Annotated in this window: 99 protein-coding genes and 1 pseudogene; 53 read left to right on the top strand and 47 right to left on the bottom strand. The window is 73.9% G+C overall.

Features of this window, described 5'->3' with window-relative positions; translation table 11 throughout:
• Positions 1-291: 291 nt before the first annotated feature.
• Positions 292-882, bottom strand: a complete 591-nt coding sequence (locus AC2A1K_RS21315; protein ID WP_483898326.1) for a dihydrofolate reductase family protein — start codon at positions 880-882, stop codon at positions 292-294.
• 648 nt (positions 883-1,530) lie between these two features.
• Between AC2A1K_RS21315 and AC2A1K_RS21310 the strand changes: the two genes are divergently transcribed.
• The gene (locus AC2A1K_RS21310; RefSeq protein WP_483898325.1) at positions 1,531-2,037 is read left to right on the top strand and encodes a GNAT family N-acetyltransferase; all 507 of its coding nucleotides are present in this window, start codon (positions 1,531-1,533) and stop codon (positions 2,035-2,037) included.
• On the opposite strand, the gene AC2A1K_RS21305 is transcribed toward AC2A1K_RS21310, so the two are convergent.
• From AC2A1K_RS21305 to AC2A1K_RS21285, 5 genes and pseudogenes are all read right to left on the bottom strand, one after another.
• The gene (locus AC2A1K_RS21305) at positions 2,038-2,430 is read right to left on the bottom strand and encodes a DUF6841 family protein (RefSeq protein WP_483898324.1); all 393 of its coding nucleotides are present in this window, start codon (positions 2,428-2,430) and stop codon (positions 2,038-2,040) included.
• Positions 2,431-2,477: 47 nt separating this feature from the next.
• On the bottom strand, positions 2,478-2,957 hold the full coding sequence (locus tag AC2A1K_RS21300) for an SRPBCC family protein (protein ID WP_483898323.1): 480 nt from the start codon (positions 2,955-2,957) through the stop codon (positions 2,478-2,480).
• Positions 2,957-3,316, bottom strand: a complete 360-nt coding sequence (locus AC2A1K_RS21295) for an ArsR/SmtB family transcription factor (RefSeq protein ID WP_483898330.1) — start codon at positions 3,314-3,316, stop codon at positions 2,957-2,959. Before AC2A1K_RS21295 ends, AC2A1K_RS21300 begins: the two co-directional genes overlap by 1 nt.
• 81 nt (positions 3,317-3,397) lie before the next feature.
• Entirely contained in the window at positions 3,398-4,276 is an 879-nt protein-coding gene (locus AC2A1K_RS21290) for an aminoglycoside phosphotransferase family protein (RefSeq protein ID WP_483898322.1), read from the bottom strand.
• 14 nt (positions 4,277-4,290) lie between these two features.
• Positions 4,291-5,365 (bottom strand): annotated as a pseudogene (locus AC2A1K_RS21285) (IS110 family RNA-guided transposase).
• 280 nt (positions 5,366-5,645) lie between these two features.
• Here AC2A1K_RS21285 and AC2A1K_RS21280 point away from each other — a divergent pair.
• Entirely contained in the window at positions 5,646-6,581 is a 936-nt protein-coding gene (locus AC2A1K_RS21280) for an alpha/beta hydrolase (RefSeq protein ID WP_483898321.1), read from the top strand.
• Positions 6,582-7,069: 488 nt separating this feature from the next.
• The gene (locus AC2A1K_RS21275; protein ID WP_483898320.1) at positions 7,070-7,816 is read left to right on the top strand and encodes a transglycosylase SLT domain-containing protein; all 747 of its coding nucleotides are present in this window, start codon (positions 7,070-7,072) and stop codon (positions 7,814-7,816) included.
• Positions 7,817-7,855: 39 nt separating this feature from the next.
• On the opposite strand, the gene AC2A1K_RS21270 is transcribed toward AC2A1K_RS21275, so the two are convergent.
• Positions 7,856-8,008, bottom strand: a complete 153-nt coding sequence (locus AC2A1K_RS21270; RefSeq protein ID WP_483898319.1) for a hypothetical protein — start codon at positions 8,006-8,008, stop codon at positions 7,856-7,858.
• 130 nt (positions 8,009-8,138) lie between these two features.
• Positions 8,139-10,043 carry a propionyl-CoA synthetase gene (locus tag AC2A1K_RS21265; protein WP_483898318.1) on the bottom strand — a complete coding sequence of 635 codons (1,905 nt, stop codon included), beginning with the start codon at positions 10,041-10,043 and terminating at the stop codon, positions 8,139-8,141.
• Between the two features lie 92 nt (positions 10,044-10,135).
• Here AC2A1K_RS21265 and AC2A1K_RS21260 point away from each other — a divergent pair, with 92 nt between their 5' ends.
• Both AC2A1K_RS21260 and AC2A1K_RS21255 read left to right on the top strand, forming a co-directional pair.
• Positions 10,136-10,600 (top strand): MarR family winged helix-turn-helix transcriptional regulator, encoded by a 465-nt coding sequence (locus AC2A1K_RS21260; RefSeq protein WP_483898317.1) that lies wholly within the window; start codon positions 10,136-10,138, stop codon positions 10,598-10,600.
• A gap of 47 nt (positions 10,601-10,647) precedes the next feature.
• Positions 10,648-12,009 carry an MFS transporter gene (locus tag AC2A1K_RS21255; RefSeq protein WP_483898316.1) on the top strand — a complete coding sequence of 454 codons (1,362 nt, stop codon included), beginning with the start codon at positions 10,648-10,650 and terminating at the stop codon, positions 12,007-12,009.
• A 5-nt stretch (positions 12,010-12,014) separates the two neighbouring features.
• Here the strand turns inward: AC2A1K_RS21255 and AC2A1K_RS21250 are convergent, their stop codons facing one another.
• The 5 genes from AC2A1K_RS21250 to AC2A1K_RS21230 form a co-directional block, all read right to left on the bottom strand.
• Positions 12,015-13,280 carry an amidohydrolase family protein gene (locus AC2A1K_RS21250; RefSeq protein ID WP_483898329.1) on the bottom strand — a complete coding sequence of 422 codons (1,266 nt, stop codon included), beginning with the start codon at positions 13,278-13,280 and terminating at the stop codon, positions 12,015-12,017.
• 123 nt (positions 13,281-13,403) lie between these two features.
• Entirely contained in the window at positions 13,404-14,111 is a 708-nt protein-coding gene (locus AC2A1K_RS21245) for an NYN domain-containing protein (protein WP_483898315.1), read from the bottom strand.
• Between the two features lie 41 nt (positions 14,112-14,152).
• On the bottom strand, positions 14,153-14,839 hold the full coding sequence (gene trmB, locus AC2A1K_RS21240; protein ID WP_483898328.1) for a tRNA (guanosine(46)-N7)-methyltransferase TrmB: 687 nt from the start codon (positions 14,837-14,839) through the stop codon (positions 14,153-14,155).
• Between the two features lie 174 nt (positions 14,840-15,013).
• Positions 15,014-15,289: a hypothetical protein gene (locus AC2A1K_RS21235; RefSeq protein ID WP_483898314.1), complete on the bottom strand. Its 276-nt coding sequence runs from the start codon at positions 15,287-15,289 to the stop codon at positions 15,014-15,016.
• Between the two features lie 116 nt (positions 15,290-15,405).
• Positions 15,406-15,852 carry a hypothetical protein gene (locus AC2A1K_RS21230; RefSeq protein ID WP_483898313.1) on the bottom strand — a complete coding sequence of 149 codons (447 nt, stop codon included), beginning with the start codon at positions 15,850-15,852 and terminating at the stop codon, positions 15,406-15,408.
• A gap of 123 nt (positions 15,853-15,975) precedes the next feature.
• On the opposite strand from AC2A1K_RS21230, the gene AC2A1K_RS21225 reads away from it, so the two are divergent.
• The 7 genes from AC2A1K_RS21225 (at position 15,976) to AC2A1K_RS21195 (ending at position 25,486) form a co-directional block, all read left to right on the top strand.
• Positions 15,976-17,403: a dynamin family protein gene (locus AC2A1K_RS21225; RefSeq protein WP_483898312.1), complete on the top strand. Its 1,428-nt coding sequence runs from the start codon at positions 15,976-15,978 to the stop codon at positions 17,401-17,403.
• Entirely contained in the window at positions 17,400-19,073 is a 1,674-nt protein-coding gene (locus AC2A1K_RS21220) for a hypothetical protein (RefSeq protein WP_483898311.1), read from the top strand. The genes AC2A1K_RS21225 and AC2A1K_RS21220 overlap by 4 nt, the downstream gene beginning before the upstream one ends.
• A 10-nt stretch (positions 19,074-19,083) precedes the next feature.
• Positions 19,084-19,452: a DUF6802 family protein gene (locus AC2A1K_RS21215; protein ID WP_483898310.1), complete on the top strand. Its 369-nt coding sequence runs from the start codon at positions 19,084-19,086 to the stop codon at positions 19,450-19,452.
• A gap of 41 nt (positions 19,453-19,493) precedes the next feature.
• Positions 19,494-21,011, top strand: a complete 1,518-nt coding sequence (locus tag AC2A1K_RS21210; RefSeq protein WP_483898309.1) for a TldD/PmbA family protein — start codon at positions 19,494-19,496, stop codon at positions 21,009-21,011.
• Positions 21,008-22,426 carry a metallopeptidase TldD-related protein gene (locus AC2A1K_RS21205; protein WP_483898308.1) on the top strand — a complete coding sequence of 473 codons (1,419 nt, stop codon included), beginning with the start codon at positions 21,008-21,010 and terminating at the stop codon, positions 22,424-22,426. The genes AC2A1K_RS21210 and AC2A1K_RS21205 overlap by 4 nt, the downstream gene beginning before the upstream one ends.
• Before the next feature lie 140 nt (positions 22,427-22,566).
• Entirely contained in the window at positions 22,567-23,448 is an 882-nt protein-coding gene (locus tag AC2A1K_RS21200; RefSeq protein WP_483898307.1) for an NAD-dependent protein deacetylase, read from the top strand.
• A 202-nt stretch (positions 23,449-23,650) separates the two neighbouring features.
• Positions 23,651-25,486 (top strand): phosphoenolpyruvate carboxykinase (GTP), encoded by a 1,836-nt coding sequence (locus AC2A1K_RS21195; RefSeq protein WP_483898306.1) that lies wholly within the window; start codon positions 23,651-23,653, stop codon positions 25,484-25,486.
• 19 nt (positions 25,487-25,505) lie between these two features.
• Here AC2A1K_RS21195 and AC2A1K_RS21190 read toward each other — a convergent pair whose 3' ends face one another.
• Both AC2A1K_RS21190 and AC2A1K_RS21185 read right to left on the bottom strand, forming a co-directional pair.
• Entirely contained in the window at positions 25,506-25,700 is a 195-nt protein-coding gene (locus AC2A1K_RS21190) for a YbdD/YjiX family protein (protein ID WP_483898305.1), read from the bottom strand.
• Positions 25,700-27,964, bottom strand: coding sequence for a carbon starvation CstA family protein (locus AC2A1K_RS21185; protein ID WP_483898304.1), 2,265 nt, complete (start codon positions 27,962-27,964; stop codon positions 25,700-25,702). The genes AC2A1K_RS21190 and AC2A1K_RS21185 overlap by 1 nt, the downstream gene beginning before the upstream one ends.
• Before the next feature lie 128 nt (positions 27,965-28,092).
• Here AC2A1K_RS21185 and AC2A1K_RS21180 point away from each other — a divergent pair, with 128 nt between their 5' ends.
• Both AC2A1K_RS21180 and AC2A1K_RS21175 read left to right on the top strand, forming a co-directional pair.
• The gene (locus AC2A1K_RS21180) at positions 28,093-29,286 is read left to right on the top strand and encodes an alkaline phosphatase family protein (protein ID WP_483898303.1); all 1,194 of its coding nucleotides are present in this window, start codon (positions 28,093-28,095) and stop codon (positions 29,284-29,286) included.
• An 81-nt stretch (positions 29,287-29,367) separates the two neighbouring features.
• Complete coding sequence (locus tag AC2A1K_RS21175) at positions 29,368-29,760, top strand: ankyrin repeat domain-containing protein (protein ID WP_483898302.1); 393 nt, start codon at positions 29,368-29,370, stop codon at positions 29,758-29,760.
• Here the strand turns inward: AC2A1K_RS21175 and pntB are convergent.
• Entirely contained in the window at positions 29,747-31,153 is a 1,407-nt protein-coding gene (gene pntB, locus AC2A1K_RS21170) for a Re/Si-specific NAD(P)(+) transhydrogenase subunit beta (protein ID WP_483898301.1), read from the bottom strand. The genes AC2A1K_RS21175 and pntB overlap by 14 nt on opposite strands.
• Positions 31,150-32,718: a Re/Si-specific NAD(P)(+) transhydrogenase subunit alpha gene (locus AC2A1K_RS21165; RefSeq protein WP_483898300.1), complete on the bottom strand. Its 1,569-nt coding sequence runs from the start codon at positions 32,716-32,718 to the stop codon at positions 31,150-31,152. Before AC2A1K_RS21165 ends, pntB begins: the two co-directional genes overlap by 4 nt.
• Positions 32,719-33,017: 299 nt before the next feature.
• Between AC2A1K_RS21165 and AC2A1K_RS21160 the strand changes: the two genes are divergently transcribed.
• From AC2A1K_RS21160 to AC2A1K_RS21135, 6 genes are read left to right on the top strand one after another with little or no spacing between them, the layout of a single operon-like run.
• A complete protein-coding gene (locus AC2A1K_RS21160) occupies positions 33,018-34,106 on the top strand; it encodes an LLM class flavin-dependent oxidoreductase (RefSeq protein WP_483898299.1) in 1,089 nt (362 codons plus the stop codon).
• A gap of 34 nt (positions 34,107-34,140) precedes the next feature.
• Positions 34,141-36,288 carry a molybdopterin oxidoreductase family protein gene (locus AC2A1K_RS21155; protein ID WP_483898298.1) on the top strand — a complete coding sequence of 716 codons (2,148 nt, stop codon included), beginning with the start codon at positions 34,141-34,143 and terminating at the stop codon, positions 36,286-36,288.
• The gene (locus tag AC2A1K_RS21150; RefSeq protein ID WP_483898297.1) at positions 36,285-36,632 is read left to right on the top strand and encodes a molybdopterin oxidoreductase; all 348 of its coding nucleotides are present in this window, start codon (positions 36,285-36,287) and stop codon (positions 36,630-36,632) included. The genes AC2A1K_RS21155 and AC2A1K_RS21150 overlap by 4 nt, the downstream gene beginning before the upstream one ends.
• Positions 36,633-36,635: 3 nt before the next feature.
• Positions 36,636-39,212 carry a nitrite reductase large subunit NirB gene (nirB, locus tag AC2A1K_RS21145; RefSeq protein WP_483898296.1) on the top strand — a complete coding sequence of 859 codons (2,577 nt, stop codon included), beginning with the start codon at positions 36,636-36,638 and terminating at the stop codon, positions 39,210-39,212.
• Complete coding sequence (locus tag AC2A1K_RS21140; protein ID WP_483898295.1) at positions 39,209-39,550, top strand: Rieske (2Fe-2S) protein; 342 nt, start codon at positions 39,209-39,211, stop codon at positions 39,548-39,550. The genes nirB and AC2A1K_RS21140 overlap by 4 nt, the downstream gene beginning before the upstream one ends.
• A 17-nt stretch (positions 39,551-39,567) precedes the next feature.
• Positions 39,568-40,332, top strand: a complete 765-nt coding sequence (locus tag AC2A1K_RS21135) for a maleylpyruvate isomerase N-terminal domain-containing protein (protein ID WP_483898294.1) — start codon at positions 39,568-39,570, stop codon at positions 40,330-40,332.
• Between the two features lie 97 nt (positions 40,333-40,429).
• Here AC2A1K_RS21135 and AC2A1K_RS21130 read toward each other — a convergent pair whose 3' ends face one another.
• Positions 40,430-41,401 (bottom strand): NADP-dependent oxidoreductase, encoded by a 972-nt coding sequence (locus AC2A1K_RS21130; protein WP_483898293.1) that lies wholly within the window; start codon positions 41,399-41,401, stop codon positions 40,430-40,432.
• 59 nt (positions 41,402-41,460) lie between these two features.
• On the opposite strand from AC2A1K_RS21130, the gene valS reads away from it, so the two are divergent.
• Both valS and AC2A1K_RS21120 read left to right on the top strand, forming a co-directional pair.
• Complete coding sequence (gene valS / locus AC2A1K_RS21125) at positions 41,461-44,028, top strand: valine--tRNA ligase (RefSeq protein ID WP_483898292.1); 2,568 nt, start codon at positions 41,461-41,463, stop codon at positions 44,026-44,028.
• Between the two features lies 1 nt (position 44,029).
• Positions 44,030-45,013, top strand: a complete 984-nt coding sequence (locus tag AC2A1K_RS21120; protein WP_483898291.1) for a DUF6925 family protein — start codon at positions 44,030-44,032, stop codon at positions 45,011-45,013.
• Positions 45,014-45,038: 25 nt separating this feature from the next.
• On the opposite strand, the gene AC2A1K_RS21115 is transcribed toward AC2A1K_RS21120, so the two are convergent.
• Positions 45,039-45,356, bottom strand: coding sequence for an adhesin (locus AC2A1K_RS21115; protein WP_337704122.1), 318 nt, complete (start codon positions 45,354-45,356; stop codon positions 45,039-45,041).
• 171 nt (positions 45,357-45,527) lie between these two features.
• Here AC2A1K_RS21115 and AC2A1K_RS21110 point away from each other — a divergent pair, with 171 nt between their 5' ends.
• Positions 45,528-46,724, top strand: coding sequence for a hypothetical protein (locus AC2A1K_RS21110; protein ID WP_483898290.1), 1,197 nt, complete (start codon positions 45,528-45,530; stop codon positions 46,722-46,724).
• 72 nt (positions 46,725-46,796) lie between these two features.
• Positions 46,797-47,306 carry a hemerythrin domain-containing protein gene (locus tag AC2A1K_RS21105; RefSeq protein WP_483898289.1) on the top strand — a complete coding sequence of 170 codons (510 nt, stop codon included), beginning with the start codon at positions 46,797-46,799 and terminating at the stop codon, positions 47,304-47,306.
• 8 nt (positions 47,307-47,314) lie between these two features.
• On the opposite strand, the gene AC2A1K_RS21100 is transcribed toward AC2A1K_RS21105, so the two are convergent.
• Positions 47,315-48,457, bottom strand: a complete 1,143-nt coding sequence (locus tag AC2A1K_RS21100; RefSeq protein WP_483898288.1) for a hypothetical protein — start codon at positions 48,455-48,457, stop codon at positions 47,315-47,317.
• A 703-nt stretch (positions 48,458-49,160) separates the two neighbouring features.
• On the opposite strand from AC2A1K_RS21100, the gene macS reads away from it, so the two are divergent.
• The 3 genes from macS to AC2A1K_RS21085 are packed head-to-tail and all read left to right on the top strand — an operon-like array spanning position 49,161 to position 51,785.
• Positions 49,161-50,369: a MacS family sensor histidine kinase gene (gene macS, locus AC2A1K_RS21095; protein WP_483898287.1), complete on the top strand. Its 1,209-nt coding sequence runs from the start codon at positions 49,161-49,163 to the stop codon at positions 50,367-50,369.
• Positions 50,321-50,995, top strand: a complete 675-nt coding sequence (locus AC2A1K_RS21090; RefSeq protein ID WP_483898286.1) for a response regulator — start codon at positions 50,321-50,323, stop codon at positions 50,993-50,995. Before macS ends, AC2A1K_RS21090 begins: the two co-directional genes overlap by 49 nt.
• A gap of 46 nt (positions 50,996-51,041) precedes the next feature.
• The gene (locus AC2A1K_RS21085; RefSeq protein WP_483898285.1) at positions 51,042-51,785 is read left to right on the top strand and encodes a VC0807 family protein; all 744 of its coding nucleotides are present in this window, start codon (positions 51,042-51,044) and stop codon (positions 51,783-51,785) included.
• A 65-nt stretch (positions 51,786-51,850) separates the two neighbouring features.
• On the opposite strand, the gene AC2A1K_RS21080 is transcribed toward AC2A1K_RS21085, so the two are convergent.
• Complete coding sequence (locus AC2A1K_RS21080; RefSeq protein ID WP_483898284.1) at positions 51,851-52,393, bottom strand: PadR family transcriptional regulator; 543 nt, start codon at positions 52,391-52,393, stop codon at positions 51,851-51,853.
• A gap of 72 nt (positions 52,394-52,465) precedes the next feature.
• Between AC2A1K_RS21080 and AC2A1K_RS21075 the strand changes: the two genes are divergently transcribed.
• Complete coding sequence (locus AC2A1K_RS21075; RefSeq protein ID WP_483898283.1) at positions 52,466-53,842, top strand: carotenoid oxygenase family protein; 1,377 nt, start codon at positions 52,466-52,468, stop codon at positions 53,840-53,842.
• A 9-nt stretch (positions 53,843-53,851) separates the two neighbouring features.
• Here the strand turns inward: AC2A1K_RS21075 and AC2A1K_RS21070 are convergent, their stop codons facing one another.
• Positions 53,852-54,655 (bottom strand): SirB1 family protein, encoded by an 804-nt coding sequence (locus AC2A1K_RS21070; RefSeq protein ID WP_483898282.1) that lies wholly within the window; start codon positions 54,653-54,655, stop codon positions 53,852-53,854.
• 52 nt (positions 54,656-54,707) lie between these two features.
• Positions 54,708-56,291 carry an N-acetylmuramoyl-L-alanine amidase gene (locus AC2A1K_RS21065; protein WP_483898281.1) on the bottom strand — a complete coding sequence of 528 codons (1,584 nt, stop codon included), beginning with the start codon at positions 56,289-56,291 and terminating at the stop codon, positions 54,708-54,710.
• 425 nt (positions 56,292-56,716) lie between these two features.
• Between AC2A1K_RS21065 and AC2A1K_RS21060 the strand changes: the two genes are divergently transcribed.
• Positions 56,717-58,108, top strand: a complete 1,392-nt coding sequence (locus AC2A1K_RS21060; RefSeq protein ID WP_483898280.1) for a CitMHS family transporter — start codon at positions 56,717-56,719, stop codon at positions 58,106-58,108.
• On the opposite strand, the gene AC2A1K_RS21055 is transcribed toward AC2A1K_RS21060, so the two are convergent.
• On the bottom strand, positions 58,109-58,777 hold the full coding sequence (locus AC2A1K_RS21055; RefSeq protein ID WP_483898327.1) for a response regulator: 669 nt from the start codon (positions 58,775-58,777) through the stop codon (positions 58,109-58,111).
• Positions 58,778-58,782: 5 nt separating this feature from the next.
• Positions 58,783-60,405, bottom strand: a complete 1,623-nt coding sequence (locus AC2A1K_RS21050) for a sensor histidine kinase (RefSeq protein ID WP_483898279.1) — start codon at positions 60,403-60,405, stop codon at positions 58,783-58,785.
• Between the two features lie 29 nt (positions 60,406-60,434).
• Between AC2A1K_RS21050 and AC2A1K_RS21045 the strand changes: the two genes are divergently transcribed.
• Complete coding sequence (locus tag AC2A1K_RS21045; protein ID WP_483898278.1) at positions 60,435-61,358, top strand: Bug family tripartite tricarboxylate transporter substrate binding protein; 924 nt, start codon at positions 60,435-60,437, stop codon at positions 61,356-61,358.
• Between the two features lie 8 nt (positions 61,359-61,366).
• On the opposite strand, the gene AC2A1K_RS21040 is transcribed toward AC2A1K_RS21045, so the two are convergent.
• On the bottom strand, positions 61,367-61,969 hold the full coding sequence (locus tag AC2A1K_RS21040) for a hypothetical protein (protein WP_483898277.1): 603 nt from the start codon (positions 61,967-61,969) through the stop codon (positions 61,367-61,369).
• 25 nt (positions 61,970-61,994) lie between these two features.
• Entirely contained in the window at positions 61,995-62,642 is a 648-nt protein-coding gene (locus tag AC2A1K_RS21035) for a hypothetical protein (protein ID WP_483898276.1), read from the bottom strand.
• Positions 62,643-62,871: 229 nt separating this feature from the next.
• Between AC2A1K_RS21035 and AC2A1K_RS21030 the strand changes: the two genes are divergently transcribed.
• From AC2A1K_RS21030 to AC2A1K_RS21020, 3 genes are read left to right on the top strand one after another with little or no spacing between them, the layout of a single operon-like run.
• Positions 62,872-64,419 (top strand): carboxylesterase/lipase family protein, encoded by a 1,548-nt coding sequence (locus AC2A1K_RS21030; protein ID WP_483898275.1) that lies wholly within the window; start codon positions 62,872-62,874, stop codon positions 64,417-64,419.
• A 40-nt stretch (positions 64,420-64,459) separates the two neighbouring features.
• Positions 64,460-66,085 (top strand): WXG100 family type VII secretion target, encoded by a 1,626-nt coding sequence (locus AC2A1K_RS21025; protein WP_483898274.1) that lies wholly within the window; start codon positions 64,460-64,462, stop codon positions 66,083-66,085.
• On the top strand, positions 66,082-66,741 hold the full coding sequence (locus AC2A1K_RS21020) for a hypothetical protein (protein ID WP_483898273.1): 660 nt from the start codon (positions 66,082-66,084) through the stop codon (positions 66,739-66,741). The genes AC2A1K_RS21025 and AC2A1K_RS21020 overlap by 4 nt, the downstream gene beginning before the upstream one ends.
• A gap of 84 nt (positions 66,742-66,825) precedes the next feature.
• Here the strand turns inward: AC2A1K_RS21020 and AC2A1K_RS21015 are convergent, their stop codons facing one another.
• From AC2A1K_RS21015 to recC, 5 genes are all read right to left on the bottom strand, one after another.
• Positions 66,826-67,089, bottom strand: coding sequence for a hypothetical protein (locus AC2A1K_RS21015; protein WP_483898272.1), 264 nt, complete (start codon positions 67,087-67,089; stop codon positions 66,826-66,828).
• Between the two features lie 38 nt (positions 67,090-67,127).
• Positions 67,128-68,432 (bottom strand): SLC13 family permease, encoded by a 1,305-nt coding sequence (locus AC2A1K_RS21010; protein ID WP_483898271.1) that lies wholly within the window; start codon positions 68,430-68,432, stop codon positions 67,128-67,130.
• An 88-nt stretch (positions 68,433-68,520) separates the two neighbouring features.
• Positions 68,521-70,377, bottom strand: a complete 1,857-nt coding sequence (gene recD / locus AC2A1K_RS21005) for an exodeoxyribonuclease V subunit alpha (RefSeq protein WP_483898270.1) — start codon at positions 70,375-70,377, stop codon at positions 68,521-68,523.
• On the bottom strand, positions 70,374-73,775 hold the full coding sequence (locus tag AC2A1K_RS21000) for a UvrD-helicase domain-containing protein (protein ID WP_483898269.1): 3,402 nt from the start codon (positions 73,773-73,775) through the stop codon (positions 70,374-70,376). Before AC2A1K_RS21000 ends, recD begins: the two co-directional genes overlap by 4 nt.
• On the bottom strand, positions 73,772-76,990 hold the full coding sequence (gene recC / locus AC2A1K_RS20995; protein WP_483898268.1) for an exodeoxyribonuclease V subunit gamma: 3,219 nt from the start codon (positions 76,988-76,990) through the stop codon (positions 73,772-73,774). Before recC ends, AC2A1K_RS21000 begins: the two co-directional genes overlap by 4 nt.
• A 122-nt stretch (positions 76,991-77,112) precedes the next feature.
• Between recC and AC2A1K_RS20990 the strand changes: the two genes are divergently transcribed.
• Complete coding sequence (locus AC2A1K_RS20990; protein WP_483898267.1) at positions 77,113-78,051, top strand: zinc-binding dehydrogenase; 939 nt, start codon at positions 77,113-77,115, stop codon at positions 78,049-78,051.
• A 43-nt stretch (positions 78,052-78,094) separates the two neighbouring features.
• On the opposite strand, the gene AC2A1K_RS20985 is transcribed toward AC2A1K_RS20990, so the two are convergent.
• From AC2A1K_RS20985 to AC2A1K_RS20960, 6 genes are all read right to left on the bottom strand, one after another.
• Positions 78,095-78,661 (bottom strand): DUF3558 family protein, encoded by a 567-nt coding sequence (locus tag AC2A1K_RS20985; RefSeq protein ID WP_483898266.1) that lies wholly within the window; start codon positions 78,659-78,661, stop codon positions 78,095-78,097.
• Positions 78,658-78,999, bottom strand: a complete 342-nt coding sequence (locus tag AC2A1K_RS20980) for a hypothetical protein (RefSeq protein ID WP_483898265.1) — start codon at positions 78,997-78,999, stop codon at positions 78,658-78,660. Before AC2A1K_RS20980 ends, AC2A1K_RS20985 begins: the two co-directional genes overlap by 4 nt.
• Positions 79,000-79,115: 116 nt before the next feature.
• Positions 79,116-79,643, bottom strand: a complete 528-nt coding sequence (locus tag AC2A1K_RS20975; protein WP_483898264.1) for a DUF3558 domain-containing protein — start codon at positions 79,641-79,643, stop codon at positions 79,116-79,118.
• A 41-nt stretch (positions 79,644-79,684) separates the two neighbouring features.
• A complete protein-coding gene (locus AC2A1K_RS20970; protein WP_483898263.1) occupies positions 79,685-80,017 on the bottom strand; it encodes a hypothetical protein in 333 nt (110 codons plus the stop codon).
• A gap of 222 nt (positions 80,018-80,239) precedes the next feature.
• Positions 80,240-80,896 (bottom strand): response regulator, encoded by a 657-nt coding sequence (locus AC2A1K_RS20965; RefSeq protein ID WP_483898262.1) that lies wholly within the window; start codon positions 80,894-80,896, stop codon positions 80,240-80,242.
• Positions 80,884-82,026 (bottom strand): sensor histidine kinase, encoded by a 1,143-nt coding sequence (locus AC2A1K_RS20960; protein ID WP_483898261.1) that lies wholly within the window; start codon positions 82,024-82,026, stop codon positions 80,884-80,886. The genes AC2A1K_RS20965 and AC2A1K_RS20960 overlap by 13 nt, the downstream gene beginning before the upstream one ends.
• Before the next feature lie 132 nt (positions 82,027-82,158).
• Here AC2A1K_RS20960 and AC2A1K_RS20955 point away from each other — a divergent pair, with 132 nt between their 5' ends.
• Positions 82,159-82,806: a VC0807 family protein gene (locus tag AC2A1K_RS20955; RefSeq protein ID WP_483898260.1), complete on the top strand. Its 648-nt coding sequence runs from the start codon at positions 82,159-82,161 to the stop codon at positions 82,804-82,806.
• Here the strand turns inward: AC2A1K_RS20955 and AC2A1K_RS20950 are convergent.
• The 3 genes from AC2A1K_RS20950 to AC2A1K_RS20940 are packed head-to-tail and all read right to left on the bottom strand — an operon-like array spanning position 82,797 to position 85,382.
• The gene (locus AC2A1K_RS20950) at positions 82,797-83,579 is read right to left on the bottom strand and encodes a MerR family transcriptional regulator (protein ID WP_483898259.1); all 783 of its coding nucleotides are present in this window, start codon (positions 83,577-83,579) and stop codon (positions 82,797-82,799) included. The genes AC2A1K_RS20955 and AC2A1K_RS20950 overlap by 10 nt on opposite strands.
• A gap of 40 nt (positions 83,580-83,619) precedes the next feature.
• Positions 83,620-84,642, bottom strand: coding sequence for an S-adenosylmethionine:tRNA ribosyltransferase-isomerase (locus AC2A1K_RS20945; RefSeq protein ID WP_483898258.1), 1,023 nt, complete (start codon positions 84,640-84,642; stop codon positions 83,620-83,622).
• 41 nt (positions 84,643-84,683) lie between these two features.
• A complete protein-coding gene (locus tag AC2A1K_RS20940; protein WP_483898257.1) occupies positions 84,684-85,382 on the bottom strand; it encodes an SDR family NAD(P)-dependent oxidoreductase in 699 nt (232 codons plus the stop codon).
• A gap of 94 nt (positions 85,383-85,476) precedes the next feature.
• Here AC2A1K_RS20940 and AC2A1K_RS20935 point away from each other — a divergent pair, with 94 nt between their 5' ends.
• The 9 genes from AC2A1K_RS20935 to AC2A1K_RS20895 all read left to right on the top strand — a co-directional run bounded on the left by AC2A1K_RS20935 (position 85,477) and on the right by AC2A1K_RS20895 (position 94,026).
• Positions 85,477-85,794 (top strand): hypothetical protein, encoded by a 318-nt coding sequence (locus tag AC2A1K_RS20935; RefSeq protein ID WP_483898256.1) that lies wholly within the window; start codon positions 85,477-85,479, stop codon positions 85,792-85,794.
• Entirely contained in the window at positions 85,791-86,948 is a 1,158-nt protein-coding gene (locus AC2A1K_RS20930; protein ID WP_483898255.1) for a putative T7SS-secreted protein, read from the top strand. The genes AC2A1K_RS20935 and AC2A1K_RS20930 overlap by 4 nt, the downstream gene beginning before the upstream one ends.
• Positions 86,939-87,298, top strand: coding sequence for a hypothetical protein (locus tag AC2A1K_RS20925; protein ID WP_483898254.1), 360 nt, complete (start codon positions 86,939-86,941; stop codon positions 87,296-87,298). Before AC2A1K_RS20930 ends, AC2A1K_RS20925 begins: the two co-directional genes overlap by 10 nt.
• A gap of 63 nt (positions 87,299-87,361) precedes the next feature.
• Positions 87,362-88,228: a LysR family transcriptional regulator gene (locus AC2A1K_RS20920; protein WP_483898253.1), complete on the top strand. Its 867-nt coding sequence runs from the start codon at positions 87,362-87,364 to the stop codon at positions 88,226-88,228.
• A 113-nt stretch (positions 88,229-88,341) separates the two neighbouring features.
• Entirely contained in the window at positions 88,342-89,433 is a 1,092-nt protein-coding gene (locus AC2A1K_RS20915) for a hypothetical protein (protein ID WP_483898252.1), read from the top strand.
• A gap of 27 nt (positions 89,434-89,460) precedes the next feature.
• Positions 89,461-90,363, top strand: coding sequence for a fumarylacetoacetate hydrolase family protein (locus AC2A1K_RS20910; RefSeq protein ID WP_483898251.1), 903 nt, complete (start codon positions 89,461-89,463; stop codon positions 90,361-90,363).
• Complete coding sequence (locus AC2A1K_RS20905) at positions 90,363-91,304, top strand: MBL fold metallo-hydrolase (protein ID WP_483898250.1); 942 nt, start codon at positions 90,363-90,365, stop codon at positions 91,302-91,304. Before AC2A1K_RS20910 ends, AC2A1K_RS20905 begins: the two co-directional genes overlap by 1 nt.
• A 307-nt stretch (positions 91,305-91,611) precedes the next feature.
• On the top strand, positions 91,612-92,787 hold the full coding sequence (locus AC2A1K_RS20900) for an amidohydrolase family protein (RefSeq protein WP_483898249.1): 1,176 nt from the start codon (positions 91,612-91,614) through the stop codon (positions 92,785-92,787).
• A 249-nt stretch (positions 92,788-93,036) separates the two neighbouring features.
• A complete protein-coding gene (locus AC2A1K_RS20895) occupies positions 93,037-94,026 on the top strand; it encodes a sensor domain-containing diguanylate cyclase (protein WP_483898248.1) in 990 nt (329 codons plus the stop codon).
• Between the two features lie 4 nt (positions 94,027-94,030).
• Here AC2A1K_RS20895 and AC2A1K_RS20890 read toward each other — a convergent pair whose 3' ends face one another.
• Positions 94,031-94,927, bottom strand: a complete 897-nt coding sequence (locus AC2A1K_RS20890; RefSeq protein ID WP_483898247.1) for an SDR family oxidoreductase — start codon at positions 94,925-94,927, stop codon at positions 94,031-94,033.
• A 54-nt stretch (positions 94,928-94,981) separates the two neighbouring features.
• Here AC2A1K_RS20890 and AC2A1K_RS20885 point away from each other — a divergent pair, with 54 nt between their 5' ends.
• Both AC2A1K_RS20885 and AC2A1K_RS20880 read left to right on the top strand, forming a co-directional pair.
• Complete coding sequence (locus tag AC2A1K_RS20885; RefSeq protein WP_483898246.1) at positions 94,982-95,668, top strand: TetR family transcriptional regulator; 687 nt, start codon at positions 94,982-94,984, stop codon at positions 95,666-95,668.
• Between the two features lie 70 nt (positions 95,669-95,738).
• Positions 95,739-96,344 carry an EVE domain-containing protein gene (locus AC2A1K_RS20880; protein ID WP_483898245.1) on the top strand — a complete coding sequence of 202 codons (606 nt, stop codon included), beginning with the start codon at positions 95,739-95,741 and terminating at the stop codon, positions 96,342-96,344.
• Positions 96,345-96,347: 3 nt separating this feature from the next.
• Here AC2A1K_RS20880 and AC2A1K_RS20875 read toward each other — a convergent pair whose 3' ends face one another.
• The 3 genes from AC2A1K_RS20875 to AC2A1K_RS20865 are packed head-to-tail and all read right to left on the bottom strand — an operon-like array spanning position 96,348 to position 99,409.
• On the bottom strand, positions 96,348-97,337 hold the full coding sequence (locus tag AC2A1K_RS20875; RefSeq protein WP_483898244.1) for a DUF2332 domain-containing protein: 990 nt from the start codon (positions 97,335-97,337) through the stop codon (positions 96,348-96,350).
• A gap of 31 nt (positions 97,338-97,368) precedes the next feature.
• Positions 97,369-98,604, bottom strand: a complete 1,236-nt coding sequence (locus AC2A1K_RS20870) for a cytochrome P450 (protein ID WP_483898243.1) — start codon at positions 98,602-98,604, stop codon at positions 97,369-97,371.
• Positions 98,605-98,626: 22 nt separating this feature from the next.
• Positions 98,627-99,409, bottom strand: coding sequence for a TetR/AcrR family transcriptional regulator (locus AC2A1K_RS20865; RefSeq protein WP_483898242.1), 783 nt, complete (start codon positions 99,407-99,409; stop codon positions 98,627-98,629).
• 80 nt (positions 99,410-99,489) lie between these two features.
• Here AC2A1K_RS20865 and AC2A1K_RS20860 point away from each other — a divergent pair, with 80 nt between their 5' ends.
• Positions 99,490-100,428, top strand: coding sequence for an ABC transporter ATP-binding protein (locus AC2A1K_RS20860; RefSeq protein ID WP_483898241.1), 939 nt, complete (start codon positions 99,490-99,492; stop codon positions 100,426-100,428).
• A complete protein-coding gene (locus tag AC2A1K_RS20855) occupies positions 100,425-101,234 on the top strand; it encodes an ABC transporter permease (RefSeq protein ID WP_483898240.1) in 810 nt (269 codons plus the stop codon). Before AC2A1K_RS20860 ends, AC2A1K_RS20855 begins: the two co-directional genes overlap by 4 nt.
• Before the next feature lie 81 nt (positions 101,235-101,315).
• On the opposite strand, the gene ligD is transcribed toward AC2A1K_RS20855, so the two are convergent.
• Complete coding sequence (gene ligD, locus AC2A1K_RS20850; RefSeq protein WP_483898239.1) at positions 101,316-102,209, bottom strand: non-homologous end-joining DNA ligase; 894 nt, start codon at positions 102,207-102,209, stop codon at positions 101,316-101,318.
• Positions 102,206-102,571, bottom strand: a complete 366-nt coding sequence (locus AC2A1K_RS20845) for an NUDIX domain-containing protein (RefSeq protein ID WP_483898238.1) — start codon at positions 102,569-102,571, stop codon at positions 102,206-102,208. Before AC2A1K_RS20845 ends, ligD begins: the two co-directional genes overlap by 4 nt.
• 64 nt (positions 102,572-102,635) lie before the next feature.
• On the opposite strand from AC2A1K_RS20845, the gene AC2A1K_RS20840 reads away from it, so the two are divergent.
• From AC2A1K_RS20840 to AC2A1K_RS20820, 5 genes are all read left to right on the top strand, one after another.
• A complete protein-coding gene (locus AC2A1K_RS20840) occupies positions 102,636-103,895 on the top strand; it encodes a ferric reductase-like transmembrane domain-containing protein (RefSeq protein ID WP_483898237.1) in 1,260 nt (419 codons plus the stop codon).
• A gap of 22 nt (positions 103,896-103,917) precedes the next feature.
• Positions 103,918-104,733, top strand: a complete 816-nt coding sequence (locus AC2A1K_RS20835; RefSeq protein ID WP_483898236.1) for an endonuclease/exonuclease/phosphatase family protein — start codon at positions 103,918-103,920, stop codon at positions 104,731-104,733.
• 184 nt (positions 104,734-104,917) lie between these two features.
• Complete coding sequence (locus AC2A1K_RS20830) at positions 104,918-105,544, top strand: hypothetical protein (protein WP_483898235.1); 627 nt, start codon at positions 104,918-104,920, stop codon at positions 105,542-105,544.
• 499 nt (positions 105,545-106,043) lie between these two features.
• Positions 106,044-107,123: a glycoside hydrolase family 172 protein gene (locus AC2A1K_RS20825; protein WP_483898234.1), complete on the top strand. Its 1,080-nt coding sequence runs from the start codon at positions 106,044-106,046 to the stop codon at positions 107,121-107,123.
• Positions 107,124-107,239: 116 nt separating this feature from the next.
• Complete coding sequence (locus AC2A1K_RS20820; RefSeq protein ID WP_483898233.1) at positions 107,240-107,617, top strand: hypothetical protein; 378 nt, start codon at positions 107,240-107,242, stop codon at positions 107,615-107,617.
• The last annotated feature ends 130 nt before the right edge of the window (positions 107,618-107,747 follow it).

Genomic DNA, 107,747 nt, shown 5'->3' with positions numbered 1-107,747 from the left:
ACCGACATGTCCACCAGGGCCAATCCGGCCTCCCGCGCATCCCGCCAACGACGGGAGCACAACGAAGCCGATCACGGCCGGTGTCAAACATGTCCTGAGAACACGGCGTCAAGCATGTCCCGAGACAGGACAACTTTCACTGGCCCGCATTGCCGAATAGACCTCTCATCAGTCAAGGCGGCGCCTCCGGCGCCGCGCCGGCCACGGCCCTTCGGCCCTGGCCTCCCGCTCCGCTCCGGCGGGCCGGGGCCAGGCCGGCTGCGCCAAGAGACGAAACCGATGACGCGAGGTCTACCGGCACACGCGGTACTTCAGGTGCGTGACGGCTGTCGCTTCGACAACCCGGATGGGCTCCAGTCGCACCTGCGTGTCTCCGAGATTCTCAAGTAGGCGGCGACCCGCGCCGAGAGGCACGGGAACCATGTGAATCTGCAGCTCGTCGAGGACACCGGCCCGGATCGCTTGCTGAATCGGCGAGGCGCCATGCAGCGAGACGTTCTTCTCTCCAGCCGCTGCACAGGCACGGCCGAGCGCCGCATCGAACCCGGCAACGACGAAGTGGAACGTGGTACCCACCCGGACATCGTCCTGGCGCTCACGGTGAGTCAGCACGAAGACGGGGACGCCGAAGGGCGGTTCGCTGCCCCACGCTCCCTCGGCGTGCTCGTAGCCGTCACGACCGGTGATCATTGCGCCCATGGCATCGAACTGTTCGGCCAGGACCGCGTCCCTCGTGATCTCTGCGCGATCCGGAGCCGCGGCCTCGCTGAACCAGTGATGCAGGACGTCCCCGCCCACACCGAGCCCGCGCCCTGGGCCAGGGTCCGGTGCTGTGATGTAGCCATCCAGGGACATGCTGATGCTCGCTGTCACCTTCGTCATGAGGGCCTGCTTCCCGGCTGGAGTGATGAGTGAGACGCTAGTCCTATATCAGGACCAAGTAGGCGCGCAGCCATACTCTTTGTTCGCCTCCAGGCCGTCAGCAGGCCGTCAGAGGGCGGGGAAGGCCGAGCGCAGCTGAGAAGCGTCGGGCAGCTCCGGTCCTGGTTCGAGGGCTACGGGCGCGTGGAGTCGCAGGTCGCCCACGACGACCGCAAGATCTACGACCTCTTCGAGGTCGGCGCGGTGAGTGCTTCGCTCCCTCGGCCGGTCAGTGTTCACGCCGCGGCGTTGACGTCCAGGGCGCCTCCGGCGTCGCTGACGCGGTGGGCTGCGCCCACCCTGGACCCCGCCACCGCGACGAGATGGGCGGCCAGGACGAGGGAACGGGGGAGGTGTGAGGTCGGGCCACGGGCGGGCCATACGGACCGGTCCCTCACGGTCAACGACAGCACCAGCGGGCAGCCCACTCGCCCTGGTCCATCGGCACGGCAAGGGTGTTCCCAAGCTGAGAACGCGGGTTCGATTCCCGTCACTCGCTCCAACCTTGTTCTTGCAGGTCAGCGGCCCGCTCACCGGTCACTCGAGGCGGGCCGTCGTCGTTCCCGCAACCTCGTTGCGCGGTTCCCGTGCCGCCGCCACGCTGCTCGCGTGATCGTGCGACGCGAGCGGCCCGAGGATCTCCCGGCGGTGCGCTCGGTGGTGGCCGCCGCGTTCGACGCGGGCGACGGCATGGTCCCCGTCGAGGTCGGTCTGCTCGACCGCCTCCGGCAGGACGTGGGGTGGATTCCGCGCTTCTCGCTCGTGGCCGACGACGAGGGTGAGGTCGTCGGCCACGTCGTCGCCACCCGCGCGCAGGTCGGCGCGCTGCCGTCGCTGGGGATCGGTCCGGTCGCCGTCCGCCCCGACCGGCAGGGCCGCGGCGTCGGGACCGCGCTGATGCACACGCTGCTCGGGGCGGCGGAGGCCAGCGACGAGAACCTCGTCGTCCTGCTGGGCGAGCCCGCGTTCTACGGGCGCTTCGGGTTCGGCCCGGCCGCCGACCGCGGCGTGGCCGCTCCCGACCCGACGTGGGGTGCGTACTTCCAGGCCCGCGCGCTCACGCGGGACGCTCCGCGAGGGCCGTTCCGCTACGCGGCCCCGTTCGAGCAGCTCTGATCAGCCCACGATCAGCGCGGCGATCCGTGGCCCGGCGGGGCCGTCGGCGATCAGGTAGCTGCCGCGGAAGTCGGCGATCACGCTCGCGTCGGCGGTGAGGCGCAGGAAGCGTCCCTCGTGGCGGGCGCAGCTGTCGTTGAGCATCACCGTCTCGGCGTCTTCGACGACGGTGCTGTCGAACCCGGCGTGGCGCAGGCCCTCGATCTGGCCGCGGATGACGCCGACGACCTGGTCGGTCTCGTGCAGCCAGCCGGTCGCGCCCGGGGCGCTGAGCAGCATCGGCACGCCGTAGTAGTCGAGGATCGCCTCGACGTCGTCGCGGTCGCCGCGGCCGAGGGCGACGAAGCAGTCCAGATAGGCCGCGAACCACGTGGTGACGTCGTTGGTGTCCACGGACCCGCATCCTGCCTCGTCGCCCCGGCGGCGAGCGCTCGGCACGGCTACTCGGCCAGCAGCTCGTCGAGCTGCTCGTAGCCCTCCTTCACGCCGATCTCCATGCCGCTCGCGATCATCGCGTCCCGGGCGTCGACCGACTCGAACAGCGACCTGCCCTCGAGGCGGGTCCGCCCGTCACCGAGGTCGACGAAGGTCATCGTCTCCAGGGTCACGGAATCGGGGAAGCCCTCGAAGGTGAAGGTCTGGACGATGCGCTCGTTCGTCCGGACCTCGTGGAACGAGCCGAAGAACGTGTACTCGCCGTCGTCGTCGCGGTGGGTGTAGCGGTACGAGCCGCCGGTCACGACCTCGAAACGGTCGATCTCCATCGTCAGGTTGCGCGGGCCGAGCCATTGCTTGACCAGGTCGGGCTCGACGTGGGCACGGAAGACGTTGGCGACGGGCGCGTCGAACTCGCGGGTGATGAGGACGGTCGGGGTCGCGGGGTCGGCGGTGATGGTCGTCTCACGGGTGGTGGTGCTCATCAGGATGCTCCTCGTTCTCGGTCGGTCGGGGCTGCTGCGTCGGAGTCCATCTCGGCGAGCACGTCGTCGAGACGGCGATAGCGCTCCTCGGCCTGGCGCCGGTAGCGCTCGATCCACTTGGTCATCAGGTCGAAGACCTGCGCCTCGAGGTGGACCGGCCGGCGTTGCGCTTCGCGCGTGCGGGTGACGAGCCCGGCCTCCTCCAGCACCTTGAGGTGCTTGGACACGGCCTGGACGCTGACGTCGTACGGCTCGGCGAGCTCGTTGACGCCGGCGTCGGCATCGGCCAGGCGCGCCACCATGTCGCGCCGGATGGGATCGGCGAGGGCCGAGAACACCCGGGAGAGCTGGTCGTCCACGCTCACTCACTCCTTGTTCAACCTTGCGGTTGAAGAAGACCATAGCGCCGACCACGCGCGTGTTCAATCCCTGGGTTGACCTCAGACGTGGGAGAAGGACCAGCGGATCGACGGGTCCCACGATTCCGTGTCGCCGAAGTCATCGCGCAGCGCCAGCAGGAAGGCCGTGAGGTGGAGGGCGCGCAGCCGGGCGAACGTCGCGAACGCCGGGACGTCGCCGTAGCCCGTGGCGACCGCCGCGCGCGCGTCCGCGTCCCACCCGAACATCCCGAGGTCCCAGCCGACCGGACCCCGGCAGGCCTCCTCGAAGTCGATCCACACCGGGCCGCCCGCACCGACGACGAGGTTGCCGGGGTTCACATCGCCGTGCAGCGGCTGCACCGGCGCCGAGGGCCGTCGCGCCTCCGGCAGCAGCTCGTCCGCGGCGTCGCGCAGGCGGGCCTCCTCGTCGGCCGAGAGCACCCCGGGGTGACGGGGCAGCGCGGCGAGCCCGGCGACGATGTCCTCCGCGACCGGCTCGAGTCCCGGCAGCGGGTCGGGGAAGGCCGCGAAGCCCTCGTGCAGCTCGCGCAGCAGCCGCGCCTGCTCGGTCGGCGGGACGGGGTCGGCGGCGGGGTCCGGCTCCACCCACGTCCAGAAGCTGAGGTGGTGGCCGTCCTGGACGTGCGGGCCCGGCGGGACCTCTGCGCTGGGTGGGGCCAACGGGAGGCCGTGGCCGTGCAGCCAGCCCCCGACCGCGAGATCGGTCGTGATGCGGGAGGCCGGTTCACGCAGGTCGGTGGTCCAGGTGGGGACGCGGACGACCACCGGGGCGGGGCGCAGGTGCAGCACCACCGAGAACACGTCGCCGAGCAGGACCGGGTCGTCCGCGGGGAGGTCGAAGCGGCGGGCAGCGGCCAGGGCGGCGTCCCGTGCCGCCTGCGAACGGGCCGCACGGCGGGCGGCCGGGGTCGACGTCATGGGTTGCTCCTATGTCAAGCCGCCGCTGGCTGCGGGGCAGCCGCGGTGGCGGTCGGGGGCTGGAGGAGGGTGAACACGACGCGCGCGAGGCGCCGTTTCAGGGCCCGCAGCGCTTCCATGGTGGTGTCGCCTCCGGCGCGTCGTCGCTGGTAGTAGGCCCGCCCAGGGCTTTCGGGCAGCCGGGTCTGGGTGAGCGCGATTCGGTGCAGGGCAGCGTTGAGCTGCCGGTTGCCGCCACGGGCGAGTCGGTGTCGGTCGCTGCGGCCCGACGAGGCGGGGATGGGGGCGGCGCCGGCGTGCATGGCGAAGCAGGCCTCGGAACGGAACCGGCCCGGGCGGGCGGTCTCTCCGACGATCTTCGCGGCAGTCAGGGCACCGCAGCCGGGCAGATCGAGTAGCTGCGGGGCGGCCTGCCGGGTCAGGGTGGTGATCTCGCGCTCGAGCGCCCGGATTCGGCCGGTGGCGCGGTGAATATCGGTGACGAGCTCACCGGCAAGGCGGGCCACCATCCCGGTGTGCTGCTCGGCCAGCCGGGTCGCCAACACCTCAAGCCGGCTGGGCTGGTCCAGGCTGCGTGCCGGCGGGTCGATCTCGGGGTCGAGCTCGTGGAGGTGCCAGCGCAGCCGGTTGGTCATCCGGGTGCGCTCGGCCACCAGGTCCTCGCGGTGATCGACCAGCAACTTGAGTTCCCGTGACGCCTGGTCGTGCTCGGCGACGGGCAGGTCGGGCTCGCGCAGCGCAGCCCGCGCGATCGCCAGCGCGTCGATCGGGTCGGACTTGCCGCGGGACCGGGCGCTGTGTCGGGCGCCGGCCATCAGCTTCGGCGGCACCCGCAGCACCTGCTGGCCCGCCGCGAGCAGCGCGCGTTCCAGGCGGGTCGAGACATGCCGGCAGTTCTCGACCGCCCACCGCAGCCCACCGCAGCCCACCGCAGCAGTCACCCGCCTGACCACGAGCCCAGGCCACCAGCGCGCGGTGACCGGCGTCAGTCGCCTTCACCGTGCGCGAAGCCAGTTCGCGCCCGACCTTGTCGACCGCCACCGCGGTGTGGGTGTCCTCATGGACATCGACCCCGACCATGAGCACCATCGAGAGGTCTCCTCTCTTCAGCCGTGAGGGACACAGCTGGGCCGGCCGGCGGACACACCTCAGTGGGGGCGCAGCCACGCTCCTATCAAGTCACGCCGGTCGGTCCCAGCCGCTGATGATCGGCACAGCCCATGATCGCCAGCCCACCAGGACGGCACGCACGCTACGAGCCAGATCATCAGCGGCCAGGTTCCCAACCACCGCAACAGCGGCGAGCTGACCCTGACACTGACCGCACGCTAACGAGCGGACGGCCCGGCGAGGGCCGAGGATGCCGACCATGACCGACGGTGCGTCCACGATCGACCCCGAGCTCGCCGCCGCGATCACCCGGCTCGAGACCGACGGCTGGTTGCCGCTGCGGCGCGACGACGTGGCCGAGGCGCGGCGGAACTACCGCGAGCTGGCGCTGATCCGGCGGGGCGAGGCCGCAGCGGTCGGGTCGGTGTCCGACGACGTCGTGCCCGGTCAGGACGCCGACGTCGCCGTGCGGATCTACGAGCCGCCGGGCGAGCAGCGGGCGATCACCGTGGTCTGGCTGCACGGCGGCGGCTGGGTGCTCGGCGACCTCGACACGGCCGACGGCGCGGCGCGGCGGGTGTGCACGCACCTCGGGGCCACGGTGGTCTCCGTCGACTACCGACTCGCCCCGGAGCACCCGCACCCCGCGCCCGTCACCGACGCGCACACGGCGCTGCGGTGGGCGGCGACGCAGCGGCCGTCGGACCGACTCGTCGTCGGCGGCGACAGCGCCGGCGCCGGGCTCGCCGCCGGTGCGGCCCTCCTGGCGCGCGACTGGGGCCCGCGGGTCGACGCCCAGCTGCTTCTCTACCCCGGGCTCGACCCGGCGATGAGCTCGCCGTCGATCGGCGGGAACGCGCGGGGACCGTTCCTCACCCGCGCCGACCTCGAGTGGTTCTGGGGTCACTACGTACCGGAGCCGGGTCCGGGTGACGACCCCGCGCTCGCGCCGCTGAGCGACCCGGACGGCCTCGACGGCGTCGCCGCCGCCGTCGTCGCGACCGCCGAGCTCGACCCGCTGCGCGACGAGGGCCGCGCCTACGCCGACGCGCTCGAGGGCGCCGGCGTCGCCGTCCGGCGCCTCGACGGGGCGAGCCTCGTGCACGGCTACTTCGGCCTGGCCGCGGCGTCGGCCGCCGCCCGCGCCGAAGGGGATCGCGCCCTCGACGCGCTGGCCGAGCTCCTCGCCGCCTGAGCTGAGGGCCGCGACGCGCGCGGCCCGACGGACGACCGCCCCGTGCGCCGAAGGGTTCCCGACACCGCACGGCCGCGGAACGGGCCGGACGACCCGACCGCCTGTTGCCCGCACGACCGTTCGACGTGCCCGGACGTCCGCCCGCGGGCATGCACGGACACGCATCGGCAACCTCGGGCCGCCCGGCGGACCTCTCGCCGCGACGGATACGCGACATCGCCCTCGTCGAGGGACTCCAGCACGGGGAGGGCTCGCCACGCACCTCGACAGTGCCGCTATGTTTCCACCCGTCCGATCACGGAATGGTCACGGCGACGGCTCCCCCTCGTACCGCCGGGCCATCTGTTCCCGACGACGAGGAGGTGTCGGTCGTGAGCCGACACGGAGTGGGTGACCCCGACACCGTTCCGTTCTCCCTCAGCAGTACCCGGACCGCACCTCGCACAACGCGCTCCTCCCGTTCCTCGTCCACGACCGGCTCGATCCTCGTGGCCGCCGTCGCCGCCGGTGCCGTCCTCCCGGCGATCCAGACGCTCGACACGCACACGGCCGACGCCGAGGCCCCCGCCGCACCCGACCCCGCGACCGCCTCGCTCGCCCTCGCCGCGCAGCACCAGGCCGCGCCCGCGGTGGCGCCCGCCCGCCACGCCGCCGGCGGCGTGTCCTCGGTCAGCCCGATCGCGATGCCGGCGTCCACGATCTCCTCGTCGGACTCCGACTCCTCGTCGGACTCCGACGAGCCCAGCGCCGGGGACGAGAACGACGTGTCCTCGCTCATCAAGTCGATGAGCGTCACCCGCGAGAACGGCCCGCTGGAGTTCGGGACGCCCTACGAGGCCGGCAACGAGCGCACGCTCGACGGCCAGATCGCCAAGGCGCTCGGGCTCATGGGCCTGCCGCAGCGCCTGGCACCGGGCGTCAAGAAGATCATCATGCGGGAGTCCACGGGCCGCGCGAACGCCGTCAACGACTGGGACTCCAACGCCTCGGCCGGCACGCCGTCGAAGGGGCTCATGCAGCTCATCGACACGACGTTCCGCAACGCCGTGCTGCCCGAGCTCGCGGACCGCGGGATCTTCGACCCGGTCGCCAACATCACCGCGGGCGTCCGCACGATGATCGCCAACCACAGCATCGACGACGTCGAGGCCGGTGGCCTGCGCAACTCGTCGGGCAACTACATCGGCTACGGCGGCGCGGCCATCCCGGACGACGGCCTGGGCCGCGCCGACTGAGCGAGCGTTCCGCCCCGCCCCCGGGGTAAGCCGGAGGCATCAGCGAACGAACCTGGCCGGTGACCGGCGCGGGCGCGGCGCGGGCCCGGCGTCGAGGTCTGCGACGGCGTGCTCGTCGCGGGCCGGCAGGGCCTCGGCGTAGCGGGCGAAGTACGAGGGCACCGGCGCCGCCGACCCCACGATCACGATCATGGGTGAGGGGCCGGTCGGCGTCTGGGCCGACGTCACCTGAGACCACGGCCACGGGCCGGCGGAGCGCTTCTGCGACCAGCTCGTCCCGGGTGCGAACGGCCACCGGATCGCCGTCCTCACCCTGCTCTGATCAGGCGCCCGGGCCCTTCTGCAGGACCGGGCGCAGGGTGTCGAGCACGGAGGCGTCGTCGATCGTCGACGGCACCGCCTCGTCCCTGCCGTCGGCGATGCCGCGCATGGTCTTGCGCAGCACCTTGCCCGAGCGGGTCTTGGGCAGCGCCGGCACGACGGCGACGTTCTTGAACGACGCGACGGCGCCGACCTCGTCGCGCACCATCGCCACGAGCTCGGCGGCGAGCTCGGCCTCGTCGCGCTCGACGCCCGCCTTGAGGACGACGAACCCGCGCGGGACCTGGCCCTTCATCGCGTCGTGGACGCCGATGACGGCGCACTCGGCGACGTCCTGATGGCCCGAGAGCACCTCCTCCATCGAGCCGGTCGACAGGCGGTGGCCGGCGACGTTGATGACGTCGTCGGTGCGGCCCATGACGTAGAGGTAGCCGTCCTCGTCGAGGTAGCCGCCGTCGCCGGTGAGGTAGTAGCCCTCGTAGCGCGACATGTACGACTCGCGGAAGCGCTCGTCGTCCTGCCACAGCGTCTGCAGGCAGCCCGGGGGCAGCGGGAGCTTGATCGTGATCGCGCCCTCCTCGCCGCGCGGCAGCACGGTGCCGTCGACATCGAGGATCTCCACCTGGTAGCCGGGCACGACCACCGACGGCGAGCCGGCCTTGAGCTCCATCGGCTCGAGCCCGCGCAGGTTCGCCGCGATCGGCCAGCCCGTCTCGGTCTGCCACCAGTGGTCGACCACCGGCACGCCGAGCGTCTCCGACGCCCACGTCCAGGTCTCGGGGTCGAGGCGCTCGCCGGCGAGGAAGAGGGTCTCGAGGCTGGAGATGTCGTAGTCGCGCAGCAGGACCGCGTCCGGGTCCTCCTTCTTGATGCCGCGGAACGCGGTCGGCGCGGTGAACAGGGCCTTGACCCCGTGCTCCTGGATCACGCGCCAGAACTGGCCGGCGTCCGGCGTGCCGATGGGCTTGCCCTCGTAGAGCACGGTCGTCGCCCCGGTGAGCAGGGGCGCGTAGACGATGTAGGAGTGCCCGACGACCCAGCCGACGTCGGAGGCGGTGAACATGACCTCGCCGGGCCCGACGTCGTAGATGTTCTCCATCGACCAGCGCAGGGCCACCGCGTGGCCGCCGTTGTCGCGCTGGACGCCCTTGGGCTTGCCGGTGGTGCCCGAGGTGTAGAGGACGTAGAGCGGGTCGGTGGCCGCGACCGGCACGCACTCGGCGGGCTCGGCGTCCTGCACGGCCTGCGCCCAGTCGACGTCGCGCTCGCCCATCTCGGCGGTGTACTGCGGGCGCTGGAACACGATCGAGGGGCCCGGGTCGTGCGAGGCCAGGTCGATGGCCTTGTCGAGCAGCGGCTTGTACTCGATGATCCGCGTGCCCTCGATGCCGCAGGAGGCGCTGACGATCGCCGACGGCGTGGCGTCGTCGATGCGCACGGCGAGCTCGCGCGCGGCGAACCCGCCGAAGACCACCGAGTGGATCGCGCCGAGCCGCGCGCAGGCGAGCATCGCCACGGCCGCCTCGGGGATCATCGGCATGTAGATGATCACGCGGTCACCCTTGCCGACGCCGTGCGCGCGCAGGACCCCGGCGAACGCGGCGACGCGGTCGCGCAGCTCGCGGTAGGTGAAGCGCTGGCGGTCGTCGGTGACGGGCGAGTCGTGGATCAGCGCGACCTGGTCGCCGCGACCGGCCTCGACGTGGCGGTCGAGCGCGTTGTGGCAGGTGTTCAGCTCGCCACCGGCGAACCACGTCGAGAACGGCAGCGCCGACGCGTCCACGATCGTGTCGGGCTCGCGGTACCAGTCGATCAGACCGGCGGCCTCGCGCCAGAAGCCGTCGGGGTCGTTCATGCTGCGGTCGTAGGCGGTTGCATACGGTCCTGGCCGGTACTCGCCACTCATGGCCCGGACACTAACCACGCGCTCGGACCCCGCGCACCGTCCGACCGGACGCACAGATCGTCCCGTTGCGGAAGGTTCCGTACGCTGACGACATGGCGCGCGTGACCCCCGACCTGAGCTTCCTCCTCGACAAGGCGAGCGAGACGCTCGCGGCGCGGATGACCGCCGCCCTCGCCGACCTCGGCCTCACCGCGCGGCAGTACTGCGTGCTCGACAACGCGTCGCCCGGTGGGCGGACCCAGGGCCAGCTCGCGGAGGAGGCCCTGCTCGACAAGACCACGATGGTCACGACGCTCGACGGGCTCGAGCGCGCGGGGCTCGCGCGCCGCGTCGCGTCGCCGAGCGACCGGCGCGCCCGGCTGGTGGAGACCACGGCCGAGGGCGAGGCGCTGGTCGGACGCGCCGCCACCGTGATCCAGGACCTCTACGACGAGGTGCTCGGCGTGCTCGGAGCGGACCGCGATGCCGTGGTCGAGGGGCTGACCCGGCTCGTGGAGGGGCCGCTGTCCGGGGACGCCGCCACCCGCCCGCCCCGCCGATCGTCCCGCACGGGATGAGTCCAATCAGGATAGTTCTGAACTAGACGTTCTGCTACGGTCGGACCATGCTGCTCGCCGACCGCCGCGCCGCGTCCCCGTGGGCCGCGCTCGCGGTTCTCAGCACGTCGATGCTCATGATCATCTTGGACGGGACGATCGTCAGCGTCGCCCTGCCCGCGCTCCGCGACGACCTGGGTTTCTCCGCCACCGGGCTGTCGTGGACCGTCAACGCCTACCTCGTCCCGCTGGGCGGGCTGCTCCTGCTCGCCGGACGGCTCGGCGACCTCGTGGGGCGGCGCCGGATGCTCGTCGCCGGGCTCGTCCTGTTCACGCTCGCGTCGCTGGCGTGCGGGCTGGCGTCCGGCCCGGCGATGCTGGTCGCCGCCCGGGCCGTGCAGGGCGTGGCCGCGGCGCTGGCGTCGTCGGTGGTGCTCGGGATGGTGGTGTCGCTGTTCGACGACGACGCGTCCCGCGCGCGGGCGCTGGGTGTCTACGCCTTCGTGGGCGCGGCCGGGGCCTCGCTCGGTCTGCTGCTGGGCGGCGTGCTCACCGAGGCGATCGGCTGGCGCGCGATCTTCCTGGTCAACGTGCCGATCGGGGTCGTGGCGGCGGTGCTGGCGTTGTTGATCCTGGCGCCGGACGGCCGTCGGGCCGGGGGTGGGAAGCCCGACCTCCTCGGGGCCACCCTGGTCACGCCGGGGCTCGCGACGCTGGTGTTCGCGATCGTCGAGACGCAGTGGGCGGCCGGCCTGCTCGCGGTCGTGCTGCTCGCGGGCTTCGCCTGGCGCCAGGCCCGGGCGGCGGCGCCGCTCGTGCCGCCCGCGGTCCTGCGCTCGCGGTCGGTGTCGTTCGGCAACCTCGCCCAGGTGCTCACGGTGGCCGCGATGATGGGCTTCCAGTTCGCCACCGCACTGTTCCTGCAGCAGGTGCTCGGCTACTCGCCGGGAGCGACCGGGCTGGCGATGCTGCCGGTCGCGGCGGTCATCGGGGTGGTGGCGCTGCGGTTCGCGGGGCCGCTGGTCGCCCGGTTCACGGCGCGCCGGGTGCTGCTCGCCGGGCTCGGGCTGCTGCTCGCGGGCTTCGCGGTGCTCGTGCTCGCGCCCGGGACCGACTACGGGACCGACCTCCTGCCGGCGCTGGTGCTGCTCGGCGTCGGCGCCGGGCTGGTCATGCCCTCGGTGACGTCGGTGGTCATGAGCGACGCCGATACCGAGATCGCCGGCCTGGCCTCGGGCCTGGCGAACACGGGCCAGCAGGTGGGCGGCGCGATCGGCATCGCGGTGCTGGCGGCGGTCGCGGCGGCCGGCGGTTTCCGCGCCGCCTACCTCGTCGCCGGCGTCCTCGTCCTCGCCTCCGCCCTCGTCGCGGCCCTCGCCCTCCCACGTGAGCGACGGTCCCGGCCCCAGCCGGGGGATCCGCTCACGTAGACCGGTCAGGCGCGCACCTTGGCGGCCACGCGGCGGGCCCCGGCGAGCACGTCGCCGGGGTCGACGCGCGCCGGGGCCCCGTCGGTGAGCACCGGCTCACCGGCCACCCACACGTCGCGCACGCCCCGCGAGCCGCTGGCCCACACGAGGTTCGAGATGAGCTGGTCGTCGTCCTCCGGGTCGACGAAGGCGGCGTCGTCGACGCGCACGTGCGCCATGTCGGCCCAGGCGCCCGGCGCGAGGACGCCGAGGTCGTCGCGACCCAGCGCGCGGGCGCCCTCGCGGGTGGCCATGGCGAGCGCTCCCGCGGCGGTCAGCGCCGTCGCGTCGGCCCCGCGCTGGCGGGCGAACAGCGAGGCGAGGCGCTGCTCCTCCCACAGGTCGAGATCGTCGTTGGAGGCCGGCGAGTCGGTGCCCAGACCCGTGCGGACGCCCGCCGCGCGCAGATCCGACAGCCGCGCGACACCCGCCGCGAGCTTCGCGTTCGACCCCGGGCAGTGGGCCACGGCGACGTCGTGGCGGGCGAGGATCGCGACGTCGTCGTCGGAGAGCTGGATGGCGTGCGCGGCGAGCACCCGTCCGCCCAGCGAGCCCGTCGCCTCCATCATCGCGGGCACCGAGCCGTACTCCGCGCGCACCGCGTCGTCCTCGCCGGGCGCCTCCGCGACGTGCAGGTGCATCAGCGCGCCGCGCTCCTTTGCCAGCGCGGCCGTGCTCACGATCGCCTCGGTGGGCAGCGTGTACGCGGAGTGCGGGCCGTAGCCCAGCTCGATGCGCTCACCCGGCCCGAACCGCAGCCCGTCCGCGTCGATCCACCGTGTGATCGCGTCGCGCATCTGCTGCCAGGTGCCGAGACGCTCCATGCCGGGCGCGGTGATGATCCCCGGGGTCAGCACCACGCGGGACCCGATCTCGAGCACCGCGTCGACCACGTTCTCGCTCTGGAAGTACATCTCCGCCGACGTCGTGACGCCGCCGCGCAGCATCTCCGCCGTGCCCGCGAGCATCCCGTCGCGCACGTCCGCGGGCCCCAGCTTCGCCTCCGCGGGCCAGACGACCTCGGTGAGCCAGCGCATCAGGGGCAGGTCACCGCCCTTGCCGCGCAGCACGGTCAGCGGGGTGTGCGCGTGGGCGTTGACCAGCCCCGGCATCAGCAGCCCGGTGACGCGGGTGATCGGCGCGTCGGACGCCGGCGCCGCGGCCGCCGGACCCACGTGGGCGATGCGCCCGTCCTCGTCGACGTCGACCACCGCGTCGCGCAGGACGCTCATGGCCTCGTCGCAGGGCAGGACGATCGGTGCGTGCAGGCGGCGCGCGGTGCTCACGCGGCCCAGTCTCACACCCGGCGGGCCTCGTCCGGGGCAGCGCCGACGACCACCGCCACGTCACGCCGGCTAGCGCTCCAGCAGCGAGCGCAACGAGCGCAGCGGCGGCAGCCAGGCACCGGCGTCGGGCAGCGTGTCGAGGCTGACGCGCGGGAGCGGCTCGCGGAAGACGCCCTCGATGTCCTCGAGGTCGAGGAACTCGACGATGTCCGACGCCACGGCGAAGGCGGCGTACTCACGGAAGCCGATGACGGTGACCGTGACGCCCGTCGCGACGAGCTCCTCGAGCGGCTCGCGGAACGCTCGCCCGTCGCCCGAGGCCACGACGACGTGGGACAGGCCGCCCTCGGCCCGGCGCAGCTCGATGTGGGCGAGCATGTCCTCGTCGACATCGGAGTCGTCGGCGACCTTCGGCTTGGCGAACACCGCGAACCCGACGTTGCGCAGCGCCTCGACCCACGGCCGGACGATCTCGGTGGAGCCGGGGACGACGTTGGTGAACACCGTCGCCTCGGCGAGCCCCTCCGGCCCGGCCTCGGAGAGCAACCAGCGCCCCACCGCGTCGAACCGCGGGCGGAACGCCGACGTCGGGCGCGTGCCGAGCAGCGAGCCGAGGCTCATGTCGATGTTGGGGGCGTCCCAGACGAGCAGGGTGCGGCTCGGCGTGGTCTCCTGCTCGGCCTCCGGCGTCCCCTGCTCGGTGCTCGTCACCTCGCCGACCTCGCCGCCGGCCAGCGGGGCGGGCGGGGTGGCCAGGTCGGCGGGCGAGGGGGACACGGGGCCGACTCTAACCGCCCGCCGCCGGATGCGACGCGTGCTCAGGACGCGCCTCCCCCAGAGGCGCGACGCACCAGCAGGAGATCGCGGCTGGGGCGTCCCTCCTGCTCGGCGCGGGACTCGAACTTGGTGCGCGGCCGCCACCCCGGGCGGGGCGCGAAGCCGACGTGGGGGTTCGCGAGGAGCGGCTCGGCGTCGGTGACCTCGAGCATCCGGTCGGCGTAGTCGGCGATGTCGGTGGCGAGGTGCAGCATCGCCCCGGGCGCGAGCCGCGAGGCCATGAGCGCGACGGTGGCAGGCTGGACGATCCGGCGCTTGTGGTGGCGGCGCTTGGGCCACGGGTCGGGGTAGTAGACGCGCAGGCCGGCGAGCGAGTCGGGGGCCACGAGCTCCTCGAGCACCACGACGGCGTCACCGCGCAGGAGCCGGAGGTTCTCCAGACCCCGGTCCTCGACCCGCATGAGCAGCTGCGCGAGACCGGGCGGGTAGACCTCGACGGCGACGTGGTTCGCGTCGGGCTCCGCGGCCGCCAGCGCCGCGGTCGTCTCGCCCATCCCGGAGCCGACCTCGAGACGCAGCGGCGCATCGCGCCCGAACCACGCCGTCGCGTCGAGCCGTCCGTCGCGTACCGGCGGGGGCGGTCCCGCACCGTCACGGCCGAAGCCGGGGGCGATCGCACCGTAGCGGGGCCAGAGCCGGTCCCAGGCGCGCTGCTGACCGGTGGTCATCCGCCCGCCGCGGTCGGTGAAGCTCAGCACGGAGCGCCGGCGGACGTCGTCACCGTCACCGGACGTCGGCAGCGTGTCGTGCTCGGGCCCCACCACCCCCCGATCTTCACACGGGATCCGGGCGGGGGCGCTCGCCCGGGGTCGAGCTCCGCGGCGCTCCGTCTCCGGGCCGGCTCAGGAGCGACGCAGCGGCGTGAGCGTGGCCCGGTCGGGGGTGATCCGGATGCGGACGGCGACCGCGGGGATGCCGAGCGTCGCGCCGACGAGGCGGCGCGCGGCGGCGTGGGCGTCGGCGAGCCGGTCGACGACGACGTGCTGGCCCGACGAGCCGAACCGCAGCGTCCACCCTCGCGAGCCGTACGTCGCGGTCACGGCGTGCACGACGTCGGTGAGCCGGGGCATCGGCAGCGTCAGCGGCTCCGCCGCGGCACGCGCCGGGCGACGGGTCAACGGGACGAGGGTCACACCTGCACATCGCCGCGGTCTCGGAGCGGGTTAGCAATGCCGGCGAGGATCCCCCGGTCGGGCGATCGGACGTGCTCGGACGGCCCGGGTCGACCGCGTGGTCAGTGCGATGTTCCGCCGGACGGGGGGCCGCCCTCGATCACCTGCTGACGCGGTGCCTGCCGGGCGCGCTTGGCGTCCTCGTACTTGGCGGTCATCTGCGTCTCGAGCGACTCGCTGTGCCGGCGGCTGCGCACGCGCGCGAGCAGCAGCAGCGTGAGGCCGTGGAGGATGCCGAGCACGAGCATCACGCCGCCGAGCTGGGTGACGACGATCTGCACGGTGCCCTGGACGTCGAACGGGCGGAACGTCGAGATCAGCGCGAGGAAGCCCAGCGCGATGAGGTGGAACAGCACGCCGAGGAGGCGGTTCGTCGAGACGGCGACCTCTTCGGAGTCGAAGACGTCGCGCAGGAAGCCGATGCCCGAGCGCATCAGGATCTGGCCCACGACCAGGGTGAGGATCGCGCCGATGACGACGATCGCCAAGTACGTGCCGGTGTCGAGCACGAGCGTTCCCCTCCCGGGTGACGGTTCGTGAGCAGTCTCCCCTGACGGGCGATCACGCGAAACCCTGCCGACCTGCTCAACCCGGCCCTGTGGAGCCGTTCGGGCGCCTACTCTGCGACGACTGTGGGCCCTCTGCGCAGCGCTGTCGTCGCGACATGCCGCGCGCTGGCCCCGCGGGTGTCGCTGCCCACGGCCGACGAGGTCGAGGCGATCGCGGAGCGCATGCTCGCGACGCCCTCGCTCGTCGTGGCCGGACCGGTCTCCTCGGGGAAGTCCACGCTGGTCAACGCCCTGGTCGGGCGCCGTGTCGCGCCGACCGGCGCCGGCGAGTGCACCGGCCTGACCGCCCACTACGTGCGCGGCCCCGCCGACCGGCTCGACGTCGTCCTCGTCGACGGCACCCACCGGCCGCTGCCGCTCGCCGCCGGGGGCCGGGTGCCGGCCGCGGTCGGCGACCGGCTGGGCGTGCGACCCGAGGACGTCGACCACCTGGTGGTCACTCTCACGAGCGCCGCCCTCGACGGGCTCACCGTGATCGACACCCCGGGCACCGGCTCGGCGCGGCGGCCCGCCGGGCCCACGGGCGCCGCGCACGCGGACGCCGCGCTCGTCGTGCTGCCCGCGACGGCGCACGCCGGCGACCTCGACGTCTTGCCCGGCCCCGCCACGCACGGGCCGGCCGGGGTCGTCGCGGTGCTCGGGCGCGCCGACACGGTGGGTCCCGACGACGGGCGCGAGTTGGCCGTCGACCTCGGGCGGCGCCTCGGCGACCGGGTGGGCCCGGTGACGCCGGTGATCGGCCTGCTCGCCGAGACCGCCGTGACGGGCGCGCTGCGCACCGAGGACGTCGGCGCGCTGCGGCTGCTCGCCGGCTCCGACCCCGCGGTGCTCGAGGTCGCGCTGCTCGACGCCGAGCTCTTCACCGCCGCGGAGCTGCCGCTGCCGGTCGACGCGCGGGTCCGGCTGCTCGAGCTGCTCGATCTGCGGGGCCTCGCGCTCGGGCTCGCCCTGCTGCGGGCCGACGCCTCGGCCGGGGTCGGCGAGCTCTGCGACACGCTGCTCGCCGCGTCCGGGCTCGCGACGCTGGTCGGGCGGCTCCACGACGAGGTGCGCGCCCGCACCGACCTGCACGCCGCCTCGGCGGGGCTGCGCGATCTCCAGGCGCTCGGCGACCTGCGGGCGCGCGCGGAGGCGGCCGAGGGCATCCCGCCCGCCGAGGGCACGCGGATCGCGGACGCCGCGGGCTCGCTCGGGCGCCGGGAGGCCTTCGCCGACCGGGCTCTGCTCGCCGCACGCGCCCGCCTGCGGGCCGGCGCGCTCGGCCTGCCCGCCGAGCTGCAGGACGAGGTCGACCGGCTCGCCGTACCCGGCCCGCCCGACGCCCGCCTGGGCCGCCCGGGCGCGCACCCCGTGGAGCTCGCAGGCCACGCGTCCCGCCGCGCCGCCTGGTGGCAGGCCTACGGGTCGTGGGGGTCGCCGCGGCGCATCGCCGACCTCGCGCACGTCGTGCACCGCGCCTACGTGCGCCTGTGGCGGGAGCTGACGGCGTGAGCGACGTCCCGGCCGAGGTGGCACGGACCCGCGAGGCGCTGACCACGCTGCTCGCCCGCCTCGACCCGGGCTCCGCCGCCCGGGCCACCGCACCCCCGCCCCCGGCGCGGCCGACCGTGGTGCTCGTCGGCGCCCCGGGGCGCGGGCGCGGCGAGCTGCTGGCCGCCCTGCTCGGGCTCGACGGGGTGCCCGAGCGCGACGCCGACGGGGCGGTCCGCTCGACGTACGAGCGCGTCGGCGTGCCCCTGCTCGAGGAGCTCGACCTCGTGGTGCCGCCGCGCCCGGCCGACCCCGGGACGTGGCCGGTGGACGGGGCGACGGCGGCCCTGGTGCTCGCCGACGCCGCCGCACCGCTCGGGGCCGAGGAGCTCGACGCGCTGGCCCGCGCCGCCGACCGCGTCGACACCGTGGTCTTCGCGCTGACGCGCACCGAGGCGCACCGGGGCTGGCGCACCGTCCTCGAGGCCGACCGGGCGCTCGTGGCCGGGCACGTGCCGCGGCTCGCGGACGCGCCGTGGTTCCCGGTCGCGGCCGCCTTGGCGCAGCGGGCCTTCCGTACCGACGACGCGGCCGCCGGGGCCCTGCGCCGGCGCTCCGGCCTCGCCGCCCTGCAGCGCGAGCTGCACCGGCTCGTCGCGCGGCGGCGCCGGATGCTCGCCGAGGCCAACGCGCTGCGCCTGCTCGCGGGCGCGCTGGACGGGGTCGCGGCCCGCGCCGAGGCGACCCGCGCGGCGCTGCGCACACCGGCCGGCGGGGAACTCGCCCGCCGGCGCGACGAGCTGCTCACCGCGCGCTCCGCCCTGCGCCGCGACCACCACACCCGCTGGCGCGCGGACCTCGCGGCCGCGCGGGTCGCCGCGACCGACGACCTGGCCGCGCGCATACGGGCGCTCGGCGTCGCGGTGCGCGCCCGGATCGACGACGCCGACCGCGCCGGGCTCGCGGCGATCCCCCGGCAGCTGGCCGGGGAGGTCGAGACGCTGGCGGCGGCGGTCGTCGCCGGGCTCGGGACGCGGCTGCAGTCCCTGGTCACCGCGACGCTCGCCGACCTCGTGCCCGCCGGCGAGCTGCCGGCGCTGCGCGTCGCGGACCTCGGCGAGCCCGCGCTCGTGCCGGCCCCGCGCACCCGGCCGGCCGAGGACCGGCTGCTCGTGGTCGCCGGCGCGTCGGGCGGGCTGGGCCTGTCCCGGCTCGCGCTGCTGCCGCTGCTGGCGGTGCCGATCGCGCCGGCCGCGCTCGGCGTCGCGCTCGTGCCCGTGTCCGTGGGGCTCGGGCTGGGCGCGGCGGGCTGGGTGGCGCGGGCCCGCCGCCTGGCCGCCGACCGGGCACACCTGCGGCAGTGGTCGGTCGAGGCGCTCGCCGAGGTACGCGGCGACCTCGAGCGTGTGCTGGCCGACGCGCTGATCGCCACCGAACGGGAGGTGACGCTCGCCCTCGACGCCGCGCTCGAGGACCGGGCGCGCGACCTGGACGACGCGCTCGCCGCCGTGCGCCACGCGGGCGCCGACCGGGCCGAAGCCGACCGGGCGGCGGCGCGCACCGCCACCGAGGCCCGCGAGGGCCGCGACCGGGCGGAGACGCTGCTGCGCCGGCTCGCGGCGCTGCGGGACAGAGTGGAGGTCGCCGTGGAAGTCCCCGAACCGCCCCCACGGCCGGCCGCCGCGACCTAACCTCCGGGGCATGGTCGACGTGCCCGACATCCACATCGATCCCCTGCCCGACGAGCTGCTGGTCGCCGGCGCCCGCGTGCTCGGCCCGGCCACCGTCGACAGCGACGCCGACGGTCGCCCCGACACCGCCGTGGCCTCCGAGCCCGACGCGCTGGTCCTGGGCACCGACCTCGACGGCGACGCGCGGGTCGACGTGCTGACCCGCGTGCACGGCGACGGCTCGGCGACCACCGAGGCGACCACCGAGGCGACCACCGAGGAGACCACCGAGGAGACCACCGAGGAGACCACCGAGGAGCTCGACGGCTGGGACGAGGGCCCCGTCCCGCCGGCGCCGACCATCGACCCCGCCACCGGGCGGTGGGTCCGCGGCGGCTGAATGCGCCGGTCGGAGAGCGCGCGCAGGTAGGTTCGGCGCTCGTGGTCAGCCCCGTGACGCACGCCGTGGACGCGGACTTCGTCGCCCTGCCCCGGGCCGCGCTCGCCGACGCCGCCCTCGACGCCGCCCGCCGCGGCGGGGCCCAGCACGCCGACCTGCGCGTGCACCGCCTGCGCAGCCAGCACCTCGAGCTGCGCGACGGTCGGGTCGTGGTCGCCGCCGACCAGGAGACCGTCGGCCTCGCGGTGCGGGTGCTGCGCGACGGCGTGTGGGGGTTCGCGGCGCACGTCGACCTCACGCCCGAGACCGCCGCGGCCACCGCGCGCCGGGCCCTCGAGGTCTCCGGCACCCTCGCCGCGCTCGCCACGGAGCGGGTGGCCCTCGCCGACGAGCCGGTCCACGCCGGCGTCACCTGGGTCTCGCCCTACGACGTCGACCCGTGGGCGGTGGACGTCGCCGAGAAGATCGGCCTGCTCACCGAGCGGTCGGCCGCGCTGCTCGCCGCGCCCGGTGTCGACCACGTCGCCGCGAGCTGCGTGCAGGTCAAGGAACAGACCTTCTACGCCGACCTCGCCGGCACGACCACGACGCAGCAGCGGGTCCGCGTCGACCCCGACGTCACGATCACCACCGTCGATCGGGCGGGCGGCGGCTTCGAGACGCTGCGGACGCTCGCACCGCCGGCCGGCCGCGGCTGGGAGTACCTGGTCGGCACGGGCTGGGACTGGGATGCCGAGCTCGCCGAGCTTCCGGGCCTGCTCGCCGAGAAGGTGGCGGCACCCACGGTCGAGGCGGGCCCGACCGACCTCGTCATCGACCCGACCAACCTCTGGCTCGTCATCCACGAGTCGATCGGGCACGCCACCGAGTACGACCGGGCGATCGGCTACGAGGCCGCCTACGCCGGCACGAGCTTCGCGACCCCCGACCAGCTCGGGACGCTGCGCTACGGCAGCGACGTCCTCACCGTCACCGGCGACCGGACCGTGCCGCACGGGCTGGCGAGCGTGGGCTACGACGACGACGGCGTCGCCACCCAGGAGTTCGACCTCGTCCGCGACGGCGTGCTCGTCGGCTACCAGGTCGATCGCTCGTTCGCGCCGCGCCTGGGGCTGGACCGCTCCAACGGCTGCGCGTACGCGGACTCCGCCGAGCACGTGCCGCTGCAGCGGATGGCGAACGTGTCGCTGCGCGCCGACCCGGACGCCGACCGGTCCACCGCGGCGCTCATCGACGGGGTGGAGGACGGCATCTACGTCGTGGGTGACCGCTCCTGGTCGATCGACATGCAGCGCTACAACTTCCAGTTCACCGGGCAGCGGTTCCACCGCATCCGCGGCGGCAAGCTGGTCGGGCAGGTCCGCGACGTCGGCTACCAGGCGACGACCACCGACTTCTGGGGCTCGCTCGAGGCGGTCGGCGGGCATTCGACGTGGCGTCTCGGCGGGGCGTTCAACTGCGGCAAGGCCCAGCCCGGCCAGGTCGCGCCCGTCAGCCACGGGTGCCCCTCGGCCCTGTTCCGGCAGGTCGACGTCCTCAACACGGGGAGCTCGTCGTGAACGCGCCCGGGTCGGCGCTCGTGGAGCGCACGCTGGCGGTCGCCGCGCGGCAAGCGCCCGACGCGGGCGCGGTCGCGATGGTCCGCGAGGCGTCCGAGGCCGTCGTGCGCTGGGCGAACTCCACTCTCACCACCAACGGCCACACGGTCGACCGCCGGCTCTCGGTGATCATGCTCGTGCCGCTGGACGGCGGAAGCGGCGCCGGCGTCGCCACCGTCCCCGCGCCCACCGCGCTCGCGGCCGGGCCCGAGGGCGACGCGGTGATCGCCGAGGCGGTGGCGGGCGCGGTCCAGGCGGCCCGCCGTGCGGGGCCCGCGCGCGACGCCGCCCCGCTGCCGACCTCCACGGACGGCGGCCCGGGCGACTGGGACGACGACGCCGGCGCGACCTCGATGGCCGTGTTCGGCCGGCTCGCCGAGGAGCTCGGCGCGTCGTTCCGCCCCGGGGAGGCGTCGTTCGGGTTCGCCGACCACCGGGTCACCACCACCTGGCTGGGCACCTCGGCCGGGGTGCGGCGGCGCTGGGTCGAGCCCGGAGGGGCGGTCGAGCTGAACCTCAAGGACCCCGCGACCGGCACGTCGGTGTGGGGCGGCGAGGGCGCCACCGACGTCGCCGACGTCGACGTCACCGCGCTGGTCGGGCGGCTGCGCGACCGGCTGCCGTGGGGCCGGCGGCGGATCGACCTGCCCGCGGGCCGGTACGAGACGATCCTGCCGCCGTCCGCGGTGTCCGACCTGATGATCTACATGGCCTGGTCGATGGGCGGGCGCCCCGCGCAGGAGGGCCGCTCGGCGTTCTCCCGCGCCGGCGGCACCCGTGTCGGCGAGCGCCTCGGCCCTCTGCCGCTGACCCTCGCCGGCGACCCGGCCGCCCCCGGCTTCCCCGACCTCACCTACACCCCGGTGCTCGCGACGACGTACTCCGGGGACGAGGTCTCGGTGTTCGACAACGGGGCCACCACCGGGCGGGTCGAGTGGGTGCGCGACGGGACGGTGGCCACGCTCGCCTACCCGCGGGCGGCCGCGACCGAGTACGACGCGGAGTTCGCCGCGCCCACCGACAACCTGGTGCTCACCGGGGGCGAGGACGCGACGCTCGAGGAGATGGTGGCGTCGACCGAGCGCGGCCTGCTGCTGACCTGCCTCTGGTACATCCGCGAGGTCGACCCGTCGACGCTGCTGCTCACGGGTCTGACCCGCGACGGCGTCTACCTGGTGGAGCGCGGCGAGATCGTGGGCGAGGTCAACAACTTCCGCTTCAACGAGTCCCCGCTCGACCTCCTGCGCCGCGCCACCAAGGCCGGCACCACCGAGCGCACGCTGCCGCGCGAGTGGAAGGACTGGTTCACCCGCGCCGCCATGCCCCCGCTGCGCGTCCCCGACTACCACATGACCTCGGTGTCCCCCGGCCGCTGAGCTATGTGAGCACTTTCCGGGCCTATAGCCCCGGAAAGTGCTCACATGGGAGGCGCATCATGGGGAGCGTGGTCCGGTCGTCGATGCGCTCCGGGGGAGACGTCCAACACCGCACGCCGGTAGGGAAGTCGAGCTCGACCATGAGTACCGCGCCGCAGGAGGGGTGGGAGGCCGACGTCCCGGTCCGCGGCGACGTCCCCGAGTTCGCGACGCTGCTCGGCGAGGGCGGTGCCCTGGTGCTCACCGGCGCCGGGATCTCCACCGACTCCGGCATCCCCGACTACCGCGGCCCGACGAGCGCGGCGCGGCGCCACGCCCCCATGACCTACGAGGCGTTCGCCGGCGACCCCGTCGCGCGCCACCGGTACTGGGCGCGCAGCCACGTCGGCTGGCCGCAGATGGCCGCGGCCCGCCCGAACGCCGGGCACCGGGCCGTCGCGGCCCTCCAGCGCGCTGGCCTCGTGAGCGGTGTGATCACGCAGAACGTCGACGGGCTGCACCAGGGCGCGGGCGCGCGGGACGTCGTCGAGCTGCACGGAGCGCTCGATCGCGTCGTCTGCCTGGGCTGCCGCGCGACGCCCACCCGGACCGACATCCAGCAGCGCCTGACCGCCCTGAACCCCGGCTTCGACGCCCGTGCCGTCGCCATCAACCCCGACGGCGACGCCGAGCTCCCCGACCACGAGCTCGACCGCTTCACGATGACCGCGTGCCCGGCCTGTGGTGACGGTCCGTTGAAGCCGGACGTGGTCTTCTTCGGTGAGTCAGTTCCACGGCCGCGTGTCGACCACTGCTTCTCGCTCGTGGACCGGGCACGATCACTCGTGGTCCTCGGATCGTCGCTGACCGTCATGTCCGGGCTGCGGTTCGTCCACGCCGCCACGCGCCGGGGACTGCCGGTCGCGGTCGTGACCAGCGGTCCGAGCCGCGCGGACGGTGTGGCGAGCGTCCGGTTGACGGGTGCGCTGGGCGAGGTGCTCCCCGCGACGTTGGACACCCTCCGTTTGCCCGATCGGGCCTGAATCGTTCAGCTTGATCGTGGAAGTGAGGCCCCCGACAGCGCCCGGCGGTGTCCTTCTCAGGAAGTCTCGTTAACGTCGAGCACCACCGACGGAGTACACGAGGGGCACGATGCCGTGCCCCTATGTCTCCGTTCCCCGAGGCGACCGGGGCCGCTTCGCGGTCTGCGGCGTTCGGCGAGCGAGCCAGCGACCGAGGAGACGCATGACTGCTGTTCCGACCATCCAAGGACTCGAGAACCCGCCGATCGGACGCCGGGAGGTGCTCGACTGGGTGGCCGAGGTCGCCGACCTCACCACGCCGGACCGTGTGGTGTGGTGCGACGGGTCCCAGGAGGAGTGGGACCGGCTCACGAAGGAGCTCGTCGACGCCGGCACGTTCGTGCAGCTCGACCCGGACAAGAAGCCGAACTCGTTCTACACCGCGTCCGACCCCGACGACGTCGCCCGCGTCGAGGAGCGCACCTACATCTGCTCGGTCGATCCGGCCGACGCCGGGGTCACCAACAACTGGATGGACCCGGCCGAGATGAAGGCCACGATGACCGAGCTCTACCGCGGCTGTATGCGCGGCCGGACGCTCTACGTCATCCCCTTCTGCATGGGCCCGACGTCGGCGGAGCGGCCCATGCTCGGCGTCGAGCTCAGCGACTCGCCGTACGTGGTCGTCTCGATGCACATCATGACCCGCATGGGCCCCGAGGTGCAGCGACTCCTCGACGGCGACACCGACTGGGTCCCTGCGCTGCACTCGCTCGGCGCGCCGCTGGAGCCCGGCCAGTCCGACGTGCGCTGGCCGTGCAACCAGACGAAGTACATCACGCACTTCCCCGAGGAGCGGATGATCTGGAGCTACGGCTCCGGGTACGGCGGCAACGCGCTGCTCGGCAAGAAGTGCTACTCGCTGCGCATCGCGTCGGCGATGGCCCGTGACGAGGGCTGGCTCGCCGAGCACATGCTGATCCTCAAGCTGATCAGCCCCGAGGAGAAGGTCTACTACGTCGCCGCGGCGTTCCCGTCGGCGTGCGGCAAGACCAACCTCGCGATGCTCGAGCCGACCATCCCCGGATGGAAGGTCGAGACGCTCGGCGACGACATCGCCTGGATGCACTTCGGTGCCGACGGCCGCCTCTACGCCGTCAACCCCGAGGCCGGGTTCTTCGGCGTCGCACCGGGCACCAACTGGAAGACCAACCCGAACGCGATGCGCACCATCGAGCGCGGGAACTCGCTGTTCACCAACGTCGCCCTCACCGACGACAAGGACATCTGGTGGGAGGGCATGGAGGGCGAGCCCGAGCATGTCCTGTCCTGGAAGGGCCAGGACTGGTCGCCCGCCAACGGCGAGGCCGGCCAGCCGGCGGCGCACCCGAACTCGCGCTACTGCACGCCGATGAGCCAGTGCCCCATCCTCGCCCCCGAGTGGGACGACCCGAACGGCGTGCCGATCTCGGCGATCCTGTTCGGCGGCCGCCGCAAGACGACGATCCCGCTGGTCAACGAGTCGTTCGACTGGCAGCACGGCACCTTCATGGGCGCCACGCTGTCCTCGGAGAAGACCGCGGCCGCCGCCGGCGCGGTCGGCCAGGTCCGCCGCGACCCGATGGCCATGATCCCGTTCATCGGCTACAACGTCGGCGACTACTTCCAGCACTGGATCGACGTCGGCAAGGGCGCGGACGCCGACAAGCTGCCGCGGATCTTCTACGTCAACTGGTTCCGCCGCGGTGACGACGGCCGGTTCCTGTGGCCCGGGTTCGGCGAGAACGGCCGCGTCCTCAAGTGGATCATTCAGCGGCTCGAGGGCAAGGCCGCGGCCACCGAGACCGCGATCGGCCGCGTCCCCACCGCCGACCAGATCGACCTCGACGGCATCAGCGAGCCCCTCGAGGACATCGAGGCGTCGCTGAAGGTCGACGTCGACGAGTGGAAGGCGGAGATCCCGCTGATCGAGGAGTGGTTCGACTCGATCGGCGAGAAGCTGCCGACCTCGATGCGCGACGAGCTCGAGGCCCTCAAGCAGCGCCTGGGCGTCAGCTAGCGGCCCCCCGGAACGTCAGTCAGCAGCAGCGGCCCTGCGGGTTGCGCTCCTGATGGTCGGAGCGTGCGCGCCAGAACTCCCGCTCACCCATCGGGGGATGGTCGTGGCCGCTGCGCTGGTGGTGGGCGAGGTACCGGTCGTACGCGTCGGCGCCGAGCACCCCGCGGAACCACCAGCGCACGGCGCGCCAGCTCTGCCCGACGGAGGCGGCCATCAGTGCCCCCCGCTGCGCGCGGGAGCTCCGCTGGTGGCGAGCCACCGCTTCTCGAGCTCCTTCTCCGAGGGCTGGGTGATCAGACCCGACGGCGCGTAGCGCGCGGACGGGATCGCCTCCTCCTCGTGGCCGGGGCGCCCGCCGGCGCGGATCGACCGCACCGCCGCCACGGTCGCGGCCACGATGACGACGAGCGCCAGCACCAGGAAGATGATCGACAAGCTGCCCTGGATGAACGTGTTGCGGACCACCGCCTCCATCTGGGCCGGGTTCCTCGCCGCGCCCATGCTCGTGCGGCCGGCCGCGATGGCGTCGCGATAGGCGACGTGCTGGGCCCAGTACCCGACGCCCGGGACCGGCGAGAAGATCTTGTAGAGCGACGCCGTCACGGTGATCACCGTGACGGCCACGAGGGGCACCAGCACGATCCAGAGGTACTGGACGCTCCCGCGGCGTGCCACGATCGCCAGGCACACGGCCAGCGCCACGGCGGCGAGCAGCTGGTTGGCGATCCCGAACAGCGGGAAGAGCGTGTTGATCCCGCCGAGGGGGTCGGTGACGCCCATGATCAGGATTCCGCCCCAGCCGCCGACCATCACGAGCGTCCCGATCCACGCGCCGGTCCGCCACGACATGTCGCGGAAGCGGGGGACGAACGTGCCCACGGCGTCCTGCAGCATGAAGCGCGCCACCCGGGTGCCGGCGTCGACGGCGGTGAGGATGAACAGCGCCTCGAACATGATCGCGAAGTGGTACCAGAAGCTCGCGAGGGCGGCCCCGCCGAGGAACTGCGACAGGATCTGGGACAGGCCCAGCGCCAGTGTCGGCGCACCGCCGGTGCGCGAGACGATGCTCTGCTCGCCGACCATGGTCGCGGCCCCGGCCAGCTGATCGGGGGCCACGTTGACGCCGGTGAGGCCGAGCGAGTTGACGAACGCCGCCGCGGTCTCGACGGTGCCGCCGGTCAGCGCGGTGGGCGCGTTCATGGCGAAGTAGATGCCGCGGTCGATGGAGATGGCCGCGACCAGCGCCATGATCGCGACGAACGACTCCATGAGCATGCCGCCGTAGCCGATGAAGCGGGTCTGGCGCTCCTTCTCCACCAGCTTCGGCGTGGTCCCCGAGGAGATCAGGGCGTGGAACCCCGAGAGCGCCCCGCAGGCGATCGTCACGAACAGGAACGGGAACAGCGGGCCGGGGACCACCGGCCCGTCCGAGCGGCCGGCGAACTCGCTGATCGCCGGCGTCGCCACCTCGGGGCGCACGACGACCACGGCCACGGCGAGCAGCACGATCGTGCCGATCTTCATGAAGGTCGAGAGGTAGTCGCGCGGCGCCAGCAGCATCCACACCGGCAGCACGGCGGCGATCACGCCGTAGATCACGATGCTCCACGCCAGGGTGGTCCGGTCGAGGGTGAACGCCGAGGCGAGCCCGCTCTCGGCGATCCAGCCGCCCGCGACGATGGCGAGCAGGAGCAGGACGACCCCGATCGCCGAGACCTCGCCGACCTTCCCGGGCCGCAGGTAGCGGAGGTAGAAGCCCATGAACAGGGCGATCGGGATGGTCATGGCCACCGAGAACACGCCCCAGGGGCTCTCGCCGAGGGCCTGCACGACGACCAGGGCGAGGACCGCGATCAGGATGATCATGATGGCGAGGGTCGCGATCACCGCCGCGGCACCGCCGACCCGACCCAGCTCGTCGCGCGCCATCTGCCCCAGCGAGCGCCCACCACGGCGCATGGAGAAGAACAGCACCAGGTAGTCCTGGACCGCGCCGGCCAGCACGACACCGACGATGATCCAGATGGTGCCGGGGAGGTAGCCCATCTGCGCGGCGAGGACCGGGCCGACCAGGGGCCCCGCGCCGGCGATCGCCGCGAAGTGGTGCCCGTAGAGCACCCGGCGGTCGGTGGGCATGTAGTCCTGCCCGTTCTCCGAGTGCTCGGCCGGGGTCGCGCGCTTGTCGTCCGGGCGCAGCAGCTTGCGCTCGATGTAGGTCGAGTAGAACCGGTAGGCGATGGCGTACGTGGCCACCGCGGCGAAGACGAACCAGATCGCGTTGACGGTCTCGCCGCGGATGAGCGCCACCATGACCCAGCCCAGCCCGCCCAGGACGGCGATGCCGGTCCAGATCGCGATCCGGACGGGTGTCCAGCGTCGGCGCTCCTGATCGAGCACCTCGTCGTCGACCGCGGTGGGCAGCGGCTCCTGGTCGGACGGCGCCGCCACACCGCCCGATCCCCCTGACGTCGTCGTCATCGTGACCTCCGCTCGGAACGGACTGCCGGGAGGATAGGTCCTCCGAGTGCGCGCTGTCCTCGATCGACTACACGAGGTGGCGCTGTGCGCGGCGCCGGTCCGTCCCCGGGAGCCCTACGATCGGCCGGATGGACGCCGACGTGCCGATCCGGTCCGCCTGCGACCCCGGCACGCTCGCCGACGTCACGCCCTCGCTGGCCGCCGCCCTGGGCGTCGCCGGGTTCGACGACGCCCTGGGTGTCGGCGAGGCGCGCGGGGCCGCGCTGCTGCTCGTCGACGGGCTCGGCGCGGACCTCCTCGACGCCCACGCCGACCGGGCACCGGCGCTCGCCGAGCTCGTGGTGCGCGGACGCACGCTGACCGCCGGGTTCCCGGCGACCACGGCGGTCAGCATCGCGAGCCTCGGCACCGGGCTGCCGTCGGGCGAGCACGGGATCGTCGGCTACAGCATGGGCGTGCCGCCGCTCGACGACCCCGAAGCGCCGGCCGACGTCGTGCTCAACACCCTGCGCTGGTGCGCACACGGGGCCACCGACCCCGTCGACCTGCGCCACGACCTCCCGCCCGAGCAGGTCCAGGCCGCCCCGACGGTGCTGGAGCGCGCGGCGCGGGCGGGCGTCGCCGTCACCACGGTCGCCCCGGAGATCCAGCGGCGCTCGGGACTGACCCGGGCGGCGCTGCGGGGCGGGCGGTTCCACGGGGCGTCGGCGCTCGGCGACCTCGGCGCGGAGGTGCTCGACGCCCTGGCCACGGACCTCGCCGAGGATCGCACGTTCTGCTATGCCTACCACGGCGATCTCGACATGATCGGGCACCAGCACGGCCCGGGCAGCCGGCCCTGGGTCCTGCAGCTCGCGGTCGTCGACCGGCTGGTCGCCGCGATCGCCGAGGATCTGCCGTCGGACACCGTCCTCGCCGTCGTCGCCGATCACGGCATGATCGGCACCGACGCCGGCTGGCGCATCGACATCGACACCACCTCGGCTCTGCTCGGCGGCGTGCGCCGGCTGGCCGGCGAGACCCGCGTCCGGCACGTGTACGTCGCCGACGGCGCCCTCGACGACGTCACCGCGGCCTGGCGCGAGGAGCTGGGGGACGCCGCGTGGGTGCGGACCCGCGAGGAGGCGATCGCCGAGGGCTGGTTCGGCCCCGAGGTCACCGACGCCGCCCGCGGCCGCATCGGCGACCTCGTCGCGGCCGCCCAGGGCAGCTGGACCCTGGTGCGCTCGCGGATCGAGCCGATGGAGACCGGGCTCGTCGGTCACCACGGCTCGCTCACCGACGCCGAGCAGCGCGTGCCCTTCCTGCTCGCGCGCGGCTGAGGTGGTGCGCTGCGCGCACGTGAGCAGAAGTCGCTGGAGCGCGCGCTCGTGCTCCCGTGCCGTCAGGCACCATGGCGGGCGATGAGCGAGGAGCCGGACGACGCCGTGCGGGAGCTCGCGACGCGGGTCTTCGATCTCGCCCGCGCCGGCGATGCGGCATCGCTGGCGCAGTACGTCGACGCCGGCGTCCCCGTGAACCTGACGAACGAGAAGGGCGACACGCTCCTCATGCTCGCCGCGTATCACGGGCACGCCGACGCGGTCGCGGCGCTGATCGCGCGCGGCGCCGACGTCGACCGGCTCAACGACCGCGGGCAGGCGCCGGTCGCCGGGGCGGTGTTCAAGGGCGAGGACGCCGTGGTCCGGGCCCTGGTCGCCGGCGGCGCCGACCCGGAGGCCGGCCACCCGACCGCCGTCGAGACGGCGCGGATGTTCGGCCGGGAAGACCTGCTGGAGGTCCTCAGAGCGCCTTGATGATGTCCTCGACGCGCACGCGCGCGTCGCCGAAGATCATCGAGGTGTTCTCGCGGAAGAACAGCGGGTTCTGCACGCCCGCGTAGCCCACGGCCATCGAGCGCTTGAACACGACGACGTCCTTCGACTCCCACACGCGCAGGACCGGCATGCCGGCGATCGGGCTGGCCGGGTCCTCCATCGCCGCCGGGTTGACGGTGTCGTTGGCGCCGATGACGAGGACGACGCTGGTGGACGCCAGGTCGTCGTTGATCTCGTCCATCTCGAGCACGATGTCGTAGGGCACCTTGGCCTCGGCGAGCAGCACGTTCATGTGCCCGGGCAGACGCCCGGCGACCGGGTGGATGCCGAAGCGGACCTCGACACCGCGGTCGACGAGGCGGCGGGTGAGGTCGGCGACCGGGTACTGCGCCTGCGCCACCGCCATGCCGTAGCCGGGCACGATCACGACCGACGACGCGTCGGCGAGCATCGCCGCGACCTCGTCGGCGGTGACCTCGCGGTGCTCGCCCTCGACCGCACCCGACGACGTCCCGGACTCGACCCCGAACCCGCCGGCGATCACCGAGAGGAACGAACGGTTCATCGCCTGGCACATGACGTAGGAGAGGTAGGCACCCGAGGACCCGACGAGCGCGCCGGTGACGATCAGCAGGGTGTTGTCGAGCAGGAAGCCCGAGGCCGCGGCCGCCCAGCCCGAGTAGCTGTTGAGCATCGACACGACGACGGGCATGTCGCCGCCGCCGATCGAGTCGACGAGGTGCCAGCCCAGCGCCAGCGCGACCGCGGTGATCGCGATCATGATCCCGAGCGACGGCGCCACGGCGAACCCGACGGTGAGCCCGGCGAAGGCCACCAGCGCGCCGAGGTTGAGCAGGTTCTTGCCCGGCAGGGTCAGCGGACGCGACTTCATGCGCCCCGAGAGCTTCCCGTAGGCGACGAGCGAGCCGGTGAACGTCACCGCACCGATGAACACCCCGATACCGACCTCGACGGAGTGGATGCCGACCATCTCCGGCGCCACCGTCGTCTGCGCAGGCCCGACCGCCTCGACCTCGAGGTAGCCGTTCCAGCCCACCAGCACCGCGGCGAGACCGACGAAGCTGTGCAGCAGCGCGATCAGCTCGGGCATGCCGGTCATCTCGACGACCCGGGCCCGCCAGAGCCCGATGCCGCCGCCGACGACCATCGCCACCGCGAGGAGCGCGATCGCGCCCGCCGAGACCGACTCGGCCACCAGCACCACGGTGGCGACCAGGGCGACGGCCATGCCGGCGATGCCGTAGGCGACGCCCGAGCGCGCGGTCTCGTGCTTCGAGAGCCCGGCGAGGCTCATGACCGTGAGCAGCGCCGCGACGACGTAGGCCGCGGTGGCGACGGTGCCCGCGCTCATCGCGTGCTCCCCTCGGTGGTCGATGTGGACCTCGGAGCGGGGGCCTTGGTGAACATCGCCAGCATCCGTCGCGTCACCGCGAAGCCGCCGACGATGTTGATGCTGGCCAGCAGCACCGCGACGAACGCGAGCACCGAGACGACGGTGCCGTGCTGGCCGAACTGCAGGAGCGCCCCGACCACGACGACGCCCGAGATCGCATTGGTGACCGACATCAGCGGCGTGTGCAGGGCGTGGTGGACCTTGCCGATGACGTAGTAGCCGATGACGACGGCCAGCATGAACACCGTGAGGTTGGTGGCGAGTTCGGCCGGCGCGAACGCGACCGCGACGAAGAGCAGCGCGAACGCGGCCGCGACGAGCCCGTAGCGCCGCGCCGGGGACACCGGGCGCTTCGGCTCCACGACCGGCGTCGACGCCACCGGCTCGATCGGCACGGCCGGGGCCGCCGACACCGGGATCGGCGGGGGCGGCCAGAGCACGTCGCCGTGGTGGGTCACGGTCATCGAGCGGATGACGACGTCCTCGAGGTCGAGGACCAGCTCGCCGTCCTTGCCGGGCACCAGCAGCTTCACGAGGTTGAGCAGGTTGGTGCCGTAGAGCTGCGAGGCCTGCGCGGGCAGGCGGGCGGCGAGGTCGGTGTCACCGACGATGGTGACGCCGTTGTCGGTGACGACGACCTCGTCGGCCACCGAGCCCTCGACGTTGCCGCCCTGGCCCGCGGCCATGTCCACGATCACGCTGCCGGGCTTCATGCTGGCGACGTCGGAGGCCGTGAGCAGGCGCGGCGCCGCGCGTCCCGGGATCAGGGCGGTGGTGACGACGACGTCGACGTCGGCGGCCTGCTCGGTGTAGATCTCCGCGGCGCGCGCGTCGTAGGCCTCGGAGGTCGCGCGGGCGTAGCCGTCGGTGCTCGCCTCCTGCTCGACCTCGACGGCGAGGAACTCGCCGCCCAGGGAGCGGACCTGCTCGGCGACCTCGGGCCGCGGGTCGGTGGCCCGCACGACGGCGCCGAGGCTGCTGGCCGCGCCGATCGCCGCCAGGCCCGCGACACCCGCGCCCGCGACCAGCACGGTGGCCGGCGGGACCTTGCCCGCGGCGGTGACCTGGCCGGTGAAGAAGCGCCCGAAGCGGTGCGCGGCCTCGACGACCGCGCGGTAGCCCGCGATGTTCGCCATCGAGCTGAGCACGTCCAGCGACTGGGCGCGGGAGATGCGCGGCACGGCGTCGGTGGCCAGCACGGTCAGCCCGCGCGCGGCGAGGTCCTCGAGCACCGCAGGGTGGCGGGCGGGCCCGACCATCGCGACGAGCGTCGTGCCGGCCGCCATGCGGTCGAGACCCGCCGCGTCGGGGGTGCGCAGCGCGAACACGACGTCCGCCGACCACGGGTCGCCGAGCTCGGCGCCCGCCGCGACGTAGTCGGCGTCGGGAAAGCTGGCGAGCTCGCCCGCGCCGGGTTCGACGACGACCGTCGCCCCGAGACTGATGAGACCCACCACGGTGGCCGGGGTCGCGGCCACCCGGGTCTCGTGCTCCCCGGTCTCCCGGGGCACACCGATGCGCACGGTCGTGCTCCCTACTTTCCCCACCGCCGGCGTCGTCGCCGGATGCTCACCGGATCATCGCGCCCGCGACCCCCCGATGGGCGTGACCTTAGTCTCCGCGGGTGACATCACCCCGGCACGGCCCGCGTCACCCGGGGGCTGCCGGACCTGACCAGCGCGGTCGCCGACCACTGCTCGCCGACCGCTGCCACACTCGCGGTCGAACAACTGCCGGCGAGCGAGAAGGCTCACGACCTGGGGCTCCGCACCGCCTGACCCGAGCCGGAACACGGGCGCGACCCCGGGGCGTTGCACCGGTCATGCGCGATCTCGAGCTCTCGGTCCTGGACCTCTCGCCGGTGCCCTCCGGCTCGTCGACGTCGGCGGCCCTGCACGAGACCGTCGAGCTCGGTCGCACCGTCGAACGCGCCGGCTACCGGCGGATGTGGCTGGCCGAGCACCACGGCGTCCCGAGCGTCGCCAGCTCCAGCCCCGAGATCCTGATCCAGGCCGTCGCCGACGCCACGAGCACGCTGCGCGTCGGCTCCGGCGGGATCATGCTGCCCAACCACTCGCCGCTGAAGGTGGCCGAGACGTTCCGGGCCCTCGCCGGCCTGCACCCGGGCCCGGACGGACGTGGCCGCATCGATCTCGGCATCGGCCGCGCCCCGGGCACCGACCCGCGCACCGCGATCGCGCTGCGCCGCCGAGTCGGGGATCCGCTTCGCGGTGGCGCCGCGGCCCTCACCGCCGACGACTTCCCCGAGCAGTTCACCGAGCTGCGCGGCTACGTCGACGGCCTACCCGCCGACCACCCCTTCGCCGGCATCGTCGCGATGCCCGACGACGTGCCGCTGCCCCCGGTCTGGATCCTCGCGTCGAGCTACTACGGCGGGCAGGCCGCGGCCGCGTTCGGCACCGGCTTCGCCTACGCCGGGCACTTCGGCGGCGCCGACCCGGGCGAGGCGACGCGCATCTACCGCCGGCAGTTCCGGCCCAGCGACGCCGCCGGCGCGCAGGACCCGCACGTCATCCTCGCCGCCGCCGTGATGTGCAGCGAGGACGCCGAGCGCGCCCGCGCCATGGGCCGCGCGCACGCCCTGTCGATGGCCCGCCTGCGGACCGGTCACCCCGGGCCGCTGCCCAGCCCCGAGGAGGCCGTCGCCCACGACTGGAGCCCCATCGAGCGCCAGGTCGAGGAGGGCATGGCGTCGAAGATGACCGCCGGCACCCCCGACGAGGTCCGCGCCGACCTCGAGCGGCGGGCGCAGGAGGCGGACGCCGACGAGATCATGATCGTGAGCCCGATCCACGACACCGCCGAGCGCCGCCGGTCCTACGAGCTGATCGCCGAGGCGTTCGGCGTGACGGGCGCGACGGGCGATCGAGCAGCCGTAGCGTCGGTGTAACCGGCCGGCAACGCGCCGCCCGCAGCGTGGGGGCATGGCCGGGCCCCACCTGCCGATCTCCGGATCGGCGCCCGAGCAGGGCGTCAGCACCCACTGCCCGTACTGCTCGCTGCAGTGCGCGATGACGCTGACCCCGCGCGAGCACGGCGCGGGCCCGGTGCTCGAGGTCACGGGTGCGCCGTTCCCGACCAACCGCGGAGGCCTGTGCGAGAAGGGCCTCTCGTCGGCGGAGCTGCTCGCCCACCCGGACCGCCTGACGACCCCGCTGGTCCGCAGTGGTCACGGGGCCCGCAACGAGCCGTTCCGGGCGGCGAGCTGGGACGAGGCGCTGCAGCGCATCGTCGACGGCCTGACCGTCGCCCAGGAGCGGTACGGGCCCGACGCCGCGGGCCTGTTCGGCGGCGGCGGGATGACCAACGAGAAGGCCTACCAGGCCGGGAAGTTCGTGCGGGTCGCGCTGCGCAGCGCCTCGATCGACTACAACGGCCGCTTCTGCATGTCGTCGGCCGCCGCCGCGGCGAACAAGGCGTTCGGGCTCGACCGCGGGATGCCGTTCCCGCTCGCCGACATCGCCCGCGCCGACACCGTGCTGCTCGTCGGCTCGAACCCCGCCGACGTGATGCCGCCGGCGATGCGGTGGTTCGCCGCGGGCCGCGAGCGCGGCGCGCAGCACCTCGTCGTCGACCCCCGCTACACCGCGACCGCCGCCGCCTCCGACGTGCACCTCCAGCCCGTCCCGGGCACCGACCTCGCCCTGGCCAACGGCCTGCTGCACCTCGCGGTGCGCCACCGGCTGGTCGACACCGCCTACATCGCCGAGCGCACCACCGGCTGGCCCGCGCTGCGGCGCGCCGTGCGGCAGTACTGGCCCGATCGCGTCGAGCGCATCACCGGCGTCCCGGCGCGGGTGATGGAGCGCGCGATCCGGATGCTCGCCGAGTCCCGCGCGACGATCATCCTGTCCGGCCGCGGCGCCGAGCAGCACGCGAAGGGTTCGGACACCGCGCTGGCGTGGATCAACCTCGCGCTCGCCCTCGGTCTGCCCGGCCGTCCGTACAGCGGCTGGGCGACGATGACCGGCCAGGGCAACGGGCAGGGCGGCCGCGAGCACGGCCAGAAGGCCGACCAGCTGCCCGGCTACCGGATGCTCGCCGACCCCGCGGCCCGCGAGCACGTCGCCGGCGTCTGGGGCGTCGACCCCGACGAGCTGCCGGCGCCCGGCGTCTCGGCCTACGAGATGCTCGACCGCCTCGGCACCGACGGCGGCGTCCGGGCACTGATGGTCATGGCGTCGAACGTCGCCGTGTCCGCCCCACGCGCCGCGCACGTCCGCGAGCGGCTCCAGAGCCTCGACTTCCTCGCCGTCTCCGACATCTTCCTGTCCGAGACCGCCGAGCTCGCCGACGTCGTCCTGCCCACCACCCAGTGGGCCGAGGAGGACGGCACGATGACCAACGTCGAGGGCCGCGTGCTGCGCCGCCACCGCGCCGTGGACGCCCCCGACGGCGCCCGCAGCGACCTCGCGGTCCTCGCCGATCTCGCCGCGCGCCTCGGCCGCGGCGAGCACTTCGACGACGACCCACGCACCGTCTTCGACGAGCTCCGCCGCGCCAGCGCCGGCGGGAAGGCCGACTACGCCGGCATCACCTGGGAACGCATCGACGCCGAGCGCGGGGTGTTCTGGCCCTGCCCGTCCGACGATCACCCGGGGACCCCGCGGATGTTCCGGGACGGCTTCCCCACGGCCGACGGGCGCGCGCGGTTCCACGTCGTGCACCACCGCGAGGCGGCCGAGACCCCCGACGACGAGTTCCCCTACCGGCTGACCACCGGCCGCAGCCGCGCGCACTACCAGTCGGGCACGCAGACCCGGCGGACCAAGGCCCTGCTCGACGCCGAACCGGAGCCCGCGGTCGAGGTCCACCCCGACCTCGCCGCGCGGCTCGGCGTGCCCGACGGCGGCGACCTCCTGCTGCGCACCCGCCGCGGGAGCGCGCGGATGCGCGTGCGCCTGACCAGCACGATCCGACCCGACACCGTCTTCGCCCCGTTCCACTGGGCCGGCGATCAGACGATCAACGACCTCACCAACCCCGCTCTGGACCCGGCGTCGCGGATGCCGGAGTTCAAGGTCTGCGCGGTCGAGCTCACGGCCGTCCCCACCACCCGGGAGGACGCATGATGACCACCCCACGGTTCCTGCAGGGCGCGTTCGCGTTCGACGGACGCGGGCTGGACAAGCCGGCCCCGCTCGACCCGACCCTCACCTACACCGTCCCCGAGGGCACCACGGGACAGGTGCTCTACGTCCGCGGCGGCAACTCGTCCGAGGACCTGATCACGCTCGTGCTCGTGATCGACGGCGCGCCGTCGCGCTGGCTGCCGATCGGCGCCAAGGGCGACATGCACGTCTCGCTGCGCGTCGTCGAGGACCTGCTGGCCGGCACGACCGTCGAGCTCCACCTCGCCGCGCCCGAGGGTGCGACGGGCACCGCCGTCGTCGACTGCGGCCTGGTGGAGGTCTAGCCCGTGACGCAGACCGCACCTCGACCCGACACCGACCAGGACACTGACCAGGACACCGACCAGGACATGCCGGCCCGCGCCCGGCTGGTCGTCGTCGGCAACGGCATGTCCGGCGCCCGCGCCCTCGAGGAGATCCTCGCGCGCGGCGGCGGCGACCAGTTCGCGATCACCGTCTTCGGTGACGAGCCGTACGGCAACTACAACCGGATCCTGCTCTCCGAGGTCCTCGCGAACGCGGCCGGTGAGGTCGTGGACAACGACGACGCGGACGACGAGATCTACCTCAACCCGCTCGACTGGTACGCCGAGAACGGGATCACGCTGCACGCCGGCGTGCGGATCGTGCGCATCGACCGGCACGCCAAGGTCGTCTTCGGCGACGACGGGTCGGTGACGCCCTACGACACGCTCGTGCTGGCCACCGGCAGCCGGTCGTTCTTCCCGCCCATCGAGGGCATGTGGGCGTCGAGGACCGAGCTGACGCCCGGCGTCTTCGGCTTCCGCTCGCTGGACGACGCGACGGCGATGCTCGAGCACGTGCGCGAGCACCGGACCGCCGTGGTCATCGGTGGCGGGCTGCTCGGGCTCGAGGCCGCGGCGGGCCTGCAGGCGCACGGCGTCGCCGTGCACGTCGTGCACCCCACCGAGGTGCTGATGAACCAGCAGCTCGAGGCCGAGGCGTCGAAGGTGCTGCGCTCGAAGCTGCAGGACATGGGCATGCACATGCACCTCGGGGTGAAGACCTCGGAGATCCTGGTGACCGACGGGGCGGTCTCCGGGGTGAGGTTCACGGACGACTCGACGCTGGACTGCGACATGGTCGTCGTCACCGCCGGCATCCGCCCCAACGTCGGGCTCGCGATGGTCTCCGGGCTCGAGACGCAGCGCGCGATCGTCGTCGACGACAAGATGCGCTCGGTCGACGACGACGACATCTACGTGGTCGGCGAGTGCGCGCAGCACCGCGGTGAGGTCTACGGGGTCGTCGGCCCCCTGTGGGAGCAGGCCGCCGTCCTCGCCGACGTGGTGACGGGGGCGAACCCGGACGCCGAGTACCACGGCTCGCGGCTGGCGACGAAGCTCAAGGTCGCGGGCGTCGACGTCGCGCAGATGGGCGTCAAGACCCCCGAACGGTCGTCGGACGAGTTCGTGCAGTTCTCCGAGACCCGCCGCGGGGTCTACCAGACCGTCGTCATCCGCGACGGCACGCTGATCGGCGCGACGCTCGTCGGCGACGTCAGCAAGGTCGCGGCGCTGACCCAGGCGTTCGACAGCCGCTCGGCGCTGCCCGAGGAGCGCGTGAAGCTGCTCTTCGACCTCGGCACCGCCGACGACGCGTCCGCGGCCGCCGACCTCTCCGACGACACGCAGATCTGCAACTGCAACGGCGTCTCCAAGGGCGACCTCGTCGGGTGCGTGGAGAACGGCGCCGAGTCCGTGTCGGCCTGCATGGCGGCGACCCGCGCCGGCAAGGGCTGCGGGTCGTGCAAGGGGCTCGTCACGGAGGTCGTCGAGGCGGCGCTGGGTGGGGCGGGACGCGAGGACCCCGCCGACTCGTACTACGTGCCGGGCATTCCGATGGACAAGCCGACGCTGATGGCGGAGATCCGCTCCCGGGGGCTCATGTCGGTGTCGGCGGTGTTCGACGCCCTGGCCCCGGAGGGGAAGGACCACGTCGGCTCGAAGATGGGCCTGACCGCGCTGCTGCGGATGATGTGGCCGCACGAGTTCGTCGACGAACGCGACGGCCGGTTCATCAACGACCGGGTGCACGCCAACATCCAGCGCGACGGCACCTTCTCGGTCGTCCCGCGGATGTCGGGCGGGGTGACCTCGCCGGACCAGCTGCGCCGGATCGCCGACGTCGCCGAGAAGCACGCCATCCCGATGGTCAAGCTGACCGGTGGGCAGCGCATCGACCTGCTCGGCGTGCCCAAGGAGAAGCTCCAGGAGGTCTGGTCCGACCTCGACATGCCGTCCGGCTGGGCCTACGGCAAGAGCTTCCGCACCGTGAAGACGTGCGTCGGCACCGACTTCTGCCGGTTCGGGCTCGGCGACTCGACCCGGCTGGGCATCGACCTCGAGGAGACCTACAAGGGCATCGAGGGCCCGGCGAAGATGAAGCTCGCCGTGTCCGGGTGCCCCCGCAACTGCGCGGAGTCGATGGTGAAGGACGTCGGGCTCGTGGCCGTCGAGAGCCAGGAGGAGGGCCAGGACTGCCGGTGGCAGATCTACGTCGGCGGCGCGGCCGGGGCGACGATCCGCAAGGGCGACATCCTCGCCACGGTCGACTCCCACGAGGAGGCCATGACGATCACCGGGCGGTTCCTGCAGTACTACCGCGAGAACGCGAACTGGCTCGAGCGCACCTACGACTTCGTGCCGCGCATGGGGCTGGAGTACCTGCAGGCGGTGGTCGTCGACGACAGCGAGGGGATCGCCTCCGAGCTGGACGCGCGGATGCAGGAGACGATCGACGCCTACGTCGACCCGTGGGCGAGCGACCAGACCGAGCAGACGCCCGGCCAGTTCCACGACGCGCTGCCGCTCGTCCCGCTGCCCCAGGTGCCCGTGCGATGAGCACCGACGCGGAGAGGGCGGTGGAGGCGCGCCTCGGGCCCGTCGAGCAGATCCCGATCGGCGAGGGGCGCGCGTTCCTCGTCGGCGACGAGCCGGTCGCCGTGTTCCGGCCGCGCTCCGGCGGGCTGCACGCGCTGCGGGCCATCTGCCCGCACCGGGGCGGGCCGCTGGCGGACGGGCTCACCGACGGCGACGTGGTGATGTGCCCGCTGCACAACCACCAGTTCTCGCTCGTCGACGGGTCCTGCGCCACGGGCGCGGACGCCGTCGCGGCCTACAGCGCGACCGAGGAGGACGGCGAGCTGGTGGTCCGCCTGCGGCACGCGGCGCAGCGGTGACGGGCCAGAATGCCCGCATGCCACCGGTGCCCCAGTACCTCGACGAGATCACCCGGCACGCCAAGGGCTTCTCGGACGCCGTCCGGGCCGCCGGTCACGACGCCCCGGTGCCGTCCTGCCCGGACTGGACGGTCCGCGACCTCGCCGACCACCTCGGCGGCGTGCACCGCTGGTGCACCGTGACCGTCGGCAACCCGGGCACGAAGCTCAAGCGCCGGGGTGCGACGACGCCGCCGATGCCCGAGGACGAGGGCGAGGTGTCGCTCTGGCTCCTCGAGGGTGCCGCCGCGCTGGTCCAGGCGATCCGCGACGCCGGCGAGGACACGCAGGTCGGCGGGTTCGGGGGCATGGTGCCGGTGTCGTTCTGGGCGCGGCGGCAGTGTCACGAGACGCTGGTGCACCGCGCCGACGCCGAGCTCGCCGCCGGGATGCCGCTGCTCGCCGACCTGGACCCGGTGGTCGCGGCGGACGCCGTCGACGAGCACCTGGCGATGGTGGTGCTCAGCGCGTCCCGGCGCGACGGGCTGCGGGCCGACGGCGCGACGCTGCACCTGCACGCGACCGACGACGGGCTGGGCGACGCCGGCGAGTGGGTCGTGACCCTCGGCGCCGAGGGCCCGAGGGTCGAGCGCGCGCACCGCAAGAGCGACACCGCCCTGCGCGGTCCCGCCGCGTCGCTGCTCACCGTCCTCACCAGCCGCGAGAGCCCCGAGGTCGCCGGTGTCGACGTCCTCGGGGCACCGGACCTGCTCACGCTCTGGCGCGAGCACGGTGGGGTCTGATCAGACGTTGCCGGAGCGGACCTGGAGCGGGTGCGATCACTGGCTGGTACGTCGCGCCGAGGAAGCGATACCAGCCAGTAACCTCCTGCACCACGGTTCAGAGCGTGAGCACGATCTTGCCGAACGTCGCGCCCTTCTCCAGTTCCCGGTGCGCCGACGCCGCGTCCTCGAGCGGGAACGTGCCGGCGACGCGGACGGTCAGCGCGCCCTCCTCGACGAGCCGGGCGAGCCCGGTCAGCGCGACGCCGTCGGGCTCGACGAGGAAGTCGGTGACCCGCTTGCCCTCGGCGTGCGCCCGCTCGGTGAGGCCCTCGGGCACACCGGAGGGCACGCAGACGAGCAGGCCGCCGGGGCGCATCACGGCGAGCGAGGAGGGGCCGTTGACCTCGGTGAGATCGACGGCGGCATCGATGTCGCGGGTCGCCTCCGCGACCTCCTGGGTGTGGTGGTCGATCGCCTCGTCGAGCCCGAGCGCCGCGAGGTCGGCGTGCTTGGCCGCCGAGGCGGTGCCGACGACGTGCGCCCCGCGCGTCTTCGCGATCTGCACCGCGAGGTGGCCGACGCCCCCGCCGGCCGCGTGGACGAGGACGCGCTGGTCGCGCTGCACGTCGGCGGTGTCGACGACGATCTGCCAGGCGGTCAGCCCGGCGAGCGGCAGCGCCGCGGCGGTGACGTCGTCGATGCCGTCGGGGATGCGCGCGAACTGCCGGGACGGGGCCGTGACGTACTCGGCGTAGCCGCCGGCCTCGCGCGGGAACCACGGCATCCCGAACACGCGGTCGCCGACCGCGAACCGGGTGACGCCCATCCCGACGGCGTCGACCACGCCCGCGACGTCCCAGCCGACCGTGAACGGCGGCGCGGTCATGTCCCCGCCGGCTGAGCCGAGCCCGGCGCCGCCGGCGCGGACCTTGGTGTCGACCGGGTTGACCCCGGCCGCCGTCACCCGCACCCGGACCTCGGTGGGGATCGGCTCCGGGAGCGGGCCCTCGGCGAGGTGCAGGACCTCGGGTCCGCCTGCGGTGTCCTGGGTGATGCGGCGCATGGTCCCGGCGTGCCCGGAGGTCACTCCACGCACACCCTGAGCAGGCGGAAAGACCCGCGGACCCCGTCGGTAAACTCGACGTCATGGTGCAGTCCGACCCCGGCACGCGCGTGCCCGAGAAGCCGACACTCGAGGGCCTCGAGGACCGGTGGGCGCGCGTATGGGAGGACGAGGGCACCTACGCGTTCGACCGCTCCGCCACGCGCGAGCAGGTGTTCTCCGTCGACACCCCGCCGCCGACGGTGTCCGGGTCGCTGCACGTCGGGCACGTGTTCAGCTACACCCACACCGACATCGTCGCCCGCTTCCAGCGCATGCGCGGCAAGCACGTCTTCTACCCGATGGGCTGGGACGACAACGGCCTGCCCACCGAGCGGCGCGTCCAGAACTACTACGGCGTGCGCTGCGAGCCGAGCCTGCCCTACGACCCGGACTTCACCCCACCCGAGAAGCCCGGCAAGCAGCAGATCCCGGTCTCGCGCAAGAACTTCGTCGAGCTCTGCGAGACGCTCACCGCGGACGACGAGAAGGCGTTCGAGGAGCTCTGGCGGCAGGGCGGCCTCTCGGTCGACTGGTCGCACGGCTACCAGACGATCGACGCCCGGGCCCGCGCGATCAGCCAGCGCGCGTTCCTGCGCAACGTCGAGCGCGGTCAGGCCTACGTGTCCATGGCGCCGACGCTGTGGGACGTCACCTTCCGCACCGCGGTCGCCCAGGCCGAGCTCGAGGACCGCGAGCACACCGGCGCGTGGCACCGGGTCGCCTATCACGGTGCGTCGGACGACATCGCGATCGAGACGACGCGCCCGGAACTGATCCCCGCCTGCGTCGCGCTCGTCGCGCACCCCGAGGACGAGCGCTACCGGGCGCTGTTCGGCACGACGGTGCGCTCGCCCCTGTTCGACGTCGAGGTCCCCGTGCTCGCGCACCCCGCCGCCGAGATGGAGCGCGGCGCCGGCATCGCGATGTGCTGCACGTTCGGCGACCTCACCGACGTGCAGTGGTGGCGCGAGCTCGACCTGCCCAACCGCACGGTGATCAACCGCGACGGCCGCCTGCTCCGGGAAACCCCGGACTGGATCACCTCGCAGAGCGGGCGGCAGCGCTACGAGGAGATCGCCGGCGCGACGGTGCACACCGCCAAGGAGCGGATCGTCGCCATGCTCACCGAGACCGGCGAGCTCATCGGCGACGTCCGTCCCGTCACCCGGCCCGTGAAGTTCTACGAGAAGGGCGACAAGCCGCTCGAGATCGTCTCCAGCCGCCAGTGGTACATCCGCAACGGTGGGCGCGAGGCCTCGGTCCGCGAGGAGATGCTCGAGCGCGGCCGCGAGCTGCAGTGGCACCCCGAGTACATGCGCCACCGCTACGAGGACTGGGTGCGCGGCCTCAACGGCGACTGGCTGGTCAGCCGCCAACGCTTCTTCGGCGTGCCGGTACCGGTCTGGTACCCGCTCGACGCCGAGGGCGAGGTCGTCGGAGACAAGCCGCTGACTCCGGCCGACGACGCCCTGCCCATCGACCCGACCACCGACGTCCCGCCCGGCTACACGGCCGACCAGCGCGACGTCCCGGGTGGGTTCACCGGCGACCCGGACGTCCTCGACACGTGGGCCACCTCGTCGCTGACCCCGCAGATCGCGGGGCTGTGGAGCGTCGACGACGACCTGTTCGCGCGCGTCTTCCCGATGGACCTGCGCCCGCAGGGCCACGACATCATCCGCACCTGGCTGTTCTCGACGGTCCTGCGCAGCCACCTCGAGCACGACAGCCTGCCCTGGACGCACGCGGCGCTGTCGGGTTGGATCCTCGATCCGGATCGCAAGAAGATGTCGAAGTCCAAGGGCAACGTCGTGACGCCCATGGACCTGCTCGAGGAGTTCGGCTCGGACGCGGTGCGCTACTGGGCCGCGGGCGGGCGCCCGGGCGTCGACACGGCGTTCGACCGCGGGCAGATGAAGGTCGGCCGGCGTCTGGCGATGAAGCTGCTCAACGCGTCGAAGTTCATCCTCGGCGTCGGGGTGCCGGCCGGCGAGCCCGACGTGTCGGCGGTGTCGACGCCACTCGACCGCGCCCTGCTGGCCCGGCTCACCGAGGTCGTCGAGAAGGCCACCACCGCGCTCGAGAACTACGACTACGCGGTCGCGCTCGAGGTCACCGAGCAGTTCTTCTGGTTCTTCTGCGACGACTACCTCGAGCTGGTCAAGTCCCGCGCCTACGGTGAGTTCGACGAGGCCGGCCGCGACTCGGCGCGGGCGACGCTCGCCGCCGCGCTGCGGGTGCTGCAGCGGCTCTTCGCGCCGGTGCTGCCCTTCGTGGCCGAGGAGGTCTGGTCGTGGTGGCAGGACGGCTCGGTCCACCGTGCCCCCTGGCCGAACGTCCACGAGCTCGCGACGTCCGCCGAGGTCGACCCGCAGGTCCTGTCGATCGCCTCGGACGTCATCGGCGGCATCCGGCGGGCGAAGTCGGAGCAGAAGCTCTCGATCCGCACCGAGATCGAGACCCTCTCGGTGCAAGCCGCGCCCGACGCCCTCGAGGCGCTCCGCTCGGCCCTGTCGGACGTGCGCGCCGCGGGCCGGGTGCGTGACGTGGAGCTGGTCGTGTCCCCGGACGGGGAGCTCGTCACCACCGTCGGCGGCCCGACGGCCTAGCGTGGACGACCTCCTCGCCTGGGTCGACGACCCCGACGCGGGCTGGAGCGTCGGGACCTTCGGGGCGCTCGCGGAGTTCCTCCGCGACGCGGACGAGCCCGCCGACGTCACCCGCGCGCCCGGGCGGGCCTCCGTCGTCACGCGCCGGGGCGGCCTCGACGTGCGGCTGACCGGCGACGTCGTGCCGCTGGCGTGGGAGCGCCGCGCCGGCGTCACCTGGAGCCAGGCGGTCGCGCTGTGCGTGCCCGCGGACGGCGGCGGCCGCTCGGTGATCACCGAGCTCGGCCCGGACGACGGCGCCCTGCGCGAGGAGGACCGCGACGCGGTGCTCGTCGACCTCGGCGTCGGTGCCCCCCACCTCGCCGCGTGTGTGCGGACCAGCGATGCGGCATTGCTGGCGGCGCTGCGGGGGGTCGAGGGACGGCCGCTCGCCGCGGCGGACGCCGTCGCCGGGGCGCTGGTCGAGGCGGGGCCGCACCGCGTGTTCCGGACCGCGGTCGCGCGGCTCGAGGTGTTCACACCGATCCCGCCGCCCGACGGCACGAGCCCGGACGGACCGCACACCCACCTGCTCCCGCGCCTGCTCGCCCACGGGCGGACCCATGCGGCCACGGACCCGATCCCGGCGGGACGGGCGCCCGGCGCGACGGTGCACCTCCCGCACCCGACCCGGACCGTCGAGGGTCGGCCGATCGCGCCACGGCCCGACCGGCATCGCCGCGCGCAGGAGACGCTCACCCGGTTCGGGGAGCGCGAGGCGGTCCTCGCCAAGGCGGCGGTGGCCGAGGCGCTGGCGACGTCGGCCGAGCCACCGCCCTGGGCGCTGACGCGCGAGTACCGGGCGACGGTGGAGCTGGCGCTACGACAGAGCGAGGAGCTGGAACCCACGCATCCGCACGTGGGCGGATGGCGAGCCCGGGTACCTCGGGAGAGCGGGTCCGACGGCGCCGGTCAGCCGCTCACTCACGACCCGGCGCAGGGATGACGAGCGCGCCGGGCCGCGCGTCGTGTCAGTCCTGGAGCTCGGACTGCGGCGTGATCGCGAAGCGGAACTCGTCACCGTCGCCACGCTCGGCGTCCGGCACGCGCTCCACGTCGAGAACCTTGTCGTCCAGCGCCGACGCGGCCTGCGGCTCGAGGAAGATGACGGCGCCGCCGCCCTCGAGCACCGTGTCCTCCGCCGCGGGCGTCGGTGCCACCGAGAGCTCGAGTCCTTCCTCAGCCATGTTGGGGGTGGCCGCGATGCGCAGACCGGACCCCTCGGGCATCTCGTTGGACTCGAGGATGGACGAGATGGCCTCGGCCGCCGTCTCCGTCAATGCCAGCATGCCTCGTTACCATACGGGTCACGGATTGGTCACGCACGCGGATGCGCGAGCCGTCACGCGACGGAAATCCCCAGCTCAGACCAGAATGGGTGCCCGAACACGGAGGGGAACGACAGGATGGCCCTCCCGGTGAGCCATGACCCCACCGATCGGCGCGCTGCGGTGCTCCGAATGCTCACCGCGTCACCGGAAGGGCTCAGCGACGCCGCCCTCGCCGGACAACTCGGTGACGGCGTCCGCCCGCAGACGGTCAACCAGCTCTGCCGGCGGCTGGCCGCCGAGGGCGAGCTCGAGCGCGTCGGCACCCGGCCGATCCTCAATCGCCTCCCGCCACCGACGACTCGGCGTGGACGCCGGACGAGCACGAAGGCCACCGCGGCTCCCGCGGCCGTCGGCTCTGACGAGATCGCTTCGGGGATCGAAGCACCCGCCGGAAGCGACCCGGGTCCGGACGCCCCGGCACCGAAGGCCGCCGCCCGGGCCCGCAAGAAGGCCGAGCCGACTCCCGAGCCGCCGGCGACTCCCGTGAAGCCCCGCCGCCCTCGGAAGAAGGCCGGGGGCGAGGTGGCGGAGGCCGCGCAGACCGAGGGCGCCTCGAACGGCGCCGTCGTCACGAACGACGCGACGCCCGAGGTCGAGGCCCAGACGGAGGCCCAGGCGGAGGCCCAGGCGGAGGCCCCGGCGGAGGCCCAGGCGGAGGCCCAGGCGAAGGCCCCGGCGGAGGCCCCGGCGGAGGCCCCGGCGGAGGCCCCGGCGGAGGCCCCGGCGGAGGCCCAGGCGAAGGCCCCGGCGGAGGCCCAGGCGGAGGCCCAGGCGAAGGCCCCGGCGGAGGCCCCGGCGGAGGCCCCGGCGGAGGCCCCGGCGGAGGCCCCGGCGGAGGCCCAGGCGGAGGCCCAGGCGGAGGCCCAGGCGGAGGCCCAGGCGGAGGCCGGACAGGCGAGCCCGACCTGCGGTCCCCCGCCTTACGACGCCCTGCAGGCGTGGTCGCGGGCGGGGAACGTGCAGGCGCTCGTGGCGGGCTGGCTCGTCCAGCGGGGCGCGACGCTGCGGTGGGCGTCGGTCGACCACACCGGCCCCGCCCGGGATCTCGTCGCGTCCCTGGACGGCGACGACGTCCACGTCGAGATCACCGGCTGGCCGTCCGACGGCGCCCGGACGCACCCGACGACGATCGCCGGCGACTGGTTCAGCGCCGCCGAGCACGCCGCGACCGAACGTCGTCGTGCCCATCCGCGGGCGCGGATCGTCATCGCCCTGCCCGACACCCGCCGCTACCGCAGCCTCACCGAGCAGCGGGCGGCGTCGCTGGACGGCGCGCGCGCCGAGGTGTGGTTCGTCGACGCGGCGGGGGCCGTGCACGCGAGGTGAGGCTGTCCTTCCGGTTCTGCGCGGCGCGCTCGGGGTAGCTCCGAGAGGCCACCCGCGAACCGAGAGGTCCCCATGTCCGCCGACATCACCGAGATGATCCTCGACGACCACGACTGGTTCCGTCGCCAGTTCCTGCACCTGGCCGACCTGCGGGGGCAGCCCGAGGAGGCCGAGAAGGTCTGGGACTCGCTCGCGATCCAGCTCGAGATCCACGCGTCGGCCGAGGAACGGCACTTCTACCCCTCGATGGCACGCCGCGTCGACGACGAGGACGCCTCGGCGACCGAGGACGCGATCGGCGACCACGACGAGATCCGCCAGGGCACCGCGAAGGCGCGTCGGGCCACCGTCGGCAGCCAGGAGTGGTGGGACGCCATCGACGAGACCGACAAGGCGAACAATCATCACATGGCGGAGGAGGAGCAGGACGACCTCGCTCCCTTCCGCAAGGAGACCACGCTGTCCTTCCGCCAGGAGCTCGGCGCGAAGTTCGAGCAGTTCAAGGTCGAGCACGCCGAGGGTCGCGGGCTGTCGTTCGAGGAGAAGGACCCTGAGCAGTACGTGGAGGCCGTGACCTCCTGAGCACGCGCCTAACGACCGCCGTCGTCTCCGAGGCGGTCGAACCCGACCGGGACCACGGGGGAGAGCGCGCCGGCGTCGGCGGCGGGCACGACATCGGGTGCCGGGGCGGTGGCCAGGACGGTCGCCGCCCCGGCCAGGCTCAGCACGAGCAGGCCCGCGAGGGCGGGCACCGCCCAGATCGGCGGACGGTCACGCCCCGAGGTCTCCCGCGGGAGCGGCACCATCGCCGTCTCGCGCGGTTCGTGGGTGCGGCCGGGCAGCGGGACGCCGTCGGTGGGGGTCGGATCGTCGAGGACGTGCGGGCGCGGCAGGACCAGGGCCGCCGCCCCGTCCGGCGACGCCGTCCCCACGGTGGCCGTGAGCACCGATCCGCCGGGGTTGCCGGCGAGCTGCGCGACCACGGGGGTGGTCTCGGGGGCGACGACGAGCGTGTGGGCGGCGTCCTCGGCGAGGGTGCCCTCGACGGTGTCGCGCAGCGCGTGGTCGACGAGGTCGGTGAACTCCTCGCGGGTCACGTAGACCTCGGCGTCGCCGGCGGTCACGACGAGCTCCTCGCCGTCGGTCGCGCACATCAGCCGGCGGGCCTCGTGCAGCTCGTGGGCGAGGTGGGCGGCGTCGCGGCGGCCGACGTCGTCGGTGCGCAGGCGCAGGGCCTCGGCGATGCCCGGCGCCGCGACGGCGAGCTTCGCGTGCACCACCCCGGTGAGCAGCGCGTCGAGCCGGCCACCGAGGTCGCGGGGGGCGCCCTCGCCGATCTCGACCCCGTCGTCCGAGGTCCGGATCGGCCACACGGCCAGGTCGTCGCCGCGGGCGTCCACGACGATCACGGGCGTGCCCGAGCCCCACGCCGCGAGGTGCTCGCCGACCCACGACACGGCGTCGGGCAGCCACGAGGGCTCGGGATAGCGGGCGATCTGCACGGCCTCGGACAGGGCGGCGAACCGGTCCTCGTCGAGGTCACCGGGGACCACCAGCACGAGGTGGTCCGGACGGCCCCCCTCCGCCTCGACCAGCGCGAGGAGCGATCCGCCGAGGGTCTCGGCGTCACCGTCGACGAGCTCCAGGTCGATCGGGCGGTGGGCGTCGTCGTCGACGCGGACGGCCCGCAAGGACCCCGGAACCGCTGCCAGCACCATGGTCCACCGGTCCACGTCATCCCCCTCTGGTGCGCGGCCGCAACTCGTGCGGGTGCCCGAACACTCCTCTGTTCGGCGCAACGTCGCGCCACGTTAGCCCTTTCCGGGATCTTGATCCACGATCGATACCTCGCGGTAGTCCGTTCGCCGATCAGTGATGACGGGAACGTGCTGACCTGGTCACGTCAGAGGGCGCGGAGGGGCCGGGCGGGGACACGGCGCCGCGCGCCGAGTGTGCGCGCATCAAGGTCGACAGCGTCTGTCGATCATGATGGACGCACATTCGCGAACCCTGATGATGCGCTCGCGGTCGGGCTCAGCCACACGGCGCGTCGTGGGTCCCCGTCGATCACGCCGGACGCGACCTCCACCGCCGAACCGTCGTTCCCGCTCGGCGAGGAGACGCACAGCAGGGGCCGGGTCGTGTCCCAGGCGGTCGACCACTCGAAACGGTCGTCGACGGCAACCGACGATCCCGGCGAGAGGTCGGGTGGACTCACGATCTGTGCGATCCCGGGAAGCGCGTCCGGCGGGTCCAGACTCGTTTCGGTTCGCGGCCGGACGTCGGCGAGGTAGCGGTGGCCCACCTCGCCGAGGGTGTCGACGACACCGCGGAGGCCCTGCGCGGTGCGCGCGAGCATCGCCGGGTCGACCCCGAATCCCGTTCCGAGTAGTTCCCCGCATCCTCCTGCGCGCGGTGCACGCCAGGGTGTCGGTCGTGCCCGATACGCTCGCGCCCCAGGCCGGGGGAGGTGCCGTGACGACCGCCGAGGTCTCCCTGCGCGCCCGGGCCCACCCCCATCTCGTCCCGCTCTGGCGCGGGCTCGTGGTCTACCGGGTGGTGGCGCTGATCGCCGCGGCCGTGAACCTCGTGCGCTTCGGCGACCAGTGGTCGCGCCCGACGCTCGGGATCGCCGTCGTGGCCGCCATGGCCGTCTGGACCGCGATCTCGTGCACGCGCTACCTGCGCACCGGCGATCCCGTCACCGCCTGCCTCGACCTCGTGCTCACCGCCCTGGCCACCGCCTCGACGCTGCTCGTCGCCACGCCGGCGAGCGTCGCGGCGGGCGGGCCGGTCATCACCACGGTGTGGTCCGCCGGCCCGGTCCTCGCGCTGGCGATCGCACTCGGGTGGCGCGGCGGGCTCGCGGGCGCCCTCGTCACCGTCGCGGCCCTGTTCGGGGTGCGGCGGATCGTCGACACCGACCTGCTCTTCGACGCGCAGCTCCTGCTGGTCGCGGGCCTCGCCGTCGGGTTGGCCGCGGACACGATGCGCCGCTCGGTCGAGAAGCTGCGCGCCGCCACGGCCCTCGAGGCGGCCACCGCCGAGCGCGAGCGCCTCGCCCGCGACATCCACGACGGCGTGCTGCAGGTCCTCGCCCTCGTGCGCCGTCGCGGCGAGGAGCTGGCGCGCACCGACGACCGCGCCCCCGCCCTCGAGCTCGCGCGCCTCGCCGGCGAGCAGGAGCTCGCGCTGCGGCGACTGATCACGTCGGCCCCGGTCGCGGGTCCGGACGGCACCGTCGACCTCTCCTCGCGGCTCGCCGGCGTCGTGCCCGCGCACGCGTCGCTCGCCGTGCCCGCGGAGCCGGTGATGATGCCCGCCGCCGTCGTCGACGAGCTCGCCGCCGTGGTGCGGGAGGCGTCGAGCAACGCCACCGCGCACGCCGGAGCCGGTGCCGGGCTCTGGGTGCTCGTGGAGGACGACCCGGCGCAGGTCACGGTCAGCCTGCGCGACGACGGCGTCGGGATCCCCGAGGGCCGCCTGGAGCAGGCCGCGGCCGAAGGCCATCTCGGCGTCGCCGCGTCGATGCGCGGACGCGTCCAGGGCCTCGGCGGCACCATCGACCTGCACACCGCGCCCGGCGAGGGCACCGAATGGGAGATCGTCGTTCCCCGGACGAGGAGGAGATCGTGGTCCGCGTGATGGTCGTCGACGACCACCCCATCTGGCGCGAGGGCGTCGCCCGCGACCTCGAGGAGCGCGGCGTGGAGGTCGTCGCCACCGCTCCTGACGGCGCCGCGGCCGTCCGCATCGCGCGCGCGGTCCGCCCCGACGTCGTCCTCATGGACCTGCAGCTCCCGGAGCTGTCGGGGGCGGAGGCGACCGCGCAGGTCCGCGCGGCGCTGCCGGACACGCAGGTGCTCGTGCTCTCGGCGAGCGCCGAGCAGGGCGACGTGCTCGGCGCCGTCCGGGCCGGGGCGTCGGGCTACCTGACCAAGTCGGCGGCGATGGAGGAGCTGGTCGACGCGATCGGGCGCACCGCCGAGGGGCAGGCCGTCTTCTCGCCCGGCCTGGCCGGACTGGTGCTCGGGGAGTACCGCCGCCGCGAGACCGAGGCCCCCCACGAACCGCAGCTGACCCCGCGCGAGACCGAGGTCCTGCGACTGGTCGCCAAGGGCCTCACCGCGCGGGCGATCGCCGCGCGCCTGACGTTGTCGCACCGCACGGTGGAGAACCACGTCCAGAACTCCCTGCGCAAGCTCCAGCTCACCAACCGCGTGGAGTTGACGCGCTACGCCATCGAGCGCGGTCTGGACGCCGACGAATGACATGTCCTGATTGACATGTCGTGTCGGACAGGTGGATGCTTCCGACATGGAACGAGAGACGACGGCCGACACCGGCGCCGAGGAGCACGAGGCGGGCCGCGGAGGCGTCCTGCGCCACTTCTCCGGGCTGCTGTGGGACGTCGGCCTGCCGCTCGTCGGCTACTACGCCCTGCACCTCCTGGGCGCGACGGACTGGGTGGCCCTGCTGGTGGCGACGATCGCCGCCGGCCTGCGACTGGTATGGGTCGCGGTGCGCAACCGCGAGATCACGTGGTTCGCCGCGGTCATGCTCGCCGTGTTCGGCCTGGGCCTCGCGCTGGCGTTCGTCGGCGGCGACGCACGGTTCCTGCTGATCAAGGATTCGTTCGGCACGGCGCTGGTCGGCATCGTGTTCCTCGCGAGCCTGTTCGCCGGCAAGCCGCTGACGCTCTCGGCGTTCCAGACGTGGCAGCCGCGCGAGGCCGCCGAGATGGAGGAGTACTACCGCACGCTCCCACCGATCCGGACGATGTTCCGCCGTAGCGCGGTGGTCTGGGGTGTCGGGCTGCTGTTCGAGGCGACGCTGCGCATCCCGCTGATCTACCTGTTGCCGATCGACGTCATGGTCGGCCTGTCGACCGGGATGACGGTCGCGACGATCGTCGGACTCTCGGTGTGGAACGCCTGGTACGGCAGTCGCGGCGGCGCCAAGGCGCGCGCGTGGGCCGAGGAACACCTCGACGGGGAGGCCGACGGGGAGACCGGCTCGCCCGAGGACGAGACGAACGGCGAGAAGCCCGCCGTCGCCTGAGGCGCGGGAACGGTCCGACAGCGCGACGAAGGAGCGCTGTCGGACCGTCCCTCGCCGTCACGGACCTACGTTCCGGCCGGGTCCGCGGCGCCGAGGCGCTCCAGGCTCCAGAGCGCCCAGCCGTGCACCGCCTCGTACTGCCGCAGCCCGTACTCGCCGGCCAGCCGGCCGAACGGGAGCGGATCGCCCGGGCGGTGGTCGGCGTCGTCGGCCTCCATCACGGGGCGCAGGCTCTCGATACCGGCGACGCAGTGCGCGGCGATGCCCTCGAGCAGCTTGCGGGCGTCGCCGGGCTCGAGCGACTGCACGAGGAACATCCGCAGGACCGTCTCGTCGCGGACGTTCGCCTGCTCGGGCCAGTGCAGCATCCAGCGCCGCAGCTCGGTCCGGCCGTCGTCGGTCAGCGCGTAGGTCTTGCGCCCGCGCGGGCCCGTCTCGTCGACGACGACCTGGCCGGCCTCCGCCATCTTCGCCAGCTCGGGGTAGATGCGGCTGTGGCCGGCCTGCCAGGCGTAGCGGCCGATGCTGCCGTCGAAGGCGCGGGTGAGGTCGTAGCCACTGGCCGGACCGTGGGCGAGCAGACCCAGCAGGGCGTGGCGCAGCGACATGCCCCGGACGCTACCAGTCCATCCAGACATGTCCATCTTGACATGTCTGTCGAGGGGGGTGAGGGTGGGATCGTGAGCGCCACCACCCGAACCCCCAACGGCCGATCCGCGGAGCTGCGGGGGTTGTACACGCCCGTGCCCGACGAGATCGACGCCGTCGACCTGCCCGTCGAGGGCGCCCTGCCGCCGGAGCTGACCGGCCGGTACGTGCGCAACGGGCCGAACCCGCTGCCGGGCGAGGAGACCGCGCACCTGTTCGCCGGGCACGGGATGCTGCACGGCGTGCGCCTGCGCGACGGGCGCGCGGAGTGGTACCGCAACCGCTGGGTGCGCACCGGCGCGCTCGAGGGTCGGCCCTTCCTGTCCGGGTCCGGGGTCGACCTCACCGCCGTCCCCGCGAACACCCACGTCATCGAGCACGGCGGCCGCCTGTTCGCGCTGGTCGAGAGCGGCCTGCCCCACGAGGTCGACGGCGAGCTCGCCACGGTCGGACCCTGCGACTTCGGCGGCCGGCTCACCACGGCCATGACCGCGCACCCCAAGACCGACCCGGTCACGGGCGACCTGCACTTCTTCGGCTACTCCCCGTTCCCCCCGTACCTGACCTACCACCGGCTCTCCGCCGACGGCGCCGACCTCCTCAGCCGCGAGGTCGCCGTCGCCGGGCCGACGATGATGCACGACTTCGCCATCACCGCCGAGCACGTCGTGTGGCTCGACCTGCCGCTGACGTTCCAGTGGGAGCGGATGGCCACGGGCATGCCGTTCGGGTGGGACGAGGGCTACGGCGCGCGGCTCGGCGTGATGCGCCAGGACGACTGCTCGTGCGCGGTGACGTGGTTCGACGTCGACCCCTGCTACGTCTTCCACGTCGGCGGGGCGTACACCGACGCCGAGGGCCGCGTCGTCCTCGACGGGGCGCGCTACGCCCCGGCGGACGTCGCGGTCATGTGGGGCACGCCGGTGCCCGGTGACCCGGCGGCGCTCGCCGCGGCCACGGGCGACGCGCGGATGCACCGCTGGGTACTCGACCCGCGTGACGGGTCGGTCGCCGAGACGGCCCTGGAGGACCGAGGCGTCGAGTTCCCGACGATCGACGAGTCGCTGGTCGGGCGGCCCTCGCGCTGGCGCTACGCGGTGGCCGACCGGGGTGTGCGGGGCGAGCGCGCCGGGGCGGTGGTGAAGGTCGACGCCGACGGCACGCTCGCCGCGCACGAGCTCGGCCCGGACGTCGTGGCCGGCGAGGCCGTGTTCGTGCCGTCCGAGGCGCCCGATCGTGCCGAGGACGACGGCTGGCTGATCACGATCACGACGACCCGGGACGGCGCCGCCTCGCAGCTGCTGGTGCTCGACGCGACGGACGTCGCCGGCGCCCCGGTCGCCGCGGTCACTCTCCCCCGCGGCGTCCCCTCGGGCTTCCACGGTTCATGGGTGCCTGACGGCGAGTGAGCAGCGCACCTAGTTCAGGTGGGCGCGCCACTGGCGGGCGTGGCGGCGCAGCGCTTCGGCGTCGTCGGGGAGCACGTCGGCCCACTGCTCGAGCAGGTCGGCGGCCTCGCGGAACGCCGCGCGTCGGCCCCGGACCTCCGCGAGCTCCGCGACCTCGATCGCCGTGACCCCGGGCAGTCCGAGCCGCATGCGCAGCACCCAGCCCAGCTCGCCGAGGTCGCCGCGCGAGCGGTGGATGCCGCGCAGGTTGGTCAGCATGCGCACGAGCACGGCCTCGGGGCCGATCGGGGCGAGCAGGGCGTCGTCGAACGGCACGTCGGGCCCGAGCCCGGTCGACTCGCGGAAGCGCCGAATGCACTGCTCGCGGTTGAGCATCTCGCCGGTGAACGGGTCGAGGTGCTGCAGCGCGCCCAGCGGGTGCACGAGGAAGTGGCCGGGCATGCCGACCGGCTCGAGCCCGAGACCGGCGCGCCGCCCCACCTCGATGCAGATCACCGCCAGGGTGATCGGGATGCCGGCACGGCGGTCGAGGACCTGGGTCAGCGAGGAGTTGCGCGGGTCGTAGTAGTTCTCGCGGTCGCCGTGGAAGCCCTCCTCGACGTACAGGCGGCGCACGAGGTCGTCGAGATCGCCCAGCCCGGTCGCCAGCCGGTCGAGCTCGGCGCGGGCCCCGTCGACGTCCGCCTCCGGGTCGGCCGCACGGGCGATCTCCAGGGCGCCTTCGAGCAGGTCGGGCTGCCCATTCCCCGTCAGGGCGAGGAACCGGTTCACGGCGCCGTCGACGGCCGCGCGCCGGGCCGCGTCGTCGTCCACCCCGCGCATCCTGCCGTGCGTGGCGGCGGAACGCTCAGGGGGAACGAGCTGCTCAGACCCCTCCACGCACCGTGCCGGCCGCCCTGTCCCAGGTCAGCGCGCCGTGTTCGAAGGCCTGCTGCCGCCCGCCCGGCACGTCGTGCTCGGCACCGGTCGGGTAGCCCAGCGGCGAGCTCTCGCCGCCGGCCTCGCGCCAGTGCTGGGCGATCGCCCCTGTGACCGGCCAGGCGCCCGTGCGCGGCGACCAGATGACGGTGCCGTGCTCGAAGGTCGTGATGCGCCCGGTGCCGTCGACCGTCGGCGACTCCACCCGGGTCGGCTCGCCGAGCGAGGCGCGCTGCGCCGACCAGGCCGTCCGGACATCGCTCGCGGACTCGCCGATCAGCTGCTGCACCTTGTCGCGCAACGGGTCCATCTGGGCGTAGCCCGCGTCCCCGGGGCACGAGGTGTTGCCGACGTCGCGGTGGGCGAACAGCGCGGGCACCGTGGTCGTCTGGCCCTTCGGGAACCGGGAGGTGCCCCCACCCGACGAGGTGAGCCGGACCTGCTCGCGCGGGTCGCGGTAGAGCCCGCCGAGCTTCCACGCCGCGAGCGCCGCGACGGAGTTCAGCGCGGCCGGCGTCGGGGGTTCGCCCATGTAGTTGCCCATCATCGCGATGCCCCAGGTCTCGCGGTTGAACCCGCCCGCGTGGGCCGCCACGACGGCCTTGTCCATCCCGCCGGCCCGGCCCTCGAAGATCGTCCCGTACCTGTCGACGAGGGCGTTGTAACCGATGTCGCCCCAGCGCTGCTTCTGCGTGTGATAAGCGAAGATCGCGCGGACGATCGCCGGCGACTCGGCCGGGCCGTAGTCGTTCGACTCGCTGGTGTGGTGGATCGTCACCGCGCGCACGGTCGGCGCGTTCTCCGCCGCCCAGGTCGCCTTCGTCTCGTCGGCGCCCCACTGGGCGCGGGTCACGTACCTCGGCGCGGCGGGGCCGCGCGCGGAGCCCAGAGCCCCGATCGCCTGGTCGTTGCTGCCGACGCCCGGGTCGATGCGCACGACCTGCACCTGGTCGGTCACCGGCGCGCCGGCGCGCAGCGCGCGCACCTGGACGGCGTTGCGGTCGCCCACCCAGATCGGGTCGGTCCCGCCGTCGGCCAGGGGAGCGGCACCGGGCGCCGGGTCCTTCTCGCTGCCGGCCGGGTCGAGGTCGGTCCACGTCCCCCATCGGCCGGCGGCGTCGGTGGAGCGCACGGCCACCGAGTCCGGCGCGGGGCCGACCCAGGTCACGGCGACGAGGCGCAGCGGCTGCGCCTGGCGGACCTCGCGCGCGCCCGTCGCGTCACGGGCGCCCGGAATGAAGGCGACCGACGACACGCCCGAGGGCACCGGCGAAGCGGGCGGCAGCGCAGCGGGCGGCATCACGGCGTGGGCGGGGTCGAGCTGGCGCGCGCCCATCGGCGCCGCCATGTCGAGCGCGGTCGGTGCCGCAGGGACCGCAGGGACCGCAGGGGCGCCGGGGTCGGCGGGCACCGGCTGTGCCATCGCCGGGGCAGGCAGCAGGAGCACCGCAGCCGTCGTCAGCGCGACGGTGCCCATCCGTGCCCGCGCCGCGCGACGCAGATGCCCCTTCGGAGCCCCGGACCCGGCCATCACGCACACACCTCCCGCTCACTCGGCGGTATCCGCGTGATCCGCCGGGGCACACCATGACCCCCACACGAGCACCATCCACCACACCACGCCCCAAAGACGCCCAGTCAGGTGACTTTGCGTGACAATTCGAGCGCGGTGAGTCAAGGGCGATCGCGCCGCGCCGCGCACTGCCCGCCGCGGCAGCGGCGGTGACCGCGAGCAGCCCGGCGAAGCTCGGCGGGAGCGCGCGCAGCCCCGGCCCCCTCGTCGCGTCCGCGGTCCAGCGTGACCGGCCGGAAGTGGTCACGACCCCGCGACGTCTGTGACCACTACGACCATTACGCCCCCAATCTCCCCAACCGCGACGGCGGGAACCCGCGCACCGCACTGTGGTCGGCGCCACGCCAGAGCCGGCGGGCCGCACGATTCCGGGAGGTCACCCGATGCTCGTCGTCCTCGGGTTCGCCATGATCGGTGTCTTCATGACGCTGATCCTCACCAAGAGGCTCACGCCGGTCGTGGCCCTGATCCTCGTACCGACGATCTTCGGGCTGTTCGCCGGCGCCGGGCTGGGCCTGGGCGACATGGTGCTCGACGCCGTCGAGGACCTCGCGCCGACCGCAGCGCTGCTCATGTTCGCGATCGTCTACTTCGGGATGATGATCGACGTCGGGCTGTTCGACCCGCTCATCCGCGCGATCCTGCGAGTGGTCGGCGACGACCCGGCCAAGGTCGTCGTCGGCACCGCGGTGCTCGCGGCGGTGGTCTCGCTCGACGGCGACGGCTCCACGACGTTCATCATCACCGTGGCCGCGATGCTGCCGGTCTACCGCCGGCTCGGGATGTCCCCGGTCGTGCTCACCGCGGTCGCCGGCGTCGCGAACGGCGTGCTCAACATCGTGCCCTGGGGCGGTCCGACGGTCCGCGCCGCGAGCGCGCTCGGGCTCTCGCCGTCCGAGGTGTTCGTGCCGATGATCCCGTCGATGCTCGGCGGCATCGCCTGCGTCCTGCTGCTCGCCTACCTGCTGGGCCGCCGCGAGCGGAGCCGTCTCGGCGCCGACGCGTTCGCCGAGGCCGCGGTGGCCGTCGGCGCACGGGAGCCGGCGCTGGTCGGTGGCGGGGGCGGCACGGCCGACGTGCCCGACCCCGAGGTTCCGGCCGAGCACGGCCACGGCATCGAGGGCGCCCTCGACCCGGACCGCCCCACGCTGCGCCCGAAGCTGCTGTGGTTCAACGCGGCGCTGACCGCCGCCCTGCTCGTGCTGCTCGTGATCGACATCCTGCCCATCGCACTGCTGTTCATGATCGGCTGCGCGGTCGCGCTCATGGTCAACTTTCGGACGGTCCAGGGGCAGATGGAGCAGCTCCAGGCCCACGCGTCGAGCGTCGTCTCGGTCGTGTCGATGGTGCTGGCCGCTGCCGTGCTCATCGGCGTGCTCGACGGCACCGGCATGGTCGACGCGATGGCGCAGTGGCTGGTCTCGGTGATCCCGACGTCGTTCGGACCGTTCCTCGGGGTGGTCACCGCGGTGCTGTCGATGCCGCTGACGTTCTTCATGTCGAACGACGCCTTCTACTTCGGCATCCTGCCCGTGCTCACCGAGACCGCCGGGGCCTACGGCATCAGCCCGGCGGAGATGGCGCGCGCGTCGATCGTCGGCCAGCCGGTGCACATGCAGAGCCCGCTGGTACCGGCGATCCTGCTGCTCGTCGCGCTGGCCAAGGTCGACCTCGGCGACCACCACCGCAAGGCGCTCTGGATGGCCGGCCTCGCGTCGCTGGCGATGCTGGCGGTCGCCCTGCTGGTGGGGGCGGTGCCGCTGATCGCCACCTGATCACCGCGCCCGGTACCGACGTTCCGGGCGGCCGGCGGAGCCGTAGCGCAGGCGCACGTCCGCCCGGCCGCCCGCGACGAAGTGCTCGAGGTAGCGGCGGGCGCTGACCCGCGAGATGCCGACCCGCTCCGCGGCCTCGGACGCCGACAGGTCGCCGTCGACCTCACGCAGGGCGCCGGCGACGAGGTCGGCGGTCTCGGCCGACAACCCCTTCGGCATCACCGTCTCCGCGGCCGGTGCGGCGGACGGGGCGAAGAGGCGGTCGACGGCCTGCTGGTCGGCAGCCGGGCCGTCGTCGAGGGCCCGGCGGGTCGCGCGGAAGGCGAGCAGGCGGTCGCGCAGATCCTCGAAGGAGAAGGGCTTGATCAGGTAGTGGACGACCCCGCCGCGGACGGCGGCCCGGACGGTCTCGACCTCGCGGGCCGCGGTGACCATCAGCGCGTCGGTCTCGGGCAGCTCGGCCCGCAGGGTGCGCAGGACGTCCAGTCCGGAGGCGTCGGGCAGGTAGAGGTCGAGCAGCACGAGATCGGGGCGCAGATCGCGGGCCCGCTCGATCGCCTCGGCCGCCGAGTGCGCCACGCCGACCGGGCGGAAGCCGGGGGTCCGTGCGACGAAGCCGCCGTGCACCTTGGCCACCATGAAGTCGTCGTCGACGACGAGCACGGTCAGCTCGCTCACCGCTCCGCCCTCACCGGTCCGTGCGGCAGGCGCGCGGTGAACACGGCGCCGCCGTCGTCACCGTTCCCGACCGCCACCGAGCCGCCCCGGCGCACGGCGACCACGCGCACGAGCGAGAGCCCGAAGCCCCGCGCGCCCTCCTTGCTCGACACCCCGCGGGCGAAGACCGACTCGCGCGGTTCGTCGGCGACGCCGGGCCCGCTGTCGGCGACGCGCACCCGCACCTCGGCGTCGTCCTCCTCGACGGTGACCACGACCCGGGGCTCGCTGCTCACCGTGCTCACCGTGCTCACCGTGGCGGCGTCGATCCCGTTGTCGACGAGGTTGCCGACGACGGTGACGAGATCGGCGGAGAGGTCCTCGTCGACGCGCCCGAGCAGGCCGTCGATCTCCAGCGTGACGCCGCGCTCGCGGGCGAGGCGCACCTTGGCCACGAGCAGGGCGGCGAGCGCCGGGTCGCCGACCCTCCCGGTGATCGTGGCGTCGTCGTCCGCGGAGCCCTGCAGGACGCCCACGTAGCGCACGACCTCCTCGTACTCGCCGATCTCGACGAGCCCGGAGATCGTGTGCAGGCGGTTGGAGAACTCGTGCGCCTGGGCGCGCAGTGTCTCGGTGGTGCCCCGCGTGGTGCCGAGCTCGCGCTGCAGGCCGACGAGCTCGGTGCGGTCGCGCAGGGTGCTCACCCAGCCCAGGCGCTGCCCCTGGCTGACCACCGGGCGCCGGTTGAGCACCACCACCGCGTCCTCCCGCATGACGACGAGATCCTCGGGGTCCGGGCCCTCCCCGGCCAGCGCGGCGCGCAGCTCGTCGTCGAGCCCGAGCGCGTCGAGCGGCCGCCCCACACCGGCCTCGGGCAGGCCGAGCAGCCGGACCGCGGCGTCGTTGGCCAGCACGACCCGCCCCTCGGTGTCGACGCCGAGCACGCCCTCGCGGATGCCGAGCAGCATCGCCTCCCGCTGCTGCACCAGCCCGGTGATCTCCCGGGGCTCCATCCCGAGGGTCTGGCGCTTGACCCGGCGCGCGAGCAGGTACGACCCGGCGACGCCGAGGACGCTGGCGAGCCCGAGGTAGGTCAGCAGGTCGGGCGCCGCGTCGCCGAGGCGGTCGAGCAGCCCGGGCAGGTCGCGGGTGACGGCGACGGCCCCGAGCAGTCGCCCGTCGTCGGTGAGCACCGGCACGTGCGCGGTGACCGCGGCCGGGCCGGCGCCGAGCCGCGTGGTCCCGGTCCACGAGCGCCCCGCCGCGACGTCGCTGCCCGGGCCACCGTCGAGGTCCGCGGTGGGCAGCGGTGTGCCGACGAGGGCGAGGTCGGTCGCAGTGACCACGCGCAGCGCCGCGTCGGTGACCACCACCGCCGACGCCCCCGACACCTGGCGCGCGCTCTCCGCCACGGCCGTCACGGGGTTGCGCGTGGTCGCGACGGGCGCGCCGAGGGCCTGGCGCAGGAGGCCGTCGGCGGCGACGTCCTCGGCCACGGCGAGCACCCGACGGCTCTCGGTGCGGGTGAACTGCGCCTGCGCCTGGGTCACGCTGACCACGGCCACGGCCACGAGCACCACGGCGACGACGACCAGCTGCAGGGCGAGCGCCTGCCCGGCCAGCGTCGTCGGTCGTCGCACGGCGTCAGTGTGACTGCGAGCATGCGTGCGTGCGCGCGTCGTGGTGTGTCCTCCTCGTCGCCGCGCTCTTCGTCGCGTGCTCGAGCCCGGCCGCGGACCTGCGCGTGCTCGTGCCCACCGAGGTCGGCGGCGGCTACGACCTCACCGCCCGCACCCTCGCGGCGGCCGTCGGGTCCGCCCGCGGGGAGCCCGGGCCCGCGGTGTTCGACCTGACCGGGGGTGGCGGCGCGGCGGCGCTGGCCCGCCTCCGCGCGGACGCCGGCGACCCGCAGCTGATCATGGTCATGGGCCTCGGCCTGCTCGGCGCGGTGGCCGGGCAGTCGCCGGGGCAGCCGGACCCGCTGGGTCCCGTGACGCCGATCGCGCGCCTGGTGACCGAGCCGGAGTTGCTCGCGGTCCGAGCGTCGTCCCCGCTGGGAGCCGTCGCCGATCTCGCGGCCGCCTGGCGTGCGGACCCCGCCGGTCTCGTCGTCGGTGGCGTCTCGGAGCCCGGCGGTCCCGACTGGCTGCTGACCCGGCGCCTCGCCACCGCCCTCGGCGTGCCCGCGGACGCGGTGCGCTACCGGGCCCTCGGCGGCGACGCGCTCCTGCCGGCCCTGCTGCGCGGCGAGGTGGACGTCGCCGCGACCGGCCTCGGCGAGACCGTCGGCCAGGTCGACGCCGGCACCGTGCGGGCGCTGGCGGTGTCGTCCGCGGAGCGCTCGCCCCGGCTCGACGCGCCGACGCTGCGCGAGGCCGGCGTGCCGCTGGACTTCGTCAACTGGCGGGGCCTGCTCGCCCCGCCGGGCCTCGCGCGCGCGGACCGCGACGCGCTCGTCGCCCTGGTCGCCGATACCCGCCGCACCGCGGTGTGGCGCGACGCCGTCGTCCGCAACGGCTGGACCGACGCCCCGCTCGACGGCGACGCGTTCGGCGCCTTCCTCGCGGGCGAGGCGGCGGCGCTGGCTCCCTGAGCTGGGTCCTAGAGGTGCGCCTGCGCGAACATCGCCACGGTCCGCATCGCCATCGCGTCCGCGCCGGCGCCGATCGGCCCGGCGACCACGGGGATGAGCTTCGTGACGTTCAGGGCGCCGCGGCGCGTGAAACGCGAGGTCAGCCGGAAGCCGATCCGCGTGTCGAGCTGCTCGCGGACCTCGGTCGGCAGACCGCGCAGCCCGTGGAGCAGGGAGGCGTTGACCAGGTCGAGCCCGGTGCGCTCGGCGAGCTCGACGCCGTCGCCACCCAGCACGCAGACCAGGGATGCGGTGCGGACGACCGGGTCGGCGAGGTCGCGACCGCGCAGGTGCGCCACGGCCGCGGAGAGCCGCGTGCCGAGCAGATAGAGCCCGGTGGTGCCGGCCGGTGCGGTGACGACGAGCGTCGCGGCGCCGCCGAGACTGGTCAGCAGGCCCGAGCTGGCCGCGAGCCGTACGTGGGTGCCGACGACCCGCCGCACCGCCGCCTCGACGTCCTGCTCCGTCGCGGCGAGCGCGTCGTCGGCCACGGACGCCGCCCCGGCGAACGGGCCGATCCCGCCGACCGCGCGGCGCCACAGCTCGTCGACCAAGGTGTCGGGGAGAGGCACGCCCCCCAGTGTCGCGCCCCGCTGATCACCCGGCGAGGTCGCACGCCGCGGTGAGCGTGCCGACCCAGGCCTGGCCGCGGTCCCGGTCGCGGGCCCGCTCGAGACGCGCGCGCTGCGCGTCCTCTCGGGCCCACGTGATGACCCGCGGATCGATGCGGGCGCCGTAGAACGCGTCGACGACGAGCTCGGCGAGGTGGTGGTCGGCGCTCGCGATCTCCTTGTACTCCCAGATCGCGAGCAGCCGGTCGGGAGGCTCCCCCAGCGCACCGATGCTGTCGAGCATCGCGACCGCCGTGGCGCCCCCCGGGGCGTCGGGGTGGGTGTCGAGCAGCGCGGTCCACACCGCGTCGACGACGTCGCGCACGGCGTCGCGCTCGAGGTCGCTCCGGAGCTCCCAGTTCTCCGCGATCCGGGTGAGAACGGTGCGCAGGTCCACGCGGTCGTCGGTGAGCGCCCGGCGCAGCAGCCACGGGGTGAGTGCACGCAGGTCGTCCGGCGTGCCGAGGGTGTTGCCGAGGGCGAGCGCGAGCGTCAGCGGGTCGGCGTCCGCCACCCGCACCTCGCCGTGACAGTGGGGGCAGCCGGCCAGCGTCTCCGGGGGCGGCGACGCCACGAAGGCGGCCTCCAGCCCCCACAGCGCGGCATCGACCCCCGCGTCGGTCTGCACGTCCATCGAGAGGAATCTTCGGCACCCGCAACGCGACACGCTGGGCCGATAGGGCGAATATCCGCCTGTTGTGTGACCGTGCGTGGTACGGCATACCGCCGAGCGTGGCAGAGCGCCCACTCGTCTTGTCGTCGAGGGGGCGCACGATCACGCGCGACACGCCCTGGACGGGTGATGGACGGCTCCTCGATCACATCCACGGGCGCCCGCGCGCGACGTCCCACAGACTCGGAGTATGCGTTCGCGGCACCAGATCACGGCCCCGGGGCCGGAGATCAAGACCACCGGCGGCGTCGTCCGCGGCATCACCACCCACGGCGTGCACACCTGGCGCGGCGTCCCCTACGCGGCGCCCCCGGTCGGGGAGCTCCGGCTCCGCGCGCCGCAGCCGGTCGTGCCGTGGGAGGGCGTCCGTGACGGGTCACGGTTCGGTCCCGTGCCGATCCAGGAACGCATCGGGGAGTTCATCGGCGCCGGAAGGGAGACGCCGATGGGCGAGGACTGCCTGACCCTCAACGTCACCGCGCCGACCACCGCCCACCTCGACGGTCCCGCTGCGCAGGGCGCCCCGTCGCCGGACGAGCCGCGCCCGGTGATGGTCTGGTTCTACGGCGGCGCGTTCGTCGTCGGCGCGTCCTCGGCGCCGACGTACCGCGGCTACGACTTCGCCCGCCGCGGCGACGTCGTCTACGTCAGCGTCAACTACCGCCTCGGCGCGCTGGGCTACCTGGACTTCTCCGCGTACGGCACGCCGGAGCGACCGATCGAGTCGAACCTCGGGCTGCGCGACCAGATCGCCGCGCTCGAGTGGGTCCGCGACAACATCGCGGCGTTCGGCGGCGACCCGGACCAGGTCACGATCTTCGGCGAGTCGGCCGGGGCGATCTCGGTGACGACGCTGATGGCGACCCCGTCCGCCCGTGGGCTGTTCCACCGCGCCATCGCCGAGAGCTCGGCGCCGGGGATGGTGTTCGGCCGGCCGCGGGCGCGGGCGTGGGCGGCCGGCTTCGTCACGGCCCTCGGCGCGGACGACGACCCGCTCGCCGGGCTCACGACCGCGACCCCGCGGCAGCTGCTGGGCGCCGCGCAGATCCTCCGCGACCGTCTCGGCGACCAGCCGGGCACCATCCCGACCGCGCCCGTCGTCGACGGCGACCTGCTGCCCGAGGCCCCGCTCGACGCCTTCGAGGGCGGCCGCGCGGCCGACGTCCCGCTGATCATCGGCACCAACGACACCGAGGGTCGCCTGTTCGAGCTGCCCCGGATGCGCCTCGACGTGCTGGTCAGCGAGGAGCGCGCGCACCGCATGTTCGCGCTGACCCAGCCGGAGCTGCGCGACCAGGTGCTCGGCGCCTACGAGGGGCGGCCGTTCCGCAAGGACCTCGGCGGCGACTACATGTTCTGGTACCCGTCGGTGCGGATCATGCAGGCACACCGCGGACCGGTGTGGGCCTATCGCTACGACCTGACCACGCCGGTGCTGAACCTCATGGGTGTGCGCGCCACCCACGGCATGGAGCTCTACCCGGTCTTCGGGCTCGCGGACTCGAACGCCGCGAAGTGGCTGACCGCGCTCGGCGGGCGGCGCGCGCTGCGGGCGATGCAGGAGCGGGTGCAGACCGACTGGATCACCTTCGCCCGCGAGGGCGCCCCGGCGTCGTACTGGCCGGAGTACGACGCGACGACGCGGCTGACGAAGATCCTCGACCGCACCGACCGCATCGAGTCCGACCCCCGCCGCGAGCGCCGCCTCGCTTGGGAAGGGTTCCGCGGGTACGACTGATCCGCCCCCGCCGCGCGGACGTCCCTGGCAGGCTCGTCGCGTGGCGGATCTCGTGGTGACGGCCGGGGCTCTCCCGTCCGCTGCGGCCGATCTCCGCCGTCGTGTCGACGACCTCGGGCGCACCGTCGACGATGCGGACGGCGTCGTCACGGCTGTCCGCGACACCTGGAGCGGCGCGGCGTCCGACGCCTTCGCCACCGCGTGGGCGGACTGGAACGAGGCATCGGCGGCCGTCCGCGCCGGGCTCGCGGACCTGCGCGACCTGCTCGACGCCACGGACACGAACCACGGGATCGCGCAGGTGGCGTCGATCCGCGCGTGGTCCCCCGCTGCGGGCGGTCCGGGCCCGGTGCCGGACGCCCCGCCGTGGGTCACGCTCTCGACACCCGAGATCGTGCGCGCCGCGCAGGTGTCCGCGGAGGTCCAGGACGCGCTCGCGCAGGCCGCGGGCCGCGGCACGCTGGAGGCGTCCGCGGGCTTCGCGGGTGACGACGCCGCCCTCGGGGCCTGGCGGGGCAGGTACGACGCGCTCGCCGGGCGAACCTGGGCCGCGCTCCACGCCGGCGTCACGATCTTCGGCGGCATGGCCGTCGGGCTCACCGACACCGCGAACGCGTGGGTGGAGGCCGACGAGACCGCCGTGCCTGGCGGCGGGCCCGGCGAGCGACTCCCGGCGCCGGCGGTCCTCCCCGGCCTGCCCGGCGGCGGACCGGCGTCGGCGACCGGACCCGGCCCGGTCGGACCGGTCCCGGACGAGCTGGCCGCCTACTTCCCGGACGTCGAACCCGCGCGGGTCGACGAGGTCGGCGAGTCCTGGCGCGCGGTCGGCGACGCCGTCGCGCGTGGCGTCGTCCACGCCGACACCGCGCTGCGCGCGGTCCACGCCGTCAACGCCGGTCCGGTCTTCGACGCCGCCGACCGGTACTGGCGTGGCGTGCAGGGGCCCGGTTCCGCGACCGTGCTCGACCTCGCCACGCGCGTGCCCGGCATCCTCGCGACCAGCACCGTCGGCCTGGCCGACATCGTGCGCGAGACCCAGCGCGAGATCCTCGACGCGATCCACCACCTCCCCATCGGCGACGACGAGGAGGAGACCTACTACCTCCTGCAGGGCGCGAAGGTCGGGGCGAGCTTCCTCGGCGCGGTCGGCCGCGTCGGCACGCGCCTCATCGACGCGGCCGAGACGGGACTGCGCATCCACCTCGCCCGGGGCCGGTACGAGGAGCGCGTTGCGGAGCTGGCGAGCCAGCTCGACCAGCGCCTGATCGGCCAGCTCGTCGATGCCACCCGCGAAACACGCACCGTCGACACGGTCGCACCGCAGTTCGCCCCGCCGCCGACGCCGGTTGGCGACATCCCGCTGCCGCCCCTGCGATTCGAGCGGGGGCAGCTGGAGGAGAAGTTCCGTGAGCATTACGTCGATTTCGGATTGCCCGACACCAGTGCAGGCAGTCGGCGGGCGTACCAGGACGCCGTCACCGAGATGACGCAGGCACCCGACACCTTGCATCTCCATGGCACATTCCGCGGCACCAACCAGGTGATCTTCCACGTGGACCCTCGAACCGGCCTGATGGTGATGCAGCGTGAGAACGGTTCCTTCCTCAGCGCCTATCGCCTGAACGCCAATCAACTACGGAACGTCCTGGAGCGGCGGGAGCTATGAGCGAATACCTCCGAGCGCCCCGCGCGGCGACGTCGGCCGATCTGCTCGCCATGAACGATGTGGTCCGCTACGGCGCACGACCAACCAGCGACATCGCGACGTTGAAGGACCGCTACGCCCGAGCTCGTCTGGCGAACGACCGGGACTGGCCGCCGCGTGTCTCCTACTTCCTCAACGAGCTCTTCTACGTGATGGAGGAGCACTCGAGAGACCCTGCGCTGCGCGCAGAGCAGGGCGGGCTGGACGATGAGGGTCTGCGAGACGCGATGGCCTCGTTGTTGCCGGCGCTCGACAACGCCTACGAGCGCATGCACGCCGAGGAGGTGGGCCACGACCCGCCGCCGATCAGGGTCACGGCCAGCTCGAGAAAGGCCTCGGCGGAGCTGCTGGACATAGTGCACGCCTTCGTCTCCGGCACGCTCAACAGCGCCGGATTCGCGAGCACGTTTCGCCGGCGACGGGCCGCAGCCAAGGACGAGCTCCCGACCGACGTCCTCGCAGCGGTCGAGATCGTGCGCCGGGCACTCGTGGCCTTGGTACCGGGCGGACAGCGCCTGCGGTTCTATGACCTCGACGAGGAGGGGCTGCGAGTCCGGGTCGCCGACGTCGAGCCGCGCCTCGCCGAGGCGGTTGCCGAGCTCCAGGTCGTCTCGTGACGCACCCGACGCGCGCTCAGCGCGGCGACTCGGCTGACGAGAACGCTTCGAGCACCGAGGCGTTCTCTGCGAACGAGCCGCCGGTCAGGTCGCGCGGGCCCGGCGCTTGCGCAGTGCGGCGTAGACCGTGATCGCCCCCGCGACCACCGCCACGACGACGAAGACGATTCCCAGCACGGCGCTGTGCTCCACCAGGAAGAAGATCAGGGCGACGCCGATCGAGAGGATCGTCCCGATCGTGCCGATCCCGACGTTGAGCTTGAGCTCGCTCTGCTTCTCCGGCGTGTGATCGGGCTCGGCGGCGGGGTTGCGGGCCCGGCGGGCCGCGGAGTCGCTGTCCTGGCTCATGGGCAGGGGCTACCCGACGACCGGCGCCGGTCGAACCCCTACGACCAGCCGGGCAGCACGAGCAGCACCCAGGCCAGCAGCGGGCCCGCGACCACGACGATCCCGCTGTAGACCAGCATTCGGCGGTAGAACGCCTCGCGATCGATGTCCTCCGGCGCGGAGGCCAGGACCAGCGCGCCGTTGGTGGAGAACGGGCTGACGTCGACGACCGTGCTCGCCACGGCCAGCGCCGCGACCATCCCGATCGCGCTCACCGAACCCTGCTGGAGGAACGGCAGGGCCAGCGGGATCGCGACGCCGAGGATGCCCGCCGACGACGCGAACGCCGAGAGCACGCCGCCCAGGTAGCACAGCAGCAGCGCAGCGATGAGGGGCACGCCCAGGGCGACGATCCCGTTGCCGACGACGTTCACGGTGCCGGCCTCCTGCAGCACGCCGACGTAGGTGATCACGCCGCAGACGAGCAGCACCGTCGACCACGCGATGCCCTTGGCGGCCTCGCGGTGCCCGGCCGGGCAGAGGATGCCGAGGGTCACCGCGATCGCCAGCGACAGCACCCCGACGTCGAGCCCGAACGCGACCGTGCCCACGGCGAGCACGAGGATGCCGATCAAGGTCAGCACCTGCGGGCGTCCGACGACGACCGGCTCGTCGTCCTCCTCGGCGTCGGACTCCACCGGCGCCGCGTCGTCCCCGGCCGACGGCCGCCCCGCACCCGTCGGCGCCGCGTGCGCGACCTTCACCCCCGCCAGCGAGCGGCCCCCGAGCACCACGAAGATCACGCCGGCGATCACCACGTTGATCAGCAGCGGGGCGAGGAAGAGCGTCGTCGAGCTGAACGGAATGCCGGTCGGCACGACGACCCCGGCCACGAAGGTCCCATAGACGCTGATCGGCGAGAACGCGCCCGCCAGCGACCCGTGGATCACCATCATGCCCATGAGCAGCAGGTTCACGCCGTAGCGGCGGGCGAACGGCATCGCCAGCGGCGCCACGATCGCCACCGCGAACAGCGCGCCGATCGCCGAGAACACCGCGGACAGCGTGAAGAAGATCCAGGGCGCCGCGACGAGATGGCCACGCACGAGCCGCATCGACCAGCGTACGAGCAGGTCGACCGTGCCGTTCTGGTGCGCGACGGCGAAGAGGTAGGTCAGCCCGACGAGGATGAGGAACAGGTCGCCCGGGAACTCGGCGAGGACGTCGTCGAGGCTCATCCCGACGAGCAGCACGCCGACACCGGCCGCCGCGACGAACCCGAGCGCGCCGAGGTTCACCGGCAGCACGGTGGCGATGACGAACATCGCCACCAGCACCACGATCGAGACGATCACGGGCGTCATGCGTGCACCTCCCGACGGGCGGGCGCCCCTGCCCGCGAGGGGGACGATTCCTCCATACGGGTGGCGCTACGTCAAACCGGCGCCAACCTCACAGTCGGCGTCGCAGCCCCGACGCGCGGCCGATCGGCCGGGCGATCGCGGCCCGGACCGCGTCCTCGCTGCCGACGAGCCGTACGCGGACCCGCGCGCGCGTCACCGCGGTGTAGAGCAGCTCGCGGGTCAGCAGCGGCGAATCGGCGGGCGGGAGGACCACCGACACCCGCGCGAACTGGCTGCCCTGCGCCCGGTGGACGGTCATCGCGTACACGGTCGCGATCCCGTCCAGCAGGCTCGGCGCGATCTCGACCGGCGCGCCGCCGCGCGCGAACGCCGCCCGCGGGCCGCGCGACGTCCCGATCACCACGCCCGTGTCGCCGTTGTAGATGCCGCGGTCGTGGTCGTTGGCGGTCACGAGCAGCGGGCGCCCCGGGTACCACTCCTCGTCGCGGTCGGCGACCGGCCCGGACTCGAGCAGCCAGCGCTCGACGTCGGCGGCCCACCGGCTCACGCCGTACGGCCCGCGGCGGTGCGCGCACAGCAGGCGGTGCTCGTCGAGTCGCTCGAGCGCGAGGGCCGCGTCGCCGTCGAGCGCGGCGAGCTCGGTCTCGCCCGCCGTGCCGACGACGTCGGCGCGCAGCTCACCCAGCCCGCCCGGGTCGCGAGCGGTCAGGTCGCTGTCCTCGACGAACACGACGTCGTGCTCGCCGGCGCGCAGCGCGGCCACGGCCTCGTCGGCGTCGCCCTCGCGGATCGCCGCCGCGAGTCGGGCGATCGTGCCGTGGAACCGCCAGGTCCGGTCGAGAACGGTGACCCCGCCGCGCACGGGCGGTCCCGGAGCGCCCACGGTGTCGAGGGCCCGGTCGAGCTCCGGTTCGGGACTCGCGGGAGCCGCGACGAGGTCGCCGAGCACCGCGCCGGCCTCGACCGACGCGAGCTGGTCCGGGTCGCCGACCAGCACGAGGCGCGCGTCGGGCCGGACCGCCTCGAGCAGCCGGGCCATGAGCGTCAGCGACACCATCGAGGTCTCGTCGACCACGACCACGTCGAAGGGCAGGTGCCGGTGCCGGTCGTGGCGGAACCGCGACGAGCCACGGATCGGGCCGAGCAGCCGGTGGATCGTCGACGCCGAGAGCCCGGCGATGCGCGCGCGGTCGGCGTCGGGGAGATCGACCTCGGCGAGCGCCTCCTGCATCCGGGCCGCCGCCTTGCCGGTGGGCGCGGCGAGGGCGATCCGCAGGGTCGGGTCCTGGTCGCGCAGGACCGCGAGCAGCGTGGCGACGGTGGTCGTCTTGCCGGTGCCGGGACCGCCGGCGAGCACGCTGGTCCAGCGCAGGGTGCAGACCGCGACCGCCCGGCGCTGCGCGTCGTCGGGAGCATCGGGGTTCGCGGGGTGGAGGCGGTCGAGCGCGTCACGCAGGCGGTCGGCGTCGACGTCCGGCGGCGGCGCGGCGGCCCGCTGCGCGAGCGTGTCGCGGACCTGCTGCTCCTGGCGCCAGTAGCGGTCGAGGTAGAGCAGCCCGTCGACCAGGCGCAACGGGCGCCCGGTCGTCGTCTCGTCGTCGCCGGCGGTCAGCGCGGACGCCGCGCACGCCGCGGTCCACGGCGCCGGATCGGGCCACGGGAGGTCGGAGGTGTCGACGACCTCGTCGCCCTCGGCCAGCACGGTCCGGTCGACGGCGGCGAGGTCGAGGCACACCGACCCCGCCCGCAGCGCCCGCACGACCAGCGCGGCGGCCAGCAGGACCTGCTCTGCGTTCTCACCGCCTTCGCCGCCGAGCCGTCCGAGCCGGCGGGCGACGTGCACGTCGGTGGCGGCCAGGACGCCGCGGGCGTTGAACGCGGCGAGCAGCCCGGTGGCCCGTGTCGCGAAGCGGATGCCGTCCTCGGCGGTCAGCTCGAGGGTCATCGCGTGCCACCGTCCAGCAACGCTGAGAGCTCCACGACCAGCGCCGGCGGCGGGTTCCACGCGAACACCCCGCAGGTCGTGCCGTCGACGACCGGGGTGTCGGCGCCGCACATCCCGCGCAGGAACAGGTAGAGGACCCCGCCGAGGTGGGTCTGCGGGTCGTAGCCGCGCAACCGCCAGCGCAGGAAGCGGTGCAGCGCGACCGCGTAGAGAATCGCCTGCAGGGGATAGTGCGCGGCGATCATGGCCGTGGCCATCGACGTGGGCCCGTAGTGCGCGGCGGTCAGCGGCGCGCGGCCCGTCGGCCCGACCGGACCGAGCCAGTTGGTCTTGTAGTCGACGACGATGAAGCGCCCGTCGGGCCCGCGGAGGACGCCGTCGATGCTGCCGGTGAGGTAACCGCGCAGGACCTGCTCGCCGAGGCCGTGGGCGCCGGGATGGTCGAGGGCCTCGGGGTAGCCGGCGAGCGGGTCGTCGGCGGGCAGGTGCCGGTGCAGCAGCGCCGCCACCGCGGACAGCGTCACCGCCGCGGCACCGGGCCGCGTGCGGTCGCCACCGGCGAGCGGCAGCTCGAAGTCGAGCTCGGCGAGCCGGTCGGGTGGGGCGACGTCGGCGAGCGTCGCGGGACCGCCGGCCGGCAGCGGCGTGAGCATCACCGGGAGCAGCGCGTCGGCGAGCGTCGCGGCGTCGACCTCGGCGTGCGGCCGGTGCCCGAGCTCGACGCGGGCGGCCTCGAGCAGCGCGCGGTGGAGGTCGCCGGACCCGGTGTCGACCGTCTCGAGCACCGAGTGGACGAGCGTGCCGAAGGCCGCGCCGACGGGGAGGTCGGCCATCGGCGAGGGCACGGCCTCGAGGCCTCCCAGCTCGTCGGCCGGCGGCGGCGGGGCGGGGGTGGCGGAATCGTCGGGGTCGGCCTCGTCGGCGAGCCGGCGTTCCTCGGGCTCGCTGCCGACCGGGCCCGGCCCGTGGGCGCCCGCGGTGAGCGAGGAGTACGACGAGCGGCGCCAGGCCAGGTCGAGCGGGCGGTCGAACGGGGCGGCGGCGAGCGCGTGGGCGCTGCCGGCGGCCGGGACGTAGGGGACGGCCTTGCGGGGCTCGACGCGCTCGACGGCGACGTCGTCGCTCGCCAGCGACTCGAGGTGCGCGAGGACCCGCTCGTCCTCCCACACCGGGTACGCGCGGTCCGGGCTGGTGCCCGGCGCGGGTCGGCCGACGAACAGGCGGTGGACCGCAGAGGGCTTGGTGGTCGTCGAGGGCGCCCACCAGCACACGACCTGGCCCTGGGCGCGGGTCAGCGCGACGTAGAGCAGCCGCAGGTCCTCGCCGTCGTCCTCCTCGCGGGCGGCGGTCACGTGGTCGCGCCAGGCCGGGTCGGTGTCACCGCCGACCGCGCGCACCCGCTTCCCGGCCTCGTCGTGATGGGTGACGACCGTCGGCTCGTCGGAGACCCACCGGTCCCACCCGAACGGCACGTACACCACGGGGAACTCGAGGCCCTTGCACTTGTGGATCGTGAGCACCTGGACCGCGCTGGCGTCGGACTCGAGACGCCGGCTGCGCTCGGGCCGCAGCTCCCCGGTGCCGGCCGCCGCCTCGGCCATGCGCGCCCGCAGCCACTCGACGAGCGCGACGACACCGAGCCGTGACTCGACGGCGGCCGCGTGCAGGACCTGGCCGATGTGCCGGACGTCGGTGATGCGCCGCTCGCCGTCGACGCGGGCGAGCACCCGCGCCGCGAGCCCCGTCTCGGCCGCCACCGCCTCGAGGAACGCCGCGACCCCGCGGTCGTGCAGCACCGCGCCCCAGCGCCGCAGCGCGGCGCCGACCTCGGGCAGCACGACGTCGGCGTGCGCGTCGAGGTCCGCCGCGGCGTGGCCGAGGAACACCGTGAGCGCGGCGGCCCGGACCCGGGCCGGGCGCCCGGGCTGCTCGACGGCCTCGAGGAGCGTCAGCCACTCCTCGGCGCTCTCGGTGGCGAACACGCTGGTCGCGCCCGCGAGCACGGACGGGACGCCCACCGCAGTGAGGGCCTCGCGCACGAGGTTCGCGTTGGCGTTCGTGCGTACCAGCACGGCGACGTCGCCGGGCCCGAGCGTCGGATCGGCGCGCCCGGACTCCTCCCAGCGGGAGTCGGCGGCGACGAGCTCCGCGATGTCGGAGGCGAGGTCGGCGGCGACCTTCTCGCGCGCGCCCCCGACGATCGGAAGGCTGCTCTTCCACGTGCTGCGCAGGCCCTCGCGGGGCAGCACGCGCAGCCGGAACGGGGCCGGCCGCGGGGCCCCGACGAGCCGCCGGTCGGGGTGCGCGGACGCCACCGGCGGCACGACGATCTTCTCGTCGCCGAGCGCCGCGCGGTTGAAGATCGTGTCGAGCGCGCGGACCAGCGGCGCGTCGCTGCGCCAGTTGGTGGCCAGCCCGGACTTGGTGCCCGCCGACTCGACGGCCTGCAGGTAGCTGACGACGTCGGCGCCGCGGAAGGCGTAGATCGCCTGCTTGGGGTCGCCGATGAAGGTCAGCGCGCTGTGCCCGTGGAACGCCACGCGCAGGATCTCCCACTGGATGGGGTCGGTGTCCTGGAACTCGTCGACCAGCACCACCGAGAACCGGTCGCGCAGCCGCGCGCACGCCGCCGGGCCGAGCCGGGGGTCGACGAGCGCGTTGCGCAGCCGGGTGAGCATGTCGTCGAACGTGAACAGCCGCCGCCGGCGCTTGCGCTTCTCGACCTCCTGGCGCACGGCCCGCGCGAACGACGCGCGCGCACCGGCGGCGCCCGGCAGGTCCTGTTCCGGCGCGATCGCCGCCGACGGGTCGCCCACGACGGTCCGGCCGATCTCCAGCGCCGTCCTGCGGTCGAAGTCGGGCGCGGGCGCCCCGGGGATCGCGTACTTGCGCAGGTAGAAGTCATCGACGACCTCGGTGACCACGTCGTCGATGCGCTCGACGAACGTGCCGTCGGGATCGGTGTCGCCGACGATGCCCAGCCCGGTGAGCATGTCCTGGCAGAACTGGTGGGTGGTCGCGATCGTGGCGGCGTCGAAGCCGGCGAGGGCCGCGGTCAGCCGGGCGCGGCGTTCCGTGACGACGTCGTCGTCGGCCTCCGCCACCAACCTCGTGACAGGGTCGTCGCCCGCCCGCGCCGCCTCCGGGTCGGCCAGCCCCCGCTCGGTGCGCACGAAACGCTCGCGGACGCGTTCACGCAGCTCGCGGGTGGCCTCGCGCCCGAAGGTCACGAGCATGACCTGCGGCAGCGTCGCGTGGCCCTCGGCGACGTAGCGAGCCGCGAGCGCGGCGACCGTGTACGTCTTGCCGGTGCCGGCGCTGGCCTCCAGCACCGTGGTGCCGGTGGGCAGCGGCCCGCAGACGTCGAACGACGTGGGCGCCTCGACGGTCGCGGTCACCGGAGGTCCTCCGCGTCGCGGATCGGGGTCCACAGCCGCGTCGCGAGCCCGGCGAAGCGGCTCGGCGCGTCCCCGTCCGCGGGGCCGACGAGGTCGTCGAGGGAGCGCCGGCGTCCCCACACCAGGACGTGCGCGGGGTCGTCCTGCTCGGCGCCGAAGCGGTCGGTCCACCGGTCGCGGGCGCGGTTCATGGCGGCGACGTCGCCCTTCGTGGCGCGCGCCTGGGCGTAGGCCTCGGACGTCTTGCACATCAGCGGCAGCGGCTCGACCATCCCGTCGGCGTGCAGGGCGAGCAGGTCGGCGAGGACCTTCTGCGCGACCTCGGGCTCGAGCGGGCCGAGCGTGGAGATCGCCACCGGGTCCTTCCCGGCGCGCCCGACCGTGACCGCGCGCCACGGCCGGTCGGGGTGTGCCGCGGTGAGGGCGAGCAGGCCGACCCACGCGCGCAGGCGCTGCTTGGGGCCGAGCCGCGAGAACGTCACCGTCACCAGCGTCGAGTCGTGCACTCCGCCGACCGACCCCACCAGCGCGTCGGTGGTGATGTCGACGTCGGTCGCGGCGGTCTGCCGGAGCTCGTCGACGGCCCGGGCGAGCGGCTCGGCCTGGCTCCCGATGTCGCGGACGAGCTTGTCGCCGAGCGGGCCCGGCGGCAGCTCCCCGCGCCGGCGCTCGCCGGCGATGCAAGCGGCGACGTCACGCCCGGCGAGACGGTCGCGCAGCAGGCGCTCGCCGATCGCCCAGCGGGCCAGACCGTCGGGCTCGACCGGCACCGCCTCGACGACCTGCTCCTCCTCGCCGCGCGCGAAGACCCCGAGGCGCTGGCGCAGGAACGCGCGCACCGGGTGCTCGACGAATCGGGCCAGGTCCTCGAGGTCGAGGGTCTCGCGCGGCCGGGCGGGCAGCGGGCCGGGCAGGAACGGGTCGAGCGCGGTGCGTTCGCGGCGCAGCGCCCGGGTGCCGGCGAGGGCGGCGCCGTCGAAGGAGAAGGGGGCGCTCGCGTCGAAGTCGTCGACGTCGAACGGCTGGAGCGGGTTGCGCCGGGTGAGGTGGTCGCGGGCGCGCACGTCGTCGCCGAAGTCGAAGCTCGCGTCGAGGGTGTCGAGGAGCTCGCCGATCGGGACCGCCGGCGGACGGTCGGCGCCGGTGCGCTCGTCGGCGCCGGAGTGGACGACGACGAGGTGGTCGGTGGCGGCGACGATCGCGTCGAGCAGCAGCTGACGGTCCTCCGCGGCGGGGTCGCGCTCGCCGACGCGGGGGTCGCGGGCCAGGACGTCGTCCCCGTCCGCGCGTGTCTCGCGGGGGAAGACCTGGTCGTCCATGCCGAGCAGGCACACGACCCGGTGCGGCACCGAGCGCATCGGCATCAGCGTCGCGACGGTGAGCGTGCCGGTGCGGAAGTTGGCGCGTGTGGGGCGTCCGGCGAGGCGGTCGGCGAGCACCGCGCGGACGTCGTGCAGCGTCATGTCGGGGTCGTGCGGGGCGCTCTCGAGCACCGCGGTGAGCTCGCCGCGCGCCTGCGCTAACTGCCAGGCGTCGGCGGGCACCGTCGCGGTGAGCCCGTCGAGCCCGAGGCGCAGCGCGTCGATCCACGCCGTGAGGGGCTTCTCGCCGCGCAGACCCTCGATCACCGCGCCGACCCGGTCGGCCAGCTCGCCCAGGCGCCCGACCCGCTCCACGTCGCCCGAGTCGACCTCGTCCAGCGGCAGCGCGTCGCCCAGCCAGTCGCCGCCGTCGGCGGACATGGCCACGCCGACCAGCAGCCGGTCGAGACCCTGCGACCAGGTGTTGTCGGGGAAGCGCTCGAGGGAGAACGCCTTGCGATGAGGGGCGTCGAGGCCCCAGCGGACCCCGGAGCGTTCGGCCAGCTCGCGCAGGCGCGGCAGGTCCTCGTCGTCGAAGCGGAAGCGCCGCCGCACCGGGTCGGACTCGGCGAGGTCGAGCAACTGGGACGCCGTGACGCGCGCGTCGGCGAGGTCGAGCAACGTCGCGAGCGTGCCGAAGAGCGGGTTGACCTCGCGCAGCGAGCGGTCGGCGAGCCGGACCCGCAGCCGGTGGCCCGGGTGCGCGGCCTCCTCGCCGTCGCTCGACCCGAAGCAGGCGGTGACCAGCGGCGCGAACGTCTCGATGTCGGGGCACAGGACGATCACGTCGCGCGGCTCGAGCGTCGGGTCGGCGCGCAGCAGGCCGAGGATCGTCTCGCGCAGCACCTCGACCTGGCGGTCCGGCCCGTGGCAGCGGTGGATGCGGATGCTGCCGTCGTCGGTGGCGGGTTGCCCGGACGGCGCGCGGTCGTGGCGCAGGTCGTCCTGGAGGCGGGCGAGGAGCGTGGTCGTCGCGTCCGCGGTCTCGTGGTGGTGGTCGGTGCGGTTCAGGCGGGAGAGGCGCAGCTGCAGCTCGCGGACGTCCCGGCCGAGGCTGGCGAGCAGGGGGTGGGCAACGCTCTGCGCACTCGTGTCGTCGGCGCGACGGCCGGCCTCCCGGCCCTCGAGATGCATCCAGAGCGCCGGCGACGGGTGCGGCAGCCAGAGGTGGACGTCGTGGTCGACGGCGAGGGCGTCGAGGACGCTCAGCTCGGTGTCCGAGAGGCGGGTGGCGCCGAAGAGGGAGAGGCGTTCCGGGAAGCCTTCCGGTGCCTCGATGTCCGCGACGGTCTCGGCCGGGCTCGCGGCGTGGAGCCGGGCGCGCAGCCGGCGCCACAGCTCGGGCTGCCAGCGCAGGTCGTCGGGTGTCCCGGCGTCGTCGCCCGCCGCCCAGGCCCGGACCAGGGCGGGGCGGTGGTCGGCGTAACGGGTGAAGAGACGCGCGAGGTGGCGCGCCGCGGCGAACCGTCGCCCGCGCCGCGTGCCGGTGGTGTCGCCGACGACGCCGAGGAACGTGCCGAGCGGGGCGCACCAGGGTTCCTCGGCGCAGTCGTCGATGGTCTCGAGCAGCGGCCAGACCAGGCGCTCGGGCCGCCAGGGGTCGTCGTCGGGGACGGCGAGCACGCGCGCGACGACCTCGGCCGGCGAGGGGAAGACGACGTTGGCGCACACCCCGTCGTCGCCGGCCGTGACCCCCAGCCGGTGGGCCAGGCGCTGGGCGAGCCAGCGCTCGATCCCGCGGGTGGGCACGGCGACGAGCTCGGGCTCGAAGGGGTCGTCCAGCGGGTCGGCGAGCACGTCGGCCAGGGCCTCGACGAGCCGGTCGGCCCGCTCGGCCCGGTGCACGTGGAGCACGCCCGCACCTCCCCCTCTCCCGGTGTCGCCGACGCTAGACGAGGAGTCCGACGGCGCCGGCCGCCGGGGACCCGTGTCGCTCTCTTGACCTCGACCGCCCTTGAGCGTCGAGCCTCGGACCCATGGATGTGGTGCAGGTCGAGAGATTCGGTGGACCCGAGGTGCTGCGGCCCGCGATCGTCGCGGATCCGTCGCCCGGGCCGGGCGAGGCGGTGGTCGTGGTGACGGCCGCCGACGTGATGTTCCTGGACACGCTGCTGCGGTCGGGCTGGGGCGACGGCTACTTCCCGGTCCGCCCGCCGTACGTGCCGGGCAGCGGGGTGGTCGGGAGCGTCGACGGGCAGCGCGTCGTCGCGGACACCAAACAGAACGTGGACGGCGTCGAGATCCCGGTCGGCGGCTACGCGTCACGTGCCGTCGTGGCGGAGTCGGAGCTGATCCCGGTGCCCGATGCGCTGACCGAGCAGCAGGCCGTGGCGCTGCTGCACGACGGGCCGACGTTGCAGTCGTTGCTCTCCTCCGTCTCCGGGCGGAGGGTCCTCGTGGCCGCGGCGGCCGGTGGTGCCGGGGTGCTGCTGGTGCAGGAGCTCGTGCGACGGGGGGTCGAGGTCGTCGGCGCGGCACGGGGCTCGGCAAAGACCGATCTGGTGCGCTCGCTCGGGGCGGCGCAGGTCGTGGACTACGGGTCGCCGTCGTGGACCTCGGAGGTGGCGCCGGTCGACACCGTGCTCGACGGGGCCGGCGGTGCGCTGGGGCGGGCAGCGTTCTCGCTGGTCGCCGACGGTGGCCGGTTCGTCTCGTACGGGACGGCGGGCGGCGAGTTCGCGTCGCCCGATCCCGCATCGGCGGAACGTCGCGGCATCACCGTGGTCGGCCTGGCCGACATGCCGCGACCGGATCGCGCCCAGCGACGCGTGTGGGTGGAGCAGACCCTCGCCGACGCCGCGTCCGGCCGGTACGCGCCGGTGATCGGGCAGACGTTCCCGCTCTCGCGTGCGGCGGACGCGCACGCGGCGATCGCGGCGCGCGCAACGCTCGGGAAGACGCTGCTGGTGCCGTGAGGGGACCGGCCGACCCGTGTCCCGGGGACACGGGTCGGGCGACCTACTTGCCGGGGAGCGGGGGAAGCGCGGCGACGATCCGCTCGGCGACTCGCTGGGCGCGACCGCACGGGTCCTGCGGCTGGCCGTCAGGACCAAGCCTGTACTCGGAGTAGTTGAGAACGAATCCTTGGTCCTGTGCGGTTCCGACAGACACAGTGCACGCAACGTCCTGCTTGGAATTCTGCTCGACCACTGCTGGCAACCCGCCCACCTGAGTCGGCTGGAAGATCGTGAAAAGCCGCGTCCGGTACGTCTCCACGAGAACGTCCCGAGCTCCCGCGACGATCAAGGCCACGTGCCTGCTCCGCCCGGGGCCCTCCCGATCACACGAATTCTCACCGGCAGTCAGGGCCTCGAGCTCGCCGGTCGCCGAGAACCCCAGCGCTTCCCAGTCGGTGGCCTGGAGGGGACCGGCGCAGGGGTCGGTAGCGAAGGGGCGAACGTCCCGCGACGCCAGGATCTCGGGGGCTCCGAAGCGCTGGTCGGGAGGCGGTGACGCAGGCGAGGACGACTGGCTACAACCGGCCAACGCGAGGAGAAGCAGAAGAACCACCGCACGCCATCTCATGGCGTCCGACGGAGCGCGGACCGCGCATCCTGATCGGCCCGCTCGTACTCAGCGAACCCGATCTGTAGGGCCTCGATGAGTCGAGTGATCTCATTGATGCCTGCGTTGACCGCATCCATGAACGAATCGGGGCCACCGACCGCCTTGCCGCTCAGCACTTGTGCCGCGTCGATGCTGACCAAGTCGCTGGTGGGCGCGTTGACGCGACCCAGGACAGCGATCTCCTTCTTGATGTCCTCGAGTTCGCCGCGTGCGGTCTCCAACTCCCGGATCGCTTCGGGCGCGCGGGTGATGTCGACCTCGAACGATCCGCCGCCGACGGGTACCGGTTGGGTCACGACGTCACCACCTCCCCCTCACGCCGGATCACGCTAGCGACGACGAGCCCCTCGGGGGTGCGGATCGGCGAAGATCGCAAACTAGGGGCCCGTGTCCTGGGGTCGGGTGCAGGGAGCTACTTGCTGGGGAGGGGCGGGAGCGCGGCGACGATCCGCTCGGCGATGCCGTTCGCGCGCCCACAGGGATCGGCGGGGAGACCGTCCCCGCCCAAGTCCGCGTCGTAGATGATGAGGAAGCCTTGGTCCTGCGCGGTTCCCACAGTGACGTTGCAGGAGATCGACTCGTCGGCGGTCTGCTCGATGGTGGCGGGCAAACCCATGATCGTCGCCGGTCGGAAGACAGCCAACTGACGAACCCGATAGGTGTCGGCAAGGATGTCGCGGTCGGGGGCGACCCCAATGTTGACGTAGGGGGAGCCGTCCGGCCCTCGCCATTCGCAGGAATGCTCGCCGGTGGGGAGTACGACAGCCTCGCCGTTCGGACGAAAACCCAGTTCCTGCCACTGACGCTGGTCGAGAGCGCCGCAAGGATCTTCCGAAAGCGTGCGGACGTCGCGCGGAGCGGACGGCAGAGGCGCTCCGAAACGGCCCTCTGGTGCGTGTGGATCGGCGCGCGTTCCGGTCGGAGCGCATGCGGCGACCACGAGTAACAGGATGAGAGCGACGACTCGAAGAGCAACCACGGCTACGACAACTCTGACGAGGCGTCGGCGTCGCTCCGCTCGTACTCGGCGAAGCCGATACGGAGCGCCTCGATCATTCGTGTGATCTCCTCGATTCCCTGGGTCAGGGAACTGACAAACGATGCGGGTCCGACCGCCGCCTTGTCTCCGAGTGCTCGAGCAGCGTCCATCGTGACGAGGTCGCTCGTCGGTGGGGTCATCTGGCCGAGATAGAACGCATCGCGCTTGATGCTCTCGAGCTCGGCCTTGGCCTGCTCCAGCTCCCGGATCGCTTCAGGCGCGCGGGTGATGTCGACCTCGAACGATCCCCCTCCGACGGGCACCGGTTGGGTCACGACGTCAGCACCTCCCCCTCACTCCGGATCACGCTAGCGACGAGGAGCCCCTCGCGGGTGCGGATCGGCGAAGATCGCCAACTCGGTGACGATCTCTGTGGGGTATGGCAACGAAACCGTGATCTCGGCGGGCTCGGCGCCCGTAGGCGTACGAGCCGGAGACGACCGGCACGTCCCGCATGATCAACAGGTGCGCGGACCTGCGGGACGCGTCCCTCGCGCTCACCGCTCCGCGTCGTGGACCAGCAGCGCGATCTGGGTGCGGTTCTCGAGACCGAGCTTGGCGAGCACGTGCGACACGTGCGCCTTGACCGTCGACAGGCTCATGTACGCCTCGGAGGCGATCTCGGCGTTCGAGCGCCCGCGGGCGATGGCGACCGCGACGTCGTACTCCCGCTCGCTCAGGGACCGCAGCGCCTCGCGGGCGCGCTCCCGGTCCCTCACGTCGGCGCCGGCCTGCTCCATGAGCCGCCGGGTGACCGTCGGCGACAACATCGGCTCGCCCGCCGCCACCCGCTGGACGGCCTCGACGATCTGGGCGGGCGGGGTGTCCTTGAGCAGGAAGCCGCTGGCGCCCGCGCGCAGGGCGTGCAGGACGTTCTCGTCGCTGTCGAAGGTCGTCAGCACGACGACCTCGGGCGGATCGGGGCGCTCGCGCACCTTCCTCGTCGCCGCGAGCCCGCCGACGCGGGGCATCCGCAGGTCCATCAGCACCACGTGCGGGGCGTGGGCCTCGACGAGGGCCGGCACCTCGTCGCCGTCGGTGGCCGCACCGGCGACGCGGATGCCGTCCGCGCCGTCGAGCATCATCGTCAAGGCACCGCGCACCAGGGCGTCGTCGTCGACCACGAGGACGCGGATCTCGGTCACGCCGGCCACGGTAGTTCCGCGAGCAGGCGGAAGTCGCCGTCGCCGGTCGGCCCGTGCTCGAGGCGGCCACCGACCGACGCGGCGCGTTCGGCCAGCCCGACGAGCCCCGTCCCACGGCCGTCCGGCGCCGGGGAGCCGATCGGCGTCCGGTTGCGCACCTCGACCCGCAGCACGTCGCCCGCCGACCCCGCCACGACCACCCGCACCGGGGTGCCGGGCGCGTGCTTGCGCGCGTTGGTCAGGCCTTCCTGGACGATCCGGTAGGCGGTGCGCCCGAGGGTCTCGGGCACGTCGCCGTCCGTGGAGTCCTCCACCGAGACGGCCGCCCCCGCCTGCCGCGACTCCTCGACCAGCGCCGGGAGGTCCGCCGCGGTCGGTTGCGGGGGCGCGTCGCCGGCCATGTCGCCCAGCTCGTCGGCGCGCAGCACCCCGATCACCTCCCGCAGCTCCTCCAACGCCTGGTGCGCCCCGGCCCGGACGACGCCGGCCGCGCGCGCGATCTGCTCGGCCGGCGCGTCGGGCCGGTACTCCAGGGCACCGGCCGACGCGGCGACCAGGGAGAGCCGGTGACCGAGCACGTCGTGCATCTCGCGGGCGATCGTGGCGCGCTCGTGCCGGCGGGCCGCGGCGATCCGCTCGGCCTGCTCCTGCTCCGCGCGCTGCCGCTGCTCGACGCGCGCCGCGTCCCGCATCCGCACCAGGGCGCCCCAGGCGATGAGGGCGGCGTGGGTGACGACGTCGATCACCAGCAGCCAGCCGTAGGGCAACCCGGGGATCGGGCGGACGAGGCCCTGGACCGCGTGGGCGACCACCCCGATCGCGCCGACCCACGCCGCCGTCGCCAGCGGCCGGACCGTCGCCACCCGCAGCACGCCGATCGTCGCCGCCGGGGTCGCCGCGGGCGAGAACGCGGCGAGCACGGCCATCGCCAGCGCCCCGGCCACGGGCCGCCGCACGAGCAGCGGCACCAGGGCGACGGCGACGAGCGTGGCGCCGGCGTCGACGGCCGTCGCAAGGGTCGACGCGCGCGTGTCCGTCCGGCTGACCAGGGTCAGGCCGCCGAGGACCAGCACCACCGCCCCGGTGATCCATCCGGCCCGCCGCAGTTCGCGCCGGTCGGGCGGGCACGTCTGTTCCACGGGACAGGACACTAGGTGGGCCGCTCGGGGGGACACATCCGACCGAAGTCCACGCCGGCCTCGACCTCCGGCCATCCACCGCGTCCCCGCGTCCGAGGCGCGAGAGCGCTCCGGAGAGCGACGCTCGCCTCCATGAGGCCCGCCGTGCTGACCGTCCTGCTCGACATCGCCGGCCCGCTGGTCGTGTACTACGCCCTGCACGCCCTCGGCGTGGACGACCTCGTCGCGCTGACCGCGAGCGCCCTCCCGCCACTGATCCATCTCGTCGTGGCCGGCCTCCGCGACCGGCGGCTCCCCCCGATCGCGGTTCTCGCGCTGATCGCCCTGGTCCTCGGGCTCGCGTCCGCCCTCGTCGCGGGCGGCCCCCGCGAGCTGCTCGCCCGCGACGCGTGGATCAGCGCGCCGCTGGGGCTCTGGATGCTCGCGACCCTGGTGCGCGGGCGACCGTTCTGCTTCACCGCCACGCAGACCCTGCTCCCGCGTCGCGCCGAGCTCATGGAGCGCCTGTGGATCTCCGACGCCGCGTTCCGCCGCGTCTGGCGGTCGATCACGGCGGCGTGGGGTGCGGTCGGGCTCGTGGACAGCGCCCTGCGCGTGGTGATGGCCTACGCGCTGCCGGTGCCGCTGGTCCCGGCGCTCGGTGCGGCGCTCCACGTCGTGAGCATCGTCCTGTTGCAGGTGCCGACCCACGTCCTGCTCCGCCGCGCGGGCTACTGGCCGGTGCTGTTCCCGCGTCGGGGCCGCCACGTCACCGCGGCGGCCCCGAGCTGTCAGTCCTGACGCGCCGCGTTGGCGTGGACGGCGTCGTGGACGTACTGCGCCAACCCGGACGCGAGGTCCTCGTAGGTCTTCGTGAACCGCTCGTCGGCGACGTAGTTGACGGAGATGCAGGCGTGCAGCTCGGGCGAACAGTCGTAGAACCACCGCGTGATGTGCCGACGGTGGGCCTCCGCGACGTCCATGGCGCGCTCGCCGTCGGCCGGTTCGCCGGCCTGCAGCGCGGCGACGAACCGGGCGTTGACGTCATCCGTCTCAGCCTTGATCGACTGCCAGTCGGCCTTCGTGTACTGCGCCGTGCGCTGCTGCGACTGGCGCCACGCCTCGGTGTCACCCCAGCGCTCCTGCGCCTCCTGCTGGTACTCCTCCGTGAAGCCCTCACCGAACAGCTCCCGCTGCTCGTCGGGCGTGAGCTGGATTCCGGACACTTCTGCCTCCAGGGCTCGGTCGATGGCCGTGACGAGCTCGGCGAGCTCGTCCAGCCGGGACATGACCTCGGCCCGCTGCCGGCGCAGGTGCGCGGCGACGTCGGCGTCGGGGTCGTCGAGGAGGACGGCGACCTCCTCGAGCGAGAACCCGAGCCGGCGGTAGACGACCACGTGCTGCAGGCGCACCAGATCGTCCTGGCCGTACAGCCGGTACCCCGCCGCACTGCGACGACTCGGGCGCAGCAGCCCGATCTCGTCGTAGTGGTGCAGGGTCCGGACCGTCAGCCCGGAACGCTCGGCCACCTGGCCCACCGTCCACTGGGTCGTCCCCGCTGCCGTCTCGGTCATGGGAACCACCCTCGGCCCTTCCGTCGCGTGAGGGTCAAGGCTAGGGGAGCAGGAGGGTGGAGTCGCCGAACTCGTGCCACAGGTAGCGCGCGGCGACCGCGGCCGCGTACGTCTCCCCGACCAGCGCCGGACCGGCGACGGCCTCGAGCAGGGCGAGGTGGCTGGCCTCGGGCTCGTGGAGCCCGGAGATCAGGCCGGTGATCGTGCGGGCGGGGCGCTGGGCGCCGAGGACGAGGTCGGTCCACCCGTGTCCCGGGGACACGGTCCCGTCGGGCGCCGCGACCGTCTCCAGCGCGCGGACGACCGTCGTCCCGACGGCGACGACCCGCGACCCGGCCTCGCGCGCCGAGTTCACCAGCCGCGCCGTCGCCGTCGGGACCGCGTAGGGCTCGGGCGTCGGCGGCTCGTGCTTCTCGGGACTCGACACCCCGGCGTGCAGCACCAGCGGCGCGACGGTGATCCCGCGCGCCATCAGCCGCACGAGCAGCCGCTCCGAGAGGGGGCGGCCCGCGCTCGGCATCTCCGCGCTGCCCGGCACGGTGGCGTAGACGGTCTGGTGGTCGGCGAGCGGGAACCGGCCGGCGAGGTGTCCGTACGCGATCGGGCGCCCGTAGGTCGCGAGGTAGCCGGCCAGCCCGACCGGTGGCCACGGGCGCGCCCGCCACAGCCGTCGCGGCGCGAGGTCGTCGGGGTAGGGCGCCACGAGCGTGAGGACGAGCCCGGGCGGTCCGAGCCGGTCGCCGGCGGCGACGTCGGTCTCGGGGCCGTCCGGACGCCGCGGCTCGACCACCCAGTCGCCGTCGTCGAGCGCGGTCGCGACGTGCAGGGTCATCGCTCGCCCGTCGTGGTGACGGACGTCGAGGGCGGCCGGAAGCGTCGCGGAGGTGTTGACGACGAGCAGGTCACCGGGGTCGAGGACCTCGGCGAGCTCGTCGAACCGCCGGTGCTCGACGGCCCCGGAGCGCGCCACGAGCAGGCGCACCCCGTCGCGCGCGAGCCCGCGGTGCTCCGGTGGTTCGTGGGCCTCGGCGCCGGGCGGGAGGACGAACCGGGTCAGCGGCACGGCCGAGACGGGGCTCCGCGGAGCTCGACTATCGACGAGGCTCACGACGTCACCACCGGGGTCAGGTCGGCGGCGCGGTGGCGGCCGCTCGGGAGGTCGCCGTCGATCAGCACGCGCAGGGCGGGGACGACGGTCCCGGGCTCGGGACGGTCGCTGATGTCCTCGCCCGGGAAGGCCTCCTGGTGCATCACGGTGCGCATGTCGCCGGGGTCGACGACGTGCACGCGCCACTGCGGGTTCTCGACGGCGAGCACGGCGCCGAGGTGCTCGAGCGCGGCCTTCGAGCTGCCGTACCCGCCCCACCCGGCCATGGCTTCGGCACCGGCGTCGGACGTGATCGCGAGGACGCGCGCTCCCGGTCGCAGCAGCGCGCGCAGCGCCTGGACCAGGCCGAGCGGGGCGAGGACGTTGACGCGGTAGACCTGCTCGAGGACGTCGAGCGGGTAGTCGGCGAGCTCCGGCTGCGGGCTCGGCCCGAGCAGGCTCGCATTGAGGACGAGGAGGTCGAGGCCGCCGATGTCGTCGGCGGCCTCCGCGAGCGCGGTGCGGTGCGCGGGATCGGTGACGTCGCCCGGCACGTCGATCACACCGGGCAGGCCGGCGACGGCGTCGGCGAGCTGGTCGCCGTGGCGGGCGTCGACGATCACCCGCCAGCCGTCGTCCGCGAGGTCGGCCGCAAGCGCGCGCCCGAGTCCGCGCGACGCGCCGGTGATGAGGGCGGTGGGCTGCTGTTCGGTCATGTGCCCGACGGTGCGACCTCGACGAACGTTGAGGTCAAGCGTCGATCCTGCGAAACCGCACCCGTGGCCGATCCGCGCGTGCCAGCCTCCGACCATGGTCGGTGGCTACGCGGTGGATCTCGACGCGCTGCACCGCGCCGCCCAGGGGGTGCGCGCCACGGTCGACCAGGTCGGGGCGCAGGAGATCGACGGCGTCGGCACCGCGGCCGGGCACGACCGGCTCGGGGCGGCCCTGTCCGAATTCGCGGCGCGCTGGCAGCGCGGCGTCGAGGCCCTCGCCGAGGACGGCCGCGCCGCCGCCGACCGGCTAGACGCCGCCGAGGCCGGCTACCGCCGCACCGACACCGGCGCCGCCCGCGGGCTCGACGGCCTGCTGCGCGGAACCGGGCCCGATCCGGGCGGTGGTTCGTGACGGAACTGGGTGTCACCGACGACCCGGCGGCGCTCGTCCCGGGCAACCCCGTCGTGCTGCGCACCGCCGGCGAGACCTACCGCCGCTACGCGCGGATGCTCGGCGACGCCGCGGCCGGGCTGGGTCGTATGGGCACGCCGGAGGGTTGGTCGGGGCCCGCCGCGGACGGGTTCCGCGCGGCGTTCGCCCCGGCACCGCGGCGGTGGCAGGACGCCGCGACGGCCTTCGGCGACGCCGCCGGGGTCGTCGACGCGCACGCCGAGGCGGTGGAGTGGGCGCGGGGCCGCGCGGGCGAGGCGGTCGCACGTTGGCAGGAGGCACGGACGGCGTCGGCGACCGCACGCACGCAGTACGACCAGGCGCTCGCCGCCGGCGCCGCGCCGGTCCCGTTCGTCGATCCCGGCGACGCGGCGCGCACCGATGCGCAGGCGTTGCTCGCGGATGCACGCCGCCACGTGCGCGAGTCGGGAGACCGCTCGGCCGGGGTCGTCACCGCCGCGTGTGCCGCCGCGCCGGCGGCGCCGGGGTTCTGGGGCGAGCTGGCCGCCGGAGCCGGCGCGGTCGCGGCGGGGCTCGGCAACGCGAGCGCGTCCCTCGGCAACGCTCTGCTCCACCACCCCGCGAACGTGGCGGCGATGCTCGGCGGCGGCGCGCTCGCGGGTGTCGGCGCCGTGGGCGTGGCCGGGTCGGCCGCCGTCACCGCCACCGGTGTCGGCGCCCCGGTGGGCGCCCCGTCCGGAGCGCTCTCCGCGGCCGGCGTCGCCACGGGCGCGGCCATCGCGGGCGTCGGCGCCGCCGACACGGTCCGGCACGCCGTCACCGACGACCGCGTCGCGCCCTTCACCGTCGCGACCGACGCGGACGCCGAGGAGGATGCGCCGATCCCTCCGGCATCGAGGATCCCGACCGTCGGGACGGAGGGCAGGAACCCCGGCGTGCGGACCCTTGCCACCGAGCAGGAGATCGAGGATCTGTACGAAGAGCTCGCCGCGGAGGGGACGCCGGTGAACTGGAACACGTACCCGGGACGGGCAGTCCGTCTCCCCGACGGTACGGAGATCGGACTGCGGGGCCAGTCGCAATCGGGAGGCACCACCATGGACGCGAGACTGCCGGGCGGAGAACGATGGAAGGTCCACCTGCCGTGGAACTGACCGAACACGACACGGCCGCGAAGCTCCTCCTTCGAGGGATCGACGACTGGATCAGCCTCGACGAAGCGCGGTGGGCGGTGAGCCTCGTCGAGCCGGGGTCGGCGGCAGAGATCCGCGAAGCGACGCTGGGCGCGCTCACGGTGCTCGTCGACAACGAGCTGGCCCGCCTCGGTGCCCTCGGCGAGGAGTTCCAGCCCTGGGACCTCGAGCCCGCCGCGGCGATGCAGCGACTCCGGCGCGAGTGGTGGGATCCGGAGAGGGAGCTCCGGCCCGGCGACATCTGCTGGATGGAGAACACCCCCGCCGGCACGGAGATCGCTCTGTCCATCGAGGCTGCCCGCAACCGCTGACACGTTCCTCCCGCCCCCCGTGGCGCAGTAGCGTCGCCGGTCACGGAGCCAGGGCGGTCAGGCATGGACATACGGGCACTCCGCTATGTGGTCACGCTCGCGGAGGAGCGGCACTTCCGGAAGGCGGCGGAGCGTCACTACATCGCTCCGCAGGCCTTCGGCCGGCATGTCCGCGCCCTGGAGAAGGAGGTCGGCGCGCGCCTGTTCGACCGCACGAGCCGGCGGGTCGACCTCACGCCCGTGGGCGCCCGTCTGGTCGAACAGGCCCGCGAGGTGCTGGCTCGCGTCGACGACCTCGCCGCCGCCGTCCGTGACGCCTCGCCCGCCCCCGACGACGCGGTGGTCCGGGTCGGGATCCTCGGGTTCGGTGCCGCCGACAAGTGGCCGGACCTGCGCGATCTCGTCCGCGCCCAGCTGCCCGGACGCGAGCTCGTGCACATCGAGCTGGACTGGGACACCCAGTACGAGGCCGTGCGCGACGGAGACGTGGACGTCGCCGTCATCCACGACGTCGGGCCGGTGGAGGGCGTGCGCCTCGACCGGCTGTTCAGCACCGCGCGGGTCGCCGTCGTGCCCGCCGCCTCGCCGCTCGCCGACGCCGCGCACCTCACCGAGGACGACGTCGAGGGCCATGCGTGGGTGGCACCCGCCGGCCGGCACCCGGGGCTCGGCGCCTGGGCCGGGTTCACCGGGCAGGCGTCGCGACGCAGCCCGGTCGTGCGCACGCCGGCCGCGATCCCCGCCGCCGTCGCCACCTCGGGGATGCTCGGCGTCCACGGCGAGCTCGCCCGGCGCTTCTTCGCCCGCCCCGACGTGAGCTTCGTGCCGCTCGCGGGCGAGGCGGCCCAGGTCTCGGTGGCCACGCGCGCCGACGACCACTCGCGCACCGCGATGGCGTTCCGCCAGGCCGCCGACCTGCTCGTGACCTGATCCTGTCAAGCCCGGATCGCAACCGAACCGGCACGTGATCGGGGCCTCTCGACACGCCACGGTGAGCCCGACGATCCCGACAGACCCTCTGACAGAGACGTGGGAGGCCTGCCATGGCCCGCCGACTCAGCGACCACTTCGGCCACCTGTTCCCGACGACCGCGGTGGGCTCCTACCCGCGGCCGAAGTGGAACACCTTCGACCTCGGCGGCGAGGACATCCGCGTGGCGATGCGCCGCGGTGACTTCGCCGAGGCCTACAGCGACGGCGTGCGCGCCATGATCGGCGATCAGATCGACGTCGGCCTCGACCTGCCCACCGACGGCCACCTCTGGTACGACCGCCACGAGGGCTTCATCTCGTCCTTCCTGCTCTACCCGGCGTACCACCTCGACGGCATCACCGTGGAGCCCGAGCAGAACCACCTGACCTCGATGCTGGGTCGCGAGGGCACCGCCGCGTTCGCCGGCACGTGGAACGAGGTCGCCGTCGACGGCCCCGTCGGCCGGGGCACGATGCACCTCGCCGACCTGTGGAACGCCGCCCGGCGGGTCAGCCCCCGCACCGTCAAGTTCTGCAGCGGCATGGGTCCGACCAACCTCGGTGGTTGGCTCACCGACCGCCACTACAACGACAAGAAGGCCCTCTACAACGACCTCGCCGACGCCTACAACGCCGAGTTCAAGGACGCCGTCGCCGCCGGCGTCGAGGTGCTGCAGGTCGACGACGTCGGCTTCACCCTGCACGCGCCCGAGGACTACCAGCTGGTCCTCGACACCCTGAACCGCGCCCTCGACGGCGTCGACGCGTTGCGGGTGTTCCACATCTGCCACCTCGGCAGCGGAGCGCAGATCGGCATCACGCCCTACGCCGGCTTCCACGAGCTGGTCGCCGACGAGCTGCAGGTCGACGCCGTCGAGTACGCCTTCGCCGAGACCCTCTTCCCCGACGACGACTTCGCGCTCTGGTCGCGCTACCCCAGCGACAAGGGCATCGGCATCGGCGTCATCGACATCAAGCGCCTCGTCGTCGAGACTCCGGAGCACATCATCTCCGGTGTCCGCAAGGCCCTCGAGCACGTGCCGGCCGAGCGCGTGCACCTGACGACCGACTGCGGCATGTTCTCCCTGCCACGCCCGCTCGCGCGCGCCAAGCTCGAGTCGATGACCATCGCCGCGGAGCAGCTGCGCGCCGAGTTCGCCTGAGCCTTTCACCGACGAGGAGGAGCACCGTTGCGCTGGAGCACGTACCGGACGCCGGACGGGGACGAGCAGGTCGGCCTCTGGCGGGGCGAGCGGATCCACCCCGTCCCGGGGACGTCGTCCCTGCTCGAGCTCATCGCGCGCGAGCGGCTGGCGACCGCGGCGGAGGAGGCGGCGGCGCAGCCGGGGGTGGACCCCGGCACCGTCGCCCTCCTGCCGCCGGTCCCCCGGTCGCCGTCGATCCGCGACTTCATGGCGTTCGAGGAGCACGTCGTCACCGCGAGCGCCGCGATCGGGCTGAGCGTGGACCCGCTCTGGTACGAGCAGCCGTGCTTCTACTTCACGAACCCGTCGTCGCTGCGCGGCCCGCACGACGACATCCCGGTGCCGCCGGGCAGCCGGGCGCTGGACTACGAGCTCGAGGTCGCGGCGGTGATCGGCCGGGAGGGGCGTGACGTCTCCCCGGCCGACGCCGCGGGCCACATCGCGGGCTACGTGCTGTTCTGCGACTGGAGCGCCCGCGACCTGCAGGGCACCGAGATGAAGCTCAACCTCGGCCCGGCCAAGGGCAAGGACTTCGCCTCGAGCTGCGGGCCGTGGATGGTCACGCCGGACGAGCTCGTGGCGACGGCGGCCATGGCGGCCTCGGTGAACGGCCGCCCGTGCAGCGCCGGGCGCCTCGACGCCCTGTACTGGAGCTTCGCCCAGATGATCGCCTACGCATCGCGCGGCACCCGGGTCGTGCCGGGCGACCTCATCGGCTCGGGCACGGTCGGCACCGGCTGCCTGCTCGAGCTCTCCCGCGTCCACGGCAGCGACGCCTACCCGTGGCTGCAGCCCGGCGACCGCGTCCACCTCGAGACCGAGGGCCTCGGCGCCATCGACGCCTTGATCGTCCCAGGTCCTGCGCCGATCGCCCTGAAGGAGGCGTGATGAGCTCGCGTACCGACGACATCACCGTGCCCGGTCCGCCGCGGTGCGAGGAGGTCTCCGACGGCATCCACGCCTACGTGCAGCCCGACGGCACGTGGTGGATCAACAACACCGGCTTCGTGGTCGGCGCGCAGGGCGTGATCGCCGTCGACGCGTGCTCGACCGAGCGGCGCACGCGCGCGTTCCTCGACACGATCGCGTCGGTCACCGACCGGCCCGTGCGCACGTTGGTGAACACCCACCACCATGGCGACCACACCTTCGGGAACGCGCTCTTCGGCGGTGCCGCGATCATCGCGCATGAGCGGACGCGCTCCGAGGCGATCGCGTTCGGCCCGGCCCGCGAGCTGCCCTACTGGCACAACCCGGAGTGGGGCGAGCTGCCCCTCGACCCGCCGTTCGTGACCTACACCGACCGCGTCGCCGTGCACGCCGGTGACCTGCGCGGCGACGTCCTGTACGTCGGCACCCCGGCCCACACCACCAACGACTCGATCGTCTGGTTCCCCGACCGCTCGACGCTCTTCTGCGGCGATCTGATCTTCAACGGCGGCACGCCGTTCCTGCTCATGGGCTCGGTGACCGGAGCGATCGACGTGCTCGAGAACGTCATCGCCCCGCTCGGCGCGCAGACGACGGTGCCCGGCCACGGCCCGGTCTTCCACGACCGCGCCCCGCTCGACGCGACGCTGGACTACCTGCGCTTCGTCCTCGACGTCGCCGAGCGCGGCCGCGCCGCGGGCGTCACCCCGCTGCAGGCCGCCCGCGACACCGACCTCGGGCGCTTCACCGACTGGCCCGACGCGGAACGCATCGTCGGCAACCTGCACCGCGCCTACGCCGAGCTCGACGGGCTGGAGCGCGGCGGGCAGATCGACGTGTTCGGGGCGCTGGACGACATGGTCACCTACCACGGCGGCCCGCTGACCTGCTTCGCCTGAGCGAAACGCTTCGCGCGCGCAACGGACTTGCTCAACAGCCCGCCCTCACGCTCACGTTCCTGCTCTGCTCGATCCCCGCGTCGGCCCATCCGGACAGCGAGTGTCCGCACCGGGTCCATGCCAGCCTGCCGTGAGATCGGCTCGGTGAGCGTGCCTCGGTCGTCGACCTCGGCGCGCCGGTGACCCTCGCCCTCGACGCCTGGTCGCGCTGACCCGATCGTCGCCGCCCGCGACACACCCCGCCGTCCGGTGCGACCCTGAACGATGTCCGCAGGGAGGCACGGCATGACGAGGATCTCCGGCGCGGGTGTTCGACGGGACCGACGTGCTCGGCACGGCGAGCGTGTCGATCGAGGACGGGTTCGTCACCGAGGTCCGGCCCGGCTCCGAGCTCGGCGGCGACGTCGACGGCCGCGGGATGACGCTGCTCCCGGGCCTCATCGACGCCCACGTGCACCTGCGCGGCGCCGGCAACCTCGACCAGGACCTGCGGTACGGGGTCACCACGGTGCTCGACATGTTCTCGGCGCCCCCGCAGTTCACCGCGATGCTCCGCGGGCGGGCGGCCACGCACACCGACGAGGCCGACCTGCGCAGCTCCGGGCTGATGGCGGGCGCCGTCGACGGCTGGCCCGCGGTGATCCTCCCGCCCGACCCCTCGGGGTGGCGCATGCCCGGGCTCTCGGGGCCGGAGGACGCCGAGCAGTTCGTCGCCGACCGTGTCCGCGAGGGCTCCGACTACCTCAAGGTGTTCGTCGAGAACCCCGCCGACGTCGACCGGCCCGTGCTCAGCCCGGAGACGGTGGCCGCGGTGTGCGCGGCCGCGCGGACGCATGGCCTGCAGACGGTCGCGCACGCCCCGACGCGCTGGGCGTTCCGCACCGCGATCGCGGCCGGGGTCGACATCCTGACCCACGTACCGCTCGACGGCCCCCTCGACGACGATCTCGACGTCGCCGGCCTGATCGTCTGCCCGACCCTGGCGATGATGCGGGCACGCGCCGACGCGAAGAGCACCGACGCGCTGCTCGCCGACCCGCGCCTGCTCGCCGGCCTCGACCGCGAGGTGGCGGACGCGCTGCGGGCCGGCGACCGCGGCCATCTCCCGGTCAGCGACCGCCCCGGCACCGACTACGCGCACGCCGCCGAGAACCTCGCGCGGCTGGTCGAGGCCGGCTCGACGATCCTCGCGGGCACCGACGCCAACGACGTCCCGGGCCACGCGGCGGCGGTGCTGCACGGGGCGTCGATGCACCTCGAGGTGGAGCTGCTCGCCCGCGCCGGGATGTCACCGCGCGAGGTGCTGCGGGCGGCGACGTCGGTGCCCGCGGACGTCTTCGGGCTCGCCGACCGCGGTCGGATCACCCCGGGACGGCGCGCCGACCTGCTGCTCGTCGACGGTGACCCCCTGACCGAGGTCACCGCGACCCGCGACGTCCGCGGCGTGTGGCGCTCCGGTGTCAGACTTTCTCCGGCTGTCTAGCGCCATCGCGAGACGACCGGAGAAAGCCCGAGCATCCCTCCGTATCGCGCCGTCTCGGAACGACGCTAGACAGTCGGAGAGAACTCACGACGAGCACACCTCACCACGTGTGACGTCGACGGCGAACGGGGTGATCCGATCCTCAGGTCGGGTGATGGGCGGGACCTGGTGAATCGAGGTTCGTGAGAAGTGGCCACACTTGGCAGGACAGCAGCGGTCGGGAGGGCCGCATCTGGCGGGGGAGGAATCGTGACGTCCACCCAGGATCTGCGCGTCGCGGCGGGGCTCGCACCGCCGCGGGCCTTCGACGCGGCCTGCCGGATGGTGGTCGACTACCTCGCGCGCGAGGTCCCGCTCGACGCCTGGGCGGTCACCCGGGTGTCCGACGGCCACCAGACGATGCTCGTCACCACCGACTCCGTCTACGGCCTCGAGCCCGGCTTGAGCGCGGCGTGGTCGACCTCGATGTGCCAGTACATGGTCGCGGGCTCGGCGCCCCGGATCGTCCCCGACACCGGGCGGGTGCCCGACCTCGCGCGCGCCGCCTCGGACGCCGCGGCGCAGGGCATGCAGGTCGGCACCTACGTCGGCACCCCGATCGTCACCGGCGACGGCAGCCTGTGGGGCACGGTCGTCGGGATGAACCGGAGCCCGGTCGATCCGGCCACCGTCGACCGGGAGCCGCTGCTCGACCTGCTGTCCAGCCTCCTCTCCTCGGTCCTCGAGGCCGACACGGCCGCCGTCGACTCCGCCCGCGCGCTCGAGCGCGCGGTCAGCGACGCCGAGACCGACGCGCTGACCGGCCTGCTCAACCGCCGCGGCTGGGCGCGCTGGCTCGAGCGCGAGGACGACCGGTTCCGCCGCTTCGGCGACCCAGCGTCGGTGGTCATGCTCGACCTCGACGACCTCAAGGTCGTCAACGACACCCAGGGCCACGACGCCGGCGACCGTCACCTGCGGCACTGCGCCGCGGTCCTGCGTTCGACGATCCGCAGCACCGACCCGCTCGCGCGCCTCGGTGGCGACGAGTTCGCGCTGGTCGCGCAGGTCGGCATCGATGATGCGCACAAGCTCGTCGAGCGTCTCCGCGACGCCCTGGACTCCGCCGGCGTGCCCTGCTCGATCGGCTCCGCGCCGTTCACGGTCTCCGGCGGCTTCCCCGGTGCGTGCGCCGACGCCGACTCGATCATGTACGCCGACAAGCGCGCCCGTCGCGGGGTGCGCCTGCGGCACAGGTGAGCCGTCAGGCACCTCGGTAGGCGCCGGCCTTGATGTCCTCGAGCAGGCCGGGGCCTGCCGGCGTCCAGTCGAAGACCGTTCGGGTGTGCGCGCTCGACGCGGCCAGGTCCATCGCGAAGAACATCCCGATGAACCCGAAGTGCTCGACCGCGTCCCCCTGCTCCACCGACGTCACCGGCACGCCGAGCACGTCGCCGATCGCCTGCGCGATCTCGCGGGTCGGGATCGCCTCCTCGGCGACGGCGTGCAGCCGCGTCCCGGCCGGCGCCTGCTCGAGCCCGAGGCGGACGAGGCGCGCGGCGTCGGTGACGTGCACCGCCGCCCAGCGCGCCGAGCCGTCGCCGACGTACGCCGCGGTGCCGTGGCGTCGGGCGGCGGCGGTGACCAGGGCGACGAAGCCGTGGTCGCCGTCCCCGTGGGTGGTCGGCGCGAACCGGGCGCTGACGACGCGGACGCCGCGGTCGACATAGGCGAACGCGAGGTTCTCCGCCCCGCCGCGCGGCGAGTCCGGCCCGATCGCCGGTGACGGGTCTGCCTCGGTCCCCGGCCGCCCCGCGGCGAGCCCGGCCACCCCGGACGCCAGGACGAGCGGCCGGCCCGTGCCGACGAGCGCCTCGGCGAGGGCCTCGACCGAGGCGCGCTCGGCGCGGTTCGACTCGCCCGGGTTGCTCCAGTCGTGCTTGTTCGCGAGGTGGACGACCCCCTCGGCCTCCGCCGCGCCCCGGCGCAACGCGTCGAGGTCGTCGAGGTCGCCACGCAGGACCGCGGCGCCCTTGGCCTCGAGGGCCTGTGCGGACGAGTCGGAACGGGCGAGGCCGACGACGTCGTGGCCGGCGGCGAGCAGCTCGTCGACGGTGGCGGAGCCGATCCAGCCGCTGGCTCCGGTGACGAGTACACGCATCTCGCGTGGCCTCCTCCAGCTTGATGTCAGATACTGACATCAGCGTACGCTTCGATGTCAGTCGCTGCCATCAGTAGTCTGCGGGTCGTGGTCCGCTGGAAGCCCGGTGCGCGCGAGCGGCTGCAGGCCGCCGCCCTCGAGCGGTTCGGCGCACAGGGCTTCGACGGAACCACCGTCGCCGAGATCGCCGCGACCGCGGGTCTGACCGAGCGGACGTTCTTCCGGCACTTCACCGACAAGCGCGAGGTGCTCTTCGCCGGTCAGGACGAGTTCGAGCGCCTGTTCGTCGCCGGGATCGAGGAGGCCACCGGGGACGACCCCGTCGCCGTCGTCGCGGCCGCCCTCGACGGCGCGACCGCGTTCTTCCCCGACGAGCGGCGCGCGTGGTCGCGGGCGCGGCAGGGCGTCATCGACGCCGACCCGGGCCTGCAGGAGCGCGAGCTGCTCAAACTCTCGAAGCTGGCCGCGGCCATGACCGACGCCCTGCGGCAGCGCGGCATCGACCCGACCGCCGCCGCCCTGGCCGCGCAGAGCGGGGTCGCGGTCTTCCGGGTGGGGTTCACGACGTGGATCGCCGACGGCGAGGATCGCCCGCTCGCCGTGATCCTGCGCGCGGTGCTGGGCGATCTGCGGACCCTGCTCGCCCAGCGTGCCACGGCGCCGATCGTCGGGAACGCTCCAGCCACTCCGGCGCCCGATGTCGATCCCGAGCACGAGCGATCCGCTCGGCACGGCTCCTGACGATAGGCCCGATGGACGAGCCGGCCCGATCACTGACAGCCTCACCCGAACGGCCGCACCGGGAGGGGACATGACCGAGCAGCAGTACTGGGTGTGGGTCGCGGCGCCCGACCGCTACCGCACCGAGGACGGCGGCGAGCACCCGGACCTCGACCCCGCCGGCGGTGGCACGTGGTGGAGCTGTCACCGCGACACCCGCGCGGGGGACCTCGCCGTGCTCTATCGCTCGCGCGAGGCCAAGGACATCGCCTACCGACTCCGGGCCGTCGGCGACGCCTACGAGGTCGCCGAGGACGAGCGCACCGCGCCCGGGCTCACGCACGCCTGTGACGTCGAGGTGCTCGACCGCTTCGCCCGCCCGATCCCGCTCGCCGACCTGAAGTCGGACGCGGTCGTCGCCGAGTGGCCGGCGCTCAAGGCGTCCTTCGCCCGCGGCGCGGCGCTGGTGCCGGCGGAGGTCTGGGCGCGGCTGATGGAGATGGCGACGGTGGAGGTCGAAGCCGGGATCGCGGCCGAGGAGGCCACCGCGACGGTGGCCGCGGCCGAGCTCGAGGCGGACCTCGCCGCGGCCGGGCACACGCGGCCCCGGCTGCCGGTCGAGGCGATCGTGGGCGCGTCCCTCGGAGCCCTGGTGCTCGCCGGCCTGATCGTCTGGAGTGTGCGTCGCCGGCGCTGAGGGTCAGGCGAACCACCGCAACCAGGCGCCGTGCCCGTCGACCCAGGCCAGCGGCTGGTGCCCGTCACGGGCCAGCAGGAACGGGGCCGGGCCGGGCGGAGGCGCCGGGAGGTCCGACGGCGGCGGGGCGGGCAGGGAGGCGAGCACGCCCTCGGACTCGTTCGCGAGCCACACCGCGTCGAGCGCACCGACCGCCTCCGCGAACGCAGCGCGGCGGTCGACCGACAGGTAGGTCAGCACCGCGGAGTGGAACACCACGAGCGTCGCCTCGGGCGGCGCGCCGGCGGCGACGGCGTGGAGCTCGTCGACGAGGTCCCCGCGCACGACCCGCGGCGGGTCGGCGCGCGCCACCGCGGCGGCGGCCCCCAGCCGCTCGACGCGCCCGGGCTGACCCGGCCAGACGAGGCTCGCGAGCCAGCGCAGGTCGTCGGGATCGGCGGCGTCGAGCGGGTCGAGGTCGATCCCGGCGCGCCACACGACCGTCGGCGCCGCGGTCGGAACGGGCGCCGGACCGAGGACGTCGCAGGTCAGCAGGGGCGAACCCTCGATACGGACCTCGCCCCCGGCACACGCATAGCGGTAGCCGTACCGGTCCGGGAGCAGGCAGAGCCCCGCGCTCGCGCCCACCTCGAGCAGCGCGAGCGGGCCGCCGATGGCGGCCAGCGCCGGCAGGAGTGTGGCGCAGCGCGCCGGTTCGTTGGTCTGCGTACGTCGGGCCAGCATCGTCGCCGCGACCTCGTCCCGGCGCCCGAGCACGACCGCACGGAAAGCAGGGTAGTCGGGCTGGAGCCCGGCGAGGTACCGGACCGTCGCGAGCAGCAGGTTGGGCTGGCGCCTGGCCGGCGGGAGCTCGTCGAGGAACGCCAGCAGCTCGGGGTCGCCGGCGACACCCGCGGCCAGCTCCTCGTACCGCGGGCTGCGGCCCCGGGCCTGCGACGCGGCGAACCGCCGGTAGTTCTCCGCGGTCCCGAGCTCGGGCTCGTTCCCGATCACGGCGCGCTCCGCGCACGTGGGCAGAGCACCGTCACCAGGCGAGCGGCAGTCGGTGCAACCCGTAGATCAGGGTGCGGTTCCGGAACTCCGGCTCGCCGGCGAGATGCAGGCCGGGGAACCGCCGGAGCAGCGCCGGAAAGGCGACCCGCATCTCGATGCGCGCCAGCGGCGCGCCCAGGCAGTGGTGAATGCCGTGGCCGAACGCCAGATGCGGTGACGGCGGGCGGCTGATGTCGAGCGTCTCCCCGCGCTCGAGCAGCGCCGGGTCGCCGTTGGCGGCGGTCAGTGAGGCGATCACGAGATCGCCGGCGGCGACCGGGTGCCCGCCCAGCGTCGTGTCCTCGGTCGCCGCGCGCGGGAAGCCGCCGTGCACCACCGTCAGGAACCGCAGCAGCTCCTCGACCGCCCCGTCGACGGCGTCCGGGTCGTCGCGGACGCGGGCGAGCTGGTCGGGGTGCTCGAGCAGGGCGAGCGTGCCCAGCGACAGCATGTTCGACGTCGTCTCGTGGCCCGCGACGAGCAGCAGGTTGCCGATCCCGATCAGCTCGTCGTCGGTGATCTCCTGGGAGTGCTCGCGGATGAGCATGCCGAGCAGGTCGTCGCCGGGCGCCTCGCGATGGCGGGCGACGAGACTCGCCATGTAGGCGCGGGACTCGTCGGCCAGGCGCATCCGCTCGGGGGCGGAGATCGTGCTGTCCAGCGACTTCGCGCTGCGCTCGGTGAACTCGGCGCGGTCGTCGTAGGGGACACCGAGCAGCTCGCAGATCACCATGGACGGCACCGGCAGCGCGAAGTCGTCGACCAGCTCGGTGTACGGCCTCGGGTGCGTCAGCTCCGCGTCGCTCCGTGCCGCCTGGTCGGCCCGCCGCTCCATCGCGTCGAGGTGCTCGGTGACGATCTCCTCGACGCGCGGGACCAGCCGCTTCATCCGTTTGACCGTGAACTCGCCGGTCAGCATCTTGCGCAGGCGGGTGTGGTCCGGCGGGTCCTGACCGAGCAGGTTGCCGGCCTGGCGCCGGCGGAACTCGGCGCTGTCCCGTCCGGCCGCGATGAGCGCCGGCGGCGGCCCGACCGCGTCGAGCCGGAAGCGCTGGGGGTCGCCGTGCAGCTCGCGGGCGTCGGCGTAGCGGCTGACCATCGTCGCCTGGTGCCCGAACGGCGTCGTCACCTGCGCCGTCTCCCCCGACTCGCGCAGGGCCTCGATCTCCGCCAGCAACGAGAACCCCTCCCGCTGCGCGGCCACCTCGCCCGTCCAGTGCTCGGCCATGCCCCGATGGTGCTCCGCGTCGTCAGCCCGCGCCCGTCCCCTGACCGGTTCCTCCCGATTGCACCCGCACGGCGATGCCGTCGAGATAGGCGCCGACCGCGCGCTCGAGGATCCCCTCCTCCTCGAGCACGTCGTCCTTCTCGAAGCCGCCCGCGTACCAGAGACGGGTCATGGCGGGGTAGCGCTCCTCGTCGAAGTAGCGGTCCCAGAAGACCGCGTTGACCGAGCGCCAGTGGTCGTCGAGGCCGACTCCGGTACGCCGGGTCTCGTCCTGCTCGCTGCGGGAGTCGCGGGCGAGGCCGGTGACCAGGGACCGGAGCGCGATCGCGGCGTTCGCGGACTCGACGGGAGCGAGCCCGATGTCGAGGAACGGCGCGAAGAAGGCGTCCTCGACGGCGAGGACGTGCGGCCCCATCGGCAGGCGGCTGCCGTGGTCGAGGACCCAGGGGTGGCGCCCGTAGAGGTCCCACAGCACGCGGGCCTGGCGAGCCGCGGCGCCGCGCCAGGGCTCACCCTCGCGCGGGTAGAGGTCGCCGGTGATCTCCGCGAACGCGTGGTCGATCATCAGGGCGACGAGCCCGTCTCGGCTCTCGACGTGCGTGTAGAGCGACATCACCCCGACGCCGAGATCGGCGGCGACCGCGCGCATCGCCAGCTCGCCGAGCCCCTCGGCGTCGGCGCGCGCGATCCCGGCCGCGACGACCTGCTCGCGCGTCGTCCGCGTCGGCCGCCCCCGCCCGGTGGCCGCGCCGTGCCCCCAGAGCAGGTCGAGGTGGTGGTCGAGGCGGGGCTCCTCGTCGGCCATCGGACCTCCCTTGCTTTTCCGGACGTCGTCAGCTTAATCTACCCGAGCTTTCCAGACGACGTACTGAAAGGATCGGGGCATTGATCCTCACCGAGGACCTCCGACGGACGTTCCGGCGACGCGGCGCGGTGGTCGAGGCGGTGCGCGGCATCTCGCTGCGGGTCGACCGCGGCGAGCTCGTCGCCGTGCTCGGCCCGAACGGGGCGGGCAAGTCGACGCTGCTCCGCATGCTCACCACGCTGCTCGCCCCGACGAGCGGGTCCGCGCAGGTCGCGGGCATCGACGTCGTCGCCGACCCCACCGGCGTGCGGCGGCGCATCGGCTACGTCGGTCAGGGCAACGCCGGCGGCCACAACCACCGGGTGCTCGACGAGCTGGTCACCCAGGGCGCGCTCTACGGCCAGACCCGTCCCGCCGCGCGCCGGCGGGCGGAGGAGCTGATGGCGACGCTCGACCTGCGCGGGCTCGAGCGCCGCACGGTGTCGTCGCTCTCCGGCGGCCAGCGGCGCCGGATGGACGTCGCGATCGGCCTCATGCACTACCCGGAGCTGCTCTTCCTCGACGAGCCGACCACCGGGATGGACCCGCAGGCGCGCGCCAACCTCTGGGAGCACATCACGACGCTGCGCGAGGAGACCGACACGACCGTCGTCCTGACCACGCACTACCTCGAGGAGGCCGACGAGATGGCCGAGCGGATCGTGGTGGTCGACCACGGCGAGGTCATCGCCGACGCCGGCCGCGCCGACCTGCGCGCGCGGCACGCCGAGGACCGGATCGTGCTGGAGGTCGGCGACCCGGCACGGGCGGCTTCCCTGCTGGAGGAGGGCTCCGTCGCCGGCGGCCGGGTCGAGCTGCGGCTCGCCGACGGCGCGCGGCGGATGCCCGGCATGCTCGCCCGGCTCGACCACGCAGGCGTCACCGTGCACGCCGCGCACCTGCACGAGGCGAGCCTCGACGACGTCTTCCTCGCCCTCACCGGCCGGAGCCTGCGCGAGGAAGGGGAGGCGGCGGCATGAGCGTTTCCGTCATGGCTCCGGTCCACCCCGAGACGGTGCGCACCGGCTTCGTCCGCGACACCGCGACGATCTTCGTGCGCGAGTTCCAGCTGGTCCTGCGCGATCCGTTCTCGCTGATCTTCTCGCTGCTCCAGCCGCTGGTGTTCCTCGGGCTCTTCGCCCCACTGCTGGCCGGGTCGCTGTCGTCGGAGGCACTGGGCGGCGAGTCGCCGCTGACCTGGTTCCTGCCCGGCGTGGTCGTCATGATCGCGCTGTTCGGCACCGGGAGCACCGGCGCGAACCTGCTCTACGAGCTGATGACCGGCAGCTACGAGCGGGTGCTCGCCACGCCGGTGTCGCGGCCGGCGATCCTCGTCGGGCGCGCGCTCAAGGAGCTGGCGCCGCTCGTGGTCCAGGCCGTGATCATCACGCTCGCGGCGCTCCCGTTCGGGGTGACCTTCTCACCGGTCGGCGTGGTCGTCGGCCTGGCGATCCTCGGTGTGTTCGGCATCGGGCTCGGCGCGCTCTCGTACGCGCTGGGCCTGGCCTCGCGGAACCGGGAATGGCTGTTCTGGGGCGTGCAGCAGACGCTGATCTTCCCGCTGCTGATCCTGTCCGGAATGATGCTGCCGCTCGAGTCCGGGCCGGGCTGGATGCAGGCGGCGGCGACGGTCAATCCGCTGACCTACGTCGTCAACGCGGAACGCGCCGCGTTCACCGGCGCCCTGACCGACCCGTCGATCCTCCACGGCGCGATCGCGGCCGCCTTGACCTGCGCGGTCGGCCTCTTCGTCGGCGTCCGGGCGGTGCTCCGCAGCGCCGGCTGACGTGTCTCGCCAGTGCGAGCGATGCGGCTTTGCTGGCGTCTCACGCCAGGATCGCCACATGCTCGCTGCGGCGACACGCCGTCACGGCAGAGCACGGGCGTGGTCCCGGAGGTCGGCCCACGGGTCGGCCTTCCGGGCCAGCCGGCGCGGGATCGACCGCACGTCGTGCTGGTCGGGGGCGACGCGGGAGAGCTCGTCCCACTCCAGCGGCGTCGCGGTCGGCCCGCCCGGGCGGGCGCGCGGCGAGTACGGCATCACCGCGGTCTGGCCGTAGGCGTTGCGGCCGACGTCGAGGAAGGTCCGGCCGTGACGGGCGTCCTTGCGGACCTCGGTGGTCAGCTCGTCGGGGTGGTCGGCGGCGACCGCCCCGGCGATCTCGGTGGCCGCGTTCTTCACGTCGTCGTGGCCTGCGCTGCCGTCGAGCGGCGCGACGACGTGGTAACCGCGGCTGCCGGTGGACTGCAGGAACGCGACCAGGCCCCGCCCCTCGATCGCCGCCCGTACCGCGCGGGCGACATCGCGGATGCCGGCGAGGTCGATGCCGTCGCCGGGGTCGATGTCGACGATCAGGCGGTCGGGGCGCTCGAGCGACCCGGCGACCGCGTTCCAGCCGTGCACCGCGACGGTCCCGAACTGCACGAGCCGGATGAGATCGGCGACCTCGGCGACCTGCGGGTGGTGGACGACGTCGTCGCCGCCCTTCTTGTGCTCGCGCCGCGGTGTGTCGACGGTGTGCAGACCCTCGGGCGCCCGCTGCCCGGCGTCCTGCTGCACGAACCCGCCGGCGTCGAGCCCGTCGGGGAAGCGCTGCAGGGTCAGCGGGCGGCTCTCGAGGTGCGGGAGCACGGTCGCGGCGATCGCGTGCCAGTAGTGCGCGAGGTCGGCTTTCGTGACGTCCTCGCCGCCCTCGCGCGCCGGCAGGAGCACCTTGTCGGGGTGCGTGACCTCGACGCCCTCGACCGTCTCGCCGCTCATGCCCTCGCGGTTTGCCTCGCACGGCCGCACGACAAACCCTGGGCGCGTGGATCGGACGCGGCTCTCGAAGCGCATGTCCCGAGCGCTGCGACGACGTGGTTGACCTCCTGGTGCTCGACGCCGTCCTGCTCCCGGACGTTCTCCAGCTCCCCGAGCCGTTCCCCGACCGTCGCGTCCGCGTCGAGCTCCTCACGCAGCTCCCGCGCCAACGCGACCTCCGGCGTCTCCCCGTCTCGACGTGACCTCCGGGGAAGAACCAGTAGCCGCCGGCGAGCTCCGGCACCAGCAGCACGGCACCCTCGCGGACCACGACGGCTCGAGCGATGACCTCCACGCCACGAGCATCGCCGAGAGAAGATCACGAAAAGGTCACGCCGTTACCGAACGGCACCAGCGCGCCACGCCGCGTGCCTAGCGTCCGCGGGCATGACCGAGCGCGGACGGGCGTGGGCCATGGGGCTGGCGATGCTCCTCCTCATGCCGCTCGTGGCGCTCCTGCTGTCGGTGGCGTCGCCGCGCCTCAGCGAGACGGTCACCTGGGCGAGCGCGTTCGGGCTGGTCGGCGCGGTGCTGATGGCACTGATCGTCGCGCTCGTGTCACGGGTGCGCGGTCTGACGCGGCTGCTCGGCGTCGAGCTCGGCAACCGGCTCCACCGCCGCCTCGGTGTCGCGGCGGCCGGCTTCACGGTCGCCCACGTCGCCGCCGCCGTGCTGCACTCCCCGCGCGGCATGACGATGCTCAACCCCTTCGTCGTCGGCTGGCCGCTCAAGACCGGGATCGCGGCGACCGCGCTCATGGTGGTCGGGGCCGTGGTGCTCCCCCTGAAGCGCGTGCGGCGGTACGGACAGATCGCGCGCGTCCACGCCGTGCTCGGCGTCGGCGTGCTCTTGCTGACCGGGGCGCACGTGTGGCTGTTCGGCAGCCTCGCCGTGAACCCGCTGATCGGCGTCCCGGCCGCCGCTCTCGGCGTCGCGATGCTGGTGATCCTGCTGCGGCGCTGGATCGTCCGGCCCGCGCTCGGGCGTGGCGCGTACCTGGTGTCGGCGGTACGCCCGGAGTCCGGCGACACGTCGACGGTCGTGCTCGCCCCCGCCGGCCCGCCGCTCGACCCGGCACCCGAGCCCGGCCAGTTCGTCTGGGTGCGGCTGCGCCGGGTGCCGGTCGCCGAGGAGCACCCGTTCACCATCGCCGCCTCGACGCGGTCGGGCGTCATCGAGCTGACCGTCCGGGATCAGGGTCCTTTCAGCGGCGGGCTCCTCGACCTCGAACCGGGACGCCGGGTGTGGGTCGACGGCCCGCACGGCGCGTTCGTGCCCGCCGACGCGTCCGGCGGCCTGGTGCTCATCGCCGGCGGGGTCGGCGTGACCCCGATCATGAGCATCCTGCGCGCCCACGCCGCGGCCGCCGACCCCCGCGCGCACGCCCTGCTGCTCGCCGAGCGCGAGGGCGAGGCGCTCTTCGCCGCCGAGATCCTCGCGCTGTCCCGGCGCCTCGACCTCTCGGTCCTGCGCACCGGCGGCCGGCGGCTCGACGCGCGGATGCTCGAGGCGGTGCTCCCGGACGGCAGCCCGCCCAGCCACCAGTACTTCGTCTGCGGGCCTCCGCCGCTGGTCGGGGCGGCGATCCACGGGCTCGGCAGCCTCGGTGTTCCCGCCGGCGCCATCACCACGGAACGTTTCGGCTGACGCGGCCCGCCATGATGGGAGCGTGCGGCACTGGCGGCGGCGGGCGCTGGGCGGACTCGCCGCCCTCACGGCGCTCCTCGCGGTGACCGTCGCCTGCGCCACACCCGCGCAGCCGTCGCCCCCGGCCGGTCTGCGGGTCATGACCTGGAACGTCCAGACCGGCGGACACGACCCCGACGAGTGGGCGCCCGTGGTCGCGGGCCTGCGCCCGGATGTGGTCGCGCTCCAGGAGATCTGCACCCGCGACGCCGACGAGCTCGCCGGCCTCCTGCGCCGCGACCACGGGCTCGAGTACCGGGTGGTGCAGGGCCCGATCCGCCCGCCGTCGCCGGCCGAGGCGACCGCGCCGGTCAACGCCGCGCTCGGCCCGGCGTGCGACACCGGCCCGAACGACGTCCTCTACGGCGTCGCGATCCTGACGCGGCTGCCGGTGAGCCCGCCGCGCATCGTCACATTCCCGCCGGACGCCCGCGACGAGCAGCGCGGCTACCTGTGGGTCGACGTCACGACGCCGTCCGGTCCGGTGGCGGTCTACAACGCCCACATCGGCCTCGCCGGCGTGCAGTCCGACCAGCTCCGACGCCTCGCCGAGGGCGCCGCACGACCCGGGGCGGCCGTCGTGCTCGGCGACCTCAACGTCGGCCCCACCGAGCCCGAGCTGGCGCCGCTTCGCCAAGGGTTCGCCGAGATCGACCCGGCAGGTCAGTACTCCACCACGGACCACGGGAAGATCGACTACGTCTTCCTGCGCGGGCTCGTCCCGGTCGGTCCACCGCAGGTTCCCGACGTCACGGCGTCCGACCACCGCCCGCTCGTCGCCGACGTCCGCGCTCCGTGAGGGTCAGGACGGCAGCGCGCCGATGGCGAACGGGCCACCTCACCTCGTCCTCCACGGCCGGAAGCTCACCGGCGACGACGGTCCGGACGATGAGCGCGAAACAGACTGCCGAACGGGCCGCCGCGTTCGGGGCAGAGGCTCTGCAGTACCGGACGCCCGCGGCGAGATCCTCATCGACGCGAGCGTGAACTGGCGGCGGGCGGGCCGCTCCGACCGGGCCTACGCCTTGGCCGACGAGCTGGTGGCCACCGGCGGCTCGGACGGGGGCTTCGCCCGCATCGACCGCATCGGGTTCCGCATCGAGGACGGGTACGGCGACCGCGCGTCGGCCGAGATCGCCGAGCCGGCCCGTCAGCCGGCCCTCGAGGACGGTCGTTGTCAGATGGTCGCCGAACCGCTCGACGAGGTCGGCGATCTCCAGGAAGCCGCGGCCTGGTACGACCGCGCCGTCGCCCGCCTGCACGAGGACCACATCGCTGCGCTGCGGGGGGAGAACGCGGCCTGGTCGTACGCAGCTCCGGTGGTCCGAGGACGCCGGAACGTGCGGGAGGCGCTCGGGCTGCCGCCCGACGCGATGGACCTGCTCGTCCCGGACCTCCCGACGTGGACCGACCCGAACCCGTACGCCCTGGCCGCCGACCTCGACCGGGGCGGCGCGGAGTCTCGCCTCTGCCTCCCGGTGTTCCCGCGGGGAACGCACCGAGGCACTCCGCGCCTGGCCCGAGGACGACGCCCTCACGGACGAGGCGTACTTCGCGGTGACCGAGCTGACGTGGCGCGAGCCGCGGGACGACGGAGCCGGGACCATTGACATCGCTCCGATGACCGTGGCAGCGCTCCGACGCTTCGTCGAGCACACCGGGGAGTCGCCCACGACCCGGAGGTCCAGGCTCGGTACGCCCGCTCGGTCGCTCCGTTCGAGCGCCTCGCACGGCCGCCGTCCCGCAACGACCCGTGCTGGTGAGGCTCCGCGGGCAAGTACAAGAAGTGCTGCGGTCGACCTGGCCTGACGTCCCCGAGCTGACGGCACGGGATCACTCCGGATCGGCGAGGTGGCCGGAGAGGACGGGTCGGGCATCTGCGCAGTGATCGTCCGGCCGTCCCACGAGCCGACCGGGACCGGTTCGTCGGGCTCGCGCTCGGGAGCACGTCGCCGAGCGACACGGGCAGGCAGGCGGAACAGGACGGAGCTTGCGGCGGCGTTGGTGGGTCGTGGTCATCGGGCGCCTCCTCGGGGTCTCTCCCGGTTTGATGACGCCGGGCCCGATTCGGTTCCCTCCTCGCGCGAAGTCGACGGGGAGGCTGGACCCATGACCGTCGACTACGGCCCCCACGGATCGAGCCTGCGCGACCTGCCGCGCCTGCGGCGCACGCGGCGCCGGCGGTCGTCGAGCTGGGACCGCACCGGCGGCAACGACGACCGCGAGACCCTGCGCCCCGGCGCGACCGCGACGCTGCTCGACGTCGTCGGCCCCGGCGTCGTCACCCACCTCTGGATCACCGTCGCCGCGCCGCCGTCCCTGCGCCGACCGCTCGGCAAGACCGACGACCTGCTCCGCCGCCTCACGCTCAAGGCATGGTGGGACGGCGAGGAGCACCCGAGCGTCGCGGTCCCGCTCGGCGACTTCTTCGGTGTCGGACACGGGAAGACGACCAACTTCGTCTCGTTGCCGCTGCAGATGAGCCCGGAGGACGGCAAGGCGTTCAACTGCTGGTTCGCGATGCCGTTCGGGTCCGGGGCACAGATGGCGATCACGAGCGAAGTCGAGGACGCCGACGTACTCGTCTACTTCTATGTCGACTACGAGGAGCTCGACGAGGTCGGTGACGACGTCGGCCGCTTCCACGCGCAGTGGCGGCGGCAGCTCACCCAGGGCGTCCGACCCGGCCCCTCGAACGCGGCCTACCAATTCCACGGCACCAACCTGACAGGAACCGACAACTACACGATCCTCGAGGCCGAGGGCCACGGGCACTACGTCGGCTGCGTGCTGAACATCCAGAACCGGCGCCGCACCCGCCGGTGGAACTGGTACGGCGAGGGCGACGACATGATCTTCATCGACGGCGACGTGTGGCCGCCGACCCTCCACGGAACCGGCACCGAGGACTACGTCAACACCGCCTGGTGCCCGACGCAGACGTACTCGGCGCCGTACCACGGCGTCACGCTCGCGGGCGGGAGGAACTGGCGCGGTCCGGTGAGCCTCTACCGCTTCCACATCGAGGACCCGGTCGTCTTCGAGCGCTCGATCCGCGTGAGCATCGAGCACGGGCACGCGAACCGCCGCAGCGACGACTGGTCGTCGGTCGCCTACTGGTACCAGGCCGAGCCGCACAGGCCCTTCGACCCGGCCCCGGTGGAGGAACGGATCCCCATCCGTAGGTGAGTGACCGCACCGGCGACCGAGGTCACCCGCCATACGTCGAGGGTCACACCTCTACGAACTGGCAGGGTCGGGCATCCTCCTCGCACCATCGAGAGCCCGACCAACGGAGGTACGCGATGGACGACCAGGAACGCTACGACCGCTTCCTCTCCGCGCTCGGCTTCCGCGCCAACCTCGACGGCACGCCGTCGCAGGGCCACGGAACCGTCGACCTGATCGACCTCGACGGCGAGCCCGTCGACCCCGCTGTGCGCCTGCACGTCAGCCCGCAGACCCTTGCGCGCCACGTCAGCGACGACGAGGGCGTCGCCCCGGGTGCCCAGCCGTCGCTGGACGACGACCCGGACGTGCTCGACGAGGCCGAGGCCGCGTCGCTGCAGACGCTGCTCGCGCAGATCGAGGAGGCGATCCTCGTCCGCGAGCCCGGCCACGACCACCTGGTGCTCGTCAACGGCGGCGTGCGCGCGGTGTCGGCCGACCAGGTCCCGGTCTGACGTCTCACTGCTTGACCCTTGGTGGCGCGGCGGGCTGAGTAGCTTGCCGTGACACCCCGGTGCCGTCGGTGCATCGCCATGCTGACGCAGCTCGTCGAGAGCCTGGCTGAGAGTTCGCGAGCCCGACGGC

Source organism: Actinomycetospora sp. 2LY8.5, assembly GCF_057180585.1.
Note: the sequence above shows the minus strand (reverse complement) of the source record. Positions and strands in the feature narration are given on the sequence as shown.

What these genes read in the sequence shown, in the direction of transcription:
- AC2A1K_RS21315 (WP_483898326.1), bottom strand. Translation starts at nt 882, where the DNA reads ATGACGAAGGTGACAGCGAGCATCAGCATGTCCCTGGATGGCTACATC.
- AC2A1K_RS21300 (WP_483898323.1), bottom strand. Translation starts at nt 2,957, where the DNA reads ATGAGCACCACCACCCGTGAGACGACCATCACCGCCGACCCCGCGACC.
- AC2A1K_RS21290 (WP_483898322.1), bottom strand. Translation starts at nt 4,276, where the DNA reads ATGACGTCGACCCCGGCCGCCCGCCGTGCGGCCCGTTCGCAGGCGGCA.
- AC2A1K_RS21280 (WP_483898321.1), top strand. Translation starts at nt 5,646, where the DNA reads ATGACCGACGGTGCGTCCACGATCGACCCCGAGCTCGCCGCCGCGATC.
- AC2A1K_RS21270 (WP_483898319.1), bottom strand. Translation starts at nt 8,008, where the DNA reads ATGATCGTGATCGTGGGGTCGGCGGCGCCGGTGCCCTCGTACTTCGCC.
- AC2A1K_RS21265 (WP_483898318.1), bottom strand. Translation starts at nt 10,043, where the DNA reads ATGAGTGGCGAGTACCGGCCAGGACCGTATGCAACCGCCTACGACCGC.
- AC2A1K_RS21260 (WP_483898317.1), top strand. Translation starts at nt 10,136, where the DNA reads ATGGCGCGCGTGACCCCCGACCTGAGCTTCCTCCTCGACAAGGCGAGC.
- AC2A1K_RS21255 (WP_483898316.1), top strand. Translation starts at nt 10,648, where the DNA reads ATGCTGCTCGCCGACCGCCGCGCCGCGTCCCCGTGGGCCGCGCTCGCG.
- AC2A1K_RS21250 (WP_483898329.1), bottom strand. Translation starts at nt 13,280, where the DNA reads ATGAGCGTCCTGCGCGACGCGGTGGTCGACGTCGACGAGGACGGGCGC.
- trmB (WP_483898328.1), bottom strand. Translation starts at nt 14,839, where the DNA reads ATGACCACCGGTCAGCAGCGCGCCTGGGACCGGCTCTGGCCCCGCTAC.
- AC2A1K_RS21215 (WP_483898310.1), top strand. Translation starts at nt 19,084, where the DNA reads ATGGTCGACGTGCCCGACATCCACATCGATCCCCTGCCCGACGAGCTG.
- AC2A1K_RS21200 (WP_483898307.1), top strand. Translation starts at nt 22,567, where the DNA reads ATGAGTACCGCGCCGCAGGAGGGGTGGGAGGCCGACGTCCCGGTCCGC.
- AC2A1K_RS21195 (WP_483898306.1), top strand. Translation starts at nt 23,651, where the DNA reads ATGACTGCTGTTCCGACCATCCAAGGACTCGAGAACCCGCCGATCGGA.
- AC2A1K_RS21190 (WP_483898305.1), bottom strand. Translation starts at nt 25,700, where the DNA reads ATGGCCGCCTCCGTCGGGCAGAGCTGGCGCGCCGTGCGCTGGTGGTTC.
- AC2A1K_RS21185 (WP_483898304.1), bottom strand. Translation starts at nt 27,964, where the DNA reads ATGACGACGACGTCAGGGGGATCGGGCGGTGTGGCGGCGCCGTCCGAC.
- AC2A1K_RS21180 (WP_483898303.1), top strand. Translation starts at nt 28,093, where the DNA reads ATGGACGCCGACGTGCCGATCCGGTCCGCCTGCGACCCCGGCACGCTC.
- AC2A1K_RS21175 (WP_483898302.1), top strand. Translation starts at nt 29,368, where the DNA reads ATGAGCGAGGAGCCGGACGACGCCGTGCGGGAGCTCGCGACGCGGGTC.
- pntB (WP_483898301.1), bottom strand. Translation starts at nt 31,153, where the DNA reads ATGAGCGCGGGCACCGTCGCCACCGCGGCCTACGTCGTCGCGGCGCTG.
- AC2A1K_RS21160 (WP_483898299.1), top strand. Translation starts at nt 33,018, where the DNA reads ATGCGCGATCTCGAGCTCTCGGTCCTGGACCTCTCGCCGGTGCCCTCC.
- AC2A1K_RS21155 (WP_483898298.1), top strand. Translation starts at nt 34,141, where the DNA reads ATGGCCGGGCCCCACCTGCCGATCTCCGGATCGGCGCCCGAGCAGGGC.
- AC2A1K_RS21150 (WP_483898297.1), top strand. Translation starts at nt 36,285, where the DNA reads ATGATGACCACCCCACGGTTCCTGCAGGGCGCGTTCGCGTTCGACGGA.
- AC2A1K_RS21140 (WP_483898295.1), top strand. Translation starts at nt 39,209, where the DNA reads ATGAGCACCGACGCGGAGAGGGCGGTGGAGGCGCGCCTCGGGCCCGTC.
- AC2A1K_RS21135 (WP_483898294.1), top strand. Translation starts at nt 39,568, where the DNA reads ATGCCACCGGTGCCCCAGTACCTCGACGAGATCACCCGGCACGCCAAG.
- valS (WP_483898292.1), top strand. Translation starts at nt 41,461, where the DNA reads ATGGTGCAGTCCGACCCCGGCACGCGCGTGCCCGAGAAGCCGACACTC.
- AC2A1K_RS21115 (WP_337704122.1), bottom strand. Translation starts at nt 45,356, where the DNA reads ATGCTGGCATTGACGGAGACGGCGGCCGAGGCCATCTCGTCCATCCTC.
- AC2A1K_RS21110 (WP_483898290.1), top strand. Translation starts at nt 45,528, where the DNA reads ATGCTCACCGCGTCACCGGAAGGGCTCAGCGACGCCGCCCTCGCCGGA.
- AC2A1K_RS21105 (WP_483898289.1), top strand. Translation starts at nt 46,797, where the DNA reads ATGTCCGCCGACATCACCGAGATGATCCTCGACGACCACGACTGGTTC.
- AC2A1K_RS21090 (WP_483898286.1), top strand. Translation starts at nt 50,321, where the DNA reads ATGGGAGATCGTCGTTCCCCGGACGAGGAGGAGATCGTGGTCCGCGTG.
- AC2A1K_RS21085 (WP_483898285.1), top strand. Translation starts at nt 51,042, where the DNA reads ATGGAACGAGAGACGACGGCCGACACCGGCGCCGAGGAGCACGAGGCG.
- AC2A1K_RS21080 (WP_483898284.1), bottom strand. Translation starts at nt 52,393, where the DNA reads ATGTCGCTGCGCCACGCCCTGCTGGGTCTGCTCGCCCACGGTCCGGCC.
- AC2A1K_RS21065 (WP_483898281.1), bottom strand. Translation starts at nt 56,291, where the DNA reads ATGGCCGGGTCCGGGGCTCCGAAGGGGCATCTGCGTCGCGCGGCGCGG.
- AC2A1K_RS21060 (WP_483898280.1), top strand. Translation starts at nt 56,717, where the DNA reads ATGCTCGTCGTCCTCGGGTTCGCCATGATCGGTGTCTTCATGACGCTG.
- AC2A1K_RS21035 (WP_483898276.1), bottom strand. Translation starts at nt 62,642, where the DNA reads ATGGACGTGCAGACCGACGCGGGGGTCGATGCCGCGCTGTGGGGGCTG.
- AC2A1K_RS21030 (WP_483898275.1), top strand. Translation starts at nt 62,872, where the DNA reads ATGCGTTCGCGGCACCAGATCACGGCCCCGGGGCCGGAGATCAAGACC.
- AC2A1K_RS21020 (WP_483898273.1), top strand. Translation starts at nt 66,082, where the DNA reads ATGAGCGAATACCTCCGAGCGCCCCGCGCGGCGACGTCGGCCGATCTG.
- AC2A1K_RS21015 (WP_483898272.1), bottom strand. Translation starts at nt 67,089, where the DNA reads ATGAGCCAGGACAGCGACTCCGCGGCCCGCCGGGCCCGCAACCCCGCC.
- AC2A1K_RS21010 (WP_483898271.1), bottom strand. Translation starts at nt 68,432, where the DNA reads ATGACGCCCGTGATCGTCTCGATCGTGGTGCTGGTGGCGATGTTCGTC.
- recD (WP_483898270.1), bottom strand. Translation starts at nt 70,377, where the DNA reads ATGACCCTCGAGCTGACCGCCGAGGACGGCATCCGCTTCGCGACACGG.
- AC2A1K_RS20990 (WP_483898267.1), top strand. Translation starts at nt 77,113, where the DNA reads ATGGATGTGGTGCAGGTCGAGAGATTCGGTGGACCCGAGGTGCTGCGG.
- AC2A1K_RS20985 (WP_483898266.1), bottom strand. Translation starts at nt 78,661, where the DNA reads ATGAGATGGCGTGCGGTGGTTCTTCTGCTTCTCCTCGCGTTGGCCGGT.
- AC2A1K_RS20955 (WP_483898260.1), top strand. Translation starts at nt 82,159, where the DNA reads ATGAGGCCCGCCGTGCTGACCGTCCTGCTCGACATCGCCGGCCCGCTG.
- AC2A1K_RS20950 (WP_483898259.1), bottom strand. Translation starts at nt 83,579, where the DNA reads ATGACCGAGACGGCAGCGGGGACGACCCAGTGGACGGTGGGCCAGGTG.
- AC2A1K_RS20940 (WP_483898257.1), bottom strand. Translation starts at nt 85,382, where the DNA reads ATGACCGAACAGCAGCCCACCGCCCTCATCACCGGCGCGTCGCGCGGA.
- AC2A1K_RS20935 (WP_483898256.1), top strand. Translation starts at nt 85,477, where the DNA reads ATGGTCGGTGGCTACGCGGTGGATCTCGACGCGCTGCACCGCGCCGCC.
- AC2A1K_RS20920 (WP_483898253.1), top strand. Translation starts at nt 87,362, where the DNA reads ATGGACATACGGGCACTCCGCTATGTGGTCACGCTCGCGGAGGAGCGG.
- AC2A1K_RS20915 (WP_483898252.1), top strand. Translation starts at nt 88,342, where the DNA reads ATGGCCCGCCGACTCAGCGACCACTTCGGCCACCTGTTCCCGACGACC.
- AC2A1K_RS20905 (WP_483898250.1), top strand. Translation starts at nt 90,363, where the DNA reads ATGAGCTCGCGTACCGACGACATCACCGTGCCCGGTCCGCCGCGGTGC.
- AC2A1K_RS20890 (WP_483898247.1), bottom strand. Translation starts at nt 94,927, where the DNA reads ATGCGTGTACTCGTCACCGGAGCCAGCGGCTGGATCGGCTCCGCCACC.
- AC2A1K_RS20885 (WP_483898246.1), top strand. Translation starts at nt 94,982, where the DNA reads ATGTCAGTCGCTGCCATCAGTAGTCTGCGGGTCGTGGTCCGCTGGAAG.
- AC2A1K_RS20880 (WP_483898245.1), top strand. Translation starts at nt 95,739, where the DNA reads ATGACCGAGCAGCAGTACTGGGTGTGGGTCGCGGCGCCCGACCGCTAC.
- AC2A1K_RS20870 (WP_483898243.1), bottom strand. Translation starts at nt 98,604, where the DNA reads ATGGCCGAGCACTGGACGGGCGAGGTGGCCGCGCAGCGGGAGGGGTTC.
- AC2A1K_RS20865 (WP_483898242.1), bottom strand. Translation starts at nt 99,409, where the DNA reads ATGGCCGACGAGGAGCCCCGCCTCGACCACCACCTCGACCTGCTCTGG.
- AC2A1K_RS20855 (WP_483898240.1), top strand. Translation starts at nt 100,425, where the DNA reads ATGAGCGTTTCCGTCATGGCTCCGGTCCACCCCGAGACGGTGCGCACC.
- ligD (WP_483898239.1), bottom strand. Translation starts at nt 102,209, where the DNA reads ATGAGCGGCGAGACGGTCGAGGGCGTCGAGGTCACGCACCCCGACAAG.
- AC2A1K_RS20840 (WP_483898237.1), top strand. Translation starts at nt 102,636, where the DNA reads ATGACCGAGCGCGGACGGGCGTGGGCCATGGGGCTGGCGATGCTCCTC.
- AC2A1K_RS20825 (WP_483898234.1), top strand. Translation starts at nt 106,044, where the DNA reads ATGACCGTCGACTACGGCCCCCACGGATCGAGCCTGCGCGACCTGCCG.
- AC2A1K_RS20820 (WP_483898233.1), top strand. Translation starts at nt 107,240, where the DNA reads ATGGACGACCAGGAACGCTACGACCGCTTCCTCTCCGCGCTCGGCTTC.